Source organism: Psychroflexus halocasei, from assembly GCF_900107595.1.
Taxonomy (GTDB): Bacteria; Bacteroidota; Bacteroidia; order Flavobacteriales; family Flavobacteriaceae; genus Psychroflexus; species Psychroflexus halocasei.
In genome coordinates, this window is sequence record NZ_FNQF01000005.1 from 173,014 (window position 1) to 287,743 (window position 114,730).

105 protein-coding genes and 1 pseudogene (1 of these 106 cut by a window edge) are annotated in these 114,730 nt (G+C 33.2%); 47 read left to right on the plus strand and 59 right to left on the minus strand.

What is annotated here, in order from left to right:
* From BLV84_RS07725 to recR, 3 genes are all read right to left on the minus strand, one after another.
* Positions 1-754, minus strand: partial view of a dihydrolipoamide acetyltransferase family protein gene (locus BLV84_RS07725; protein ID WP_093244045.1) — the 5' portion only. Its footprint begins 563 nt before the window's first position; only the first 754 of its 1,317 coding nucleotides appear in the window; it begins with the start codon at positions 752-754; the stop codon falls past the left edge of the window.
* Positions 755-831: 77 nt separating this feature from the next.
* Positions 832-1,956, minus strand: a complete 1,125-nt coding sequence (locus BLV84_RS07730) for a glycosyltransferase family 2 protein (protein ID WP_093244047.1) — start codon at positions 1,954-1,956, stop codon at positions 832-834.
* A 3-nt stretch (positions 1,957-1,959) separates the two neighbouring features.
* Entirely contained in the window at positions 1,960-2,577 is a 618-nt protein-coding gene (gene recR, locus BLV84_RS07735; RefSeq protein ID WP_093244049.1) for a recombination mediator RecR, read from the minus strand.
* Between the two features lie 91 nt (positions 2,578-2,668).
* On the opposite strand from recR, the gene BLV84_RS07740 reads away from it, so the two are divergent.
* The gene (locus tag BLV84_RS07740) at positions 2,669-4,138 is read left to right on the plus strand and encodes a sodium:solute symporter (protein ID WP_093244052.1); all 1,470 of its coding nucleotides are present in this window, start codon (positions 2,669-2,671) and stop codon (positions 4,136-4,138) included.
* Here BLV84_RS07740 and BLV84_RS07745 read toward each other — a convergent pair.
* The 4 genes from BLV84_RS07745 to BLV84_RS07760 form a co-directional block, all read right to left on the minus strand.
* Positions 4,094-4,456 (minus strand): CoA-binding protein, encoded by a 363-nt coding sequence (locus BLV84_RS07745; RefSeq protein ID WP_093244055.1) that lies wholly within the window; start codon positions 4,454-4,456, stop codon positions 4,094-4,096. The genes BLV84_RS07740 and BLV84_RS07745 overlap by 45 nt on opposite strands.
* Positions 4,457-4,662: 206 nt before the next feature.
* The gene (locus BLV84_RS07750; RefSeq protein WP_093244058.1) at positions 4,663-5,664 is read right to left on the minus strand and encodes a 3-oxoacyl-ACP synthase III family protein; all 1,002 of its coding nucleotides are present in this window, start codon (positions 5,662-5,664) and stop codon (positions 4,663-4,665) included.
* Positions 5,665-5,768: 104 nt separating this feature from the next.
* Positions 5,769-7,076 carry an ABC1 kinase family protein gene (locus BLV84_RS07755; RefSeq protein WP_093244060.1) on the minus strand — a complete coding sequence of 436 codons (1,308 nt, stop codon included), beginning with the start codon at positions 7,074-7,076 and terminating at the stop codon, positions 5,769-5,771.
* Positions 7,077-7,739, minus strand: a complete 663-nt coding sequence (locus BLV84_RS07760) for a TetR family transcriptional regulator C-terminal domain-containing protein (RefSeq protein WP_093244061.1) — start codon at positions 7,737-7,739, stop codon at positions 7,077-7,079.
* A gap of 157 nt (positions 7,740-7,896) precedes the next feature.
* Here BLV84_RS07760 and htpG point away from each other — a divergent pair, with 157 nt between their 5' ends.
* The 13 genes from htpG to BLV84_RS07825 all read left to right on the plus strand — a co-directional run bounded on the left by htpG (position 7,897) and on the right by BLV84_RS07825 (position 22,528).
* Positions 7,897-9,795 (plus strand): molecular chaperone HtpG, encoded by a 1,899-nt coding sequence (gene htpG / locus BLV84_RS07765; RefSeq protein ID WP_093244064.1) that lies wholly within the window; start codon positions 7,897-7,899, stop codon positions 9,793-9,795.
* A gap of 124 nt (positions 9,796-9,919) precedes the next feature.
* Complete coding sequence (locus BLV84_RS07770; RefSeq protein WP_093244068.1) at positions 9,920-10,564, plus strand: hypothetical protein; 645 nt, start codon at positions 9,920-9,922, stop codon at positions 10,562-10,564.
* Between the two features lie 130 nt (positions 10,565-10,694).
* Positions 10,695-11,891, plus strand: a complete 1,197-nt coding sequence (locus BLV84_RS07775; RefSeq protein WP_093244071.1) for a hypothetical protein — start codon at positions 10,695-10,697, stop codon at positions 11,889-11,891.
* A gap of 5 nt (positions 11,892-11,896) precedes the next feature.
* Positions 11,897-12,469 (plus strand): condensin complex protein MksE, encoded by a 573-nt coding sequence (locus BLV84_RS07780; protein ID WP_093244074.1) that lies wholly within the window; start codon positions 11,897-11,899, stop codon positions 12,467-12,469.
* Positions 12,453-16,151, plus strand: coding sequence for an ATP-binding protein (locus BLV84_RS07785; RefSeq protein WP_093244077.1), 3,699 nt, complete (start codon positions 12,453-12,455; stop codon positions 16,149-16,151). Before BLV84_RS07780 ends, BLV84_RS07785 begins: the two co-directional genes overlap by 17 nt.
* Entirely contained in the window at positions 16,151-17,005 is an 855-nt protein-coding gene (locus BLV84_RS07790; protein ID WP_093244080.1) for a DUF7281 domain-containing protein, read from the plus strand. Before BLV84_RS07785 ends, BLV84_RS07790 begins: the two co-directional genes overlap by 1 nt.
* Before the next feature lie 33 nt (positions 17,006-17,038).
* Positions 17,039-17,557, plus strand: coding sequence for a GNAT family N-acetyltransferase (locus tag BLV84_RS07795; protein ID WP_159429403.1), 519 nt, complete (start codon positions 17,039-17,041; stop codon positions 17,555-17,557).
* A gap of 55 nt (positions 17,558-17,612) precedes the next feature.
* Positions 17,613-19,559 carry a threonine--tRNA ligase gene (gene thrS, locus BLV84_RS07800; RefSeq protein ID WP_093244086.1) on the plus strand — a complete coding sequence of 649 codons (1,947 nt, stop codon included), beginning with the start codon at positions 17,613-17,615 and terminating at the stop codon, positions 19,557-19,559.
* Between the two features lie 19 nt (positions 19,560-19,578).
* Positions 19,579-20,145, plus strand: coding sequence for a translation initiation factor IF-3 (gene infC, locus BLV84_RS07805; protein ID WP_093244089.1), 567 nt, complete (start codon positions 19,579-19,581; stop codon positions 20,143-20,145).
* A gap of 33 nt (positions 20,146-20,178) precedes the next feature.
* Complete coding sequence (rpmI, locus tag BLV84_RS07810; protein WP_093244092.1) at positions 20,179-20,376, plus strand: 50S ribosomal protein L35; 198 nt, start codon at positions 20,179-20,181, stop codon at positions 20,374-20,376.
* Positions 20,377-20,470: 94 nt separating this feature from the next.
* Positions 20,471-20,815 (plus strand): 50S ribosomal protein L20, encoded by a 345-nt coding sequence (rplT, locus tag BLV84_RS07815; protein ID WP_093244095.1) that lies wholly within the window; start codon positions 20,471-20,473, stop codon positions 20,813-20,815.
* 82 nt (positions 20,816-20,897) lie between these two features.
* Positions 20,898-21,677 carry a helical backbone metal receptor gene (locus tag BLV84_RS07820; RefSeq protein ID WP_093244097.1) on the plus strand — a complete coding sequence of 260 codons (780 nt, stop codon included), beginning with the start codon at positions 20,898-20,900 and terminating at the stop codon, positions 21,675-21,677.
* Between the two features lie 71 nt (positions 21,678-21,748).
* The gene (locus tag BLV84_RS07825) at positions 21,749-22,528 is read left to right on the plus strand and encodes an alpha/beta fold hydrolase (protein ID WP_093244100.1); all 780 of its coding nucleotides are present in this window, start codon (positions 21,749-21,751) and stop codon (positions 22,526-22,528) included.
* Here the strand turns inward: BLV84_RS07825 and BLV84_RS07830 are convergent.
* Positions 22,523-23,239, minus strand: coding sequence for a DUF4197 domain-containing protein (locus BLV84_RS07830; protein WP_093244103.1), 717 nt, complete (start codon positions 23,237-23,239; stop codon positions 22,523-22,525). The genes BLV84_RS07825 and BLV84_RS07830 overlap by 6 nt on opposite strands.
* Before the next feature lie 175 nt (positions 23,240-23,414).
* On the opposite strand from BLV84_RS07830, the gene BLV84_RS07835 reads away from it, so the two are divergent.
* The 3 genes from BLV84_RS07835 (at position 23,415) to guaB (ending at position 29,267) form a co-directional block, all read left to right on the plus strand.
* A complete protein-coding gene (locus tag BLV84_RS07835) occupies positions 23,415-26,846 on the plus strand; it encodes a methylmalonyl-CoA mutase family protein (protein WP_093244106.1) in 3,432 nt (1,143 codons plus the stop codon).
* A 114-nt stretch (positions 26,847-26,960) separates the two neighbouring features.
* Complete coding sequence (gene rluF / locus BLV84_RS07840) at positions 26,961-27,686, plus strand: 23S rRNA pseudouridine(2604) synthase RluF (protein WP_093244109.1); 726 nt, start codon at positions 26,961-26,963, stop codon at positions 27,684-27,686.
* Positions 27,687-27,794: 108 nt separating this feature from the next.
* The gene (gene guaB, locus BLV84_RS07845) at positions 27,795-29,267 is read left to right on the plus strand and encodes an IMP dehydrogenase (RefSeq protein ID WP_093244111.1); all 1,473 of its coding nucleotides are present in this window, start codon (positions 27,795-27,797) and stop codon (positions 29,265-29,267) included.
* 76 nt (positions 29,268-29,343) lie between these two features.
* Here guaB and BLV84_RS07850 read toward each other — a convergent pair whose 3' ends face one another.
* Positions 29,344-29,871, minus strand: a complete 528-nt coding sequence (locus BLV84_RS07850) for an OmpH/Skp family outer membrane protein (protein ID WP_093244114.1) — start codon at positions 29,869-29,871, stop codon at positions 29,344-29,346.
* 168 nt (positions 29,872-30,039) lie between these two features.
* On the opposite strand from BLV84_RS07850, the gene BLV84_RS07855 reads away from it, so the two are divergent.
* From BLV84_RS07855 to BLV84_RS07885, 7 genes are all read left to right on the plus strand, one after another.
* A complete protein-coding gene (locus BLV84_RS07855; protein WP_093244116.1) occupies positions 30,040-31,998 on the plus strand; it encodes a peptidylprolyl isomerase in 1,959 nt (652 codons plus the stop codon).
* A gap of 214 nt (positions 31,999-32,212) precedes the next feature.
* A complete protein-coding gene (locus tag BLV84_RS07860; protein ID WP_143521339.1) occupies positions 32,213-32,851 on the plus strand; it encodes a hypothetical protein in 639 nt (212 codons plus the stop codon).
* Complete coding sequence (locus BLV84_RS07865) at positions 32,829-34,277, plus strand: peptidylprolyl isomerase (protein ID WP_234953116.1); 1,449 nt, start codon at positions 32,829-32,831, stop codon at positions 34,275-34,277. Before BLV84_RS07860 ends, BLV84_RS07865 begins: the two co-directional genes overlap by 23 nt.
* 3 nt (positions 34,278-34,280) lie before the next feature.
* On the plus strand, positions 34,281-35,234 hold the full coding sequence (locus BLV84_RS07870; RefSeq protein WP_093244125.1) for an AAA family ATPase: 954 nt from the start codon (positions 34,281-34,283) through the stop codon (positions 35,232-35,234).
* A 223-nt stretch (positions 35,235-35,457) separates the two neighbouring features.
* Positions 35,458-37,725: an aconitate hydratase gene (locus tag BLV84_RS07875; protein ID WP_093244126.1), complete on the plus strand. Its 2,268-nt coding sequence runs from the start codon at positions 35,458-35,460 to the stop codon at positions 37,723-37,725.
* 66 nt (positions 37,726-37,791) lie between these two features.
* On the plus strand, positions 37,792-38,370 hold the full coding sequence (locus BLV84_RS07880; RefSeq protein WP_093244127.1) for a TlpA family protein disulfide reductase: 579 nt from the start codon (positions 37,792-37,794) through the stop codon (positions 38,368-38,370).
* Positions 38,371-38,376: 6 nt separating this feature from the next.
* The gene (locus tag BLV84_RS07885) at positions 38,377-39,048 is read left to right on the plus strand and encodes a hypothetical protein (protein ID WP_093244128.1); all 672 of its coding nucleotides are present in this window, start codon (positions 38,377-38,379) and stop codon (positions 39,046-39,048) included.
* On the opposite strand, the gene BLV84_RS07890 is transcribed toward BLV84_RS07885, so the two are convergent.
* The 17 genes from BLV84_RS07890 to pepE all read right to left on the minus strand — a co-directional run bounded on the left by BLV84_RS07890 (position 39,045) and on the right by pepE (position 53,284).
* Positions 39,045-40,199 carry a lycopene cyclase family protein gene (locus tag BLV84_RS07890; protein WP_093244129.1) on the minus strand — a complete coding sequence of 385 codons (1,155 nt, stop codon included), beginning with the start codon at positions 40,197-40,199 and terminating at the stop codon, positions 39,045-39,047. The genes BLV84_RS07885 and BLV84_RS07890 overlap by 4 nt on opposite strands.
* Positions 40,186-40,818, minus strand: coding sequence for a carotenoid biosynthesis protein (locus BLV84_RS07895; protein WP_093244130.1), 633 nt, complete (start codon positions 40,816-40,818; stop codon positions 40,186-40,188). The genes BLV84_RS07890 and BLV84_RS07895 overlap by 14 nt, the downstream gene beginning before the upstream one ends.
* A complete protein-coding gene (crtD, locus tag BLV84_RS07900; protein WP_093244131.1) occupies positions 40,808-42,295 on the minus strand; it encodes a 1-hydroxycarotenoid 3,4-desaturase CrtD in 1,488 nt (495 codons plus the stop codon). Before crtD ends, BLV84_RS07895 begins: the two co-directional genes overlap by 11 nt.
* Positions 42,276-42,740: a sterol desaturase family protein gene (locus tag BLV84_RS07905; RefSeq protein ID WP_093244132.1), complete on the minus strand. Its 465-nt coding sequence runs from the start codon at positions 42,738-42,740 to the stop codon at positions 42,276-42,278. The genes crtD and BLV84_RS07905 overlap by 20 nt, the downstream gene beginning before the upstream one ends.
* Positions 42,741-42,742: 2 nt before the next feature.
* Positions 42,743-43,582 (minus strand): phytoene/squalene synthase family protein, encoded by an 840-nt coding sequence (locus tag BLV84_RS07910; RefSeq protein ID WP_093244133.1) that lies wholly within the window; start codon positions 43,580-43,582, stop codon positions 42,743-42,745.
* Positions 43,579-45,045 (minus strand): phytoene desaturase family protein, encoded by a 1,467-nt coding sequence (locus BLV84_RS07915; RefSeq protein WP_093244134.1) that lies wholly within the window; start codon positions 45,043-45,045, stop codon positions 43,579-43,581. The genes BLV84_RS07910 and BLV84_RS07915 overlap by 4 nt, the downstream gene beginning before the upstream one ends.
* A 1-nt stretch (position 45,046) precedes the next feature.
* Positions 45,047-45,943 carry a MerR family transcriptional regulator gene (locus BLV84_RS07920; RefSeq protein WP_093244135.1) on the minus strand — a complete coding sequence of 299 codons (897 nt, stop codon included), beginning with the start codon at positions 45,941-45,943 and terminating at the stop codon, positions 45,047-45,049.
* Positions 45,944-46,116: 173 nt separating this feature from the next.
* Complete coding sequence (gene map, locus BLV84_RS07925) at positions 46,117-46,920, minus strand: type I methionyl aminopeptidase (RefSeq protein WP_093244136.1); 804 nt, start codon at positions 46,918-46,920, stop codon at positions 46,117-46,119.
* Between the two features lie 3 nt (positions 46,921-46,923).
* Entirely contained in the window at positions 46,924-47,349 is a 426-nt protein-coding gene (locus tag BLV84_RS07930; protein WP_093244137.1) for a BT0820 family HAD-type phosphatase, read from the minus strand.
* A 12-nt stretch (positions 47,350-47,361) separates the two neighbouring features.
* A complete protein-coding gene (locus tag BLV84_RS07935) occupies positions 47,362-47,910 on the minus strand; it encodes a TlpA family protein disulfide reductase (RefSeq protein WP_093244138.1) in 549 nt (182 codons plus the stop codon).
* The gene (gene gpmI, locus BLV84_RS07940; RefSeq protein ID WP_093244139.1) at positions 47,907-49,427 is read right to left on the minus strand and encodes a 2,3-bisphosphoglycerate-independent phosphoglycerate mutase; all 1,521 of its coding nucleotides are present in this window, start codon (positions 49,425-49,427) and stop codon (positions 47,907-47,909) included. The genes BLV84_RS07935 and gpmI overlap by 4 nt, the downstream gene beginning before the upstream one ends.
* 78 nt (positions 49,428-49,505) lie before the next feature.
* Entirely contained in the window at positions 49,506-49,850 is a 345-nt protein-coding gene (locus tag BLV84_RS07945; protein ID WP_093244140.1) for a tRNA-binding protein, read from the minus strand.
* Entirely contained in the window at positions 49,850-50,590 is a 741-nt protein-coding gene (locus BLV84_RS07950; protein ID WP_093244141.1) for a M15 family metallopeptidase, read from the minus strand. Before BLV84_RS07950 ends, BLV84_RS07945 begins: the two co-directional genes overlap by 1 nt.
* Positions 50,587-51,018: a GNAT family N-acetyltransferase gene (locus BLV84_RS07955; protein ID WP_093244142.1), complete on the minus strand. Its 432-nt coding sequence runs from the start codon at positions 51,016-51,018 to the stop codon at positions 50,587-50,589. The genes BLV84_RS07950 and BLV84_RS07955 overlap by 4 nt, the downstream gene beginning before the upstream one ends.
* On the minus strand, positions 51,018-51,566 hold the full coding sequence (locus BLV84_RS07960) for a ClpP family protease (RefSeq protein ID WP_093244143.1): 549 nt from the start codon (positions 51,564-51,566) through the stop codon (positions 51,018-51,020). Before BLV84_RS07960 ends, BLV84_RS07955 begins: the two co-directional genes overlap by 1 nt.
* A gap of 89 nt (positions 51,567-51,655) precedes the next feature.
* Complete coding sequence (locus tag BLV84_RS07965; RefSeq protein ID WP_093244144.1) at positions 51,656-52,570, minus strand: glutaminase; 915 nt, start codon at positions 52,568-52,570, stop codon at positions 51,656-51,658.
* The gene (gene pepE / locus BLV84_RS07970) at positions 52,571-53,284 is read right to left on the minus strand and encodes a dipeptidase PepE (RefSeq protein WP_093244145.1); all 714 of its coding nucleotides are present in this window, start codon (positions 53,282-53,284) and stop codon (positions 52,571-52,573) included. It lies immediately after the preceding gene.
* 146 nt (positions 53,285-53,430) lie between these two features.
* Between pepE and BLV84_RS07975 the strand changes: the two genes are divergently transcribed.
* The 3 genes from BLV84_RS07975 to BLV84_RS07985 are packed head-to-tail and all read left to right on the plus strand — an operon-like array spanning position 53,431 to position 55,724.
* On the plus strand, positions 53,431-54,198 hold the full coding sequence (locus BLV84_RS07975) for a hypothetical protein (RefSeq protein ID WP_093244146.1): 768 nt from the start codon (positions 53,431-53,433) through the stop codon (positions 54,196-54,198).
* A 4-nt stretch (positions 54,199-54,202) separates the two neighbouring features.
* The gene (locus BLV84_RS07980; protein ID WP_093244147.1) at positions 54,203-54,964 is read left to right on the plus strand and encodes a hypothetical protein; all 762 of its coding nucleotides are present in this window, start codon (positions 54,203-54,205) and stop codon (positions 54,962-54,964) included.
* Positions 54,954-55,724: a hypothetical protein gene (locus BLV84_RS07985; protein WP_093244148.1), complete on the plus strand. Its 771-nt coding sequence runs from the start codon at positions 54,954-54,956 to the stop codon at positions 55,722-55,724. Before BLV84_RS07980 ends, BLV84_RS07985 begins: the two co-directional genes overlap by 11 nt.
* A gap of 9 nt (positions 55,725-55,733) precedes the next feature.
* Here the strand turns inward: BLV84_RS07985 and BLV84_RS07990 are convergent, their stop codons facing one another.
* On the minus strand, positions 55,734-56,666 hold the full coding sequence (locus BLV84_RS07990; RefSeq protein WP_093244149.1) for a mechanosensitive ion channel family protein: 933 nt from the start codon (positions 56,664-56,666) through the stop codon (positions 55,734-55,736).
* A 333-nt stretch (positions 56,667-56,999) separates the two neighbouring features.
* On the opposite strand from BLV84_RS07990, the gene BLV84_RS07995 reads away from it, so the two are divergent.
* The 5 genes from BLV84_RS07995 (at position 57,000) to BLV84_RS08015 (ending at position 63,718) form a co-directional block, all read left to right on the plus strand.
* Complete coding sequence (locus BLV84_RS07995; protein ID WP_093244198.1) at positions 57,000-59,285, plus strand: M1 family metallopeptidase; 2,286 nt, start codon at positions 57,000-57,002, stop codon at positions 59,283-59,285.
* Between the two features lie 90 nt (positions 59,286-59,375).
* Positions 59,376-59,699: a Sec-independent protein translocase subunit TatA/TatB gene (locus BLV84_RS08000; RefSeq protein ID WP_093244150.1), complete on the plus strand. Its 324-nt coding sequence runs from the start codon at positions 59,376-59,378 to the stop codon at positions 59,697-59,699.
* Complete coding sequence (locus BLV84_RS08005; protein WP_093244151.1) at positions 59,700-60,275, plus strand: phosphatase PAP2 family protein; 576 nt, start codon at positions 59,700-59,702, stop codon at positions 60,273-60,275.
* Positions 60,276-60,292: 17 nt separating this feature from the next.
* Positions 60,293-61,045 (plus strand): GLPGLI family protein, encoded by a 753-nt coding sequence (locus tag BLV84_RS08010; protein WP_093244152.1) that lies wholly within the window; start codon positions 60,293-60,295, stop codon positions 61,043-61,045.
* A gap of 81 nt (positions 61,046-61,126) precedes the next feature.
* Positions 61,127-63,718 carry a carboxypeptidase-like regulatory domain-containing protein gene (locus tag BLV84_RS08015; protein ID WP_159429404.1) on the plus strand — a complete coding sequence of 864 codons (2,592 nt, stop codon included), beginning with the start codon at positions 61,127-61,129 and terminating at the stop codon, positions 63,716-63,718.
* A 54-nt stretch (positions 63,719-63,772) separates the two neighbouring features.
* Here BLV84_RS08015 and BLV84_RS08020 read toward each other — a convergent pair whose 3' ends face one another.
* The 8 genes from BLV84_RS08020 to BLV84_RS08055 are packed head-to-tail and all read right to left on the minus strand — an operon-like array spanning position 63,773 to position 71,534.
* Positions 63,773-64,414, minus strand: a complete 642-nt coding sequence (locus tag BLV84_RS08020) for an O-methyltransferase (protein WP_093244154.1) — start codon at positions 64,412-64,414, stop codon at positions 63,773-63,775.
* Positions 64,414-65,496: an amidohydrolase family protein gene (locus BLV84_RS08025; RefSeq protein ID WP_093244155.1), complete on the minus strand. Its 1,083-nt coding sequence runs from the start codon at positions 65,494-65,496 to the stop codon at positions 64,414-64,416. Before BLV84_RS08025 ends, BLV84_RS08020 begins: the two co-directional genes overlap by 1 nt.
* Before the next feature lie 24 nt (positions 65,497-65,520).
* Positions 65,521-66,306: an SDR family oxidoreductase gene (locus BLV84_RS08030; protein ID WP_093244199.1), complete on the minus strand. Its 786-nt coding sequence runs from the start codon at positions 66,304-66,306 to the stop codon at positions 65,521-65,523.
* Between the two features lie 7 nt (positions 66,307-66,313).
* Entirely contained in the window at positions 66,314-67,759 is a 1,446-nt protein-coding gene (locus BLV84_RS08035) for an aldehyde dehydrogenase (RefSeq protein ID WP_093244156.1), read from the minus strand.
* A gap of 4 nt (positions 67,760-67,763) precedes the next feature.
* A complete protein-coding gene (locus tag BLV84_RS08040) occupies positions 67,764-68,183 on the minus strand; it encodes a RidA family protein (RefSeq protein WP_093244157.1) in 420 nt (139 codons plus the stop codon).
* Positions 68,184-68,189: 6 nt separating this feature from the next.
* The gene (locus BLV84_RS08045; RefSeq protein WP_093244158.1) at positions 68,190-69,581 is read right to left on the minus strand and encodes an FAD-dependent oxidoreductase; all 1,392 of its coding nucleotides are present in this window, start codon (positions 69,579-69,581) and stop codon (positions 68,190-68,192) included.
* Positions 69,571-70,842, minus strand: coding sequence for a kynureninase (kynU, locus tag BLV84_RS08050; RefSeq protein WP_093244159.1), 1,272 nt, complete (start codon positions 70,840-70,842; stop codon positions 69,571-69,573). Before kynU ends, BLV84_RS08045 begins: the two co-directional genes overlap by 11 nt.
* Entirely contained in the window at positions 70,842-71,534 is a 693-nt protein-coding gene (locus BLV84_RS08055) for a hypothetical protein (protein ID WP_093244160.1), read from the minus strand. Before BLV84_RS08055 ends, kynU begins: the two co-directional genes overlap by 1 nt.
* Positions 71,535-71,966: 432 nt before the next feature.
* On the opposite strand from BLV84_RS08055, the gene BLV84_RS08060 reads away from it, so the two are divergent.
* A complete protein-coding gene (locus BLV84_RS08060) occupies positions 71,967-72,539 on the plus strand; it encodes a hypothetical protein (RefSeq protein WP_143521340.1) in 573 nt (190 codons plus the stop codon).
* 179 nt (positions 72,540-72,718) lie between these two features.
* Positions 72,719-73,840: a DNA polymerase III subunit beta gene (gene dnaN / locus BLV84_RS08065; RefSeq protein ID WP_093244162.1), complete on the plus strand. Its 1,122-nt coding sequence runs from the start codon at positions 72,719-72,721 to the stop codon at positions 73,838-73,840.
* Positions 73,841-73,934: 94 nt separating this feature from the next.
* Here dnaN and BLV84_RS08070 read toward each other — a convergent pair whose 3' ends face one another.
* On the minus strand, positions 73,935-74,291 hold the full coding sequence (locus BLV84_RS08070) for a DUF4870 domain-containing protein (RefSeq protein ID WP_093244163.1): 357 nt from the start codon (positions 74,289-74,291) through the stop codon (positions 73,935-73,937).
* A gap of 156 nt (positions 74,292-74,447) precedes the next feature.
* On the opposite strand from BLV84_RS08070, the gene msrA reads away from it, so the two are divergent.
* The 3 genes from msrA to BLV84_RS08085 all read left to right on the plus strand — a co-directional run bounded on the left by msrA (position 74,448) and on the right by BLV84_RS08085 (position 77,686).
* Positions 74,448-75,113, plus strand: coding sequence for a peptide-methionine (S)-S-oxide reductase MsrA (gene msrA / locus BLV84_RS08075; RefSeq protein WP_093244164.1), 666 nt, complete (start codon positions 74,448-74,450; stop codon positions 75,111-75,113).
* Between the two features lie 88 nt (positions 75,114-75,201).
* The gene (mnmE, locus tag BLV84_RS08080) at positions 75,202-76,608 is read left to right on the plus strand and encodes a tRNA uridine-5-carboxymethylaminomethyl(34) synthesis GTPase MnmE (protein ID WP_093244165.1); all 1,407 of its coding nucleotides are present in this window, start codon (positions 75,202-75,204) and stop codon (positions 76,606-76,608) included.
* Positions 76,609-76,696: 88 nt separating this feature from the next.
* Positions 76,697-77,686, plus strand: a complete 990-nt coding sequence (locus tag BLV84_RS08085) for an oxidoreductase family protein (protein WP_234953117.1) — start codon at positions 76,697-76,699, stop codon at positions 77,684-77,686.
* Between the two features lie 114 nt (positions 77,687-77,800).
* Here BLV84_RS08085 and BLV84_RS08090 read toward each other — a convergent pair whose 3' ends face one another.
* Positions 77,801-78,577 (minus strand): DUF1206 domain-containing protein, encoded by a 777-nt coding sequence (locus BLV84_RS08090; protein ID WP_093244166.1) that lies wholly within the window; start codon positions 78,575-78,577, stop codon positions 77,801-77,803.
* A gap of 160 nt (positions 78,578-78,737) precedes the next feature.
* On the opposite strand from BLV84_RS08090, the gene BLV84_RS08095 reads away from it, so the two are divergent.
* Positions 78,738-79,316, plus strand: a complete 579-nt coding sequence (locus tag BLV84_RS08095) for a DUF1287 domain-containing protein (RefSeq protein ID WP_093244167.1) — start codon at positions 78,738-78,740, stop codon at positions 79,314-79,316.
* 99 nt (positions 79,317-79,415) lie between these two features.
* Here the strand turns inward: BLV84_RS08095 and BLV84_RS08100 are convergent, their stop codons facing one another.
* A complete protein-coding gene (locus BLV84_RS08100; protein ID WP_093244201.1) occupies positions 79,416-80,453 on the minus strand; it encodes a cytochrome-c peroxidase in 1,038 nt (345 codons plus the stop codon).
* A 200-nt stretch (positions 80,454-80,653) separates the two neighbouring features.
* Complete coding sequence (locus BLV84_RS08105; protein ID WP_093244168.1) at positions 80,654-82,132, minus strand: aminotransferase-like domain-containing protein; 1,479 nt, start codon at positions 82,130-82,132, stop codon at positions 80,654-80,656.
* A 155-nt stretch (positions 82,133-82,287) separates the two neighbouring features.
* Between BLV84_RS08105 and BLV84_RS08110 the strand changes: the two genes are divergently transcribed.
* Complete coding sequence (locus BLV84_RS08110; protein ID WP_159429405.1) at positions 82,288-84,096, plus strand: TonB-dependent receptor plug domain-containing protein; 1,809 nt, start codon at positions 82,288-82,290, stop codon at positions 84,094-84,096.
* Between the two features lie 148 nt (positions 84,097-84,244).
* Here the strand turns inward: BLV84_RS08110 and BLV84_RS08115 are convergent, their stop codons facing one another.
* The 3 genes from BLV84_RS08115 to BLV84_RS08120 form a co-directional block, all read right to left on the minus strand.
* The gene (locus tag BLV84_RS08115) at positions 84,245-85,624 is read right to left on the minus strand and encodes a TonB-dependent receptor domain-containing protein (RefSeq protein WP_234953122.1); all 1,380 of its coding nucleotides are present in this window, start codon (positions 85,622-85,624) and stop codon (positions 84,245-84,247) included.
* An 89-nt stretch (positions 85,625-85,713) separates the two neighbouring features.
* Complete coding sequence (locus BLV84_RS12600) at positions 85,714-86,310, minus strand: TonB-dependent receptor plug domain-containing protein (protein WP_234953118.1); 597 nt, start codon at positions 86,308-86,310, stop codon at positions 85,714-85,716.
* A gap of 87 nt (positions 86,311-86,397) precedes the next feature.
* Complete coding sequence (locus BLV84_RS08120) at positions 86,398-87,642, minus strand: PQQ-dependent sugar dehydrogenase (RefSeq protein ID WP_093244170.1); 1,245 nt, start codon at positions 87,640-87,642, stop codon at positions 86,398-86,400.
* 165 nt (positions 87,643-87,807) lie between these two features.
* Here BLV84_RS08120 and BLV84_RS08125 point away from each other — a divergent pair, with 165 nt between their 5' ends.
* The 4 genes and pseudogenes from BLV84_RS08125 (at position 87,808) to BLV84_RS08140 (ending at position 92,826) form a co-directional block, all read left to right on the plus strand.
* A complete protein-coding gene (locus tag BLV84_RS08125) occupies positions 87,808-89,028 on the plus strand; it encodes a serine hydrolase domain-containing protein (RefSeq protein WP_093244171.1) in 1,221 nt (406 codons plus the stop codon).
* A 153-nt stretch (positions 89,029-89,181) separates the two neighbouring features.
* A pseudogene (locus tag BLV84_RS08130) lies at positions 89,182-90,771 on the plus strand (BCCT family transporter).
* A gap of 5 nt (positions 90,772-90,776) precedes the next feature.
* The gene (locus tag BLV84_RS08135; RefSeq protein ID WP_093244172.1) at positions 90,777-91,649 is read left to right on the plus strand and encodes a universal stress protein; all 873 of its coding nucleotides are present in this window, start codon (positions 90,777-90,779) and stop codon (positions 91,647-91,649) included.
* 169 nt (positions 91,650-91,818) lie between these two features.
* A complete protein-coding gene (locus BLV84_RS08140; RefSeq protein WP_093244173.1) occupies positions 91,819-92,826 on the plus strand; it encodes a CNNM domain-containing protein in 1,008 nt (335 codons plus the stop codon).
* Between the two features lie 168 nt (positions 92,827-92,994).
* On the opposite strand, the gene BLV84_RS08145 is transcribed toward BLV84_RS08140, so the two are convergent.
* The 5 genes from BLV84_RS08145 to BLV84_RS08165 form a co-directional block, all read right to left on the minus strand.
* Positions 92,995-93,519, minus strand: a complete 525-nt coding sequence (locus BLV84_RS08145; RefSeq protein ID WP_093244174.1) for a DUF4494 domain-containing protein — start codon at positions 93,517-93,519, stop codon at positions 92,995-92,997.
* Positions 93,520-93,753: 234 nt separating this feature from the next.
* Positions 93,754-96,006: an FUSC family protein gene (locus BLV84_RS08150; RefSeq protein ID WP_093244175.1), complete on the minus strand. Its 2,253-nt coding sequence runs from the start codon at positions 96,004-96,006 to the stop codon at positions 93,754-93,756.
* Between the two features lie 130 nt (positions 96,007-96,136).
* Entirely contained in the window at positions 96,137-97,000 is an 864-nt protein-coding gene (locus BLV84_RS08155; RefSeq protein WP_093244176.1) for a DUF808 domain-containing protein, read from the minus strand.
* A gap of 210 nt (positions 97,001-97,210) precedes the next feature.
* Positions 97,211-98,419, minus strand: a complete 1,209-nt coding sequence (locus BLV84_RS08160; protein WP_093244177.1) for a M24 family metallopeptidase — start codon at positions 98,417-98,419, stop codon at positions 97,211-97,213.
* A gap of 92 nt (positions 98,420-98,511) precedes the next feature.
* A complete protein-coding gene (locus tag BLV84_RS08165; protein WP_093244178.1) occupies positions 98,512-100,221 on the minus strand; it encodes a DUF885 domain-containing protein in 1,710 nt (569 codons plus the stop codon).
* 144 nt (positions 100,222-100,365) lie between these two features.
* Between BLV84_RS08165 and BLV84_RS08170 the strand changes: the two genes are divergently transcribed.
* The gene (locus BLV84_RS08170) at positions 100,366-100,596 is read left to right on the plus strand and encodes a hypothetical protein (RefSeq protein ID WP_093244179.1); all 231 of its coding nucleotides are present in this window, start codon (positions 100,366-100,368) and stop codon (positions 100,594-100,596) included.
* Positions 100,587-101,141 (plus strand): porin family protein, encoded by a 555-nt coding sequence (locus BLV84_RS12605; RefSeq protein WP_093244180.1) that lies wholly within the window; start codon positions 100,587-100,589, stop codon positions 101,139-101,141. The genes BLV84_RS08170 and BLV84_RS12605 overlap by 10 nt, the downstream gene beginning before the upstream one ends.
* Before the next feature lie 55 nt (positions 101,142-101,196).
* On the opposite strand, the gene BLV84_RS08180 is transcribed toward BLV84_RS12605, so the two are convergent.
* Entirely contained in the window at positions 101,197-102,024 is an 828-nt protein-coding gene (locus BLV84_RS08180) for a hypothetical protein (RefSeq protein ID WP_093244181.1), read from the minus strand.
* A 357-nt stretch (positions 102,025-102,381) separates the two neighbouring features.
* On the opposite strand from BLV84_RS08180, the gene BLV84_RS08185 reads away from it, so the two are divergent.
* Positions 102,382-105,210 carry a S8 family serine peptidase gene (locus BLV84_RS08185; RefSeq protein ID WP_093244182.1) on the plus strand — a complete coding sequence of 943 codons (2,829 nt, stop codon included), beginning with the start codon at positions 102,382-102,384 and terminating at the stop codon, positions 105,208-105,210.
* A gap of 10 nt (positions 105,211-105,220) precedes the next feature.
* On the plus strand, positions 105,221-105,928 hold the full coding sequence (locus BLV84_RS08190) for a T9SS type A sorting domain-containing protein (protein ID WP_093244183.1): 708 nt from the start codon (positions 105,221-105,223) through the stop codon (positions 105,926-105,928).
* 32 nt (positions 105,929-105,960) lie between these two features.
* Here BLV84_RS08190 and BLV84_RS08195 read toward each other — a convergent pair whose 3' ends face one another.
* The 11 genes from BLV84_RS08195 to BLV84_RS08245 form a co-directional block, all read right to left on the minus strand.
* Positions 105,961-106,407, minus strand: a complete 447-nt coding sequence (locus BLV84_RS08195) for a hemerythrin domain-containing protein (protein WP_093244184.1) — start codon at positions 106,405-106,407, stop codon at positions 105,961-105,963.
* Entirely contained in the window at positions 106,408-106,719 is a 312-nt protein-coding gene (locus BLV84_RS08200) for a hypothetical protein (protein WP_093244185.1), read from the minus strand.
* 23 nt (positions 106,720-106,742) lie between these two features.
* Complete coding sequence (locus BLV84_RS08205; protein WP_093244186.1) at positions 106,743-107,456, minus strand: SDR family oxidoreductase; 714 nt, start codon at positions 107,454-107,456, stop codon at positions 106,743-106,745.
* A gap of 122 nt (positions 107,457-107,578) precedes the next feature.
* A complete protein-coding gene (locus BLV84_RS08210; RefSeq protein WP_093244187.1) occupies positions 107,579-107,995 on the minus strand; it encodes an OsmC family protein in 417 nt (138 codons plus the stop codon).
* A 26-nt stretch (positions 107,996-108,021) separates the two neighbouring features.
* The gene (locus BLV84_RS08215) at positions 108,022-108,363 is read right to left on the minus strand and encodes a cupin domain-containing protein (protein ID WP_093244188.1); all 342 of its coding nucleotides are present in this window, start codon (positions 108,361-108,363) and stop codon (positions 108,022-108,024) included.
* A 161-nt stretch (positions 108,364-108,524) separates the two neighbouring features.
* Positions 108,525-108,965 carry a cytochrome C gene (locus tag BLV84_RS08220; RefSeq protein WP_234953119.1) on the minus strand — a complete coding sequence of 147 codons (441 nt, stop codon included), beginning with the start codon at positions 108,963-108,965 and terminating at the stop codon, positions 108,525-108,527.
* Positions 108,952-109,170 (minus strand): hypothetical protein, encoded by a 219-nt coding sequence (locus tag BLV84_RS08225; protein WP_093244189.1) that lies wholly within the window; start codon positions 109,168-109,170, stop codon positions 108,952-108,954. Before BLV84_RS08225 ends, BLV84_RS08220 begins: the two co-directional genes overlap by 14 nt.
* Positions 109,171-109,209: 39 nt before the next feature.
* Positions 109,210-110,223, minus strand: coding sequence for a cbb3-type cytochrome c oxidase subunit II (locus tag BLV84_RS08230; RefSeq protein ID WP_093244190.1), 1,014 nt, complete (start codon positions 110,221-110,223; stop codon positions 109,210-109,212).
* Between the two features lie 10 nt (positions 110,224-110,233).
* Positions 110,234-112,045: a cbb3-type cytochrome c oxidase subunit I gene (locus BLV84_RS08235; protein ID WP_093244191.1), complete on the minus strand. Its 1,812-nt coding sequence runs from the start codon at positions 112,043-112,045 to the stop codon at positions 110,234-110,236.
* A 325-nt stretch (positions 112,046-112,370) separates the two neighbouring features.
* Entirely contained in the window at positions 112,371-113,321 is a 951-nt protein-coding gene (locus BLV84_RS08240) for a YihY/virulence factor BrkB family protein (protein ID WP_093244192.1), read from the minus strand.
* 78 nt (positions 113,322-113,399) lie between these two features.
* A complete protein-coding gene (locus BLV84_RS08245; RefSeq protein WP_093244193.1) occupies positions 113,400-114,068 on the minus strand; it encodes a ferredoxin reductase domain-containing protein in 669 nt (222 codons plus the stop codon).
* Positions 114,069-114,730 lie beyond the last annotated feature (662 nt).

The window sequence follows — 114,730 nt, forward strand, 5'->3', positions numbered from 1 at the left end:
CTTTTTTGTGTTTGTTTCTCCAATTCCAAATATTAGTAACATCAACTTCAATAAAAGATTGAACGTGAGCTGACGTTTGCTTACTATTTGTCATGTGGCTCGCAATCATTTTGCCCATACGTGTCATTTCAACAATCTCATCTTCTGCATTAATATTGACAGGTGTTTTTGCTTTCGGAAGTTCTTGTGCAGCAGGTTTTCGAGCTGCTTTTGTTTCCTGAGTTGTTTTTTGTTGAGCCTGCTGTCCGCGGTTTTTGACGTAAGTCAGCATATCATCTTTAGTGACGCGGCCTTCTAGACCTGATCCTTCTACTTCTTCTAATTCATCAAGAGAAATACCTTCTTCTTTAGCAATATTTTTAACCAAAGGAGAGTAAAAACGAGATGCATCAGCGAAATTAGTTGATGTTGTCTCTTTTGCAGCTGCGATGTCATTTTCAATACTCTCTGCAGCTTGCTGAGTTGTTTCTTTTTCTTCAGTTGCGTCACTTTTTGAAGTGTTTTCTGACTCACCTTCAATTTCAATGATTGCGATCGTTTGTCCAACTTGAACCACATCATCAACCTCAAAAAGTTTTTCTTTTAAAACGCCATCAACTTCACTTGGAACTTCGGAGTCAACTTTGTCAGTTGCAATTTCTAAAACTGCTTCATCAGCCTCAATCGTATCACCAACTTCTTTTAGCCAATTGGTTATGGTTGCCTCAGCAACACTTTCTCCCATCTTAGGAAGTTTTAGTTCGATATTTGCCATATAATTATTGTAATACTTGTTTTAAATGATTTTTTTGCGAATTTACTAAATAAAAGCCGTTTATGGTTTTAATTTTATCATAAATCTAAGCTTAGCATTTCTCCCTGCTCGTCTTTTGAATCACTCCCAACACAAAAATTAATGCCTTCGGGTCTAATTCTGATCTTTGCAGGAATGTCTCGCCAATTTACAATTTTTTCTATAACTTCCATATAACGCATTGTACTCATATCAAATATGATGTACTTTTTTCTTAAGGTAGATAAATTTATTGTTGAAATTTCTCTTTTTGTATAAAAATAAACTTTGTTGAATTTCTTTTCTAAGCCTTTGAAATTGTTTTGTTGATCAGTGATTATAATTGCTTCATGATAAGTTTCAGTGGTTTGGTTTTTCTTCTTCTGTGAAGCTGTTGATTTTAGGAAACCTAAAGCAAATTTTAAACTGTATTCAAGGAGTTTATTGTTGTAATGCTTCTTATAAAAAATAAGCATGGCTCCAAAAAATCGATCATAATATTGTTTATTCTTAACTGTACTTTCTCCCTTGAAATGAATTGTTTTTATATTTCCAGCATAATAGTTATCGCGCTTGTTTTTAAGAAGTTTGTAACTTAAATCAATATCTTCACCGTACATGAAGAAATCTTCATCAAAACCTTTTACAGTCAAATAATCTTGACGTTTCAGAAACATGAATGCACCAACAAGAACATCAGTCTTCCCATTTTCATGAGTTTGAAGATTGTTGTTGTAATAATCTTTATCTTGACCTATAAGTTTTTGAAAAGCAACTTTTGGATTGGGAATATTGCGTTTCGATTCTGGTAAAAAATATCCCTTTCCATCGATTAACTGAGTGCCAATTGCACCTAAATTTTTCTTGCTTTTGTAAAGCTTTAAAAGTTTTTCAAAACAGTCTTCAGCAACAACTGTGTCAGGATTTAAAATGCAGAGATATTCTCCTTTTGCTTGTTTGACAGCTAGATTATTTGCTTTAGAAAATCCTGCGTTTTCTTTATTTGCGATAGTTTTAACTTCAGGAAAATGATGATGTGTTAGAGCTAGACTTTCATCTTCTGAGTTATTATCGATAACGATAATTTCAGCTTTCATATTTTTGATAGCCTTACTCACACTTTCAAGGCAGAGCATGAGATAATGAGGGACTTTATAGTTCAGGATCACGACGCTGAGTTCCACAATTTAAGCTTTTAAGGATTTTTCAAAAGGAATACGGTGCACAATACTTCTACCTAAAGTGACTTCATCGGCAAATTCTAGCTCATCACCAACAGAAATGCCACGTGCAATAGTTGACATTTTTATATCAAAATTTTCTATTTGTTTATAAATATAAAAATTTGTGGTGTCGCCTTCCATGGTGCTGCTCAATGCGAAAATAATCTCATTAATCTGACCTTCTTTGGCCTTCTGAGTTAAGCTTTCAATGGTTAAATCGTTGGGTCCGATGCCTTCAATGGGATTGATTTTTCCGTTCAAAACATGATAAACACCTCTATATTGCTCGGTGTTTTCAATGGCCATAATGTCTCGAATGTCTTCAACCACACAAACGATGCTTTGATCTCTTTTAGGATTTGCACAAATATCGCAAATCTCACTATCAGAAATATTGTGGCAATTTTTACAACGCTTGATTTTCAATTTTAAATCTAATAATGACTTCGCTAAATCTGTGGTGACTTCTTGATCTTGATTGAGTAAGTGTAAAACGAGTCGTAATGCAGTCCTTTTTCCTATACCTGGTAAAAATGAAACCTGTTCAACAGCTTCTTGAAGCAATTTGGAAGAAAATTCCATTTGAAATTATTTTTTAGGCTTTGCTGTAAAGGTAAATTTTTAATCTTAGATAAACCTTACTTTTTGTACTTTTGGCGACTAAATTAAAAATATGCAGCCAAGTCTGATTCTTTTATTAATCGCACTTTACTTTGGTGTTCTTATCGCGATTTCTTTTTTGACAAGTCGAGGAAATAAAACTTCTGAAAATGCTGATTTTTTTGTAGCAAGTCGTCAATCACCTTGGTATTTGGTTGCTTTTGGGATGATAGGTGCTTCTTTAAGCGGCGTAACTTTTATTTCAATTCCTGGGACAATTGCAGATACAGGCTTTGGTTATTTCCAGGTTGTTTTGGGTTATACTTTGGGTTACGCAGTGATTGGTACCGTTTTACTTCCTTTATATTATCGATTAAACTTAACATCCATTTACACTTATCTAGAAACGAGATATGGAGATTATGCTTACAAAACTGGCGCAAGTTTCTTCGTTTTATCAAGGTTAGTTGGGTCGAGTTTTAGATTGTTTTTAGTGGCCAACGTTTTACAGTTAATTGTTTTTGATGAGCTCAATGTTCCTTACTATGTGACGGTAACGATGACTATCTTTTTAATTTGGCTTTATACTTTTAGAAGTGGTATTAAAACAATTGTGTGGACAGATACTTTACAGACACTTTTTATGTTAACTGCTATGCTTTTTGCCGTTGGTTTGTTGATGCAGAACTTAGATGTTTCTTTTTTTAATGTTTCAGTATATCTCAATTCTCATGAAGAATTCCACATTTTCTTTTTTGAAGATTTAAAAAGTAGCAACTATTTCTTTAAACAGTTTATTTCAGGTGCTTTCATTGCGATCGTTATGACGGGATTAGATCAAGATATGATGCAGAAAAACCTGACTTGTCGAAGCTTGAAAGATGCACAGAAAAACATGTTTTGGTTTACAATTGTGTTAGTGATTACAAATTTTTTGTTTCTTTTTCTTGGTCTTTTATTAATGGATTATGCAAATCAAAATAATTTTACTGAAATTGGAGATGCTCTTTTTCCAGCGATTGCAACTTCTGGAGATTTAGGTCTTGGCTTGGCTATTTTGTTTTGTATTGGCTTAATTGCTGCAGCTTATTCAAGTGCAGATTCTGCTTTGACTTCATTAACAACTTCAATTAGTATTGACTTGGTTCAAATACAGAAGAAATACGATCAAAAGAAACAAGTTATTGTACGTAAAAGAATTCATGTTTTTGTGACTTTACTGCTTATTGTGATCATGATGGTTTATAAATATGCCATCACAGATACGAGTTTGATTTACACACTTTTTGAATTCGCAGGTTATACTTATGGACCTTTGCTTGGTTTATATGCTTTTGGGCTTTTCACAAAACTAAAAGCCGCAGATATATGGATTCCTTTTATTTCGATAGGTGCCGTTGTGCTCACATTTTTCTTCAGTCTGTATTTAGAGTCGATTCACGATTTTGAACTTGGTTTTTTTGTGTTAATTGTGAATGGAGCTTTAAGTTTTGTTGGCTTAATATTGTCCAGTTTGAAGCAGGACCAAAGTGCAAGCATTTAAACATTTGATATTGTTGTTTTCTAATAAATGCTGAAAATCATTATTCTCAGCACCTGGATTAAATATCACACGCTTTGGATTTAGCTTAAGGATATAATCTATAAACTCTTCCTGGTTTTTAGGATTCAAATAAACAGTGACAGTATCAATGTTTTTTAATGCAATTTGTTTGTCATAAACTTGAAATCCATCAATTTGAAATTCTTTTTTACCAATGCCAACTGCTTCAAAATTATATTTTTTAAGAAATTTTAAAGCAAGATTTGAGTATCGATTTGGCTTATCTGATGCGCCAATAACAAGTGTTTTTTTAGACATAAGATAGAAGTATTATTTTTACTTAAAGTGAAGTTGAAATGGATGTTAAACTCTGTTAATGCATGTAACAAATTAGCATTTTGAGCGTTTAATAAGATAGGGAACGTTTATTCGTTAACTATAAAAACTTTGATTGCCTGTTGCAGTGTTTCATGGTTAGATTAGGTTAGGTTAAATTTGTTGTGCAGCAGGCAATTTTTTATTTGTTACCACTTTATGATACAACTTCCCCATGTAAAACCACTTCCGAAAGCGGCCAAAACAACAATATCACCTTTCATAATTTTCTTTTCTTCCCAAGCCTCAGTTAAAGCAATCGGTATAGAAGCTGCAGTCGTGTTACCGTAGCGTTGAATGTTATTGTAAACTTGATCATCAGAAAGTTGAAATTTCTTCTGAACAAACTGTGATATTCTTAAATTCGCTTGATGAGGAATTAGCATATTGATATCATCTTTCTTTAAGCCATTTTTTTCTAAGCCTTCATTAATCACTTCAGAAAAACGAACAACGGCATGCTTAAAAACGAGTTGACCATTCATGTATGGAAAATATGGGATATCTTCTTGAGGATTTTCAGCAATAATTTCAGGTACCCAATGTTCAGTTGAAGGACCTATCAGGGATAACTCTTTAGCGAATTGACCTTGAGAATGTAAATGTGTTGATAGTATTTGACTGTCATCTTCACTTCTGCTCAAAACAGCTGCACCAGCGCCATCTCCAAATATGACAGAAACACCCCTGCCACGTGTTGTCATGTCTAAACCGCCACTATGATTTTCACTTCCTATGACAAGAACATTTTTGTACATTCCAGTTTTAATAAATTGATCAGCGACAGAAATGGCATAAATAAAACCGCTGCACTGATTCCTAACATCCAATGCTGGACAAGTTTTAATGCCTAACATATCATGTACAATAACTCCGCTTCCTGGAAAATAATAATCAGGACTTAAGGTTGCAAAAACAATAAGATCAATATCGTCTTTGTCAATTTTTGCGCGTTCAATTGCAATTTTGGCTGCTTTAACACCCATTTTTGCCGTTGAGTCATCACTTTTTTCAATGTGACGTCTTTCTTTAATGCCTGTACGTTCTTGTATCCATTCATCACTTGTGTCCATGATTTTTGATAAATCATTGTTGGTCACAACATTTTCAGGAACATATTTTCCGAGGCCAATTATTTTAGAACTATACATAAAAGGAATTTATTGCAATATACATAATTAAAAAGCACAAGCCGCAGCTTAAAAGCTTGCGGCTTGTTATTTAAAATGAATTTATTTTTCTAAAAAACTATATCTTAATTATAAAGCTTATAATTAACCGTTTTGATCTGAGCTTTTAAGTCATTTAATAAATTATAAAGTCCAAAGAAAGTCCTATTCATATAGATAAAGTGTTGACTTCCTCTATTACTATTCATTTTTCTTAATTCTTTATCACTGCTATATTTTTTACTTAAATTTTGAACTTTATCCCAAAATTCTTGGTTACCAAAATCAAAATCAACTTCATGTAGAGGGGATGTAAATAGGCTTAACATTTCATGAAATAAATCAGAAAAATATTCAATTTCTGCTTCATTATCATCCTCTCTTAGTATTTCGAGCTCTCTTAATTTTTGCTGAAATACTTCTCTGTTGTTGATGTTTTCAGGTTCTGCTAATTCAAAATAAGGCTCATAAAATTCATTAGGTATTTTTTTAACACAGCCAAAGTCAATCGCGATTAAATCATCATTTTCATCAATTAAGAAGTTTCCAGGATGCGGATCTGCATGCACTTCGCGCAAGTTATGCAATTGATGCATGTAAAAATCCCAAAGGGCTTGACCTATTTTGTTACCTTGCTCTTGCGTGAAATCGGTTTTTGTAAACTCGCTTAAATGCTTGCCGTGCATCCAATCCATCGTGATGATTTTTTCACTTGAGAGCTCTTTATAATATTTAGGAAATCTCAAGTGTGGAATATGTGCACAAGCTTCTGAAATTCTTTCGCTTTGCTCAAGCTCCAAGATGTAATCGGTTTCTTCTAAAAGTTTACCTTCTATTTCCTGAAAATATCTATCATTATCTTGTCCTTGTAAGTTAAACATTCTGATTGCAATGGGTTTGACCATTGCTAAATCTGAACTGATACTATCTGCAACACCAGGATATTGAATTTTGACAGCTAATTCACGATCATCTTTTTTGGCTTTATGAACTTGACCAATACTCGCTGCATTGATAGAATCTTTCGAAAACTCATCAAATAAATCTTCTGGATATTGACCGATATATTTCTTGAAAGTTTTGCGAACTAAAGGTGCAGAAAGTGGAGGGACGCTGAATTGAGATAAACTAAATTTTTCAACATATGCGCTAGGTAACAAGCTTTTTTCCATCGAAAGCATTTGTGCAACTTTTAAGGCGCTACCTTTCAAGTCTTTTAAGCTGTCGTAAATATCAGAAGCATTGTCTTTATTGAGCTCTTCTTTATCTAAAGAAGGATTAAAAGCTTTTTTGCTATAATATTTGAGGTAATTTCCACCAATCTTAGCTCCAGTTGAAACTAACTTGGAGGTTCTGTTGAATTTACCAGTAGGTATTTTGTCTATGGTTTTCATTTACTTAAGGATTTCTTTGTATAAAAATTTACCCAAATCGAAAACGCGTTCTAAAGCGGAATTATCTAAAATGTCAAAAATTGTATTGACTGATTTTTCAATGGCGACATCTGTTTTTTCAAATGAAGCCGAGTCATCTTCTTTCCAGAATTTTAATAAGAATAAAAATTGTAGCCAAGTGCCTTCAGCATAAATCTTTTTGTTTCTCTGAAGGAATTTAATATTTTGTTCGTCGTTTTCATCTTCAACCAAGTCGCTAGCAAAATTTAAAATATGCTTTCTTAAATCTTTAAGTTGTTTTAAATTTTTTAATTCTTGATCATTTTCATTTAAAACATATAAAACATAACTTCGGTTGGCAGTCAAAATTTCAAAAAGCGTATAAAAGAAAGTCAGTAATTTATCTCTGTTACTTGCTTCTTGCAATTCTGCACTTCCTTTAATGAGTTCTGCGGCATTGTTATAAAATTGAACCCAAATGTCTTTCTGCAAGGCTTCTAAACTTCCATAAAAACTATAGAATTGTTCTTCAGAAATTTTATTTTCTTTCGCAAATTTATAAACAGATTTTGGATATTTTTCGTTTTCTAAAACGCTGTCCATATACATGCTGACAATACCAGCTTGCGTAATTTTTTTCTGTGATTTTACTTGTTTTGCCATGAGATGTGTTTTGTTACAAAGATAAGATTGTTTAATCTTTCAAGTCAATAATTAAACAAAACTTTCTGTTAAATTATATCTTGCATTATCTGTCAAGATGTCAGAAAGTTAAGATTGGTATTTAGTTTGACTTACACGTATTCAAAATATTAAAATTATGGCAAAAGGAAATATCAATGTTTCTGTCGAAAATATCTTCCCTTTAATTAAGAAATTTTTGTACAGTGATCACGAAATCTTTTTAAGAGAATTGATTTCGAATGCAACAGATGCAACTTTAAAGTTAGAACATCTCGTTAGAATTGGAGAGGCTAAAATTGAAACTGGTCAACCTAAAATTGAAGTCAAAATCAATAAAGAAGACAATACACTTCATATTATTGATGAAGGTGTTGGGATGACGCAAGATGAAGTTAAAAAATACATCAACGAAGTTGCTTTTTCTGGCGCAGAAGAATTTTTAGAAAAGTATAAAGATTCTGATGCTAAAGAAACTGGCATTATCGGTCATTTTGGTCTAGGTTTTTACTCAGCCTTTATGGTGGCAAATAAGGTTGAAATCTTTACAAAATCTTGGAAAGATGAACCTGCTGCGCATTGGACATGTGAAGGAACTACTGAGTTTTCTCTTGAAGAATCTGACAGAACGACACGCGGAACAGAAATCGTTTTACATATCAATGACGATGAAAAAGAGTTTTTAGAAGATGCGCGCATTGATGAGCTGTTGGTGAAGTATAACAAATTTATGCCTGTCCCAATTAAATTTGGAACTAAGGAAAAAGAATTACCACTTCCTGATGATGCAAAAGAAGATGAAGAGCCTAAAAAGGTTACAGTTGATAAGATTATCAATAACCCAGATCCGGCTTGGACAAAACAACCAACTGAATTAGAGGAAAAGGATTATAACGAGTTTTATAGAGAGCTTTATCCAACTCAGTTTGAAGAGCCGCTTTTTCATATTCATTTAAATGTTGATTATCCATTTAACTTGACAGGAATTTTATATTTCCCAAAACTGTCAAATGATATGGCAATGCAAAAAGATAAAATTCAGCTTTACCAAAATCAAGTTTTCGTAACAGATAATGTTGAGGGTATTGTGCCTGAATTTTTAACGATGCTAAAAGGTGTGATTGATTCGCCTGATATCCCTCTGAATGTATCGCGTTCATACTTACAAGCGGATGGTGCTGTTAAAAAGATTTCAAGTTATATCACAAGGAAAGTTGCTGATAAATTAAAGTCATTATTTAATAATAATCGTGAAGATTTTGAGATAAAATGGAACGATATTAAAGTTGTGATCGAATACGGAATGTTAACTGAAGATAAGTTTTTTGACAAAGCTCAAAAATTTAATCTCTTCCCAACCGTTGATGACACTTACTTGACTTATGAAGAACTTGAAGGGAAAATCAAGGCGAACCAAACTGATAAGGATGATAAGCTAGTTGTGTTATACGCTTCCAATAAAGAAGCGCAACACGGTGCAATTAAATCAGCTAAGGATAAAGGCTACGAAGTCTTACTGCTTGATTCTCCAATTGTTTCTCATTTAATTCAGAAAATTGAAACAGAAAAAGAAAATAAAGTTTCATTTGTGAGAGTTGATAGTGATCACATTGATAACTTAATTAAAAAGGACGAAGAGCAAGCTTCAAAATTAAATGATGAAGAAAAAGAGAAGTTAAAAGAAAGCTTTGAAACTGTTGTGCCAAAAGAAAAGTACACAGTTCAGGTTGAAGCATTAGCTTCAGATTCTGCACCAGTGATGATTACGCAGCCTGAATTTATGCGTCGAATGAAAGAAATGCAGCAAAGCGGCGGTGGCGGCATGTTTGGTATGGGTAATATGCCAGAGATGTACAACTTAGTTGTGAATGCAAATCACCCATTGGCTAGCCAAATTTTATCAGCAGATAAGAAAGAAGATTCAGAAGGAATGATCAAGCAAAGTTTAGATTTAGCACTTCTTTCACAGGGGATGTTGAAGGGTGAAGCCTTGACAAATTTTGTTAATGCTAATTTTGATAAATTGCAGAATTCATAATTTATTTATCTCTAAATTATACGAAAAACCATCAATTCTTAAAGATTGATGGTTTTTTTATGTGTCAATCTTTTTGAAAATTGCATTTTTGAGATGTCAATATTAATTTTTGAAAATACAGTTTATGAAAATGACGCTGCGTTTAAGTTTTCTAATGTTTTTTTTTATTTTGATGTCTTGTCAAAATAAAACTGAAGAAGATAAAAAAGAGAAGAGTACAACTCCGGAGAAACAAGAAGTCAGAAAGCTAACTGAAAATGATCAGTTACTCCAAAACCTCATGTACGCGCATCAAACTGAGAAATTTCAACAGAAAGATCGAGTTGAGTTTATGTTGCGCCTTAAAAAGGAAGATAATGAAACCATTAAAACAATTGTTAAGTCCAACACTTTTGAAGTTAAGTTTCCGAATGATTCTATTAAAAAAGAAGATAAACTTTTCGCTAGACTTTTTACATTACCTCACAACTTGAATTATGATGATGACGAAATAGAATTGATAGAACAAAAAGAAATTGATGGTGTTGATCAAGATGTTTTTAAGATTGTCAAACAAAGTGATAAAACACTTGATTTAGTAAGAATTCAAACGCAATCAAAGACGCATTTAATTAAGTCGATCACCCTAAAAGATGATGGGCAGTTAAAGAAATTCATCTATCGAAAATACATCAGCGTCAGCGGTATCACCATTCCAATCCAAATTGATTACTATCAAGAAGAAGAATTAATTCAGCAATTATCAATACAAAGAATTAGTTTTAAATAAAATATTTTGATGGGAGTTGTTTAAAAGATTTAAATATTAATTTTCAATGAATTATTTTTATTGACCATTTATATTTTTTTGTTTTTAATGAACTTTTATAAGTTTATTAATTAAAGCATATATTTAATCCATGAACACTTTCAACGACATAAAAGAATTAGTTTCCACTTTGAAAAGAGAGGAAAAACTAATTGCTGAAATGTTTAGTAAACGAAAATCTATCGACTATAAATACAGTGATGCCATAGAATTGGTGGATAGCGATGAAGGTCGATTGGATTTTTTAAAAGACAGAGGGGTCATTCGAGAAAATGGAAATTATTTAGAATTAGACGATTATTTTCTGGAGTTTTTTGAACAGATTTTAGATGTTAATGAAGAAATTAACCTTTCTTACATTGATGAAAATATCAAAAACATAAAAGAAAATATTGATTATTTTCTCAATGAAAACAATGAAAATAGAAGATACTCCTATCTCAAGTTTATAAAAAAAACCCTTCGGAAAATCGGAATAATTACTTTTAAAAGTGTGATAGATATTCGACGAAATGTAGAAAACACATTCAAGAATGAAGCGAATTATAAAAACAAACAGCTCAAACTTCAAAATCTAGATGAAAAAAGAACGCTTGTCAAACGATTGATTGAACAAACTTTACACTTAGTGACTGCTGAGGAACACACTTTTTTCAATAGGGCTTTGGATGAAGAGCTAAATCGAATTATTGTTGATTTAAAATTTCAGCTCAGAGAATGTTCGCACAACATCATTGAAATTGAAAAACAAATTATTGATTATCTCAATCAAATTAAACATCAAGGTGAATTTTTAGAAAAACTACGCAAATTAAAATACCTCAAAGACCATTTTACAATTGAAGCAGAAACCGATATAAAACAATTGTTGACACAACAGAATCAAGTGCTTTTCGAAAAGAGAATCAGTGAACCTTTAAATCTTTCTCTTGATTTTATTAGAAATGATGAAAAAGCTTTTGAATCGATTAAAAAAATGGCTAAAAAACAAAAGGACAGAAAATTATTTCAACCTGAAATTGCCGATCGCATTTCCGATGATTTTTTAGAAAATAAAACAGAGGAAGAAATAATGATTAACTTGGAGGAAATTCGCAATCAATTTTCTGCTACCAGTGATCATTTATTCAATTTCATAATGAATTATGACTTTCGAAAACCTGTTGATTTTAGTGAAAGGGTTACTCTTTTTTGTCAGGTTTCTTCTCAATACGAAAAAGACTTAAAAGTGGAAGATCATTTTCAAACACATAACGGAGTCGAATTCGCATTAGTTTATCCAAAATAAGGCTTATGATTACAAAATACACTTCAGAAATATTTGATGTCTTGCGAAAAGGACAATTTATTTGTTCCAATAGTCCAGACTTACATATTCAAACGCTTTACAAGATATTAGAAGAAGAAAATACCTTTAATGAACTGCACGAGTATTTCTATCAAATCAATTACATTTTAGAACATGGAAATGAGTATTTTTATTTTAGCCGTGAAGAGAAAAATGTTGATTTAGACCGAAAAATAGAAAAGACTTTTGCATGGATAGATTTGCTCGATTTCTTCAAAACTTTTGACTCTTCTTTTGATGTCGGATATCGGTTTTCACCAGCGGATGTTGTTAATCAACTCAAAAATAATGCTGACTTAACATCAAAACTAGAGGGGCTAAAAAAAATAACAGGAAGTAAAATAAGTCACGCCGATAAAATCAAGAGAATCATTGAAAAACTAGAGAAGGAAAACTTTATCACTTTGGAAGATGAGATTTCGGAAACCTATAAGGTTTTAACTTCCTTCCATTACCTCAAAGATATGGTTACAGCTATTAACATTCCCGAAGACGTAGAAAATGAGATACCTGAATAAGATCGTTTTTATCAATAGTGCCACGGTAAAATATGCCGAAATCGAATTGGACGGAAATGTGCATTTAATCGGTACGCAAGGTGTTGGAAAAAGTACATTATTGCGTGCCATTTTGTTCTTTTATAATGCCAACAAATCTAAACTCGGCATTCCGAGAGAAAAGAAAGGATTTGATGATTATTATTTTCAATACCAAAACTCTTATATCATTTATGAAATTATAAAAGACGGCATTCCTTTTTGTGTTTTGGCCTATAAAGTCAATGGAAAAGTAGCGTTTAGATTTTTTAATTCTGGCTATAAAAGAGAGTTGTTTATCGATCAAAACAATAGAGCTTTTGAAAGTTGGGATAAAATTAGAAATGCTTTCGGCAAAGAAATTCACTACTCAAATATTGTGGCGAGTTATACTGATTTTCGTAAAATTATTTATGGAGATAACAAAGGATTAAAACCCGATTTTAGAAAATATGCCTTAATTGAGAGTAAACAATATCAGAATATTCCACTTACGATTCAAAATGTTTTGTTGAATTCTAATTTGGAAGCAAAATTCATTAAAGATACCATCATAAACTCTCTAAGCGAAGAAGAGTTTTCTATTGATTTAGAGAATTATGCTAAAGGACATTTACAAGGTTTTGAAAGTCAGATTAATGATATCCAAATATGGTTTAAGAAAAATAGAAAGGGAGAAGTTACCGTCCGAAAACAAGCAGATAAAGTCATTGACCAATACCGAATATTTAATCATCTCCAAAGAGAAAAAAGTGAACTGGCCAATGATTTAAGTTTACGAATGCAGTTTATAGATCGTGAAAAACCATTATTTCTGTCTGAACTCACTAAAGAAAAGAATGCGCTGGCTGAATGGTTTAAAAAACAAGAAAATCTTAAAAAGACCCAACAAAATAGAGAACAAAGAATTGTTTCTGAAATAACATACCTCAAAAAAGAATTAGAAAAAGCCGCAGAAAAAGAAACGGACTATCAGCGTCAAAATATTACGAAAATCATTCAACGAGTAGCGAATAAAACAACTTTAGAAAAAGAGCTCAAAGCTCTAGAAGAAGAGCGGAATTTACTTAAATCTGCCTTTGGAGAAATCAATCAAAAGTATGAGGCTTTAATTACACAAGCGGAAAACCAACACGAAAAATTTGTCAACAGCCAACAATCGGAAATCAATACACTCAAAGCAAATTTCGCAGAACGTAAAAGTGAAGTTTTTGAAACCTATCAAAAATTGATTGATCAAGTAAAAGAAGATCATCAATTGGAAAAAGATAAAGCGGAAAATGAAATCACTGCTTTAATTGACAAGGAACACGGATTAAAAAACAAAAAATCGGAATTAAAACATCAGACTTTTTTCAAAGAGGAAATTGAAGCCTCCAAAATAGAAAGGTTGGCGATTGAAGAAAAACTATCCACAGCAAAAAGTAAGATTCAAAATGCCAAGAATGAAACAGCAACCATTCGCAAAGAATGGGAATTGGAGGAAAAAGAAATTGAGCGCTCAACAGAAATTAAGATTTCAAAAACGGATAAGAACATTCAAAAAGTAGTTGAAGAAATTGAAAGTATTGAGCGGAAAATCAATCAGAGTAAAGCATCTTTTTACGGCTGGTTAAATGAAAACATCCCCAATTGGGCAGCATCCATTGGAAAGGTAATTGATGAAGAAAATGTGCTTTTTAATACTGAACTCCACCCGAAATTAGTCAATGATAACAGCACTTCTTTTTTTGGAGTAGAATTGAATTTGAACACCTTAGAAAATCGTGTAAAAACGGTGTCAGAATACAAGGAAGAAATTAAATCTTTAACTATTCAAGCCGAAGATTTACGCAAAGCCTTGCATCAAATTAATAAAGGAAAGGAAGACGATTTGCGTAAACTCAAAATCAAATTCAGAAAAAAGTTAAATCAACAAAAAGAAATTGTTTCCGACAATGATTATCAAATAAATCAAGCCGAGCAGCAACTGAAAAAGAATGATGTAGAACGAGAGGAATGGACTGAAAAATCAAAGTCCGAAAAGAAAAGGAATTTAGAAAAAATTGAAAATGATTTGAATGCTGTTGCTGACCAAAAGCAAAAAGCGAATACACAATTAGCAAATATTAAACAGAATATAAAACGCAAGATAACGCTTAAAGAAAATGAAAGGAATGCCGAAATATCAACTTTAGAAGAAAACACAACTACTAAAATTGAATCGATTAAATCTGTTATTTCTTCTAACGAAAAAGAAATAAAACAACGGATTTATGACCTGAAAAAAGATCAAAACCATGAATTAGCAGATAAAGGAGCCGATACAAAAAGAATTGCTGTCATTGAAAACAAGACTGATTCAATTGAAGAAAAACTTGCTTACATCAAACAACATGAAGCTTTGGTGATTGAATACAATAAAGACAAACGTGAAGTTTTTGATAAAGTACCGGAATGGAAAACAAAGCGTTTGAGTTTAGAAAAACAAAAAGATGCAATAGTTCAGGAACATCAAGTTGAATTAGGAAAACTGGTTGAAAAACTTAATACTCAAGAAGCATTTGTTGCGCAGGTTCAATCAAAAGTTAATGAGTTAGATAGCGACGAAAAGGCTTTTGAAGAATTTAAAAAGTCTGAAGCTTTTATGCAATTAGAATTTGCTATTGATGAAGTGAAGCAAAGAGAAAAAGACACTAAAACAGGCAATGCAATTATTGCGGAAATCAAAGACAACTATTACAAAGGAATTGATGTTTTCAAATCTTTACAACAAGCCACCAATGCTTTTAATGGTAATTTTGCACTTAAAAATACCTTTAGTTTTGATGTACAATTGAATACCGATGATGACTTTTTGAAATTTGCTGAGGAACTCAAAGAATTCATTGAAGAGGATAAGATCCAGGAATATGAAAAACGTGTCAATGAACGGTTTGCCCAGATTATTCACCTCATCGGAAGAGAGACTACGGAACTCAATTCCAAAAAGGGAGCTATTGAAAAGGTAATTAAGAAAATCAATGATGATTTTACGCAAAAGAATTTTGTGGAAGCTATTAAAGAAATGGAAATCAGAACATTGGAAAGCTCAAATCCGGTCGTTAAGTGGCTCATTAGAATTCAAGAATTTAACGATGAAAATAATCTACTTTTAGGAGAAACAAGTTTATTCACTTCGGTAGATAGCCATTCAAAAAACCACAAAGCTGTGGACTTACTCAAAGAGTTGGTAAAAGCCATTGAACGCTATAAAAGTAAAACCTTAACATTATCAGAATCTTTTGATTTGCAATTTAGAATTGTTGAAAATGACAATGATTCAGGCTGGGTCGAAAAACTCTCCAATGTGGGAAGCGAAGGAACAGACGTGCTGGTAAAAGCGATGATTAATATCCTACTTTTAAATGTTTTTAAAGACAGTGCATCAAAGAAATTTAAGGACTTTAAATTGCATTGCATGATGGATGAGATTGGAAGACTTCACCCTAATAATGTGAAAGGAATTTTAAGATTTGCCAATGAGCGGAATATATTGCTGATCAATGGCTCGCCGACCAGTCAAAACGCAACGGATTATAAATACACATACAAATTGGCCAAAGAACAATCAAAATCGGATGCTAAAAAGTATTTTACTCGGATTAATAGATTGGTGAAAATGCATGCAAAAGTTAAGAAGTGATGAAATTAACCCTAAGAATAGCAAAAATACTTGTTCAACTCATTGATGGAGATTCCATTCCGGCAAGCTCAGCAAAGAGTAAATTGATTGATGAACTCGTTTTTGAGAATATTCTCTTACGCAAAGGAAAACATCGCAAGACCATAGAACTGCTTGATGAAACTGCATTGCACTTTTATTTAGCAAATCAATTGCAAATTAATAGTATTGAGGATTACATTTCAGCTTTGGAAAATGAAAATTCGTCCCGTGCTGATTTTGTCAAGATTACCTCTGATTCAAAAGACTCAAAAGAAAGAGTGTTTAAAGGCTTTTTAATTAATAGTTATGAGACGATTAAAGCAACTATAAATCACAAAGAGTTTATCATCCAACCGCAAGAGGGCAGTTTCATTTTTATTTCAGATTATGAAAACTTTAAAATCCCCGAGGAAGTCACTGTTATTGGTGTTGAAAACGCCATGAATTTTAATCAAATTAGAGAACAGCAATATTTGTTTGCTGATCTTACACCACTTTTTGTTTCTCGTTATCCGCAAAACCAAAACAAGGATTTTATCAAGTGGATAAACTCTATTCCAAACAATTATCTCCATTTTGGTGATTTTGACCTCGCTGGAATTGGGATTTATCTCAATGAGTATAAAAAGCATTTAGGAGAAAAAGCTTCATTTTTTATTCCTGAACAAATCGACGAATTCATTCGAAGTCATGGAAATAGAAAAAGGTTTGATCTTCAAAAACAGAATTTCAAATTGAAAGAAATTGCAGAAGAGGAGCTGCTAGCGTTGATAGAGATAATTCAACAAGAGCAAAAGGGCTTGGATCAGGAGTTTTTTATTGGTGAAATATAATCTTTAAAACATGACTTTAAACTAGTGCAAATATTGATTGAAACCCAAAGACTAATTTTTAAACAAATAACACATCAGGATTTAGATGCTTTATTAAAAATTTATCAGTCTCCTGAAAACATGAAATTGGTGCCCAATGCCAAATTTGATTGGAATAAAGAAAAACTATGGAAAAAGTACGAGCGTTTAAACCAAAACTATAAAAATGGATTTGGTATTTATACGATTCTCAAAAAAGAAGATGAATCCATCATAGGTGAGGCAGGTTTATATAATTCATTTGACGATGAAAAACATTTAGAATTAGGTTATATTCTTGATCATCAATACTGGAATAAAGCTTATGGTGCAGAAATTTGTCAAGCACTTATCAAGTATGCTTTTGAGAAACTAAAAGTTGAAAAACTAACAGCAAGAATGATAAAAGATAACATCGGTTCTAAACGTGTTTCTGAAAAATGTGGAATGAGATTTTTTAAAGAAGGGATTTCAGAAAACGGTTATCCGTTTTTACAATATGAAATAAAGTATAATTCACATAAAAGCGAATGAAATTTCATTTGCCTACAATTATTAACTCAGTATCTTTGCAGCAAAGATTTTATAAATGATAAACATAACATTACCAGACGGAAGCGTTAAGCAATACGAAAGCGGGTCAACACCTATGGATGTTGCTCAAAGTATCAGCGCAGGTTTAGCAAGACAGGTTATTTCTGCCAAATTTAATGGAGAAACAGTAGAAACCACAACCGCTTTAACCACCGATGGTGATTTGATTTTGTTGACATTTAGAGATGATGCAGGGAAGCAAGCTTTTTGGCATTCAACTTCACACGTGATGGCGCAAGCTATTCAGGAACTTTATCCTGGTGTTAAATTAACAATTGGTCCTTCAATTGAAAATGGATTTTATTACGATATTGATTTTGGTGATCAAAAAGTCTCAGAAAATGATTTTCCTGAAATTGAGAAACGCATACTTGAAATAGCGAGAGGTAAGCATGAATTTAAAATGCGAAGCGTCTCAAAACAAGATGCTTTAGATTTTTATAAATCTGAAAATAATAAATTTAAAGTTGAACTCATTGAAAACCTTGAAGATGGTGAAATCACTTTCTGTGATCACGATTCTTTTACAGATTTATGTCGCGGTGGTCATATTCCAAACACAGGTTTTATAAAAGCTGTTAAGTTGATGAGTACAGCTGGTGCTTATTGGCGTGGTGATGAAAATAACGATCAGCTCACACGAGTTTATGGTATTTCATTCCCAAAACAAAAAGAACTTAAAGAATATTTAGCACTTTTAGAAGAAGCTAAAAAACGCGACCACAGAAAACTGGGAAAAGAATTAGGGCTTTTTACTTTTTCACAAAAAGTTGGTCAAGGTTTACCTTTATGGTTGCCAAAAGGTGCAGCCTTGCGTAACCGTCTTGAAAACTTCATGAAAGATGCGCAAGAAGAAGCAGGTTACGAGCCTGTTGTAACACCTCATATTGGTCATAAAGAACTTTACGAAACTTCAGGTCATTATGCCAAATATGGAGAAGATAGTTTTCAGCCAATAAAAACACCAAACGAAGGAGAGGAGTATTTGTTGAAGCCGATGAATTGTCCGCATCACTGTGAGATTTTTAATTCTGAAGCTTGGAGTTACCGTGATTTGCCAAAGCGTTTTGCAGAATTTGGTACAGTTTACCGATACGAGCAAAGTGGAGAATTACATGGATTAACGCGTGTGCGTGGATTTACGCAAGACGATGCGCATATTTTCTGTACGGCTGATCAGTTGGATGATGAATTTAAAAAAGTAATTGATCTTGTACTTTATGTCTTTGGGTCCTTAGGTTTTGAAGATTTTACAGCGCAAGTGTCATTAAGAGATCCTGAAGACAAAACAAAATACATCGGTAGTGATGAGAATTGGAAAAAAGCTGAACAGGCTATCCTTAACGCTGCCAAAGAAAAAGGTTTAAACTATGTTGTTGAAACAGGCGAAGCTGCTTTTTATGGCCCTAAACTAGACTTTATGGTTAAAGATGCTTTAGGTCGTCAATGGCAGTTAGGGACGATTCAAGTTGATTATAATTTGCCCGAACGTTTTGAACTTGAGTACAAAGGAAACGACAACGAAATGCACAGACCTGTTATGATCCACAGAGCGCCATTCGGAAGTATGGAGCGTTTTGTTGCGATTTTGCTCGAGCATACAGCTGGTAGTTTTCCATTATGGTTAATGCCAAAACAAGCTATCATTCTCTCAATCAGTGAGAAATATGAAAAATATTCTAAAAAAGTTTTAAGTTTACTTAAAAATCACGAAATTCGCGCCGATGTCGATCACAGAGGTGAGACAATGGGGAAGAAAATTCGTGAAGCAGAAATGAATAAAATCCCATACATGTTGATTATAGGCGAGAAAGAAGCTGAAAATAATCAAATTTCTGTGAGAAAACATGGGGGAGAAGATTTAGGAGCCATGTCTGTTGAGGACTTTGCTAAAATCATTCAAACCGAGATTGATAAGAATTTAAAAACATTTGAAGTTTAATAATTAAAAATTTATAGCCATAGCATTAAGAAGAAAAAGAAATAACAGAGGTCCACAGAGGAAAAAAGAAAATCCTCATAAGATTAACAAGGAAATTAAAGCGCCAAATGTTCGTGTGGTGGGAGAAAACGTAGAAGTCAAAATCTACGATATCAAAGAAGCCTTGGCGATTGCTGATAAGCAAGATTTGGATTTAGTTGAAATTTCACCTAAAGCTGATCCGCCTGTTTGTAAGGTGATGGACTATAAGAAGTTTTTGTACGAACAAAAGAAACGCGAAAAAGCGATCAAACAAAAAGCTTCAAAAGTTGTCGTGAAAGAAATCAGATTTGGACCAAATACTGACGATCACGATTACGAATTCAAAAAGAAAAATGCAGAGAAGTTTTTAAAAGAAGGCGCAAAGCTCAAGGCTTATGTTTTCTTTAAAGGACGTTCGATTGTGTTTAAAGATAAAGGTCAGATTTTGCTTTTACGTCTTGCTCAAGATTTAGAGGAGATCGCAAAAGTAGAACAAATGCCTAAGTTAGAAGGTAAGCGTATGATTATGATGCTTGCGCCATCTACCACAAAAACGAAAAAGTAAGTTACGATTTAATATATAAATACAAGGATACAGATGCCTAAAATGAAAACAAAGTCGAGTGCTAAAAAGCGTTTTAAATTAACTGCTAGCGGTAAAATTAAGCGTAAACATGCATTCAAGAGTCATATTCTGACTAAAAAATCAAAGAAGCGTAAATTAAAATTAACGCACAGTGGATTAGTTCACAAATCAGATGAAGACAGTATTAAAACACAATTACGTTTAAAGTAATTCGTTTTTTAATCGGTTTTTAATTATTAATTAAACCATGGAGTTGGGCTCAAAATGATTTAACAATCTGCCCACTACAAAAAAACATTAAATTATGCCTAGATCAACAAACTCAGTCGCGTCAAGAGCGAGACGTAAAAAAATAATGAAGCAAGCTAAAGGTTATTACGGTGTTCGTAAAAACGTTTGGACAAGTGCTAAAAATGCAGTCGAAAAAGCAATGTTATATGCTTATAGAGACCGCAAAAACAAGAAAAGAAATTTCAGATCATTATGGATCGTGAGAATTAATGCTGCTGCAAGATTGCACGGTATGTCTTACTCACAATTTATGGGGAAAATGAAGAAAAGCAATATTGAATTGAACCGTAAGGTTCTTGCAGATTTAGCTATAAACAACCCTGAAGCTTTCAAAGCTGTCATTGATCAAGTGAAATAAATTTCTAACCATATTTTATTTCGTAACTTATTCTTAAGCCTGATTTTTATAATCAGGCTTTTTTATATCTTTATTTATAAAAATGCTAAAGTTAAAAGATCAGCTTGGTCGTTCTCTTCACTTTTCTTCTTTACCAAAACGTATTATTTCTCTTGTCCCGAGTTTAACAGAATTACTTGTTGATGTCGGACTTCATAAAGAGTTAGTCGGTGTGACTAAGTTTTGCGTTCATCCTGAAGATATCAGAACCAGAGCAAAGATTGTTGGTGGTACAAAGCAAGTTAAGCTTCATTATATTGATCAACTCAAGCCTGATTTGATTATTTGTAGCAAGGAAGAAAACACACCCGAAATCGTTGCAGAGCTTGAAAAAAAGTACAATGTTTATGTGTCAGATATTAATACTTTGGATGATGCATATTCTTTTTTTGATGATTTAGGTGAAATGTGTAATTGCTCAGAAACTACATCAGAATTAGTTCATAATATTAAATTTGAATTAACACGTTATAAAAAGAAAACAAAAGATTTACCTAAATTGAAAATCACTTATTTCATTTGGAGAGAACCTTGGATGTTGGTTGGAGGCCAAACTTTTATACAGCATTTGTTTGAACAACTAGGTTTTATAAATGTTTATGCTGATCAAGAGAGATATCCTGAAATTGAATTGTCAGATTTAAAAGAAGCAGATTATTATTTTCTTTCCACTGAACCTTTTCCTTTTAAAGAAAAGCATAAATCAGAGTTGCCAGTCGATGCATCAAAAATAAAAATTGTTGATGGTGAGTATTTTAGCTGGTATGGCTCAAGATTGCTAAAAGCATTTAGATATTTTGAAAAATTACGAACAAATCTCTAAAAATTCATAATTTTTTAAATTGTAAGATTGTATAAGTATTATAAGTTTATATTTGCGAAAAAACCTATAGCTTGCTTCATTACAATACTTACGAGCATTCAACTTCAGATCAGTGGATTACTTTTGTGCACGGAGCGGGCGGTAGTTCCTCAATTTGGTTTAAACAATTACGTGTTTTTAAAGCGCATTTTAACGTCCTTCTTTTAGATCTAAGAGGCCATGGAAGATCAAAACCTTCATTAAAAGACAGTTTTACTGAAGACTATACTTTTGATGTGATCACTGAAGATATTCTTCAGGTGATGGATCATTGCAATATTAAAAGTTCACATTTTGTAGGTATTTCTTTAGGGACAATTTTAATCAGGAATTTAGCTGAAAATTATCCTGAACGTGTTGAAAGTATGATTATGGGTGGTGCAATAATGAGGATGAACGTTCGTTCTCGTTTTCTTATAAAGATGGGGATGATTTTTAAATCTGTAGTTCCTTATATGTTTTTATACAAGCTTTTTGCCTTTGTGATTATGCCACGTAAAAATCACAAAAAAAGTAGAAATCTTTTTGTGAATGAAGCGAAGAAACTTTATCAAAAAGAATTTATACGTTGGTTTAGGTTGACTTCAGAAATCAAACCATTATTAAGTTTATTTAGACAGAAACCTGTTGATATTCCATCAATTTATATCATGGGAGAACAAGATTATTTGTTTTTACCAGCCATCGAAAAACTGACAAAAGCGCACAAAAAAGCACAACTATTTGTTGTGCAAAATTGTGGTCATGTTGTTAATGTTGATCAGCCTCAAGTGTTTAACCAACAAGCAATCAATTTTATTAAGGGTTTATGATTTGTTGTCTTGCAGTGCAAAAACACGTCTTAATAAATCTGAAGTTCTTGCGTTGAGATTATTTCTAATTTCAATTTCTTCTTTAGCAATCATCTGAAAAACTCCGTGCAAAGCTCTGTTTGTGACATAATCAGTTAAATCAGGATTCACATTTTCAACTAACGGAATTTGATTATAGCGGGTAATTAGATTTGTCCAGATTTGGTCAGCACCAACTTTAGAGAATGAATTCTCAATCACAGGATTAAATTTGTTGTAAAGCTGAGCTGACGTTTTTGTTTCTAAATATGAAGTTGCAGCTCTTTCATTACCTAATAAAATGTTTTTTGCATCTGTAAAGCTCATGTCTTTAACAGCTGAGACAAAAATTGGAGTTGCTTCTTTCACAGCATCTTCAGCTGCGCGATTCAGCGCTTTTACGCCTTCATCAGCGAGGCTCCCTAAACCAATTTTGCGCAAGCCATTTTCAACCTTTCTAAGTTCAGGTGGCATCAAGATTTTAACAGCTTCATTTCTATAAAAACCATCAGTTTTTGTCAGTTTTGATACTTCTTTTTCAATACCATTATTCAAAGCTTCTTTTAAGCCATTACCGATTTGCTGCTGTGTTAATTGCTGAGAATTTTGCGGGAGTTGATTAGCGATATCCTGTAATTCAGCACAAGATGAAAGACTAAAAATAACAGTAAAGAGTAAGATTGTTTTTTTCATAAGATGAATTTTAAAAAGCTAATTTATCATTTAATATTTTAAATCAAAACCAGCTTTCAACTTCATTTGAATTTTTAGTCTATAAAAGCTAGCTTTGCTTTAAACAAAGCCTTTTCTAAAGCCCTAATCCAACTAATTTTTATTAAATTTACGCCACAAAAAATAAGATTTTTCAATGGAACAAGTAAAACCATATAAGCCAAAAAACCTTGTCAGAATTGTAACTGCAGCTTCATTGTTTGATGGGCACGATGCAGCGATTAACGTGATGCGTCGTATCATTCAATCAACAGGTGTTGAAGTCATTCATTTAGGTCACGACAGAAGTGTGGAAGAGGTTGTTAATACTGCTATTCAAGAAGATGTTAATGCAATTGCTATGACGTCATATCAAGGCGGTCATACCGAATATTTTAAATATATGTACGATTTGCTTCAAGAGAAAGGAGCAACGCATATTAAAATATTTGGCGGCGGTGGCGGCGTCATTCTTCCTGAAGAAATTGAAGAATTAATGGATTACGGAATCACACGAATTTATGCGCCAGATGATGGTCGTGAACTCGGACTCCAAGGGATGATTAATGATTTAGTTGAGCGCAGTGATTTTAAAACGCCTGATTTAGTTGATGCTGAAAAGGTAGAAGAAAACGTCAAAAACAAAGACGTCAATACAATTGCGAGACTTATATCACTTGCTGAAAATAGACATGATGATTTCTTAAAGCATTTTAATAAAATAAAATCTGATTCAAAAACGCCAGTTCTTGGTATTACAGGAACAGGAGGTTCAGGAAAATCATCATTGGTAGATGAACTTGTACGTCGATTTTTAGTTGATTTTGATGACAATCAAACAATCGGAATTATTTCAGTTGATCCATCAAAAAGAAAAACAGGAGGAGCCTTATTAGGAGATAGAATCAGAATGAATGCCATCAATTCACCTCGTGTTTATATGCGCTCATTAGCGACACGTCAATCAAATCTAGCACTTTCAAAATATGTGCAAGAAGCGGTTGATGTTTTACGTGCTGCTGAATTTGATCTTATTATTTTAGAAACTTCAGGTATTGGTCAAAGTGATACAGAAATTTTAGATCATTCAGATGCTTCACTTTATGTGATGACACCTGAATTTGGTGCAGCTACACAATTAGAAAAAATCGATATGCTTGATTTTGCTGATTTGGTCGCCATCAATAAATTTGATAAACGCGGATCTAAAGATGCGCTACGTGATGTTAAAAAGCAATATCAGCGTAACCATCAACTGTTTGATCAAAAACCAGACGAGATGCCTGTTTTTGGAACAATTGCTTCTCAGTTTAATGATCCAGGAATGAATATTCTTTACAAGAAAATCATGGATAAAATTGTAGAGAGAACCAATGCAGACCTTAAAAGTGATTATGAAATCACCGACGAGATGTCTGAAAAAATATTTGTGATTCCACCAGCGAGAACACGTTATCTTTCTGAAATTTCAGAAAATAATCGTGCTTATGATCAAAAAGCAGAGAAACAAACTCAAGTTGCGCAAAAGTTATACAGCATTTATCAGACTTTAAACTCTGTTTTAAATACGACAATCTCATTAAGCCAAAACGGGTTAAATGAAGACGAAATTCAGAATGCAATAATTTCAGAAAATGAAGATTTAGCAGGCTTATTGAAGAAAGAATTTGACCGTGTTAAAATGGATCTCGATCCTTATAACTGGGAAAAAATTCTCGGTTGGGATGCTAAAGTCAAAAAATATGAAGATGACGTTTATGTCTTTAAAGTCCGTGATAAAGAAATAAAAATTGACACACACACGGAGTCCTTATCACATTTGCAAATTCCCAAAGTGGCTTTGCCAAAATATAAAGCTTGGGGAGATTTATTAAAATGGATTTTACAGGAAAATGTACCTGGTGAATTTCCTTACACGGCAGGTCTTTATCCGTTTAAGAGAACTGGTGAAGATCCAACGCGTATGTTTGCTGGAGAAGGCGGTCCTGAACGTACAAACAGACGTTTTCATTATGTCAGTCAAGGTTTGCCAGCAAAGCGTTTGTCAACAGCTTTTGACTCGGTAACGCTTTACGGAAACGACCCCGATCACAGACCAGATATTTACGGAAAAATCGGTAATGCTGGTGTTTCTATTTGTTGTCTAGATGATGCTAAAAAACTTTATTCAGGCTTTGATTTAGCACATCATATGACTTCTGTAAGTATGACGATTAATGGGCCTGCACCAATGTTGCTAGGTTTCTTTATGAACGCAGCGATTGATCAGCAATGTGAAAAATACATCAAAGAAAATGGACTTGAAGATGAAGTCAATGCTAAAATTGATAAAATTTATCAAGAAAGCGGAAAACCTCGTCCAGAATATCATGGTGATTTACCAGAAGGAAATGACGGTTTAGGTTTGATGTTACTTGGTGTAACTGGTGATTTGGTTCTGCCAAAAGATGTTTATGAGAAAATTAAAAAAGACACAATAGCAGTTGTACGAGGAACTGTTCAGGCTGATATTCTTAAAGAAGACCAAGCGCAAAACACGTGTATTTTCTCAACTGAATTTGCTTTGCGTTTAATGGGTGATGTTCAGGAGTATTTTATTGAAAATAAAGTTAGAAACTTTTATTCGGTTTCTATTTCAGGTTACCATATTGCTGAAGCAGGTGCAAACCCAATTACACAGTTGGCATTAACACTTTCTAACGGCTTTACTTATGTAGAGTATTATTTAAGTAGAGGGATGGATATCAACAAGTTTGGACCAAACTTATCGTTCTTTTTCTCAAACGGAATCGATCCAGAATACGCTGTGATTGGTCGTGTTGCAAGAAGAATTTGGGCAAAAGCAATGCGCGATAAATATGGCGCAAACCCGAGAGCGCAAATGCTGAAATACCATATTCAAACATCTGGTCGTTCATTGCATGCGCAAGAAATTGATTTCAATGATATTCGTACCAGCTTACAAGCCCTTTATGCGATTTATGACAACTGTAATTCACTACATACAAATGCTTACGATGAAGCCATCACAACACCTACAGAAGAATCTGTTAGACGTGCAATGGCAATTCAGTTGATTATCAATAAAGAACTTGGTTTAGCGAAAAATGAAAACCCAATTCAAGGTGCATTTATTATCGAAGAATTAACCGACCTTGTTGAAGAAGCTGTCTTATCAGAGTTTGATCGTCTAACTGAGCGTGGAGGCGTTTTAGGTGCAATGGAAACGATGTATCAACGTAGTAAAATTCAGGAAGAAAGCTTACATTATGAAACTTTAAAACACACAGGTGAATTCCCGATTATTGGTGTCAACACTTTCCTGAGTAGCAAAGGCTCGCCAACTGTTACACCACGAGAAGTGATCAGAGCGACTGAAGAAGAAAAGGAGTCTCAGATTGAGACGCTTAATAACTTGCATCAAACTTATGAAGATAGCGCAGCGCAATACTTAGAACGTGTTCAAAAAGCAGCAATCAATAACGAGAATATTTTTGAAGAATTAATGGAAGCAACTAAATATTGTTCATTAGGTCAGATTACAGAGGCTTTATTTGATGTTGGAGGTCAATATAGACGTAATATGTAATTCAGAAGATTGATTTATGACTGTCTCAAAACATAGCATATCAATTTTGATATTTTATTTTTTGAGACAGTTTTTTAATAAGAATTTTAAAAATTAAATGCATACCAAATAATTATGTCGAAAGAAACACGAATCAATAAATTTTTGAGTGAAGCAGGCTATTGTTCACGTCGCGCTGCTGATAAATTAATCGATCAGGGACGCGTGACAATTAATGGTATTGCTCCCGAAATGGGAACAAAGGTACAAGAAGGTGATCGTGTTGCTGTTGATGGTAAAACTGTTGGTAATGATGATGTTGAGCATGTTTACATCGCGTTGAATAAACCTGTTGGCATTGTTTGTACAACGGATACACGTGTTGAAAAGGATAATATTATTGATTTTATAAATTATCCTGAACGCATTTTTCCGATTGGTCGACTGGATAAGCCAAGTGAGGGTTTAATTTTATTGACAAATGATGGAGATATTGTGAATAAAATTTTGCGTTCCAGTAATAATCATGAAAAAGAATATATCGTTTGGACACACGAACCTATTACAGATGAATTTATCAAACGCATGTCAAACGGAATTCCGATTCTTGACACAGTGACTAATAAATGTAAAGTTGAAAAACTAAATGAAAGAACATTTAAAATTGTTTTGACACAAGGTTTGAATCGTCAAATCCGTCGGATGTGTGAGTATCTTGGCTATCATGTTGCAAAGCTAAAAAGAATTCGTATCATGAATATACAACTAGACACGCCAGTAGGTGAGTGGCGATATTTAACCAAAGATGAATTTAATGAACTTTCAAAACTGATTGGTTACTCTAAGAAAACACAAGATTGATTGACCTTAAAATGAAACTTTATGAAAATTTCACTTTAAATTCAGTTAATCAACATCTTACACTAAATATAAAACACATATATTTGTATGCAATTAAAAATTAATTGCATGAAATCTTCTCAACATAAAGTCAAAGGACTTGGATTAACTTATGACGATGTCTTGTTAGTCCCAGCATATTCAGAGGTTTTGCCTCGTGAAGTCAGTTTAAAGTCAAATTTTTCAAAAAACATTCAACTCAACACACCAATTGTTTCTGCAGCGATGGATACTGTTACGGAAGCAGATATGGCTATTGCCATTGCTCGCGAAGGAGGCATTGGTGTTTTACATAAAAACATGAGTGCTAAACAACAAGCACTTCATGTCAGGAAAGTCAAAAGAGCAGAGAGCGGTATGATTATCGATCCTGTGACTTTGCCGCAAACAGCAAGTGTTGGCGACGCTAAAGATTCAATGCGAGAGCATAGCATTGGCGGAATTCCGATTGTTGATAATAACAGTAATTTAGTCGGTATTGTCACAAATCGTGATTTACGATTTGAGGAAAACACACAAAGACCAATCGTTGAGGTGATGACTTCAGAAAACCTTGTCACAGTTAGCGAAGGAACTTCTTTAAAAGATGCTGAGGTGATTTTACAAAATCATAAAATTGAAAAACTGCCTGTTGTCAATGAGGAAAATAAACTTGTTGGTTTAATCACATTTAGAGACATTACAAAACTAACTTTAAAGCCAGATGCTAATAAAGATTCTTATGGAAGATTAAGAGTTGCTGCGGCTTTAGGTGTTACAGCTGATGCTGTTGATAGAGCTAAAGCTTTAGTAGATGCAGGCGTTGATGCGGTTATTATTGATACAGCACATGGACACACAAAAGGAGTTGTTGATGTTCTTAAAAAAGTAAAATCTCAATTTCCTAATTTAGATGTTGTTGTCGGTAATGTTGCTACAGCAGATGCCGCAAAATATTTAGCCGATGCAGGTGCCGATGGTGTTAAAGTCGGTATTGGGCCTGGTTCAATATGTACAACACGTGTTGTTGCAGGTGTTGGTTATCCACAGCTTTCTGCCGTGATTGAAGTTTCAGAAGCTTTAAAAGATACTGATGTTCCTGTGATCGCTGATGGAGGAATCCGATACACAGGTGATATTCCTAAAGCAATTGCAGCTGGCGCTGATTGTGTGATGCTGGGTTCACTTTTAGCAGGAACTAAAGAATCTCCTGGAGAAACAATTATTTATGAAGGACGTAAATATAAATCTTACCGCGGCATGGGTTCTGTTGAAGCGATGAATAAAGGTTCAAAAGATCGTTATTTTCAAGATGTTGAAGATGATATAAAAAAATTAGTGCCAGAAGGTATTGTTGGCCGTGTTGCTTATAAAGGTGAACTGTATGAAAGTATGCTTCAATTTATAGGCGGTTTAAGAGCAGGCATGGGATATTGCGGTGCAAAAGACATTAAAGTTTTAAAAGAAAATGCTGAATTTGTCCAAATTACAAGTTCTGGTATTATGGAAAGTCACCCACATGATGTGACAATCACTAAAGAAGCCCCAAATTACAGTAGATAAAACGAAATTAATGCTATAAAAAAATGCTTTCAAGTTTTTTGAAAGCATTTTTTTTGATTCAACTTTTTGGTTGAATTTAATTGTTGTCAATTGGATTTTCATCTGGAATCTCCAAGCCAATTTCTTTCATCACCTTAATCGTTAAATCATAATCAGGATCTATGTAAATCAAACTTTGGTTTTCGTTAATAACTTGTGTGTAATTTTCTCTTTTGACAATTTTTTCAAGAGCATTTCCGATTTTTTGATAAAGCGGACGCATTAATTCATCTTGTTTGATTTGTAATAATTTTGAAGAATTTTGCTGAAGTTTCTGTAAATCTTGTTCCATTTCAGTGATTCTCTTCTCACGAGAAACACGAACAACCTTTGTTAACTCTTCTTTATCTTCATTATATTTTGTAATAGCTTCCGTGTAAGCGTTGTATTTTTCTTGAATATTATTGTCAAGCTCTTCTCCGTATGTCATCAACTGCTTTTCAACATCTTTAATTTCAGACATCTGAGATAAAATGTACTCATTGTTAATTGTACCAACTTTTGATTGTGCTTGCATGCTTTGAAATCCGATCAATGCGATTGCAAGAATGAATATTTTCTTCATTTTATTTATTTTTTGGGACAAATAAAAAGAATAAAGACGTGTTTTACAAGGTTTTTAACTTGATGCTTTGGAATAATTTATTTGAATGCCAATGTTTTAATAGAAAGAAGAGACTTGTAAGCCTTTGTAAAATTTGTATTTTTGCAAACTAAAATTTAAGCTTTTCAAATGCGTTACAGATTTATATCACTACTGATTTTTATATTCATTTTCAATGTTGTAAATGCTCAAGAAGTTGATCAAGGCAAAACTTTATTTCAAATTGGTGATGAAAAATATTCTGTCGAAGGTTTTTTAGAAAACTATAATAAAAACCTTGATCTTGTCATCGACGACTCTCAGAAAACCATAGATAATTACTTCCAACTTTATATAAATTATAATCTTAAGCTTAAAGAAGCGAAGGCTTTAGGATTGGATACATCTAAAGCATATTTGAACGACTATAACAAGTATTACAAGCAACTAGCTGATAATTTTATCGCCAATGGTGAAATTACTGAAGCCATGCTTAAAGAAACATACAACCGATATAAAACTGAGGTGAAAGCTTCGCATATTTTGATTTCAAATTCTTCTAAAGAAGCAGTTGATACATTAAAGGCTTATCAAAAAGCAGAAGAAGCACGTCGAAAATTGTTAGCTGGAGAAGACTTTGAAAAGGTTGCTCTTCAATTCTCAGAAGATCCTTCTGTGAAAATGAATGATGGAAATTTAGGCTGGTTCCGTGCCTTTAAAATGATTTATCCTTTTGAAAATGCAGTTTACAATATGCAAATTGGCGATATTTCAAAACCTATTAAAACGCAGTTTGGCTATCATATTATCAAAAAGACAGGTGAAAGAGCTTCAAAAGGTAAAATTACTGTCTCACACATTATGCTGAGAGTTGAAAATGCTGAGCAAGCCCAAGAAGCAGAAAAGAAAATCCAGCAACTACATCAAAAGCTTAATTCAGATAATTTTGCAGAAATGGCAAAACAATATTCTGATGATGACAATACTGCTCAAAATGGCGGAAAGTTAAAGCCTTTTAGTATTTCTGAGATCAATTCAAAGCGTTTTGAAAATGCAGCTTTTAATTTGGAGAAAATCGGTGATATTTCTGAACCTATTAAAACAAAATTTGGATGGCATGTTTTGATGCTTGATGATATTGAACCTTTAGCTTCTTACGAAGAAATGAAGCCTGACATCCGACGTCAAGTCAAGACTTCTTCAAGAGCAAAATTGATTAATGAGCAAATTTCAGAAGATTTACAAAAGCAATATCAAGCTCAATTTGATGATAATTATAAAGAAAAACTTTATCAGATTATTGAAAACACAAAGGTTGATGATAAATTTAAAATTGATAACATTAAAGAATCAAATGCTCTTCCTTCAAGAGTTTTGTTTGAATTTGCAAATCAAAAATATACCTACAAAGATTACCTTAAATATTTCGAAAAAAATCAGTTGAGTTTTGCTGCAAAGGCCACACCAAAGCAGCGTATTGATAAAACATATAGCGATTTTCTTTACAATAAATTGGTAGCTCATCATCGCGTCGAATTGGAAAATATCAATACGGAATTTGCTAACTCAGTTAAAACTTACAGAGATGGTATTTTGTTATTTGAGGTGATGAAAAATCAGGTTTGGGAGCCTGTTTCAAATGATACTTTAGGTCAACAAGAGTATTATCAAAATCATCTTCAAGATTTTTATTCTGAAGAAAGTATTCAGGCTAAAATTTTCACTTCTTCTGATAAAAAGAATTTGAGAAAATTTAGAAAATCTTATAGAAAGAATACAGAGAAAGCTATGTCAGCTTTAACTCAAGAAGATACTTACAACATTATGATTGATAAGGTGGAAATAACTGCAAAGAGTTCGAAAATTCCGTCATCAATATTCTCAACTAAAAAAATATCAAGTATTAAAAAGCATAACGGAGGCTATGTTTTTATAGATGTTGAAAAGCGTTTCCCAGCAAAACAACTAGAGTTAAACAATGTGAAAGGTGAAATAATCAACTTGATGCAAAAATATAAAGAGGATGAATGGATCAAATCTTTAAGAAAGAAATATACGATTTCAGTTAATGAAGACGTTTTAAAAACAATAAAACAAACTTTTGAGTAAATATCAAATCTTATTATTGAGTGTTTTTGTTTTGACGCTTCATTCATGCCAATTTTTTCAATCTGGAGATGATAGAGAAGTTGTTGCAAGCGTTAATAAACACAAACTCTTTAAAGAACAACTTTCAGCAAATATTCCTGAGAAATTGACCGGTGATGATAGCTTGTCATACGTCAGATCTTATATTGAAAAGTGGGCAAATGATAAATTGATTATGGATAAAGCAGAATTGAATTTGCCAAAATCTATAAAAAATGAATTTGATAGTTTATCAAAGAAGTACAAACAAGAGCTTTATAAAAAAGCATATTTAGACGCTCTAGTTGAAGCGCAAGCAAAAACTGAAATTGATTCTGCGGCAATTGTTTCTTATTACGAAAAGAATAAACCTAACTTTAAGTTAAATGAAAATTTAATGAAAATCAGGTATATCAAGTTGCGTAAAGATTTACAGGATATATCAAAAATCAAAAAAAGTTTTAAAAATTTCAGTCAAGAAGATCAAACTTATTTGGCAAATAAATCATTAGAATTTAAGTCGTTATATTTAAACGATTCAACATGGGTTCGCGAGGTTGATATTGTTAAAGAATTTAGCGTTGGAACTGAGGAAAGATTTGAATCTGAATTATTTAAGCAAAATGGCTTTGTAGAAACAAATTTAAAAGATACGTTTGTATTTATTTTTATCAAGGATCGCTTGGAACGAAATGATCAAGCCCCTTTGAGTTACATAGAACCAACTGTTAAACAGGTTTTAATCAATAAGATGAAGCTGAAAGTTTCAAAACAAATTCAGCAAGAGATAAAAGAGGATGCAATACAAAATAATGAATATAAATTATATGAATAAACAGAGCTTTTTATATGTATTTGGTGCACTTTTTATGTGTCAATTGACATTAGCACAAATAACAGTTGATGAAAAAGACAACTTGCTCAATAAACAAAATCCAATTAGTCAAATTGATTCTGTTAAAACGAATAAAATCGATCGTGTTAAGGTTGACGGTGTCGCTGGTGTTGTAGGTGATTACCTCGTATTAGAAAGCGATATTCAGAAACTTTTTCAAGATGCAAAATCTCAAGGTTACGAATCTGAGGTTTCTTACTGTGATTTAGCAGAGAGTTTGCTAGAGAATAAATTACTTGCGCACCATGCAGTTCAAGACAGCTTACCATACAATCAAGCAAGAGTTGATGCTTACACCGACCAGCAGATTGGCGCTTTAGTTGAGCGTGTAGGAAGCATGGATAAGTTGGTTGAGTTTTATAAATATGATTCAGAGTCTGAACTAAAAGAAGAATTAAAACGCATCAATAAAGAGAAACTGCTTTCTGAAGAAATGCAAGGCGAAATTGTTGATGCTGTTGAAATTACACCTGAAGAAACACGTCAATATTTTGAAGCAATTCCAGTAGATGAACGTCCGGTTTTAGGAGATGAAGTTGAGATTGCTCAAATTGTTATCTATCCTGAAAGTGGAGCGGAAGAACAACAGGCTGTTATTGACAAGTTAAATGAATTTAGAACTGATGTTCTTGAAAACGGAGCGAGTTTTGCAACAAAAGCAATTCTTTATTCTGAAGATTTAGGGTCGCGTCGTAAAGGTGGAAAAATCACTTTAAAGCGTGATGATCCTTACGTTAAAGAATTTAAAGAAGCAGCTTTTAGTTTGAGAGAAGGCGAAGTGAGTCGTCCTTTTAAAACTGAATTTGGTTACCATATCCTTACTGTTGAAAAAATTAGAGGTCAGCAAGTTGATGTACGTCATATATTGCTTTACCCAGAAGTGACAAAAGAAGCAATTACCAAGGCAAAGGAGAAAATTAAAGATGTTAGAGAAAAAATTATTTCAGGTGATGTCTCTTTTGCAAATGCTGCACGTGAAGCTTCTGATGAAAAGGAAACACGTGAAAGTGGCGGGCAATTAATTAATGGAGCAACAGGAGATACAAGATTTGAACTTTCAAAAATTGATCCGAGTATATACGATCAGGTTGTTAATTTGAAGGAAGGTGAGGTTTCAAAAATTTTAACCGATTCAAAGCCGAGAACCAATGAGGTTTTCTTCAAAATAATTACTGTAAATAATAGGATTGATGAGCATGTTGCTGATTTTACTGAAGATTATACTAAGATTCGAGAGCTTGCTTTAAAAAAGAAACAAGCTGAGGCTATCAGTAAATGGGTTGATGAGAAATTACAATCAACTTATGTGAAGATCAATGGAGAGTATAGAGATTGTGAATTTGCACAAAAATGGATCAAAAAATAAAGCATGTCTGAAGTTGAAGTCATCGATAACTTTGTTACCAAATACAAAAGTTTAAAACAAGAAATTGCAAAAGTCATTATCGGTCAAGATAAAGTTGTTGACGAGATTTTGATTTCTGTTTTTTCTGGAGGGCATGCGCTTTTAATCGGTGTACCAGGTTTGGCTAAAACTTTGATGGTCAATACAATTTCAAAGACATTGGGTTTAGATTTTAATCGTATTCAATTCACACCAGATTTGATGCCGAGTGATATTCTAGGTGCTGAAATTTTAGATGAATCTCGTCAATTTAAATTTATCAAAGGGCCAATTTTCAGCAATATTATTCTTGCTGATGAAATCAACAGGACGCCACCTAAAACCCAGTCTGCTTTGCTAGAAGTGATGCAAGAAAAATCTGTCACGATTGCGGGGCAACATTTTAAATTAGAAGAACCCTATTTTGTTTTAGCAACTCAAAACCCAATTGAGCAAGAAGGAACTTATCCCTTGCCAGAAGCGCAGTTGGATAGATTTATGTTTTCAATAAATCTCACCTATCCAACATTTCAAGAAGAAGTTGATGTTGTTAAAGCCACGACCTCAAATATTACACATGATATCAAAGCATTGTTTAATGCTGAAGAAATTGTTAAAATTCAGAAGTTAATCCGTCAAATGCCTGTTGCGGACAACGTTGTAGAATATGCCGTAAAGTTGGTTTCTCAAACGAGACCTTTCGAAGATTCAGCAGCAGAAATTGTCAAGAATTATGTTGAATGGGGCGCAGGACCAAGAGCTTCACAAAACCTCATTTTGGCTGCCAAAACGCATGCTGCTATCAACGGAAAATATTCTCCAGATATAGAAAACATCCAAGCTGTAGCAGAAGGGATTTTAAGACATCGTGTCGTGAAAAATTACAAGGCAGAAGCAGAAGGTGTTGATATCAATGCGATCATCAATCAGCTTATGTAAAACGATTATAAATTACCTAGCCTAGGGTTTGATTATTCCTAATTCTTATCTTCATATTGTCAGATTTTAAATTATAAGCGTATAATTTAGAGATATTGCTTTAATTTTTAGCTAAAATTAATTTTTTAATAGATAAAATGCACGGATACTTCATAAAGCTTGATAACTTTTAAATCCGAAGTATATTTCTTACTTTTGTTCAATTAACAAAAAAATACGTTTTATGGCTTTTGATATTGATATGATAAAGCAAGTTTACAGTCAAATGGCTGAGCGTGTTGATCTCGCGAGAGAGATCGTTGGACGCCCTTTGACACTTGCAGAAAAAATTCTTTATACACACCTTTGGGATGGAAAACCATCAACCAAATTTACAAGAGGTAAAGATTATGTAGAGTTTTCTCCAGACCGTATTGCATGTCAAGATGCAACTGCTCAGATGGCGTTGCTTCAATTTATGCAAGCAGGGAAAGATAAAGTTGCAGTTCCGACAACTGTTCACTGTGACCACTTAATCCAAGCTAAACAAGGTGCTGCAGCCGATTTAAAACGTGCTAATGATACAAGTAAAGAAGTTTTTGATTTCTTAGGATCAGTTTCCAATAAATACGGAATTGGTTTTTGGGAGCCAGGAGCAGGTATTATTCACCAAGTTGTTTTAGAAAACTATGCTTTTCCAGGCGGAATGATGATTGGTACAGATTCTCACACAGTTAATGCTGGAGGACTTGGTATGGTCGCTATTGGTGTTGGCGGTGCAGATGCTGTTGACGTTATGGCTGGAATGCCTTGGGAACTCAAGTTTCCAAAGCTCATAGGTGTTAAATTAGTTGGTAAACCACAAGGTTGGACAGCTGCTAAAGATGTTATTCTTAAAGTGGCTGAAATTTTGACAGTTAAAGGTGGAACAGGTGCAATTGTCGAATACTTCGGTGAAGGTGCCAAAAACTTATCTTGTACTGGTAAAGGAACAATTTGTAACATGGGTGCTGAAATTGGAGCAACAACTTCAACATTTGGTTACGATGATTCTATGGAACGTTTCTTACGTTCAACTGACCGTAATGAAATTGCTGATGAAGCAAATAAAATTAGAGAACACTTAACTGGTGATGATGCAGTTTATAGCAATCCAGAAGAGTATTTCGATCAAGTTATCGAAATTGATTTAAGTACATTAAGACCGCATTTAAACGGTCCATTTACGCCAGACTTAGCAACACCAGTTGGTGAGTTAGGTGAAAAAGCAAAAAAGAACGATTGGCCAATTAAAGTTGATTGGGGATTAATAGGTTCTTGTACAAACTCTTCTTATGAAGATTTAACGCGTGCAGCTTCAATCGCAAAACAAGCAGTTGATAAAAAGTTAAAACCAAAATCTGATTTTGGAATTAACCCAGGCTCAGAGCAAATTCGTTTTACAGCTGAACGTGATGGCTTATTAAAAATATTTGAAGATCTTGATGCGACAATTTTTACAAACGCATGTGGGCCTTGTATTGGTCAGTGGGATCGTAGCGATTTAAAAGGTGATGAGAAAAACACAATTGTTCACTCGTTTAACCGTAACTTCTCAAAACGTGCTGATGGAAACCCAAATACTCACGCTTTTGTAGGTTCACCAGAAATGGTTGCAGCAATTGCAATTTCAGGTCGTTTAGACTTTGATCCGATGAATGATACGCTGATCAATGAAGATGGAGAAGAGGTGAAACTTGATCCACCACAAGGTATAGAGTTACCTGAAAATGGTTTTGAAGTTGAAGAAAATGGCTATGTAGAACCTTTAAAAGATGGTAGCAAGGTAGATATATCTGTTGATGAAAACTCAAACCGTATTCAATTATTAACGCCTTTTGAGCCTTGGGATGGTAAAAACATTACAGATGCCAAGCTTCTTATTAAAGCACATGGTAAATGTACAACTGATCATATTTCTATGGCTGGACCTTGGTTGAAGTATAGGGGTCACCTGGACAACATTTCTGACAACTGTTTAATTGGTGCTGTGAATGCTTTCAATATGAAAACAAACTTCGTGAAAAGCCAGATCACAGGAAAATATGACGCTGTGCCTAAAACACAGAGACAATATAAAGCTGAAGGAATTCCAACAGTTGTTGTTGGAGACCATAACTATGGTGAAGGATCTTCTCGTGAGCATGCTGCAATGGAGCCACGTCATTTAGGTGTGCGTGTTGTGCTTGTCAAATCATTTGCGCGTATTCACGAAACAAACTTGAAAAAACAAGGAATGTTAGGAATCACTTTTGATAATGAACAAGATTATGATCTGATTCAAGAAGATGATACTTTTAACTTTGTTGATCTTGAAGATTTTTCAGAAGATAAGCCTCTTACAATAGAGATTGTTCACGCTGATGGATCAAAAGATACTATTAAAGCAAATCATACTTATAACCAAGCTCAAATTAATTGGTTTAAAGAAGGTTCTGCTTTAAATATGATTAAAAAACAAAATAAAGCTTAGGCCTTAATTTGGTAAATATGACTTAAAAACCACCTTTCGAGGTGGTTTTTTTATACATTTATACGCATGAAAAATAAAGAAGAAAAAAAGGAATCCTTTCTAAAAAAGCATTGGAGTAACATTCTTTTTGGGCTTTTTGTCATACTATTGATAATTCCTCAGACACGTACACCTATCCAAGTTTTTATAAATAAAATAATTTCTTTTAGTCCATCTGAGATTTCTGAAGATGACAGAGAGAGTTTAAAAACTTATAATTGGGTTTTGATGAATGAGAGAGGAGAGGACATCAACTTCAATCAATCAAAAGATAAAGTTGTGATTATCAATTATTGGGCTACATGGTGCGCACCTTGTATTGCTGAAATGCCAAGTTTACAAGAGTTATATACTGAATTTAAGGATGATGTAGATTTTTATTTTGTCACAAATGATGATCCACAAAAAGTCAATACTTTTATGTCTAAAAATGATTATGATATGCCTAGTTATCGTCAAAGATCTCAAGCGCCTCAAATACTTCAATCATCAAGCTTGCCTACAACTTATATGATTTCAAAAAAAGGTGAAATTATTATGAAGAAAATAGGTTCAGCTAATTGGAGTAGTGACAAAGTTAAAAATACAATCAGAGAAAATTTATAATAACAAGTGAGTGACTATGTAACTTTTAGCGTTTTTAAATTTGATAACACAGGTTCTAAATATTGGGCTTTATCTCAAATGCAATTGGCACACACTCAACTCAAAAAAGTAAAAGGACAATCTTTCTATAAACTAATGGGCAGCGGTCAACAGGGATTTAAACCTTGGCCAGATTTCTCATCTTATGCCTTACTTCAAGTTTGGGACTCTAAGGAAGCTGCGAAAGATTTTTTGGATAATTCAGTTATTTTTAAAAAATATAAAAATCACTCTAAAAAAATCACAACGTATTTTTTGCAGGCTTTTAAAGCAAGAGGTCAGTGGAATCAAAAGTCAATTTTCAAAGTTGAAGCAAGTCAACCTGATAGAATTGAAGAGATTGTTTCACTAACAAGAGCTTCGGTTAATAAAAGGAAAATTTTTAAATTTTGGAAAACAGTTCCTGCAGCCCAATTGACTTTAAATGCCCAAACGGATTTAATTTATGCCAAAGGTTTTGGGGAATATCCTCTCACTGAAATGGCCACTTTCAGTCACTGGAAAACTTATGATGCCATGCGAAAATATGCTTATAAATCAAAAGGACATCAACAAGCAATTAAAGCAACGAGAAAGAATCATCTTTTTAAAGAAGAAATGTTTGCAAGTTTTAGGATTTTAAAAATTGAAACTTGTTAATTTGTTTTGAAACCTCTTTTCAAGTGTCTGATAAATGCTTGATGAAAAGGCTTGGAATTTAAGCTTAAAATAATTTTGAAATCTTCACTAAAACTCGATTCTTCATCCAAAAATCTAAAGATTCGCTCAATTGGGTTTTTCTTATACATTCTGTAAAATAGCTCTTCACCAAAATCATTTCTTGACTTCAGCACATCCAAAAACATTTTATCATAATGTTTATATTTAAGCGGTTTTTTGAGGCCGGATAGATTTTTGTTATTTAATAGACAATTTACAATTTCCTCACTTTTTCTTTCACAATTTTTAAAAGCATATCCTGTGGAAGCTTTTACCCAACCTGCTGCTGTTCCAATTTTATGAATACGTTTACTTCGAAAATTATCAAAATCAAAACTGCTCATCGGGATGACACCTTTTTCTTCAGAAACAACTTGATAATCTTCGACATTAATATGCTCTAAATATTTTTTGAGGTGACAGTTATAGGTTTCATCAGAGACTATATCAGGTGAAAAATATGTGAATTCAACTAAGGCTTCTTTTCTATTGATTGGTAAAACGTAGGTGAAACTCGTTGAGTGTTGATCCTTGATATCGAAATCCATCATTGTGAAAAGCTCATTCTCAAAAGTATTTTCTTCGGTTTTGATATACCAACCTTTAAAGTGTTGATGAATGTGTATGGAATTATTAGGTTTATAGAATTCAGGTGAAACTCTACTATCAAACATCAATTCAGTGTTATAAGAATTTGTATTTGTTTTGACAATAACCTCTTTATTGGTTTCTCGGTAATCAATGACTTTCTCTTGAACCCACTCAATATTTTCGTCTTCTAATATTTGATTTTTGCAGGCTTTATAAAAATCAATAGACCGTAACATTTTGTAATTATATTTATCAAGATCAAACTCAATACTTTCTTTATTAGCTCTTAATTCACCTTTTGACCAAGATTTTGTAATGAAATCGTCCCATAATCCTGATTTTTTTTCCCAAAAACACCAAGTTTTATCATCACTGTTTTTTGTGCTTGGTTCAATGATAAGAAGCTTTTTTTTATTCAGTAAGCCATTTCTTTTCATCGCCATACTTAGGTGTAAACCTGCGGCACCAGCACCCACAATAATATAATCAAAAGTAAACATAGAAATACATAAAGAATAAGAATTGAACACCAAAAACATGTGCTGATGTTCTGAAACTTCCTTTGACTTTCAAAAAATCACACAACAACATGAACAGATAAGCAAACATAAACCAAGAAGCATAATTACGAAAGGGAACCGTGTTATTTTCAAATTCCCAAAAATCAAATCTTGGCGCTGTAAACTCCATTAAATAATCTAAACTAAGCATTAATAAAGAAGCAATACCAGCTTTTACCCATTTATTTTTTATGTATTTAGAGATTATAGTATAAGAAGTCAAACTCAGTATTGCCCAATTGATGCCGATCAAGACAGGAACTCCAAGAAAGCGATAGCCAAAATTATTTCCGTAAGCATATTCGCCAAAGAACCATGCATAATTAACGCCTAAAACTTCAACTGAAAAACCAAAAAGTGATATGATTAAAAATGCAATTAAATTTTTGATATTAATCAACTTATAGCTAAACAACATAATGATAAGAATAATCATTAAGTTGAGAGGTGTCTTCGGTAAAAACCAATCAGCGTAACCTAATGTGATTCCGATAATTGCCGAAATATGGAAGAGCCAAATCAGTAAAAACTGAGGTTTGATTTTTAGGTTAATTGTCATTGTTATTTTGGATTAGATCAGAAACAATTTGAGCTGATAACAAACATAGCGGAATTCCTCCTCCGGGGTGAACACTCCCGCCACAAAAATAAAGATTCTTAATTTGAGAAGTGAAATTTGCATGCCTTAGAAAACTAGAAAATTTTCCATGACTTGCCATTCCATATAGCGAACCTTGATGCGAGGAAGTTTGTTTTTCAATATCTTTTGGTGTCAAACAATGCTCTATTTCAATATACTTTTCGATATCTGTTTTTAAAACACGATTAATTTTAGAAATGATTTGTTGACGAATTTTATGGATCATTTCTTCACTCAAGATTTTTCCATCAGCAGGGGCGTTTATCATAACAAACCAATTTTCACAATTTTCAGGGGCATCTGTTTCAATTATTTTTGATGTGATATTGATGTAAACTGTCGGATCTTCATAAAATGCTTTTTGATTAAAAATGTGATCGAACTCTTTTTTGTAATCTTCTGAAAATAATATGTTATGTATGCCTAAATCTTTGAATTCTTTATTGATTCCCCAATAAAAAATAAGTGCTGAGCTTGAGCCTTCTTGTTTTAAATTTAATTTAGGCTTTTTGGCTTTTTTTAAAATAGTTTGATATGATTGATAAATGTCCATATTTGAAATAATGAAATTAGCTTTATGAATCTCAGAATTGACACGGACAGCTTTTGCAGTTTTTTGATCGAAGATGATTTCATCAACAGCCTGATTGAGATGTATTTTAATACCAACATCTTTGGCTAATTTTGTTAAGGATTGTGAAATATCGTGCATACCTTTTTCTGGTAAAAAGGTTCCGTCATACATTTCTAAATAAGGAATCATTGACATAATTCCTGGGGTTTTGTATGGTGAAGATCCGTTATAAGTTGCGTAACGATCAAATAATTGAACGAGTTTAGGATTTTTAAAAGATGCCTTATTATGCTCGTGTAAGCTTTTGATTAAATCTAATTTTTGAATATTTACAACTGCTTTGAGAGCTTTTTTATTTAAAAAATTACGAGATTGATGCAGCGAATTTTTTAGAAATAAATCTGCAGTTAACTCATATTTATCTTTTGTGCTTTTAAGATAATGACTGATGTTTTGCTCATCTTCATCAAATATAGATGAAGCAGATTTCACAAAATCATCAGGGTCAGCAGGAGCTGTGAACTTTATGGCATCTTCCCAGAAATATCGACAAGTCTCGTTTTGTTTGGAATAATTAAAATATGTCTCAGGATTTTTTCCATGCAATTCAATTAATTCCTTGACAAGATGAGGAAGCGTAAAAAGTGAAGGTCCTAAATCAAATCTGTATTGCTTATCTTGAAAAGCATGAATTTTTCCACCTGTGTAATCATTCTTTTCATAAATATCAACCTCAAAACCTTGTTTTCGAAGTCGTAAAGCACTAGCAATACCAGCAATGCCAGCACCAATAATAATTACATTAGGCTTTCTTTTTGGCATTTTTAAGCTCTCTTTTAAAATATTTTAATGGAGGAAATAGCATTCCGAAACATTCGCTATCCTCTTTACCTAGGTGTTTATGGTGCATTTTATGAGCTCTTCTGATTCCTCTTGCATACCAATTGTTAGCATTTCTAAACATTTTAAATCTTTGGTGAATGAAAATATCGTGAACTAAAAAATATGCTAAACCATAAGCCGCGATACCAGCGCCAACTGCAATAGCGTATGGATTTAGGCTGATAAACAGAGACATACTGATGAAGGCGTAAAAAACGAAATAAAAATCATTGCGTTCCCACCATGAATCGTGATCTTTCATGTGATGGTCTTTGTGTAAGAACCATCCGAAGCCATGCATGATATATTTATGTGAAAACCACGCCATAAATTCCATAAAACAAAAAGTTGATAGGAAAGTGAGTATCAATAAAAAAATTTTCATAATTAAATAAGATTTAATCTAAAAAAAACGTAAGATTTAGCGAGTAGACCCGCTTTTTGATAATTTGAAACACGGATTCTTCTCTGTTGAATTTCTGAAGAAGGTGTGTTTTTAATTTTGTTTAATAATTTAGTATAATAAATGTAAGCCGTGTATACGCCAAGCTTTGCCTCTAATGGTAAATGTATAATACCGTTTAAACCAGCTTTAAAGTCTTCTTCTATTTCAATAATAATTTCATCCTTATTTGAATCATCAAAAGCTTGAAGATTTAAATGTGGGAAATAACTTCGTTCTAAGCCTTCCATATCTGCTTTTAAATCTCTTAAGAAATTTATTTTTTGAAAAGCAGAACCTAAACGCATGGCACACTCTTTTAATTCATCATATTTATTTTGATCTCCCTTAACAAAGACCTTTAAACACATCAAACCGACAACATCAGCGGAGCCATAAATATATTGTTCGTATTCTTCTTTAGTGAGATAGTTCGATTTATGTAAGTCTTTTTCCATGCTATTCATAAATGAAATATAAAGATGTTCAGGGATTTCATATTTATGAACAGTTTCTTGAAAAGCATTGAGTATTGGGTTTAAGCTTATTTTATTTTCAATAGCATCATACATCTGCTTTTTAAAGTCATGAAAAAGCGTTTCTTTGTCATAATCATGAAATGAATCAACAATTTCATCAGCAAACCTTACAAATCCATAGATGTTGTAAATGTCTTGCCTGATAGATGGCGCCAGTAATCTTGTCGCTGTAGAAAAAGATGTGCTGTAAGATTGTGTTACCGTTTTACTACATCTTTTGGAAACGATGTCAAAAATTGATTTCATGATTGAAGACTTTTTAAAATGAGTTGAGAAACTAATTTTCCAGAAATTAAAGCAGGAGGAACTCCAGGCCCAGGAACTGTTAATTGTCCAGTGAAAAATAGTCCATCTATTTTTTTGCTTTTGAGTTTTGGTCTTAAAAACGCTGTTTGTAAGAGCGTATTTGCCATGCCGTATGCATTTCCTTTATAAGAGTTATAATCTTTTACAAAATCATTAACGCAATAGGATTTTTTATAAATAACGTGATCTTTAATTTTTTCTCCTGTCAATTTTTCAAATCTATCCATTATAATACCATAATATTTTTCTCTGAGTTCATTTGTATCTTCGAGACCAGGAGCTATTGGAACCAAGAAGAAGCCGTTTTCACAACCCTCAGGAGCCGTATCGGAATCTGTTTTTGATGTGAAATTTGCATAAAACAAAGGTTCTTTAGGCCATTTTTTTGTGCTATAAATGCTGTCAGCATGTGCATCAAAATCGACATCAAAAAATAAATTATGATGTTCAGCATTCTTTATTTTTTTATCAAAACCTAGATAGAATAAGAGAGAAGAAGGTGCAAAAACTTTTTTATCCCAATATGACTCTGAATATTGTCTGTATTTTTCATCAAGCAATTGTTCGCTATGATGATAGTCGGCACCTGATAATATGATGTCAGATTCAATAATTTCATCATTAACTTTTATAGACTTAGCTTTTTTGTCTTCAATATTAATTTTTTGAACGTCAGAATTTGTATGAATTTTCACGCCTAAAGATTCAGCTAAATTTTGCATTGCTTGAACGACAGCAAAAAAACCTCCTTTTGGGTGCCAAGTCCCTAAACCGAAATCAGCATAATTCATAAAGTTATAAAATGAAGGTGTTTCGCTTGGTTTTGCGCCTAAAAATAGAACAGGAAATTTAAGGATTTGCTTAAGGTTTTCACTCTCAAACTCTTTGTCTACATCTTTACTAACCGTACTGAAAAAAGTATTTAATTTTTTGATTGTTTCTGGTGTTACAAGTTCTAATGGAGATAAACCTGGTTTGTAAACAAGCTTTTCAATTGCAACTTTGTAATTATCTTGCGCTTCCTTAATAAATTTTTGAAGCTTGATTGATGCACCTTTTTCTTCAGCTTCAAAAACTTCATATATTTCTTCAAAATTATCACCTATCTGAATTTTTTTTCCATTTTCAAAAATAACTTGATAACCAGGGTTTAGGCGTTCAAGTTGATAATAATCTGATGGTTTTTTATTAAAATCAGCAAAAAATCTTTCAAAAACATCAGGCATCCAATACCATGAGGGGCCCATATCGAATGTAAATCCTTTAGCTTTGTGTTGTCTAGCACGTCCGCCAATGGTATCATTTTTTTCAAAAATGTGAACCTCATGACCAGCTTTAGCTAAATATGCTGCTGCTGCTAAAGATGAAAACCCAGACCCTATAATTGTTATTTTCTTTTTCATTTTATAAGTTTAATGTCATTTCTGAAATGTCTCCAAAGGTTTTAAAGTTGGATGGTAATTCAATTTGATTTTCTGTAATTTCTTGAGTTTTTCTTCCTAGAATCCAATATTCTGATTTTTCTGGATTTATATAATCTTTAATTTCATTTATATAATTTCCAATATCGTCAGGCTTTACTGTAAAGTAACTTATAAATACTGTTTTACTATATACAGATGAAAATAAGTGTAAATCCTTTTTAGGAAGAGATTGACCTAAAAATATCACTTTATAGCCATAAAGTAGTAACTCATAGTTGATGTAAAACAATCCGATGTCATGAACTTCTTCAGTCGGAAGAAATAATACAAAGACCTTATCTTCTTTTTGAGGTTTTTCATGTTGCAGCTTTTCAATGTTAATGTAAAGCTTTTGTTTGACTAGAGTTGAAACAAATTGCTCGTGCGCAGGAGATATAGTTCCTATTTGCCATAAAAAACCAATTTCTTTTAATAAAGGAATAAAGACATTGTTGTAAATTTCTCTAAATGTATAAGTTATCATTAATTCGTCATAAGTCCTTAAAAATAATGACTGATCAAAATTGAGCATTGCCAACTTCATTGATTTGACAGCCCTATTTGTATCGCTTCGGCTAACAGAAATATTTTGAACATAACTTGCGATCTCTTTATCAGATAATTTTGAAATTCTTGAAATCTTATATCCATGATCGTTCAGAAAAGTCACATTAAGTATTTTCTGAAGTCCTTTAATATCATAAGTTCTAATATTAGATTCAGTTCGATTTGGATTCAAAATCCCATATCTTTTTTCCCACATTCTAATTGTGTGTGCTTTTACGCCACTGAGAGATTCTAAATCTTTAATACTGAAATTCTGTTTAATGTTTTCCATGACTTTGTTTAACAATAGTCAAAATTATAAATAATTGTTTAATATAAATACATAAATATGAAACAAAACAGTTAAATCTTGTTAAGGTTTTATCGAGTCATGCTTAAACAAAATGATTTTAATAAAAAAAAGCCACTTCTTTCGAAATGGCTTTCCTACAAATTTTATTGTTTTTAAAATCGATACGGATCTTCTTCTTCGGTTGAAATACCTAATGCTTTATGTACATAATCAAAGGTTGAAAGTAATTTTGGCTTACCATCAACTAAAGCAACATCATGTTCAAAATGTGCGCTTGGCTTCATGTCAGCTGTTAAGATTGTCCATCCGTCAGGAAGTTGTTTGATATCTTTTGTGCCAAGATTAATCATAGGCTCGATAGCAACGGTCATTCCTTCAACAAATTTTTTACCTCGGCCTCTTTTTCCATAGTTTGGCATTTCTGGGTCTTCGTGCATTGTTTTTCCTATACCATGACCGACAAGTTCACGAACAACGCCATAACCATTTTTTTCAGCGTATTTCTGAATTGCAAAACCGACATCGCCAACACGATTGCCAGGCTTGAACTGTTCAATACCCTTATATAATGAAGCTCTTGTGACTTCAAGAAGCTTATCAATTTCTGGGGAAACTACCCCAACTTTAAAAGTATAAGCATGATCTCCATAAAAATTGTTTTTGAGTGCGCCACAATCTATCGATATAATGTCACCTTCAATCAATGGTTTATCATTTGGAATACCGTGAACAACTTGTGCATTTGGACTCATGCAAAGCGAATTTGGAAAATCATAAAGACCTAAAAAACCTGGTATTGCACCATGGTCTCTAATAAATTCCTCTGCCAATCCATCTAGCTTTAAGGTTGTGACACCTGGTTTGACTTCTTTGGCAAGCATGCCCAATGTTTTAGAAACAATGAGAGCACTCTCACGCATTAATTCTATTTCTTCTGACGTTTTTGTGATAATCATCTATTATTTTTTAAATAATGAGCTCAAGAAACCTTTCTTTGATTTTTCTTGAGCCTTGTTCTTAAGTTCGTCATTTTCACCGATGAGTTCTCTATAAATACCTCCCCATCCGTAAAAACCACCGATATTTCTATCATCGATAAAAATATCAGCATTAATTTTTCTACTTATTTTTTCAGAATATTCTTCTTCTGGATAACTTTTATTTACGGCATAAAACTCAATGCCATTCTTCTTACAAAATTCAACAGCTTCATCTAAACTTTTACCACTTCTATAAGTCCATAATATTAAAATATGACCTTGATCTTGAAGTTTTTTTAGAGTTTCAAAAGCAAACAACATGGGTTTACCTATACCAGGATATCGATTTTCAACAATGGTTCCATCAAAATCGATGGCAAGAATTGGTTTATTAGGAGAAATCATATTTATTAAAAATTAAAAGTCGTAACTGTGCTTGTATTTTTGACCTGACATAATTTTATATAGATCTTCCTCTAAACTTTCAACAGCGTATTCAACAAAACGATTCATTTCTTGACCATTTTTATAAACAATAATTGTTGGGACATTGAAAACGTTTAGTTCTTTACGTTCTTTATCTGTGATGTTAGGAATTTGTTTACGTTGAGTGACACCAACGAGTTTAAGTTTTTCATGAGAGATGTCAGCTTTGTCAAAAATCTTGATCAAACGCGGTAGTTCTCTCCGACTATCTGGACACCAAGTTCCAAGATAAATGCTGAATGTGATTTCGTCTAAATCATCAATATTTGAAATTTCTTCAATGAATTTAGGCTTTGGGGAATATCTATCATAAACTGCATTATACCAACCTGCGTTGCGAGAATCCATTAATTCATCTAATGTAAACTCACCTAACATGAGTTCGTAACTTTGTTCTTTAGTTACTTTTTCTGAATTAATACTCGAAAATGGAGTTACTAAAAAAGCGATAAATGTTACTAAAATACTGATACTTTTCATGAGATAAGAGATTTTTGAGTCATTAATTTAGGTTTTTCAATTCCCATTAAGTCGAGAATTGTTGGCGCAATATCGCCTAAAATACCATCTTTTATTTGTTTAACATCTTGGTCAACTAAAATAAGTGGGACAGGATTTGTTGTGTGTGCAGTATTGACTGAGCCGTCATCATTTAGCATTTTTTCGCTGTTTCCGTGATCAGCAATGATAATCATACTATAGTTTTCAGCTTCTGCAGCTTCAACTAAAGAACCAACACAATCATCAACTGTTTCACATGCTTTGACCGCAGCATCAAAATCACCTGTATGTCCGACCATGTCAGGATTTGCAAAATTGACACACATAAAATCTGCAGTTTGATCTTTTATTTCAGGAATGAGCTTGTCTCTAAGTTTATAAGCACTCATCTCTGGTTGTAAATCATAAGTTGCGACTTTAGGCGAATTGACTAAAATTCGTTTTTCATCTCTAAATGGTTTTTCACGACCGCCAGAAAAGAAGAAAGTGACATGTGGATATTTTTCAGTTTCAGCAGCTCTAATTTGAGATTTGCCAGTGTACTCTAAAACTTCACCTAAAGTTGCTTTGATATTTTCTTTTCTGTAAATGATATTGATATTTTTAAAACGATCATCGTATTGTGTCATTGTCACGAAATATAAAGGAAGAGATTTCATTTCAAATTCAGGAAAATCTTCTTGAGATAAAGCTTGCGTTAATTGTCTACCACGATCAGTTCTGAAATTAAAGAAAATAACAACATCATCTTTTTCTATCTGACCATTTTTTTGATCGTCTAAATCAATTTTGATAGGTTTGATGAATTCATCACTCACATCATTTTCATAGCTTTTTTCAATTGCTTCAATAGGATTTTTAGTGTGAACATTTGCTTTTCCTTGCGTTAAAAGGTGATATGCATTTGCAACACGTTCCCATCTTTTATCTCTATCCATTGCATAATAACGACCAATAATGCTTGATAATTGTGCGTTGTATTTTTGAGAAAAATCAAGCACATTACTGATGAAATTTTTTCCGGAATGTGGGTCAACATCACGGCCATCAGTAAAAGCGTGAATGTACTTTTCATCAATACCATAGTCATCAGCTGCTTTGACTAAACCTTCTAAATGATTGATGTGCGAATGAACGCCACCGTCACTGACAAGACCTATGAAGTGAACGGCTTTATTGTTTTCTTTGGCATAATTAAAGGTTTGCTCTAAGACAGGCTCGTTTTTTAAGGTGTCTTTTTCGACAGCCATATTGATTTTTACCAAATCTTGATAAACAATACGACCAGCGCCCAAGTTCATGTGACCAACTTCAGAGTTACCCATTTGTCCCTCTGGAAGTCCGACGTTCAAACCATCGGTTCTTAAAGTTGAATGTGGATATTTCTTATATAATTTATCAATGTTTGGTGTGTTTGCAGCATCAACGGCAGAGCCTTTTCCTGTTGGCGAAATACCCCAGCCATCAAGAATTGTTAAGATTACTTTTTTGTTCATCTCTTTTTTTTGCTAAAATATGAATTATTCAAGAAAACTATCTTTAAGACGTGTTAACTTCGAGTGACAATAATCAATTTAAGAGATTTTTGTTCCATTTTTGACTGATCGTTCAGGTTGAATTATGATAACTTCTTCATGTTCTTCAAGTCCGCCTAAAAGTAAACATTCACTCATCATATTTGCAATTTGTTTAGGAGGGAAATTAATGACTGCAACCACTTGCTTTCCTATTAAATCTTCAGGGTTGTATATTTTAGTGATTTGAGCTGAAGTTTTTTTGATACCAATTTTTCCAAAATCAATTGTCATTTTATAAGCTGGTTTTTTAGCTTCTTTAAATAACTCTGCGGTTAGTATTGTACCAACTCGCATTTCTATCTTGGCAAAATCTTTAAAATCGATGAAGTTATTATAAGACATTAAGCTTTTAATTTTGGATTGATATCATTGATATGGTCTTTAAAATATTTTCTGATAAAGTCATTTGTCATCAAGTCTTTACTTTCGAAGTTTAGTTTAGCCCAACGTGATATGAATTTTTCAGAATTTTGAAGTTCTAAGAAGCTTTGAGAAATAGGTTTATATGAATAATGCCAAGGCTCATAATTAAAGCCTTTTCGATGATAATTTTGTGTGTAAACCAAATAAAATCCAAAGCGATTTGCATTGGCTTCCATCCATTCTTTTAAAGTACAATAGTTTCCTATACCGTGATAGTTATCAGGATTCAGCAAGCTTCCTTTTGGCTGTGGTTGGTTGGCGTCAATGATGTCCATGTCAGTTCCCCAATGATGGCGTGAGGTGCCAGGAATAGTAGAGTAGGTAATGATTTTATTGAAATTGTCTTCAGTATTTAAACCTTCTTTTTTGTTATTTCTGAACTTTCGTTCAAAGATCGCTTTCTGTCTTTCAAAAGAACGAAATCCTGAAACAATTTGTATGTTAATTTGATCTTTTAAAGCCGCATTTTTCATTTTTAAAAAAGCTAAATAAGTTTGCTTTTCTAATGTTTTTGTTGAGGTCAAATGAGAAAAACTTAGGCCTGCTAATTGCTTAAATTTCAGATCAAAATCATCTTTATTAAAGCTGACCAAACTCGGCGCAATAGCACAAGCAGCGGCAGCTTTTAGATTCAAACGTATGAATTCATTTCTTTTCATTTTCTGATATATTTCATCACAACATGTAAACCAACATTTTCAATATTGAAAACATCTGAAGCTTTCACAAAGCCATTTTTCTCGTAAAATGTAGAGGCGGAAACTCTTGCATTACACCAAATCAAGTCATTGGATTTTGTTGATTTAATTGCCTCACAAAGCAGTTTTTGACCGAAGCCTTTTTTTTGATTGTCTGGCTCTACAGCCATTCCTCTCAGCTGAATTTGGTTTTGAGTTTTAAAAAGATGATGTCTATTTTTAAATAAACTGATGATGCCGACAAGTTTATCTTCAAAAAAAGCACCCAAATGTTGAGTGCTTTCTATATCGTCGTTTTCAAAATAACAGCTCTCAATTGGCTTACCAGGTCTTAAAACTTTTTGTCTGAGTTGTAAGATTTCTTGAGAAGCTAATAATTTGAACTTCATTATTTTAATATATCGTCAACAATGCCATAATCTAAAGATTCTTGAGCATCCATCCAATAATCACGTTTAAAGTCGTTCATGACTTTTTCAAAATCTTGGCCACAATTATCAGCGAGAATTTGAGCACTTAATTCTTTTGTCTTTAGAATTTCACGTGCTTGAATTTCAATATTTGAAGCTTGACCTCTCGCACCGCCAAGTGGTTGGTGTATCATCACCTTTGCATGTGGTTGAATATAACGTTTGCCTTTTGTGCCAACAGATAACAAAACTGATCCCATAGAGGCAGCTAAACCGCTACATATTGTTGAGACATCGCTATCAAGAGATTTAATGGTGTCGTAAATGGCAAAACCATCTGTGACGTATCCGCCAGGGCTATTGATGTAAAGTTGTATATCTTTTGTGTCAAGCAAATCTAAATATAAAAGTCTGTCGATCACATGTTTTGCACTTTTACCATCAACTTGTCCGTTGAGAAAAACTTTGCGTTCTTCTAAAAATTTATGATCTATTAAATCTTGTACTTTACTTGATTTTTTACTCATGATTTTATTTTTAAAAAGGTAAAATTAAAGTTTTAAATTCAAATTCTATCAATTCTTAGAAGGCTATTAACAAAATCTGAAATGTTTCTTTAAAAAACAGATAAGCCAGAAAGATTTGTCAAATCCTCCAAAGCATGAATTCCTAGGTTTGAATTGCCTTTTTCATTTAATTTTGGGCTCCAAACTGCAACAACGTAGGCGGTAGGATGTACTGCAACAATGCCGCCACCAACACCACTTTTTCCAGGTAAACCAACGCGATAAGCAAACTCACCAGCTTCATCATAGAAGCCACAAGTTTGCATTATGGCATTAATTCTCTTGACACTTTTAGCTGAAATGACTTGTTTTTTAGAACTGATTTTTTTTCCTGCATTTGCAAAAATTGAAAATGTTCTTGCCAATTGTTCGCAGGTCATTTCAATTGCACATTGATGATAATAAAAATTCAGAACATCATCAATATCATTTTCAATATTGCCTAAGGCTTTCATGTAATTAACCAAAGCAGTGTTGCGATAACCATAATCTTTCTCGCTCTCTGCAACTTTTTCATTGTAGTAAATGTCATCGTCGCCAGCTAATTTTCTGATGAAGGTCAAAAAGTCATTGATCGGATCGTCAAGCACTGATAGTAGAACATCTGCGATTATAATCGCACCAGCATTGATAAAAGGATTTCTGGGGATACCTTTATCACGCTCAAGTTCGGTAAGTGAATTAAAAGGTGTTCCTGAAGGTTCAACTTCTACGCGTTTCCATAAATCTTGGCCAACTAATTCAGCAGCAATCGTTAAACTGATGACTTTAGAAATACTTTGAATTGAAAATTTTTCTTGGCTATCGCCAATTTCATAACTTTCATTTTCATTGGTGAGTAGAAACATGCCGAATTTATCAGGATCGACTTTTGCAAGTTCAGGGATGTAGTTTGCAATCTTACCGTGATTTTCTATCCGGTTGCAATCTTTATGAATGATATTAAGAATGTTTTGAAAATCCATCTATAAAAAATCTAAATTTTCACCAGATTCTATTTCATAAGCTTCTTTTCCAGGTTCAAAAATTCGTGCTTTTAAACCGCCTTCTAAAGTTAATTTTTCTCCTTCAGCTTTAATGTAACTGCCTTCCCTTAAGCCTATGACGTTGATGTTGTTTTGTGCTTGAAACTCTTTGAGCCTTGTTTCTCTGGTTTCGCCTTTGTGCGTTGAGTGCGGATTTGGATCTAAATAATGTGCGTTGATATTAAATTTTAAAATACCCATTGTTTCAAAACTAGAAGGATAAACAATCGGCATATCGTTTGTTGTTTGCATATTTATACCGCAAATATTACTTCCAGCCGAAGTTCCTAAATAAGCTTTGCCTTTTAAGATTTCTTCTTTCAAAGTTGTCATGAGATTTTTGTCATGTAAAGTTTTAACCAACAAAAAAGTATTTCCGCCACCTGTGAAAATTGCATCTGCATCTTTCAAAGCTTGTTCAGGGTTTTCATACTCATGTAAACCTTTAATTGTATCAAAAATATCATCTAATTCTTCACGAACTTTATCGGTATACGCGTCGTGAGTGATGCCACCTGGACGAGCGAATGGAATGAAAACAAGCTTTTTCTTTTCCTTAAAAAACTTCTTTAAAGTTGGCTTGAGGTACTCTAAATAACCCAATCCATGTATGGTAGAAGTGCTCGCAATAATGCAATTTAAATTTTGACGCATGTGATATTATGTATTAAAATTCTTGTGGAACTAAATTATATTGCGAAATTAGAAGATTTTAGGAGCTTAACAAAAGTTTATTAGCAAGCTTGCTGTTGCTCTTGATATTTAAAATATATTTACTATAAAGTTAAATCACTTATTAAATGCGCTATTTCTATTTATTATTTATCGTTTTTTCAATTCAAATTCAAGCTCAAAATCGTACGACGATCAAAGGCCAGGTGAATGTACCTAAAGACGAATCATCTTCAATGATTGAAGTTGTTAATCTCAATTCAAAATCAGGCACATTGACAGATGCCAAAGGACAATTTGAAATCAGAGTTTCTGAAGGTGATCGATTACGTATCGATGCGCTGCAATATGAAGCATTTACGGCGATTGTAGATCAGGGAATCATCAGAAGCAAACAAATCATTATCACCATTAAATACGGAATTAATGAACTTGAGGAAATCGTTGTGAAACCTTATGATTTAGATGGAAATATTGCTGTTGATTTAGAACGTGTGAATACTTATGCTGTTGAATCAAATATCCCTTCAACACGAGAAATTCTTCAATCTTACAGAGGTGAAAACCCGACATCACCAAACTTAACTGTTGATGAAAATCCGACAGAAACAAGAATCGTTAAAAACGGATTAAACGTTGCCAATATTATAAGAGCAATAGCAAGGGATAGATTTAAAAAGAAAAAAGGGAATGATCAAATTGACAGTCGTTATTTAAAACAACTTTATGAAGATGGTTTTTTTGAAGATCAATTGGGTTTAAAGAAAGATCAGGTATATGGATTTGTTGAATTCGCTGTTAATGATAAAGATTTTTCTGAAAAACTACTCAAGAAAGAAAATGAACTAGACCTTGTTCGTTATCTAATGATTAAATCTGAGGAATTTAAGGAATAAGCGCATGAAAAGTTTTTTACTTCTATCTTTTTTTGTTTTGAGTGTAACACAATCGTTTTCTCAAAACCTTCAACTTAGAGGTAAAATAATAGCAGATTCTATTCAGCATTATCAAATAAACATCGTTAACATCACGCAAGAGACGGGAACAACAACTGCACAAAACGGAAGCTTTGTACTACCTGTTAAAATTAATGATAGCATTGTTTTTTCTTCACTTATTCATGAATTTAAAGCTTTAAGAGTGAATGAAAAACACCTTGAAGAAACTCTACAAATTCATTTAAAACCACAGATTAACGAATTACCAGAAGTTGTTCTAAAACCTTATGATTTATCTGGTGATTTTTTAATAGATGTCCCTAAAATAAAAGTGAGTCACATCGATCAAACAAGTTATGGCTTTGGGACAGTCCGACGATTGACACCTATACAACAAGAAATGTATTTTGTACAAACGACAGGGTTGGTCGGTCAAGTGATTATGCGATTTAATGGTCAGATGGAACAGTTAAAAAGACGCATTGAAATCAATAATAAAGTCAAAAAGCAATTAAGATTAAGGCCACATATCACGGAAAATTTGATGCGAAATCAACTGAAAATCAATCCGATTTACAGAGACGATTTTGCTTACTTCTGTTCAGACGATCCTGAGCTTATGGCTATTATTGGTGAAGACAAATTAAAGATGATCGAGATGTTGATGGAAAAGTCTGAAGCTTTCAAAAAATCAAAATATGATTTAGTTCCTCATGAAGAGTAAAATCGTTTTTGTTTTATGTTTGCTTTTTGCAGCTTCAGGTTTAGCTCAGCAGAAATATCTTTACGGGCAAATCATTGCAGATTCTATTCAATATTATCAAATTAACATTGTCAATATCACCCAAGAGACAGGAACAATCACGTCAAAAAATGGTGACTTCTCAATCGCAGTTGATATGAATGATAGTCTTGTTTTCTCATCACTTGTGCATGATTTTCAGAGTTTGGTTGTCACCAATTCAACTTTAGAAAAACCTGTCAAAGTCAAAATGAAAAGACAAATAAATGAATTGCCTGAAGTTGTTGTCAACGCTTATGATTTATCTGGAGAACTCAGTCAAGATATCGCTCAAATGCCAACTTATCATTTAGCACAAGAAGCTGTAGGTTTTAGTATGCCACGCCGTATTGATTATCCCACAAGTGAACTCAATCGCGTTAAGCAAATGAAGATTGGTTTTGGGTTCGCAGTTCCATTGGATTACATCATTATGAGTCTGAATGGTGATATTGATAAGTTAGAGCGTTATCAAGTTATTCTTAAAAAAGAAAAACAGAAAGAAAGATTACTTGAGTATTTTAAAACTGAATTTATCGTCAAAAACTTAAAAATAAATAAATCTTCCGTTGATGATTTTATTTATTTCTGCATAGAAGATTCGAGTTTTATTAAAATTTTTTATGATGATAAATTAGCTGCTTTTAATCACATTAAGCAAAAATCAGAAGTTTACAATCTTAATCAGTTAGCAAACAAGTAGATTTTGTGATTACTCATCATGGTCATCCTTCTCGTCAATCATTTTCGAAATTCGAACAGGAATATCTTTTTCAGCTCCATATAATTTGATTTCTTGTATATCTGCAGGCATGTAGAAGCCTGCATCTTCAAGTGCTTCTTTAACATTTCTGACAACATTACCTTTTGTGATTAACGCCATTCTTCTAAAATCTTTTGTGTCAACCCAAAAGAAAACTTTAAGATTAACTGTGCTGGTTGCCAATTCGTCTTCAATAACAAAATTTTCATGCTCTTCGTCTTCAATCACAGCAGGTTCTTTTTTTAGAGCTTGTAGAACTGTTTCTTTTGCTTTTTCAATATTATCTTCATAAGCAATACCAATAATGAAATCCCATCTAAAGAAACCATCTTCTGTAAAATTAATAACAGGTTCTGTGAGAACATCGCTGTTTGGGATATACACATCTTTACCATCAAATGTTTTGAGTTTGGTATATCTAAATTCTAAACTTTTAACTTTACCAAAGTTTTCACCGATTTCTACAGTATCATCAACATCATAAGGTCTGCTGAAAGCCAAAATAATACCTGCAATAAAATTCTCACCAATATCTTTAAATGCAAAACCTAAGACAACAGCACTTGCACCAGCTGCCGTTAATATGCCAGCTGCAATTCCGCCTAAGCCAGCTGCTTTGAGTGCTAGCATAATCGCAATCATGATAAATGTATATTTGATTGCTTTACCTAAAAAACGACTCATCAAAGGGTCTTTTGTTCGTGCTGAAATTTTTCTTTGTGAAAAGCGTCCTATCCAAGAAGCAACGAGAATACCCAAAATAATGATAAGAAGACCTATACCTATGCCTGGTAATTGATCGATGAAACGATCGAAAAAATCAATGAAAGATTGTGAGATTGTTTTTGTCGTTTTTTGAGCAGAGTCATTGAGATATAGCATGTTGAAGAATTAGGGAATAATCAAATTATTAATAAATATAGATAAACTATTCTGAACAGAAATATCAAATTTTACTTTAAGATTTTATTTTGATTCTTTAGAAGATTATTTCTTCACGAGATCTCTCTTCGTCTCAATTGCAGCATAGGTCTCCAAGGCAGATATTTATATGAAAGGAGTACAAATAAAAGCTTGTTCTCTAAAAATTCTTTAGTTGTTGAATTTATGTATTTTTGTGCCGTAAATTGAGGGTTTTTAATAAGCTTTATGCAATAAAAATTAAATGATCCACAGCATAATTTCAAACAAATTCAGATGAAACACATTTCTATGATGCAAAAAAAGAATTTCTTAAATCTATTTATCATTTTTCTGACTTTAGGTCAAATGGGTTTTGCGCAACAAAAATCTTTTTATAATAAAGATGAAGAAGGACACACAAACCAAAATAAATTTAGACAACTCTATGATGAGTTTGCAACACCAAATATTTATCGCACCGCATCTGGCGCACCAGGTCATGCCTACTATCAAAATACAGCTGATTATGTGATGGACATCACCTTAGATGATGAAAATGCTAAGATTTATGGCGAAGAAACGATTACTTACACAAATAATTCACCAGATCAATTGAGATATTTATGGGTGCAATTAGATCAAAATGTACGTTCAAAAGATAGCAAAGCGCACGACAGAAACTCGAGTAGCTTTGCGCCAATTACTAAAGTAGAGTCTTTTGCTTCACAACACATGCCTAAAGAATTTGACGGAGGTTTTAATATTGAGTATGTCAAACAAAACGGTGAAGATTTAGATTATACCATCAACTTTACAATGATGCGTGTTGAGCTACCTGAACCTCTCAAACCAGGAGAGTCTTTTGCTTTTTCAATGAAGTGGAATTACAAGCTTATCGACCATACCATTAATAACGATCGTTCTGGTTATGAGTATTTTAAAGAAGATGACAATAGAGCTTATGTTATTGCCCAATTTTTTCCACGAATGGCTGTTTATAATGATAAAGAAGGTTGGCAGAATTATCAGTTTTGGGGCGCAGGCGAATACGCACTTCCGTTCGGTAATTACGATGTGAAAATTACAGTTCCTTCTGACCATATTATGGATGCCACTGGTGAGCTTCAAAATCGAAAAAAAGTTTTTTCTAGAAAAATGATGGAACGTTATGAAGAAGCTAAAAAATCTTTTGACGAACCAGTTGTTATCGTCAATGAAGAAGAAGCAATTGATGCAGAGAAAAATAAGTCAAGACGCACAAAAACCTGGGAATATAAAGCTGAAAACGTCAGAGATTTTGCTTTTGCAAGTTCAAGAAAATTCATCTGGGATATGATGAATGTCAAAATTGGCGATAAAGAGGTGATGGCAGCTTCATTATATCCAAAAGAAGGAAAAGCACTGTGGGAAAAATGGGGAACACGAGCAGTTGCAAGTACTTTAAAAACTTTTAGCAAGCATACTTTTGATTATCCTTATCATAAAGCCGTTGCAGTTCATGCCAAAGATCAAGGCATGGAGTATCCGATGATTTCTTGGAATCACGGACGACCTGATGAAAATGGAAATATTTCTGATAAAGTGAGAACAGGAATGGTGAGTGTGATTATTCATGAAACCGGTCATAATTTTTTCCCGATGATTGTGAATAGTGATGAGCGCCAATGGGGTTGGATGGATGAAGGTCTAAATACTTTTCTGCAATACCTAACCGAGCAGAATTTTGGGAAAGAATATCCTGAAATTTTAAAAGGAAAAAAACAAACTTTAGATAAATTTCCTTCACGCAGAGGTGAACCTTCAAAAATTGTCAATTACATGAAGGGTGATCAAGAGGATATTGTTCCAATTATGACTAACCCAGAGAATGTTAAACAACTTGGTAATAATGCTTACGGCAAAACAACCACAGCGCTCAATATCCTTAGAGAAACTGTGATGGGACCAGAGTTGTTTGATTATGCTTTTAAAGAATATGCTCAACGTTGGATGTTTAAACACCCAACGCCTGAAGATTTTTTTAGAACGATGGAAGATGCTTCTGGTGTTGATTTAGATTGGTTTTGGAGAGGTTGGTTTTATACCACAGATTATGTTGATATTGGTGTAGAAAGCGTATCACGATATGTTTTAACAAGTACGCCAACTGAAGAAGGTAAAGCACTTTTGAAGCGTTTTGGTATTAGAAATCCTGATAAAAATCCTAAGACAAAAAACTCAGTTTACTTAATTGATTTGGATTCTGATAAATCTAAAAACTTGAAAACAGAAGGTAACCCTTTTAAAAATGCACCGAATCTTCAGGAGTATTTAAAAGAGTATTATTCAGAAGATGAAATGAAAGAAATTGAGATGCCGAAGTTTATTTATGAAGTGACATTTAATAAACCAGGCGGTTTAGTGATGCCACTCATTGTGAAATATACTTATGCTGATGAAACTTCAGAAATTAAACGTTATCCAGTTCAAGTGTGGCGTAAAAATGATAAAGCAGTGACAAAAGCTATTTTATCATTAAAAGAAATTGTCAAAATAGAAATTGATCCTAAGGCAGAAACTGCAGATGTCAACTTAGAAAACAATGTTTGGACAAAATAAAAACAGAAGAGAAAACGGTCTTTCTTTAAATTTAAGAAAATCCGGATGTTATTTAACATTCGGATTTTTTATTCTCCTTATATTTGCAGCATGATTACATTTCCTTTATTTATTAGTGGCACAGAAATAACTTTTATACTCTTCATTTTATTGATGGTATTTGGTGCGGACAAGATTCCTGAGATCGCAAGATTTGTTGGGAAAACAATGAAGTCATTTCGTCATGCAACAGATGAAATCAAATATGAAATCACGAAATATACTGATGAAAGTGAACTGAACTTCGATATCAAAAAAGAGTTTGAAGAAGGGAAGAAGCAACTCAACCAAGAGAAAGAATCTCTTCAATCACATGCCGATAAAGTTAAAGATGATATTGAGGAAGTGACAGGTCCAATTAAAAGAAAATTCTAAATGACAATACGCTTACAAGAATTAGATGAAAGTCTTTTTCTTTTACTAAACAATTTAACTTCAGATATCAGTAATCATTTTTGGGCTCTTGTGACCAAACCATTATTTTGGTCTCCTTTATTTGTTTTGTTTTTTGTTTTGTTTTTTGTGACTTTCAAGCGTAAAACGGCTCTTATTTATTCAGCAGGAATCATTACATCATTTTGGGGAGTTTATGCCATCACTTATATTGTCAAAGTAATAGTGGAAAGACCTAGACCATTATTTAACGAACAGCTGATACAGCAGGTAAATGTATTGTATGAGCCCACTGGCTTTTCCTTTTTTTCAGGGCATGCTTCTACCTCCACAGCGGCTGCAATATTTTTTTATATGGTTTTTAGAACTAAAAGCCAATGGGCGAAACTCGTGTTTTTATTTCCATTGATTTTCGCAACAAGCCGTATTTTTGTTGGGGTGCATTATCCAAGTGACATTTTAGTAGGAGGAACTGTTGGCTTAATTTTCGGAAGTATTTGTTATACAGTTTTTCAAAAATTAAATGAAAAATATACTGAAGATAAGTTGAATTCTTAAAAATGACATAATTAATTATGAAAATAAATAAGCTATTTATATTAGTATTATTAATAATAAGTAAAATAGGTTTTTGTCAATCTAAACTACAATATGCTAAAGCTAAAGTTAGTTATGTAATAAACATACATTTTGATAAAAGTAAAAAGATTTATGAAGTTTACGAGAAATATAGACCAGGATTGGTTGCTGAAGCAGAATCAATAGCATCGGAACTTGATTTTTCTTTAATTCTAAATGACTCCATTTCAGTTTTTTATTTAGAAAAAAAGCTGTTTTCAGATAATAGGGCAGCTAGTTTTGCAATACGTAAATCAGGCTATTATGGCAGAATCAAACAACAACCTCATAATTATATTACTGAAGAACTACAAGAAAGCTTTGGGGAGTTTTTGGTGTCTCGACCTTATCATGAATGGGAATTGCAAGACGAGACTAAAGTCATTGGAGATTATACTTGTTTTAAAGCGACCACTTCGTACACGACAACAAATCCTAAAGGAAAAGCTTTTAACCACAGTTTTACAGCTTGGTACACGCCTCAACTGCCTTATAGTTTTGGTCCTGCAGGTTTTGGCGATTTACCTGGGCTGATCATTGAACTACAAAGTGATGACTATACTTATGGCGTTAAAAAAATTAAATTTTTTGATAAGGAACAAAAAAATAAAGAAAACGAAATACCTAGATTAAAACGAAAAAAACTTATTACTGAAGAAGAATTTGAAAAACTTGCTGCTGAGGATGAAAAGCGTTGGCGTAAAGATTAATGCTGTTAACATTTTATATAATTAATGAATTTAAAAAACACATTAGCAATAAGCTTTTTGCTTTTTTTTACTATTACCGCCATGGCTCAAGATAATACCTTGACAGTTAGTGGTAAAATAGTGGATAGCCTAAAAAAAACCATAAATAATGTTTCTTTAATTGCTAAGCCTCAGCAAAATCATCACAAAGTAAAATATACAATTTCTGACAGCCAAGGCTTTTTTAAACTTGTGCTAGAAAAGGATGTAACTTATGAGCTCAATATTTCACATTTAGGTTATGAAACCATTAATAAAACAGTTCTCTTCTCTGATAGTAAATCTGACTATAACATTGAGCTAAATGCTAAAAATGAAAGTTTAGATGAAGTTGTTATCAACTATAAATACGAGCCCATAAAGAAAAGTAAGGACACCATTACTTATAATCTCAAATCTTTCACCAATGGTAATGAGTTTAAAATGGAGGATGTCTTGGCTAAATTGCCTGGTATTAAGGTTGAAGATAACGTTATTAAAATTCAGGGCAAGGCTGTCACCAAATTGCTGGTAGAAGGGAAGTTGTTTTTTGATGGGAGTACAAAATTGGCTATCGAAAATATTCCTGCAGATGTTATGGATAAGATTGAAATTATTTCTGATTATAAAGAATCAGAATTATTAAGAAACTTAGCCGATAATGAAGATTTAGCTTTGAATGTCGTTTTAAAAGAAGATAAAAAAAATTTTGCATTTGGAGATATTGAAGTAGGAATAGGTTTAGATGAATATTATAGAATACATCCTGCTTTGTTCAAGTATAACCCTAAATCAAACTTTAGTTTTATAGGTGATATTAATAACTTCAATAATAGCAGTATAACTTTTAGTGATTTATCAAGGTTGGTTGGTGGTTCAAGTAATTTGTTCAAGCGCAATAATTTATCGAACAATTTAATGTCTTTTGCATCAAGTAATAATGAACGTTATAAGTCGACGACAAGATTTTCAGCTTTAAATGTTCAGAAAGAATTTAATGATAAGTTTACTGTTTCTGGATATGCTATTTACTCAAATAATGATATTGTAGAAAAAGCTATTTCCACACGAGAGTATCTAGGAAATGAGCCGATTATTGAGAGAAGAGATGATTTAGGAGATACAGATAAAATTTCTGCGATGTTCAATTTTAAACTTGATTATAATCCAAATACTCGTCAAAAATGGAAATACAATATAAACTATCTTCATAATAACTCTGGTTTTTCTAAGCAATCAATATCAAGTTCGGAAAACAACAACGAATTTTTAACGGATATAGATGGTAAAGGCAATAGTTTTTCACAAAATCTTGAAGGTTATTTTAGACTAAATGACAAGCATACTATGGGCTTGGCTTTTCAGCATAATATAACGAATTCAAATTCAACAGATCATTGGCTGAGCAACAACATTTTTTTGGAAGAATTTCTCCCGCTTACTGAAGCAGATGACTATCAGATAAGACAAGGAAATAAAATAAGATCTGAAAAATTTAATTTTTTATTAAAGGATTATTGGATTACAAACAGATATTTTCATTTGTTTTTTAATGTAGGTTTAAATCATAAAAACTCTACTATAAGAAATGATATCAGTCAAATTTTAAGCGATGATGAAGCTATAGATTTCACTGAAATAGGTAACAATAATCTTCAAAGGCTTTCTGATTTTAATGCTGGATTAGGGATTAAAACTCAATTAGGGAAATTTGAATTTATTTTAGAAGCTAAGCCACATTATTATAACTTTAAGCGAGCCTTAGTTGAAAGCACCGATTTGTTTATAGAACCTAAATTAGATATTGACTTTAAAATAGAAGATGATATGAGTCTAGAATTTAATTATGACTATACGAATAGATACTTAAATGATTTCAGTTATTTAGAAAATTTAAAATTGACTGGTTTTAATTCTGTATTGCAAGGAAACCCAAATTTAACTGATGTACGCTCTCATAATTTTAGTCTTTACTATAGTGATTATAAAAACATGGATAGTTATTTTATTGATGCTACTTTAGATTATAGCTTAAATAATCCTACTGAAAACAATATTATCACACAAAGCGGTATCAATCGTTTAAACACTCCTGTTATACTCAATTTAGCTGAAGAAAATTTAAGTTTAAATACTAATTATGGATTAATATTTAATAAAACCAGTTTGGAATTTGATGTATATCTAGAATGGTTTAAAAATAACCAAATTATCAATGGAGAGATAGATAAGATTAATTCATTTGAGTACAGCTTAAGCAGTAAATGGTTACTAAAATTGAGTAAACGCACGCAATTGAGTTTAAGTTATAAATATCTTGGAACTCAAGTTTTATCTGACATTAACTCTAAATCCAATGAGAATATTATTTCTTTAGATTTTGATACAAGGTTTTTTAAAAACTTTATTTTTAAAACAGATTTTTCAACAAGCTTCGTTAATGATTTCAATGATGATAAACAGAATTACACATTACAAAATCTCTATTTAGGATATTCTAAACCAAATGCTAAGTTATCTTATAGTTTAAATTTTAGAAATATATTTGATAATGGAGTCATCACTAGAAATAGATTCGCTAATAATTTACTACTGACAAATCAGGTTTTTACTTTACCTCGAACTTTTTTAGTAGAATTAAAATACAAATTTTAGCCTCAAAATAAAATTACTTTCTAAACCATTATAATACTATAAAAAAACAGCTACTTAAACTTTTCTCGACAGCGTTAAGCCATCACGAATTGGCAAAATAACGGTTTCTACACGTTTGTCTTCTTTTAAAATTTTGTTGTATTCAAGTAAGGCTTTTGTGTCTTTATCTTTCCGATCAAGCTTTTCAATTACTTTGCCGCTCCATAAAACATTGTCTGATAAAATGAGTCCTCCTGGATTTAATCTATCAACGATGAGTTCAAAATATTTGGGGTATGAACTTTTATCTGCATCGATAAAGACCAAATCAAAGTTTCCAGATATTTCAGGTATTACTTCTTTAGCATCGCCAACGTATTGTTTTATTTGATGTGAAAAATCACTTTTATTAAAGTATTTACGCTGTAAATCATGCAGTTCTTCATTCCTATCAATCGTGTGCAAAATACCATCTTTTGCTAAACCTTCAGCTAGGCTTAATGCAGAATAGCCTGTGTAAGTTCCAATTTCGAGAATTGATTTTGGCTGGCATAATTTAGAAATTAAACTCAATAAGCGTCCTTGATAATGACCGCTGAGCATTCTGGGTTGCAAGACTTTTTGCCAAGTTTCTCTGTTTAATTCTTTTAAAAGTTGAGGTTCATCTTCACTGTGTAAAGTGACATATTCGAGCAAATCGTCATCTAAGAAATCCATTAGCCTAAAATTTTATTAACAAGTTCTTTTTTCGCTTTTTCATCATCACCAAAAAGCCATTGAAGCACATTATCTTCCCAAATTTCATCTTTTTCAGTTGAGGTGATAATTTTTTCTTCTAAAGCCAAATCTAATATTTTCCCTGGATATGAAGACTGTGATTCACTTTCCATTTCACCTAAAGGATATGGATCATCAAGGCCTGCGATGATCTGCTTACTTTTTTGATTTTCGAGCAATAATTGTAATGATCTTGTATCGTGAACCAAAGTATCAAAGAAGATATTTTTATGGCCAACTGATTTTCTTGGGTGTGTTTTACCTTCAAATAAATCTGGTCTGCCATCAAAGCCTTGAATTCTTCGACCAAGGTTAATTTGCGCCAACTGACCGCCATGAGCAAAGCAGACTCGCATGTTTGGGAACTTATCTGGATAACCATTTAAAGTTAAAAAATGATAAGCATCGGCGCATTGTGCTAACATCCAAATGAGGTGAAAACGCCAAGCGGTATTTTCTAACTTTATAAATTTTTCACCATCATAAGGATGAATTTCTACGGCAAGATTATACTTGCTGGCAAGCTCAAAAATAGGTTCATTTTCTTCATCAAAAATACAACGCCAAGTCCCGATGCTGTCCATATAATGCGTTGGTAAGCAGAGGAGTTTGAGATCTAATTCTTCAACACAACGTTCAATTTCCCATAAAGCACTTCTTACAAAAGCAGGATGTACAACAAAGCCGCAGGTAAATTTATCAGGATGTTTGTGTTGAACATTGGCATTAAAATCATTTTGAAAGCGCAAAGCTTTTTTCATTTCCTCCACGCGTAAGCCGTTGCCATAAAGCTGTGATAAGTTAAGAACAACTGCATGATCAATTTTATAGCGCTCCATCCACTCTAATTTTTCATCAAGAAAAAAACTAGAGTCAGTCACTGGGCGTTTCCAGTTTTTTTGAAGCATATATTTTTTATCCTCATCTATCCAAAAGATTTCTTTTTCTCGCATGAAATCAGGAATTTCCTCTGGATAAGGTAATAAATGCGAATGGCCATTGATACGAAGTTTACGAGACATTTGAATGAGATTTAAATAAGAATATTAGAGTGCTTTTGTGCGACCGCCATCAACAGGTAAATTTATACCGTTGATGTAACCCGCAAGTTCAGAAGAAAGAAAAACAACAGCTTGTGCAACTTCTTTAGGTTGACCAAAACGTTTAGCTGGTACGAGTGATTTCATCATTTCAGCAGTTTCATTTTCAGACTTTTGGTTCTTTTTTGCTTTGTTGGTAATGATGCTATCTAAACGTCCTGTGGCTGTAAAACCTGGTAAAACATTATTAACTGTGATTCCAAATTGACCAAGTTCATTTGCCATCGTTTTACTCCAACTCGCAACTGCGCCACGTATGGTGTTGCTAACGCCAAGACCATCAATAGGTTGCTTGACAGAGGTTGAAATAATATTGATAATTCGACCATAGTTAGCTTTTTTCATGCCAGGAACAACGGCTTGTGCCAATATTTGATTGCAAATCACATGCATTTGAAAAGCTTTGTCAAACTCATCTGTTCCAGCTTCATAAATAGCGCCACCTTTAGGGCCACCAGTATTATTTAATAAAATATGATAAGTTTTATTTTCAACTTTATGATTGATTTTTTCTCTCAATTCTTCTGGATTTGAAAAATCAGCAACGATATAATCATGTTCTTGATTGTCGTCTTGTGAAAGTGAAGCTAAAGTATTTTTCAACTTGTCTTCATTTCTTGCAACTAAAGTGATATTAGCACCGAGTTTTGCCATTATCTCTGCAGTTGCTTTGCCAATTCCGGCTGTACTTCCGCATAAAAGCGCATTTTTATTTTTAAGAGATATATTCATTTCTATTTTATTCATAAGTGATACAAATATTTTTTTGTTCTGTAAAGAACTCTAAGGCATCAAAGCCACCTTCACGACCAAGTCCGCTTTGCTTTACACCGCCAAAAGGTGTTCTTAAATCACGATTAAGCCAAGTGTTAATCCATACAATACCTGCGTTTATTTCTTTTGAAAAACGCATGCTTCTGTTAAGGTTATTTGTCCAAACAGTCGCTGAAAGTCCGTATTTGGTTTCATTTGCCAGTTGAAGTGCTTCATCATCAGATGAAAACTTCATGAGGCTGACCACAGGACCAAAAATTTCTTCTTGATTAATGCGACATTGATTATTTTGAACTTCTAAAATAGTCGGTTCAAAATAATAACCCTTTTCATAGTTTTTAACTTTTACTTTTTGTCCGCCTGCTAAAATTTTAGCACCTTCTTGTTTAGCGATGTCAATATAGGAAGCTACTTTTTCAAGATGTTCTTTTGAAACCAGCGCACCAAAATTTGTTGAACTATCCAAAGGATAACCAATTTTTAAGGCTTTGGTTTTTGTGATAAAATCTTTTTTAAATTTATCATAGATTTTATCTTCGACATAAATACGGCTACCGCATAAACAAATTTGCCCTTGATTGGCAAATGAAGATTTGACGGTGGTTGAAAGCATTTTATCGTAATCGCAGTCGGCAAAAATCAAATTAGGATTTTTTCCGCCAAGTTCAAGAGATAATTTTTTAAACATCGGTGCCGTTGTTTTGGCAATATGTTGACCTGTTGCTGTTCCTCCCGTAAAACTAATCGCTTTAATATCAGGATGCGCAACAATAGCCTGACCAGCTGATTGTCCACGACCATGAATAATATTGAGAACGCCATCTGGTAAACCTGCTTTCTGACAAATATCTGCAAGCATAAAAGCCGTCATCGGAGTGATTTCACTAGGTTTTGCAACAACAGTATTTCCAGCAGCTAAAGCTGGCGCAATTTTCCATGAAAATAAGTAAAGAGGTAAATTCCAAGGAGAGATGCAACCCACAACGCCAATCGCTTGATTGAGCGTGATATTTTGCGTGTTTAAACCCTGACTTTCATAAGCTTTACCGCTAAATTGTGTAATCGCTTTTGCATAAAATCTAAAGTTTGCAGCAGCACGCGGGATGTCAACTGCTTTGGCTAAACTTAAAGGTTTACCATTATCAATAGATTCAGCTTTTGCAAGTTTTTCAAAATTTTCATCGATGAGGTCAGCGATTTTGAGTAAGATTTCACTGCGTTTATCAATTGTGGTTTTGGACCAATTCGGAAAAGCCTTTTTGGCCGCTTTGTAGGCTAACTCAACATCTTGTTCGTCAGCATCAGCGATTTTACTATAGACTTTTCCTTCAGCTGGGTTATAATTATCTAACCATTGCTTAGAAATTGAGGCTTTAAATTCACCATTGATAAAATGTAAAATCTTCTGCATTCTATTATTTTAAAGGTTTGTAAGCCATCGCTTTTATCTCAATCACCAAGTGCGGATGTGGTAATTGATGTACGGCAACAGTTGTGCGAGCCGGTCCGTTTTCGGCTTTAAAGTATTCCGCATAAACTTGATTGTAGCCTGCAAAATCATTCATATTCACAAGAAATGTTGTCACATCAACGACATCATCAAGTGTTGCGTTTTCTTCAGCCAAATAATCTTTGATATTGTCAAGAACTATTTTCGTTTGTTCTTTGATATCGATCGTTAAGCTTCCCATTTGATCAACTTTATGAACGCCACCAATGCTGTTGTCTGGCAAGCGAGAACTTGTGCCTGAGATAAACAAAAAATCTCCGACACGTTTGATATGTGGATAAGCACCACGAGGTTTTGCTTTTCCCTCAACTAATTTATTTCCCATTATATTTTAATTTTCTAGTAAAAAATCTCCTTCGCGGAGTTGTTGTGTTGTTTTATTGATCAATTTTAATTGTTCTTCTAAACTTTGGTTATCATTAAGTTTTTCGTGTTTTAATAAACTTAAAATGGCTTTATCTTGTGCACGACCTTTTTCCATAGCTTCTTTGTATGGAATTTCTTCCTTAAAAGTGACTAAAGAATATTTTGAAGCATAAGCTTCAGGAAATTTCTTTTCTAAAGCCAATTCAATTTTTCTTTTTCTAAGAAAGATGTCTTGGGCAGTATGCGATTTCATTTCATAAAAGTTGTCAAGCGCTAAATTTGCAATAGCATCAGCATCTTCTTTTCTCTTTTTTGAAAAGCTAACGAATGTTTTGTCAAGATCAAAATCCTGGTCGTGAAGACATTCATCAAAAACAAAAACGTCTTCAAAAGAAGCATTCATGCCTTGCCCGTAAAAAGGAACAATGGCGTGTGCTGCGTCGCCCATTAAAATGGATTTATTGTAATACCAAGGAGAACACTTGACTGTGCCAAGCGGAGAGGTTGGATTCTCGAAAAACTCAGTTTTTAAATTAGGTAAAATTTCATAAGCATCAGGATAGACTTTTTTGAAATACTCCTCAACAATTTCTGGATTTGTGAGATTATTGAAGTTGTACTCGCCACCTTCATAAGCTAAAAATAAGGTCACTGTAAAACTTTGATCAGGATTAGGCAAGGCTATCAACATGTTTTCACCCCTTGGCCAAATATGCAAAGCATTTTTTTCTATGGCATAATCATTCTCTTTGTTGGGTGGAAAGTTTAATTCTTTATAACCATGCGTCAAAAACTCCTGTGAATGACTAAATAAAAAATCTTTTTGGGATTGCATACTTTGTCTTACAACTGAACCAGCACCATCAGTTCCAAAAATAAAATCAGCAGTTAAATTAATCTTTTGTTGATTCTTTTCATCAAAGAAAACGCCTGTTGAATTTTCTAAATCGAGATGTTGACAAGAATGATTGAAGATTAAGTTAACACTTTCAAATTTTTCAATTTCGTTGAGTAAAAGTGTATTTAACTCAGTTCTAGAAACAGAATTAATATATTCATCATCACGTCCGCTGTATTTCGATAAAAATGTTTCACCATCAATGCTGTGAAGCATTCTGCCGTGCATAGGAATTAAAATTTTGGAAACTTTTTTCTCAAGACCAGCCATTTTAAAAGCCTTGAAAGCCCGATCTGAAAAGGCGAGATTAATGGAACGACCTGCCGATAATTTTTCTTTTCTTAAATCTGGTCTTTTTTCAACCAAAGTTATTTTGTAGCCATGTTGTGCCATTCTCAAAGCTAGTAATGAACCACAAAGGCCAGCACCGATAATGAGAAGATGTTCTCTATTTTTCATTAAGCAGTTTTTTTAGAATTTGTATAAAATTGTAAACATCTTTATAAGAATTGTAAAGCGGTGTTGGTGCAATACGAATCACATCTGGCTCACGCCAATCAGCGACAACTCCAGCTTCAGTCAGTTTTTCAAAAAGTGATTTATCGGCATCTTTGATTTGAAATGACAATTGACAACCACGTTCTTCAGGATTTTCGGGTGTAATGATATTGATTTTATCATTATTGAGTTCTTTGACTAAAAACTCTAAAAATCCAGTGAGTTGAACCGATTTTTTTCTAAGATTTTCAAAACCAGCTTTTTCAAAAACATCCAGTGATGCGCGAATGGCTGCCATTGATAAAATTGGTGGATTACTGAGTTGCCAACCTTCAGCACCAGGAATTGGAGAGAAGTCTTTACGCATATTAAAACGCGTGGCTTTGTCATGTCCCCACCAACCAGCAAACCTGTTAAGTTTTGGGTTATTTGCGTGACGTTCATGAACAAAACAGCCGCCTAAACTTCCTGGGCCTGAATTCAGATATTTGTAAGTACACCACACAGCGAAATCTGCATTGCTTTCGTGGAGGTTTGGTTGTATATTTCCTGCGCCATGCGCTAAATCAAAACCAACTTTTGCATTATGTTGATGTCCAAGTTCTGTGATTTTTTTGAGATTAAAAGATTGACCAGAGTAGTAATTTGTGCTACCGATCATCACCAAAGCAACTTCGTCTTTATTGTCGTCTAATATTTTTTCTAAATCTTCATAACGACAGAGATTTTCACCTTCTCTAGGCTGCCAAAGCAAAAGAGAATCTGAAGGATCAAAACCATGGTGTTTAATCTGTGATTCTACAGCATATTTATCAGAAGGGAAAGCATCGCTTTCAATGATGATTTTATGTCTTTTATGTGTTGGTTGATAAAACGAAACCATCATCAGATGCAAATTGGTTGTCAAGGTATTCATAATGACAACTTCTTCAGGTTTTGCACCTACAATTTTTGACATTGAATTTGTTAGAAATTCGTGATAAGGTTTCCATGCATGTTCAGCATCTGTATGTCCGTCTACACCGAGTTTTGCCCAATCCTTGAGTTCTTTTTGTATGTAATCTTGAGTTTGTTTTGCTTGTAAGCCTAAAGAATTTCCGCAGAAGTAAATTTTATCTTCACCATTTTCTTTTTTTGGGATATAAAATTCGTTTCTGAAATGTTTTAAAGAATCATTCTGATCTAATTTTTCAGCGAATTGAAGTGAGTTTTCGTAAATCATTAATTTATTTTTAAATCCGTAAAATAGAGCTTAAATGAGGCATCTTTATTTTGATGCATTTGTGAAATTTTTAAACCTTTTTGAGTAGTGTAATCTTCCCAAGTAGTTTCAGTAGCAGGCTCATCTTGTCCGCCAGGATAATAACCCCATTCTTGAATTTGGTTTGAATTATTGACGTAGATTTTATATTTGTCGCCAGGTGTGTAGCCGTCATTTTTGTTGTATTGAATTGTGACTTGTGTGCTTTCATCACCACTTATTGGCGCTTTGATGTTTTCTTTAATTTCGTGAGAAAATCCATCATCCCAAACAAGTTGAAAAGGGAAAAGTAACCAGTATTTATCATTGATAAATTTTTGATGTGCTTCAGCTAAATCGTCATCAACATTATTGGTGTTGAATTTAGTTTTTTGAGCATCAATCATCATTTCGACCTCGCCAGTTTTTGGGTTCCAAATCCAATTGCGTTCCATGTGTCTTCCTCCGCGATCAATATTAAAAGTGTATTCTAAAGATGAAATTTTATCCCAATTTTTGAAACCATGCGCCTCTGCAATAGAATGTAGGATAGATTTTTCATTATTTTCAATTAGGCTTTGGGTTTCTATCTGCTGTTTTTCTGCTTCTTTTTTTTGGTTTTCTTGACAAGAAATCAAAAATAATAAGGCGAGCAAAAGATTTAAATATTTCATTTTGATTAGAATTTTCGTAAATATAAATGAAGTCTCACAGCTACACAAAGTTAATTTTCGAATCTTAATAATGATTTAGTTAAATGTGAAACGACCTGAGTTTATAAATAATCAATGCTAGTTAAGTACAAGACATAAAGCAATTTTATCCAATTATACATTGTTTGGATGCGTTTATACATTTTGGCGATTTAAATGTATTGATTTTCAGATATTTGTAGGGTTGAGTGAGTTGTTTAAAAACCAATTTTCTTATTAGCTTAAACGAGATTCTTAGGTGCAGCAGCATCTTAATTTGAAAATTATTAGTCATAAAATTAGATTTACTATTTGAATAGTTGCGTAAATTTTATCAATCAAAAATCCACTTAATCAGATGATGGTGCTGCTGTTTTTTTAAAATAATTAACTAACATTTAAATACAATTTACTATGAAAAAAATGAATTTTGTCCTGTTAACATTTGTTCTTGCCCTAATGTCTTTATCATGCAGTAGCGATGATGATTCTGGTAATCCTGACCCGGTAGGCAGTGATGGAAATGGAAGTTTTGAGTACAACATTGAAGGTGTTGGTTCTTACACAAGTACAGCTGAAGATTTAGCTTATGTTGTTTATTCAACAGACCCTGAAGATACTGAAGTTGATGGTGTGTCAGGTGTTTATATTGTTAATGGGAGTAGTTCGTCAGGTAATCATATTATGAATCTTACACTTATCGAAATAAACGGTGAGATTGTTACAGCTATTAACAGTGATGCTGATGATAGTTCAGGAGCTTATATATCGCATTTAGATAATGGAATGTATTTTTCCGTTAGCGGTCAGATTGAGGTTCTCCACGCTTCTCACGGGCCGCTTAATGGAAATAATGTTGCGACTGCAAAAGTCAAACTCAAGCTTAACGGACAATTTATGGATTCATCTTTTAATGAAGAATCACTTAAAAGTGTGAGTGCTTCTATCAATGCTGATACACCACCGTTATTTTATCCCGGCCTATAAAAAAATTTTAAAACTTTAATGTGAAGTGAGGTTTGAGCTGTCCGAGTGAGTTGGGCAGCTTTTTTTATTTAAGTTTAAAAAATATTTGACTTTTAAGACTTGAAAATTAAAATAAATAGAATTTGCTTTCAATAATCTGATATATAAAATATATTTGTATTAAATTAATTTTGAATCCTATGAAATTTATAGTCTCGAGTAGCCATATGCTTAAAAAGCTACAACTTCTAGGCGGTGTGCTCAATAACAACAATACTTTACCAATTTTAGATAATTTCTTGTTTGAAATTAGCAGTGGAAAATTAAGTATGACAGCCTCTGATTTGGAGACAACAATCACCTCAACTTTAGAGATTGAAACAACTGATGAAGGTAGTATTGCTGTCCCTGCAAAGTTAATTTTAGATACACTCAAAACTTTTCCTGAGCAACCCTTAACATTTGTTGTGAATGAAAACAATACCTTAGAGATCAGTTCTGATCAGGGTAAATACGAAATTGCTTACGCAGATGCTGAGGATTACCCTAACGAAATTGAGGTTGAAGACGCAATGACGACAGATATTCAAGGTGATATCTTAGCGACAGCGATTCATAAAACACTTTTTGCAACTGGTAATGACGATTTGCGTCCTGTGATGAATGGTGTTCTTTTTCAGATGAACGAGCAAGGAACCACTTTTGTTGGCACAGATGCACATAAACTTGTAAAGTACCACAGAGCTGACAAGGTAGTGGAAAAAGCTACTGAATTCATTATGCCTAAAAAACCTTTAACGATACTCAGAAACACATTGCAAGGTGAAGAAAATGACGTTAAAATTGAATATAACGAATCTAACGCAAAGTTTATTTTTGAAGACATTCAGTTAACTTGTCGTTTGGTTGATGGGAAATACCCAAACTACGAAGCTGTAATCCCGCAAGAAAACCCGAATGTATTGGTGGTTGATAAATCACAGTTTTTAAATTCAGTTAAACGTGTTTCTATTTTCTCAAATAAAACAACACACCAAATCAGATTAAAAATTGCAGGTTCTGAGCTTCATATTTCAGCAGAAGATGTTGATTACTCTAACCGAGCTAAAGAACGTTTAACGTGTGATTATCAGGGTGATGATATCGAGATTGGGTTTAACTCAAAATTCTTAATCGAAATGTTAGGAAACTTAACAGCTGACCAAGTTCAGCTAAGAATGAGTTTACCAAATCGTGCTGGTATTTTAACGCCAGTTGATGGCCTCGAAGAAGGAGAAACAATCACGATGCTTGTGATGCCAGTGATGCTGAGTAACTCGTAAGTATATCATTAATATATAGCAAAAAACCGTATCAAGTTTGATACGGCTTTTTTGTGTTTTATGATTTTTAGATAAAAATAAAAACTCAATTAAATTATTTTAAAAATTTAAAAGAAAGCGGATAACTTGTTGGCTGACCATTATTTGCTTTAACGGCATTAATAATCGGAAAGATTAAAGTTAAAAGTCCGACTGCAAAAATAATAACGAAGCCAATTAAAATCAACATAAGTGGTATCGATACGATAGCAGCTATAAGCATTGTAATTTGAAAATTTAAAACCTTTTTACCTTCTTCATCAAGGTTAATAATTTCATCTTTTTTGACAAGCCAAATTATTAGAGGCGCAATTAATCCTCCAAAACCTGTAAATAAATTGAGTAGTTGAGACAAGTGTGTGAACATAATAATTTGTTTGTCTTCGCGCTGCGCTTTTTGGTGTACTTCCATGGTAAAATTATAATTGATTAATTTGTTTAAATAGTTAGACTTAAAATTTAGGTTTTCGTTACAAAGTGTTATTTTATAATTCTGTTAGCAATTCTTAAATTTGTCTTTGCTTTTAAAATTTAAACCCGCAAATTTAGAAGTATTATTCAATTAAATATGAAGATGATTAAAAATATATTTATTTCAATGTTTAGCCTTTTGCTAATGAGTTGTCAAAACAACACGGCGCAAAATCAAAACGCAAAACAAAAAGCACTTTATGACAAAGAACCTATTGAAGCTGCTGAAACTAAAGAAGGCTATAAAAAAGCCTATTTTGCAAGTGGATGCTTTTGGTGCGTTGAAGCAGTTTATGAAAGTGTAAAAGGCGTTAAAGAATCAATATCAGGTTATGCTGGCGGGCATACAGAAAACCCAACTTATGAGTTGAGTAACACTGGCACAACTGGTCATGCTGAGGCTGTAGAAATTATTTATGATCCTGAACTTATCGATTTTGAAACCTTAGTCGATGTTTACTTTGGTTCTCAAAATGTGACTCAAAAAAATGGTCAAGGCCCAGATATTGGCTCGCAGTATAGATCGATTATTTTTTACCAAAACAAAGAGCAAAAAGCAATTGTTCAAAACAAAATTGATGAATTACAAAAAGAATACGACAAGGCAATTGCTGCTGAAGTGATGCCATTTCAGAAATTTTGGGTAGGCGAGGATTACCATCAAGATTATAAAAAGAAACATCCCAATAATCCATACATATTAAATGTATCTAACCCAAGATTTGAAAAATTTAAAGCCAAATTTCCTGAATTACTAAAATAAATTTAAAGCAAGATTATCTTTTTCATAAGGTACCAAATAAGAATTTTCAGCTTTTCATAAATTCAATATATGTCTGTAACTTTGCAGCATGACAATTCAAGACACAATTGTTGCCTTAGCAACACCTTCAGGAAGCGGAGCAATCGGCGTTATCAGAGTTAGCGGATCAAAAGCTATTGATTTTTGCAATCCCATTTTTTTTAGTCGATCAAGGAAATCTCTTCTTGAACAAACTTCGCATACTGTTCAATTAGGTTTAATCAAAGACGGTGATCGCGTGATTGATGAAGCTTTAGTCACTGTTTTTAAAGGTCAACGCTCGTATACAGCTGAGCCAAGTGTCGAAATTTCATGTCATGGCAGTTACTTTATCTTAAATGAAGTTATACAGTTATTAGTTCAAAAAGGTTGTCGCGTTGCCAATGCTGGCGAATTTACCATGAGAGCTTTTCTTAATGGAAAAATGGACTTGAGTCAGGCTGAAGCCGTTGCTGATTTGATTGCGAGTGATAACGCAGCTTCACACCAAATGGCAATGCAGCAAATGCGTGGCGGTTTTTCGAATCAACTCAAAGAATTAAGGCAAGAATTACTTGATTTTGCTTCTTTAATAGAGCTTGAACTCGATTTTTCTGAAGAAGATGTTGAGTTTGCCAATCGAGAGCAATTTCAGAATTTAATCTTAAAAATTCAGAAAACACTTCAATATCTCATTGATTCTTTTGCGGTTGGTAATGTTTTGAAGAAGGGAATTCCCGTCGCAATTGTCGGTGAGCCAAATGTTGGAAAATCAACATTACTCAATGCTTTTCTTAATGAAGAAAGAGCCATTGTGAGTGATATCGCAGGAACAACAAGAGATAGTATTGAAGACGAGATATCGATTAACGGCATAGGTTTTAGATTTATCGATACGGCCGGCATCCGTGTCACTGATGATAAAATTGAAGGTTTAGGAATTAAGAAAACCTTTGAAAAAATAGAACAATCACAGATTGTTTTACGTCTGATAGACAGTCCATCATTATTTAACGAAGACTCAAAGACACCAACTTTAGAAAGTTTAAAAACAGAAATCGATAAGTTAAAATCAGAGTTTTCTCATAAACCTATTTTAGTCATCGCTAACAAACTTGATGGGTTGACTGGAGATCAAAAAGAAGTTTTACAGTTAGAATTTGATGACATTCATTTTATTTCAGCAAAACAGAAACAAGGCATTGGAGATTTAAAGGAAAAGTTGACATCACTTGTAGATACAGGCGCTTTACAATCTCAAGATGCGATTGTAACCAATGCGAGACATTACGCCTCTTTACAAGCCGCACTTAAAGAAATCAATGAAGTTCAGGAAGGCTTAAATCAAGGCTTAACCACAGATTTATTAGCCATTGATTTACGTCAAGCTCTTTATCATTTCGGAGAAATCACAGGTGAAGTCACAAATGATGAGCTCTTGGGTAACATTTTTGCGAATTTCTGCATCGGGAAGTAGATCAAGAATAAAGTTTATATTTTAGCTTACAAGCAGTTGTTTGTAGAGAATTTTCACTTATTTATTTAAGTTTGTTTTTCAAAACTATATGGGATCAATGCACCCTGAATTCAAATCATATTTACAAAAGCTATTGAAAGCAAAAGATTGTCAAGAAACTGAGGTTATACAATCTTTATGGAGTGGATATGGGAAGATTTCTCGATTTCAGTTATACGGATCAGCATATGAATCTGTTGTGGTGAAACAGATTAGATTAGAAAAAGTCAAAACACATCCGAGAGGTTGGAATACTGATATTTCGCATCAACGCAAAGTGAAATCATACGAAGTAGAAACAAATTGGTATAAAAATTATAACCAAAATTGCTCAGTTGATTGTCGTACGCCACAATTTTTAGGGTCGTTATCGCAAGAACAAAAACAGTGGATTGTCTTGGAGGATTTGGATCATTTTTTTCCTTTGCGAAAAGAGCATTTAAAACTAACTGAAGTAAAACTTTGTTTGCGTTGGCTTGCTCATTTTCACGTAACATTTTTTAACAAATCACCAAACGGACTCTGGAAAATTGGGACTTATTGGCACTTGGAGACTCGGCCTGAGGAATTTAATAAAACGGAGCTTTCTCCTTTAAAAGATAAAGCTAAGCGCATTGATGATTTACTTAATAATTGTCAATATCAAACCCTTGTTCATGGTGATGCCAAAGTAGCTAATTTCTGTTTTTCTAAAAACGGTGATGCCGTTGCAGCAGTCGATTTTCAATATGTCGGCGGTGGTTGTGGGATGAAAGATGTAGCCTATTTAATAGGGAGTTGTTTAACTTCGGAAGAGTGTCAGAAATATGAAAAAGAGATTCTGAATTTTTATTTTGATGTGCTTAAAAATCTTTGTTTAAACTCTATGAGTCTTGAAGAATATGAAAAATTAGAGCAGGAGTGGAGAAAGTTGCATCCTTTTGCTGTTGCCGATTTTATGAGATTTATGAAAGGCTGGATGCCAAACCACAAAAAGGTGAATAGCTATACTGAAGAAAAAGTGGATGAGGTTTTGAAAATTCTCAATCCCCAACAATAAATATCTTCCTTTAATTTTAGCCTTGTATTCATCAAAAAAACTTAGTGAAACTTTTGACAATTTTTTCTCTAAATTTGCATTTTTAGCGATGAACTAAAATTCAAATGATGAAAGCTAATTCTCTTCAAAACTTCTAAATCTTGTCAGGAAAACAAAGAATGCACCATAAGAAATAAATCCTATTGCTGTAATTGCCATCAACACTCTGCCAAATGTTGATTGATCCATAAAGGCAAAAGCATCTTGCATGCCTTTGATGTCATGGTTGCCAGTATAAATACCAGCACGTAAAAAGAAATAAGCGATAATAAGCACAACAAACGCTCGCGCATAAAATCCAAATCTTCCAACCGATCTGATGATTTTATGATGTTTTTGCCCTTCTAAATTAAACTGGTCTAACAAACCGCCTTTAAAAGCACCAATAATAAGAATAATTCCTTGGACTAAGAGAACGATTCCAATTCCAATAAAAATATAAGATAAAACTGAGGGATCTATAAAACTCATATATTTTGTTTGAGAATCACCCTTGTAAGAACTTGTGAATAAATGGTAAAAAGCCATAACAGCAACGGCTGTATAAACTAAACCTGTGGTGAAAAGACTAAATCGACGTAGTTTCGCATTTCTGTTTGAGCCTCTATTTTCAGGGTCTTTGATACTTTGTAAAAACATCCAAACAGAATAACATATAAGGCCAGCACCAAGAAGCAAAAGCATAACTTGTCCAAAAGGTTGACTTTTTAAAAAAGCCAAAGCTTGATTGGTTCCAGAACTTTCACCACCTAATTGTAATGCAGCTAATAATGATAAAAAACCAATAACTAAATAGATAAAGCCTTTAGAGATAAAGCCAACGATAGCTATTGTCTTGTAAGATTTTTTCACTTTATATTATGATTAAAATCAATTAACGAATTAACATTTAATCCTAAAAATAAAATACTTTGTACAATTGAAATCATATCTAACGAAATATTATGATTATGAGTTTTCTGAAATTTAGCCTTACTATGCAATTCTTTATTTGATATTTCGTTTTATAGATATGAAAGCGTTATTTCTATTTATAATTTTCACGTTTTCAGTTGTTATATATTCTCAAACTGAAAATTCTGTAAAAACTTTATCTGATCATGCGATTGAGCTCATTGATGAAGAGGTAATATACGATCCAAGTTACTTTTCAATAGACTATCCAAATGGTGATGTGCCAGATGGTAAAGGTGTTTGCACTGATGTTATCATCAGAGTTTATCGTCAAATGAATATTGACTTACAGAAATTAGTTCATGAAGATATGAAGGCTAATTTTAAGGATTATCCTCAAATTTGGGGACTCAATACAACTGATAAAAATATTGATCATAGAAGAGTACCGAATTTGATGAGGTTTTTCAAAAGAATGAATACTGAATTACCAATCACAAATAATCCCGATGATTATAAACCTGGACATGTTGTTGCTTGGCGATTAAATAATGGAATGACTCATATTGGTATTGTGGTTGATTTGAAGTCTAATGATGGAAAAAGATCTTTAATTGTTCATAATATCGGTGCAGGTCAAGTGGTCGAAGATTGCTTATTTGATTTCAAAATCATTGGACATTACAATTATAAATAAGACATTATCTTGAAGCTCCTTTTAATAACTAAAAAAAGTCTTTAGATAAAACTAGATAGCTTTTCTCTAAAGACTTTTTCTATTCAAAGTTTACTAAATTTATTTGAAAGGTGATTGCTTTACATCGTCAGAAACGTCAGATGAGAGGCTGTTGAGAAAAGCCACCATATCATCTATTTCATTTTCTGTCAGATCATTTTTGGTTTGAAGTTTTACCATTAATTCAACGGTTTTTTTCAAGTCTTTAACCGAGCCATCATGGAAATATGGGTAAGTATGTTCGACATTACGCAAACCTGGAACTTTAAAAAAGTATTTGTCCATTTCATTTTGGCTCACTTCATACAAGCCTAAGTCAATTGTTTCAGATTTCGTTTCTTTCCAATAATCTTCGTATAATCCAAATTTTTGAAGCATTTGTCCGCCCATAGCCACACCGCTATGGCATGTGATACAACCTGCATCAATAAAGCTTTTGAGTCCTCTTTTTTCCTTGGCATTTAGAGCAGTTTTGTCACCTTCCAGGTATTTATCAAAACGACTTTCAGGCATTAATGTACGCTCAAAATCACCAATCGCATTAATGATATTGTCAAAAGTAATACTCCCTTCACCATAGGTTTTTTTAAATAAATCTTGATAGAGTTCTATTTCTTTTAAACGGTTAACCAACTGTTCTTCATCTTTTATATTATGCTCAACTGGGTTTAATATCGGTCCAGCGGCTTGTTCCTCAACAGTTTCTGCGCGTCCATCCCAAAATTGCATTCTATGTAAAGCTGCGTGCAAAACTGTTGGTGAATTTCTGTTTCCCATGGTACCTTCTGCATCACCAGGAGAAAATCTTTCATTATCTACGCCAAAAGTTTTGAGATTATGGCATGAGTTACAACTAATATTACCTTCACCTGATAAGCGCGTATCATAAAATAAATGCTTTCCTAGCTCTACTGCTTTTTCATCAGGTTTCTTCATTTCTACAGAAGAAATTGGTTCAAAGTAAATCTGAGCATCTGTTAAAGGTTCGTAGCCTTCTTCAGCGAGCTTAATAGTTGTTGCGTTTTTTTTATCAGCTTTTTGATTGTCGTTACAAGAAATAAATGGAATTAAAAATAAGAAGATAAAGAGGCGTTTCATAGTATTATGATTTAAAGAATTACCTTCAATAAAGTTAAGTTTATTTGCTTCATAATAAGATGACAAATGTCAGTTCTAGTGAGTTAAATCCTCTTGATCTTAGTGATGTAAAGTTTTTGATATTTTAAATTTCCTATTGTATGTTGATAAAAATTTAATTGAGAATAAAAGCACAAATTTCAGCTAAATATATTCTTAGCTCAATTTTTATCAAGAACCTCCAAATATGCTTGGGCAAGTGTCTCAATAGCGGTTTCCATTTCTTGCTGATTGAAATGCGCAAACCCCAATCTCAAAGCTCTGATTTTTTTGTCTTGGTATAAGCAAATACGAGGTATAAATAATTCTTTTTCTTTTGCCTTCTTTTGAAGTTCTGTTAATGAAAAGAACTTTTTAAACTGAATCCAAAATGCCAAACCTGAATCAGGAACTTCAAAAGTAATTTGATTTTTAAAATATAAATCGAGTAATTTCGCAAAGCCTTCTTTTCGTTCGGCAATCACTTTTTTCGATTTTCTCTGATACCTATGGATGTCACCTTGATGAATAAGCTCGCCTAGAGCTTTTTTCATCATAATATCTGGTTTACCATAAACATTCAAGTACTTTGCTGCTTCTTCTAAAAAATCTTCAGCTGCAATTATAAAATTCATTTGAAAACCTGGATTTAAAAATCTGCCAAACGAACCTATATAAATTACACGATCTGCACCATCAAGACTTAATAATGATTCTTTTTTATTTAATATTGAAAATTCAAAATCAATGTCATTTTCTATGATGATAAAATCATAGGCTTTAGCTAATCTCAAAAGTTGTTTTCTTCTTTGCTCAGAAAGGGTTTTCGTTGTTGGGTATTGCGATCTAGTGTTGAGGTATACAAAACGTATTTCACCAGGTTTAAAATGTTTTCTGATATATTCAACATCCATTCCTTCAGCATCAATAGGTGTGGTTTTAATCTGAGCTCCCGCCTGATTGAATATCATATTTGAAAGAAAATAACTATATTCTTCAACTAAAACCATATCTCCCGAATTGATTAACAATCGCGCTAGGATAGAATGAACTTGCTCAAGACTCGTGATCGGCAATAAATAATCTCTTGAAAGATGAAAACCTCTGCTTAAGTTTAAATAATAACTCAACTGATTTTTGAAAAATAATTTACTTTTATCAGTGTTAAAAACTGTGCTTTGGTTTTTTTTTCTTCGCATGACTGAGCTATAAAAGCGGCCTAATTCTTCTGTACTAATAACTCGGGCATCAGGCGTGCCGTCAGTAAAATAGAATTTTTCTTGATGTTCATCTAAAGGAGAATCTAAAATAAATTCTTTTCTAAAATGATAACTAGCCTTTTTGGGAGGCTGCTGAAAAGTCTTTTTTACTTCGTTTTGTTTAGAGTAAATTTCTGGGTTTTTAACAAATGTTCCTAAGTTGGCTTGCATTTTTACCCAGCCTTGCTCTTGTAGTTCTTCCAGAGCAGCAATCACCGTTTGCCGATGAACTTGTAATTCTGTAGCAATTTTTCGACTACCAGGAAGTTGATCGCCTTGTTCTAAAAGATTGCTTTTCACAGCGTTAATAAACTGATAGACGATTTGCATATAAATCGCTTCTTTTTTACGACGATCTATTTTTATAAATGATTTAAAACTGATTTTAACCGGACTACTCATTATTTTTATATCGGACTATCAAAGCTAATGATTTTATCAGAATATTTGCAGCCTGTAAAAAAAATGAGCAAAGAATAATGGTAAAAAAAGTATTCATAATAGGCAGCTTGTTTGTTAACACTTTATGTGTTGCCCAACAAAAAGATAGCTTGAAGATGTCACAAAATCAAACTCAAAAATTAGATGAAGTCATCATTCAAGGTAATCGTTTAGAGACGCCTTTTAGTAAAACAAATCGCGATATACAAGTTATTACTCAAGAGCAAATTGAGGCGCTCCCTGTTAAATCACTTAACGAAGTTTTGACCTATATCGGTGGTGTTGATATCCGCCAAAGAGGACCTTTTGGCACACAAACAGATGTTGCCATTGATGGTGGTACTTCTGAACAAACGATTGTGTTGATTAATGGCGTAAAAATGATTGACTCACAAACAGCACATAATATGATGAATATCCCGGTGCCTTTAAGCGCAATTGATCATATCGAGGTTTTAAGAGGTGCAGCTGCAAGGGTGTATGGCATTAATGCTTTAACGGGAGCGATTAATATTGTGACTAAAAAAGAAAGACGTTCTTCTGTGACGGCAAAGCTTCAGACAGGGAGTTCTTTTAAAAGCAAGGACGAAGGTGATGGCTCTGGAATTTATGCTGGAGGTTCTGCTGAAATAACCGGCATATATGGTACTGATAAACAGACTCAACTTTTTTCAATCAGTCAGAACAAGTACAATGGTCAGCGCTATAATTCAGCTTCCAAAAATACACGTCTGTTTTATAACGGGAATTATGATTTCAATACTAATCATAGTTTACAAGCTATGGCTGGTTATGCTTTTAGCCGTTTTGGGGCTAATGGATTTTATGCGGCGCCTGGTGATGTTAATTCTGAAGAAATCGTGGAGTCTTCTGTTTTTAGTCTTTCTTCAAAACACAGCTGGGGTAATTTTACAATTTCGCCGCGTATCAGCAATCGTTATGGGGAAGATGATTATCGTTATTTTAAATATGATATCAGCAAAGGCCGATCTATGCATTACACCAATGCTTTGATGCTTGAACTTAATGCGAGTCTTGATACAAAAATTGGAACTTTTGGCTTTGGTTGGGAATCACGTTTAGAGGAGATCAACAGTTCGAACATCGGTGAACACAAACGCGACAATCATGGAGCTTATGCGGAACTGAAAACAAAAATCGGTGATAAAATTAGAACATCAGCGGGTTTGTATGCCAATTACAATACTGACTATGATTGGCAAGTCTATCCTGGGATTGATGTGGCGTACCTTATCAATGATGCTTGGACGCTTTCAACGAGCATTGGTTCTGGTCAGCGCATTCCTTCTTTTACAGATTTGTATCTCGATCAGCGTCCAGGGAATGTAGGTAATGAAAGTTTAGAGCCAGAGAATGCATGGTCTTATGAAGGAAATATTCAATATCAAAAAAGAAGCTTTCAGTTTAAAACAGGATATTTTTATAGAAATATTACCGATTTTATTGATTGGGTGAGAGATGATGCATCAGAACCTTATACACCAATTAATTTTGGGAAAAATAAAATACATGGTCTTTACGGCAGAGTACAACATCATTTTGAATTGGCACCACAACAGAAGTTAGGATATGATTTAAGTTATCATTATTTAAAACCAAGCCTAGAAAATTCAGAGGGCAACCAATCTAAATATACTTTAGAATCTTTAAAACATCAGTTGATTACGGGAGTGAATTATCAGTATAAAGATTTTTCTATTCAGCTAAAAAACAGATGGCTTAAGCGCGAGTTGGCCAGTGCATATCATATCACAGATCTTCGTGTTAATTATCAATTAAATAAGTTTCTTCTCTACACTGAAATCACCAATTTATTTGATGAAGAATACACTGAAGCAGGTGCTGTTCCTATGCCAACACGCTGGTTTGGATTAGGAGTAAAATATCAATGGAATCAGTTGTAATTTCATTCATATTGAAGAATATTTTTATAGATCACTAAGAAGTTTTATTTTAAAAAGAACACAATCAGAGTTTATACTTGTGTTCTTTTTCTATAAATATCGATGAGTTTTTAATTGAATAATACCGTTAAATTCATTCAGCTGATTGCTAAAGGATTAACTTCATTCCTCCATAATAATTTCTTTTTGCGGCTGGGTTGAAATATCTCTGACCGTAAGCATTGATATCATTTCCTAAGCTGTAGTTTTCATTGAGTAAATTATCAACTCCAGCGAAAAAATCAATCTGTGTTTTATTTGTGATATTCCATTTCCAGCTTCCCTTCATTTGTACTAGGTGATAAGCTTTTGAATAAACCGTATTGGCATCATTTAAAGGAATATCAGAAGTATAATGATGCGAGATATTTAAGTTTAGATTTTCCGGAAATTTGATTAGTAAGCTGTTATTTATAACCCAATCTGGCACTGAAGTTACTTTGTTATCTGAAAAATTATTGACTTTAACTTTATAAGTTCCAAAACGATAATGATTGTATGTTAAGGCTGTTTTTAATTTTAAATTTCTAATGAATCTGTTTTCTGTTTCATTGATGAGGTTTGCCCAAAAGCTAGCTTCAATTCCGTTTTGATTAATCTCACCCGCATTGACGTAATATTCATTTCCATTGTCATTCAACTGACGAACAATGCCGTTATTCATTTTGTAATTGTACAAACTTAAATCTGCAATAAAGCGTCTGTTTTCAGTTTCATAGCGCAAACCCAATTCGTAATTCACACCTGTTTCAGCTTCTAAATCAGTATTGATTGTATTATCTGAGGATCTCACCTCTGCGATTGTTGGTGGTGAATAGCCTTTAGAGATCGATGCACGAATGGCTAAACCATCATTAATTAAATATGATGTGGCAACACGTGGCATCCAAATACTTCCAAATGAAATTTCTCCTTCAGGATTTTGCACAACAGGAAAGCGCGTGCGATAGTCTATTTTAACTTGATTAAGACCCAAAGAAGCATCTATTGTCCAGCGTTTAAAAAGATTAGCTTTGGCTCTGTAAAAATAAGATACTCTTGAATTGTCTAAATTATCTTTTGCTTGAGTAGAGCCAACACTTCCTTGGTTATTATCAAAATTATCAATGCTATTCCAGCCTTTTTGACCTTCAAAACCAATCTGCATTTGGTACTTGAAATTTTGATTAACATCATCTTTAAAAGAAAAATAGCTGCGTAAACCAATATTTTCTTCGGTTCTGAATTCATAATTGGTGATAAACGGATTTTCAAAATCAGTTGTAGACCCAAAGATGCTGATGCTATGTTTAAGTTTATCAGAAATTTGTGCGTCGTGTGCAATTCCACCAAAAAATGTTTCATTGTAAATCCTTGCATTTTGAGACTTAGCAGAAGGATTAGGTCCACTGGCAGGCCTCGACATTCTTCGATTTTCTTCTAACTGACTTTGGGTGAGTCCGCCTGGAGTTTGATATTCTAAATCAGAATATAAAGCCAGAAAACGCAAAGTGTTCGTTTTGGAGTATCTCCATTTGTGAGCAGTTTGTAGTGTTTTTTTATTTAAAGCTGTATGATCTCTGTAGCCATCAGAGCGCGTTAATGACTGATCAATAGAAAAACTGTACTCATCATTAACTTTGCGTTGTACAGAAACTTGTTCTTGAAATAAACCGTATGAACCACCACCGACTTGTAAGGAAGTTTTGTTTTTATTGACGCTAAAACCATGAGGTTGCAACCTGAATTAGCACCATAAAGTGAGCCATCTGGACCTTTTAAAATGTTTACAGATGAAAGTGAGGCAGGATCGATGAGGTTAAGGTAGGTGTTTCCGCCTGCATCGGTTAAGACAAATTCATCGAGATAGATTTTGATATTACGAACACCAAAAGGTGAACGGATCAGGCTTCCGCGCATGGCTAACCTGTAGCTTCCAGGTGAGCGTTCCTCCATACGTAAACCTGAGACAGTATTGAGTGAAGGAAGTAAACTTGTGTTTTGTTGAGTTTCAATTAAATTGGTTGAAATAGATTCGCCAGCTGATGTTAATTCTAGAATAGGTTGCTTGCTGAAATAAGCGATGATATCAACAGACTTTAATTCTTGAACTTGTGAAAGACTGTCTTTTTCTTGGGCATATAAATTTAATGATGAGCTTAAAACAATAAAAAAGAGAATAAGAATTCTTTGCATTTGAGTTTCTTTTAAAATCTTTAATAAACGAAACAACTGCTGTTAAGATGTCTGACAGCAGTTGTTTGAGGAAGTATAAGTCCTATATTATTTCTTGCTAATTTTATAAAGTTTTCCACTATCGGTTATTGTAAATAAAGCGCCATTTTTTGATTGCGTAATATCTCTAAAACGTTCATCTTCATCTTCTAAAAGGCGTTCTTCACCAATTACTTTATTGTTTTCAATCACCAATCTTGCGATGTGCTGACTGCTTAAACCGGCGATGAATAAATTGTTTTTCCATTCAGGAATTTGATCACTAACATAAAATGTCATCCCACTTGGTGAAAGCACAGGATCCCAATAGTAAACAGGCTGTTCCATGCCTTCTTTTTGCTGAATCACCGGGTCGCCAATTTTGTCACCGCGATACTCAATACCATAAGTAATGACTGGCCAGCCATAATTATTACCAGCTTCAATTAGGTTGAGTTCATCTCCGCCGCGTGGGCCAAACTCATTACTCCAAAGCTCTCCAGTTTCTGGATGAAAAGCCAAACCTTGTGGGTTACGATGTCCGTAGCTATATATTTCAGGACGGGCTTCATCTTTATTGATGAAAGGATTGCCATCAACAGGCTTACCTTCAGTGGTGATATGAATTATTTTACCAAAAGAGGTATTTAAATCTTGCGCTTTAACGCGCGTCACTTTATCAGAACGTTCGCCAATACTCACAAATAAATTTCCTTTTTTATCAAAAATAACGCGACCTCCGTAATGTAATTTTCCATCATAAGTAGGCGATGCGCGATAAATGATTTTGACATTCTCAAGCTTTTTCTCATCTTCAGACAGCTTCCCTTTAGCAACGGCAGTATGATTGCCATCTTCAACTTTTTCAGAAAAAACCCAGTAAATCATGTGATCTTCTTCAAAATCTGGAGATAATGTCAAGCCTAGCAAACCGCCTTGACCTCTATTATCAACTTCGGGAATGCCTTGAATTTTTTCACTAATCTTTCCATTTTCAGGATTTACAATGCGCATATAACCTTCGTTTTCAGTGATCAAAAGTCGAGCATCAGGCAATTCTGTGATACCCCAAGGTTCATCTAAAGATTTTGTGATTATTTTGGTCTCATAAGCTGTTGAAGTTTTGACACCAGAAATTCTGGTTTGCCCTTCAAAAGCTGGTTGAAAATCTGTGTTTGCTTTCTCTGTTTCTACAGGAGGCAAATTTTGTGATTCTTTTTCTTGATCAGTTGTTTTTTGTGCTGATGATTTGCTGTTGTTTCCGCATGATAATAAGGTTAAAGCGATGATTGTTGCTGGTAAAATTGATTTCATAATAAAGCCTATTTTATAACAAACTTATTATATTTTATAAATAATTAAGGCTGAGACCTGTTTTATTAAGATAAACTTATTAAAAACGTCTCATTAGTTTGACCTCATCAGGGTTCCTTTAAGCTTCGTTATATTTGCAATTACATTTACTATAAATTCAAAGTCATGTTTAATTCTAACAAAAACTTAATTCTCATCTTATTTCTAATCATACAAAGCATTGCGATACAAGCGCAAGAATGCAGAAGTTTTGATGAGGATTTTATTAGAAAAGAAAGAGAAAACATCCCAGGCGAAACGATGGGGCAAAAACTTGAAAGCTTACTCTTTTGGTCACAAAAAGAAAAAGAACGCCGCTTTCCGATGATGTATGGCATTTACCCAAGTCTTGAAGTTAAGGCCCATAAAAATATACTGAATTTAGAGAACTCTAAAGAAGTCCAACCTGAATGGGAAGATGGAACAACACTAAATACTTATATGAGTGAAAATCATATCGCAGGTGTTATTGTTTTAAAGGATGAAGAAATTCGATTAGAGAAATATGCCGAAAATGTTGACGAAAAAACATTATGGACATCTTTTTCAATGGCAAAATCTGTGTCGTCAATGCTTTTAGGTGTTGCTTTAAAAGAAGGAGATATCAAAAGCCTTGATGATCATTTGAAAAAATATATTCATGAATTTGAAGGTTACGACTATGGTGAAGTGAGCGTTAGGCAATTATTAACCATGACATCAGGGATTGGCTGGAGTGAAGATTATGAAGATCCTAACTCTGATGTGGCTCAAATGTATCAGAATCCTTGTGTTGGCGATGAGTCGCATATTTTGACTTATATGAAATCTTTAGAATTCGAACATAAGCCAGGCACACATTGGAATTATAGCACAGGTGAAACTGATTTGGTCGGTATTTTAATTCAAAAAGCGACTGGCAAAAGTTTAGCTGAATATCTTTCAGAAAAGATTTGGAAACCTTGGGGAATGGAGCATTGCGCTTATTGGCTCGCAGATGAGTGTAGCAATTTAAATATTGGTGGAAGCGGACTCTCAGCAAGTTTGAGGGATTATGCGCGATTAGGGCATTTGATGCTGAATAAAGGTCAGCGAGATGAGATGCGTCTTCTTTCAGAAGAATGGATGGCAGATGCAACTTCACTTTTACAGCAAACAGATGAGCAGGGTGGAGGCTATGGTTATTTATGGTGGCGATTTAAAAATGGAAGTTATGCTGCCGTTGGTATCTTCGGACAAATGCTTTACGTTAACCCAGATCAAAATCTTGTGATAGCACAAGTGGCAGCTTGGCCAAAAGCGAGTTCAAAAGAGCTTGTCAAAGAAAGGTTGGAATTTATTAAAGCAGTTGAGAAGGTTGTAGAGTAGCAAAATTAGTTTGTCAATTTTCATTCAAATCAGTTTTAAGAAGCACTTTAGAATCCTTGATTTTCTTTAGTTTTGTCTTTTATGCTTGATTGCTTTTAAAAATCATTCTAGAAAATATTATTCAAAAAACGAGATTTAATTTAAAATAAATTTATGTCTAAAGTTATTAGAAGGAAAAACTTTGTCGCCAATAAAACTGTCTTTTTTGTTTCGATTGCACTCATTCTTATCCTTATATTTTTTGGAGTTGTTTTCCCAGAAGCAATGGATGAAAAATTAACAGCTTTCAAATTTTGGTCATCAAATAGTTTTGGTTGGTTATTTGTTCTTGCAGTTAATATTATTCTTGTTTTTTCAATCTATCTGGCTTTTTCAAAATATGGAAAAATACGGCTTGGAGGTGCTGATGCAAGACCTGCTTACAGTAAAACTTCTTGGTTTGCAATGTTGTTTAGTGCAGGGATGGGAATCGGATTGATGTTTTACAGTATAGGTGAACCAGTGACTCATTACGGAACGCCACCGCTTGATGTTGCTAATAATCTTGAAAGAGCTAAACAAGCCATGAATTTTACCAGTCTTCATTACGGTTTACATGTGTGGGCAATTTATGCTTTAGTCGGTTTGGCTCTAGCCTTTTTTGCCTATAACAAAAAGTTACCGATGACATTTAGATCTGCATTTTATCCTTTTATGGGTGACAAAATTAATGGTGGTTGGGGAGACGCAATTGATGTTATTTCAGCTTTGGCAACTGTTTTTGGTTTGGCAACAACACTAGGCTTAGGTGTGATGCAAGTCTCAACTGGTTTGGAATTACTTTACGGTTGGGATGTCACACCCGAAATGCAAATTATCATCATTCTCGCCGTGATCTCTGTCGCCACTGTTTCAGTTTTTCTAGGTGTTGATAAAGGTGTTAAAAGGTTGAGTTCAGCAAATATGTATATGGCTTTACTTTTAGTGACTTTCGTTTTTTTGTTAGGACCTACATTATCAATTATGAAGGGTTTTGTTGAAAATACAGGTTCATATTTAGCAAATTTACCTGCGATTGCCACCTGGAATGAAATGTATAAAGACACGAATCGGCAAAATGATTGGACGATTTTTTATTGAGGTTGGTGGATTGCATGGTCTCCTTTTGTAGGGACTTTTATCGCTCAAATCTCAAGGGGTCGAACTGTGAGTGAATTTCTCTCAGGTGTGATTATTGTGCCGACAGTGATTGTAATTTTCTGGATGAATGCTTTTGGAGGTAGCGCACTTGATATGATTGTAGGTGGTGATGCTTCAATGTTAGAAGCTGTACAGGAAGATATGACATCTTCACTGTTTATTTTCCTTGAAAATTTTCCTTTAGTAGAAGTGACCTCATTATTGGCAATTATTTTGGTTTTTTCTTTCTTTATTACTTCATCAGATTCAGGATCTTTGGTTATCAATACTATTACAGCTGGTACTGAAGGAGAAAATACGCCAGTATGGCAGCGTGTTTTTTGGTCATTTATGCAAGGCGCAGTGGCTATCGTTCTTTTATTAAGTGGCGGACTTGGTGCTTTGCAAACGGGTGTTATTGCCATAGGTTTACCTTTTTCAATTGTACTTCTTTTACTTTGTTATAGCCTGTTAAAAGGTTTAAAAGAAGAGTACGAAAAAAACCAAAAAGCGCTGAATGCTAAGCAGGAAGAAAGCTATAGAGAAAGAATCAATAAAATTGTTGAAGAAGAACAGCAAAACTGATAATTATGGAAATAACTAAAGCACCCTTAAGAATATTGGTAGGTTTGGACTTGTCACAAATGGACCATCACCTTTTGAGCTATATCAACACGCTAGAGCAGATTTTAGACTTTGATAAAATTACTTTTTTACACAATATCAAAGTGACAGAATTACCATCAGGAATGTTGTCGACTGATAAATTAGATGAAATCAGAAGAAAGGTTAAAACAAAAATAACAAGAGACATTAAATCTTCCGGATTAAATTATGCATTTGACGTGGCGGTTACTTCAGATCGATTTTCTGAAACAAGCTTTTCAAATATCTCTGAAAAACAACGATATGATTTGCTGATACTTGGAAATAAACAAAATTTACGTGGAAATGGAGCCCTGACAAACAAACTCGTCAGATTGTTTCCTTCACCAGTGATGCTTGTTCCTGAAACCTTTAAAACGCCTATTAAATCAGTTGTTGAAGCGATTACTTTTTCAAAATACACCAAAGGAATTGTTGATTGGTCAAACAAATTTGAAACAAATCGGTTAGGTGAGACTATTGTCAAGTTACCAGTTCATGTTTCAAAAATATTTTACTATCCATTAATGCCTCAAAAAGAAATAGATCAAATCACCCAAGAGGATCGATTGGCTAAAGAGAGAAAATGGACAAAAGAATTCTCTGAATTGAAGCCGTTAAAAGTGATCTCATCTCATGAAGAAGGCATTGCAACTTCATTAAACAATTATGCTGAAGCTGAAAATGCTGAAGTCATGATTCTTGGTATCAAAAGTGATTCGATGATAAAAGATCTTTTCATCGGGAGTGTTGCAAATGAAATATTGATACGTCCGACAAATATTGCTTTACTATTTATTAAGCCTTCAAAAGCTTAAAAATTAAACTTAATTTATTGTTATAGCGTTGTTGAGTTTTGAAACTAAATTAGATATTTACTCACCAAAATTTCATGAAATTTCAATTTAGTTGATAATAGTTTCATGAAGTTAGGTTTTTGAAGTCAATTATGTAATTTCAAAAAAATATTTTATACAAAACTCAATTATGGGATTACTCCTTTTATACCTTTTTATTGCAATATTTATCTCATTTCTTTGTTCAATAATGGAGGCAGTTTTACTTTCAGTTCCACTTTCATATTTAAAGACAAAATCTGAATCTGGTGATAAAAGTGCTGATAAAATGATTGAATTGAAAGATAACATCGACAAACCTTTATCTGCTATTTTATCATTAAATACAGTGGCTCACACTGTTGGTGCTGCTGGTGTTGGCGCGCAAGCAACTGTTGTTTTTGGTGAGGCTTATTTTGGTCTGGTATCTGCAATTCTAACATTTCTAATATTAGTACTTACTGAAATTATACCAAAAACCTTAGGTGCAAACTTTAGCAGAGAATTAGTTGGCTTCTCAGCTAAAGTGATTAAGATTTCAATATTTCTGACATATCCTTTAGTTCTTCTTTCTTCTGTCATAACTAAAATGTTATCAAGAGATAAACCTCAATTTTCAACAAGTAGAGAAGAGGTTTCGGCATTGGCCAGCATTGGCGCTCAAGAAGGTGTTTTTGCAGATAAAGAAAATAAAATTATTCAAAACCTTATCAAGTTAAAAAGCTTAACAATAAACTCAGTGATGACGCCAAGAACAGTTGCGGTGACTGCGGATGAAAATATGACCTTAAAAGAATTTTTAGAGAATAAAGATTTTTTACATTTCTCAAGAATACCAATATACAAAGATACTCGAGAGAATATTACTGGTTATGTTTTTAGAGAGTTGGTGTTTGAAAAATTAGCTGAAGATCAATTTAATTTAAGATTAAGGGATATCAAGAGAGAAATTGTTGTTTTTTCTAGAAACATTACTTTGTTTGACGCATGGGAGGTTCAGTTACAAAAGAAAGAGCATATCTCTCTTATCATCGATGAATATGGAGGCATGGACGGAATTGCAACTCTTGAAGATATTATCGAGACGCTCTTAGGTTTTGAAATTCTTGATGAAAAAGATAAAATTGAGGATATGCAAAAGTACGCTATGAAGAGGTAGAAAGAAAAACAAAAAAAATATCAACTTTTAGGAGGTGATAATGACAAAGAAAAATAAAATTGTCATTATTTTACTCAAGCACATTTAAATCAATATATAATTAATAAAAAAAGCATCTGGATTTCAGATGCTTTTTGAGTTTAAGAACTTTAGTGAACTAAAAACTTTTTATTCAGCTTCTTCCTCAACTAATTCTTGCTTTTCAGTTTCAGATTGATCATCGTTTTCTATGACGTTAAACTTTTCGAGTTGTTCTTCTTCACCTGTAAAGTATGGAAAAACATCTAAAATAGGCGATTCGTTTATTGCAGGTATTGCATAATCTCCCATTGTTTCTGCCATCGCTTTTGTGGTATTTTCATAAGCTTCCTTCACATCATTAGCTTGTACTAAAAGATAAGTGTTAGACTTTTTCTCTTTTCCGCTTCTTTCATCAATCGTCACAAGAGAAACTTTCACTTTAAACCAACGATCGGAGTTATCAAATGGGTGAACTTCAGAAAAGTTAGCGACTTTAATATTCATGATTCTGAACTCTTCTTCAGTCAATGTTTTCATTTCTTCATTCAGTCTTGCTTCAGCTTCAGTAAAAGAAACGGCATCAAGTAGATAGGTGTCAGTTGATATTTTCTTTTCACCAGTTTCATGTGTTTTTCTGTATTTCACCTTACATTCATACCAAATTACGCTCATAACATTTTTTTTAGGAGGTCAAAAATAGAATTTATAATCAGCCTACAAACCTATTTCAAAAATAGATATCCACAATTTAGTTTTTGGCGATAGAAAGCTGAAATAGTTTTTGAGTTCCGAGGTTTGAGTAGTGAGTTTAATGATACATATTCGCAATTATTAGGTTTTGAAGAGTCAAAATAGAAATCAAATTCGATATTATAAACAATAATTTACTGAGAACAGACAATCAACTTATCGAATAAACTGTTTCTGATAACTTTGTATCGCTTTTTTGAGGTTGTGAGAAAGTGAAACAAGCCAAATTAATTGATTGCTGATAAGGTGTGCTTCTTGTAACTGATGTAGTTTTTCTTTCTCGATTTTTGTAAAACCTGCTTGTATGTTTTCATCGCGTTCATCAGATAAAAACTGATAGGTATTTATCAATTTTTGCTTCGCTTCCTTTATATCTCCATGTGGTTGAACTTCATATTCATGAGACTTATCTATAGATTTTACCGTTTGAGATAAAGTGTTCAAGATTTTTGAAAATATCGCTTTTGTTTCTATGGATTTTTCTGTCGTTTCATAATTATTTACAAAACTTCCTAATGAAGCAATTGCGGATAGAATCGTTTGATTAAGCGTTACAATCTCATAGATTAATCTAAATTCAGTTTGTTTAGATTTTGGATCTTGCGTAAATCTTTGAAAGGCAGCACTGAGTTCACTCAATGCCAAAAAAGCTTCTTTACGAGCAAGTTTATATTTTAATTGATTATTTTCTTTGTCTTGATAAAGCTCTTGTGTAGCTTCCAAATAAGCACTATTTTTTTTAATAGCTTTTAATAAAACACTTTTTAAATTTAAAACTTCCCAACTAGGAAAAAGTAGATAAACTGCTGCAAAAGCAATAACACCACCTATGATAGTGTCGATCACACGGTATTGAATAACCGAAACTGAATCCGGATGTATAAATGAATAAACAAATACAATGTTTAAGGTGATAAATGCCGCTGCCCAGCGGTAATTACGTTGCATTAAAGAGAAAGCTAAAATGAGTGAACTTACAATCAGAATTGCGTAAATGATAGTGTTTTGGGTGAGCAATACAATCCCGAAAGCAATACTTCCTCCAATGATAGTGCCTATAATTCTGTCTTTTGCTCGTTCTCTGGTCAAGCCATAGTTAGGACGCAGAATCACTAAAATTGTTAGCATAATCCAATATGAGTTTTGGATCTCTAATAAATTACCTAAAACAAAAGCAAAACATAAGGCTATTGTTAGCCTCAAAGCATGCCTGAAGATAACAGAATTATAAGTAAAATGCTGCATGACGATTTGAGGTGTATATTCTTGAAGCGTTAAAAATTGCTTTGCTTCTTCTTTCTTAAGATTGAGTTTAGAAGATAGAGTCATATCTGCTAAAGCATAACGAATAGCATTAACCTCTTGTAAAATTTGTTTTTGATAATCATATAGGTTTCGCATGATTAACGCGCCTTCTCTTGCTTGAGGTAATTTATATTTTTCAATGTAAGCTGAAATGGAATCGTAAGCATTGACCAACGCCGTCTCTAAATTTTCTTTATTAGGAATTTCAGATTTAGTGATCAATATTTTAGAGAGTTCTTTCAATTGATCATTCATTGCGAGATTGAGTTCGCTGAATTTTTCTAAATGCTTATTATTTTCACCAAAGAGGTTATCAAACTTTTCATAATCCCAAGTGTTTCCCACAATCATTTCAAAAATATCGATTAATGAAATAAATAAGAGTAATCTTTTCTCATCAAAATGTGAACGTCCTGATCTTTTCCTGTTCGTTAATAAGAGCTCTCTTAATGTTTCGTGTTTTTCGTTGATTTGAGATTGTAAAACAAAGGTTTTTTTGATGTCGCTTTCTCTGTCTTTTGACGCTTTAAGTAATCTGGCACGCACTTCAAGATAATCACCAGTGAGTTCTAGTGTTTCTGACAAAAGTTGATTTTCATCCTTATTCGGAATAATTTTGTGAAAGCTGATTGAAGAAAAAAGATACCACAATCCACCGAGTCCCATAAATAAAATATGCGTCCATATTTCTACTGAAGTCATTTCACCTAGCGCAAAAGCAAGCACCATGGCTAATAAACTTGAGAAGGCGAGTAATGCACCTCTAAAGCCGTAAGCCGATAAAAAAGATAGAGAAAAACTGATTAAACCGATTAAAATAAGAGCGATACTAAAATTATTTTTAGCGTATAAAATTAAAACGGTAATCAGCATTGTGAGTCCAATACTGATTAAAATTCCATTCACTTTTCTTCTTAAACTACCAGGAATATCACTAGGCGCATTAAGAAAAGTACCTATCACAAAAGACGGTACAAAACTCATGAGTCCGATGAGGTTAAAAAGTAAGACAGGAATAAGCACAGATGATGTTAAAACGACTGCTCTAAAGAAATGTGAGCTTCTCAAAAACAATTCAACTTTTGTGCGTTTGCTTTTATTCATAAATGATTTTGATAGGACAAAGGTATGCTAATTATAGAGTTAATTTTTTAAAACTCAAAATCTTAAAAAAGATGGCTGGATTATCTTTTTGAAAAAGAAAAACTTCATTTATAAATTGATAATCTTCAGATCAATTGATTATCTTTTTTGCACCTGAAATAACACCTAACACAAGAAAGCCAATAATACCACCAACAAGAAATTCTTTTAAAATAGAAGGAAGAAAAGTCAGAATATGATGAAAGAAATCGATGTTATGAACAAATATTCCACCAGAAACCAAAAGTAAAGCAATCGTTCCTATAAAAGATAAACCTTTGATGACTTTGGGTAAAGCAGCAACTAGAAGTCGGCCAAATTTCGCTTTAAATTGATTTGAATTTTCACTTTTTTCGATGAGTTGGTATCCTGCGTCATCCATACGGACAATCAACGCAACAATACCGTAAACACCAACAGTAGCGATTAAAGCAATGATACTCACAACAATAATCTGTGTGCTTAACTCAGCAGTAACAACCGCGCCTAAGGCAATAATGACAATTTCTACGGAAAGAATAAAGTCGGTGACAATTGCTGACTTGATGCGTTCTTTCTCGACTGCCAAAATCTCTTTTTTAGTTTCAACTTTTTTTAATTCTTCTTTTTTAGAATGCTGATGAGGTTTGAAATAGTGATAAATCTTTTCAGCACCTTCGTAACCAAGGTATAATCCGCCGAGTAATAAAATAACGGTAATAGCAATAGGAATAAAGGCACTCAATAAAAAAGCAATAGGCAAGATGATGAGCTTATTGAGCAATGAACCTTTGGTAATTGCCCATAAAACAGGAATTTCACGAGCTGAAACAAACCCTGAAGCTTTCTCTGCATTCACCGCCAAATCATCACCTAATAAACCAGCTGTTTTTTTAGCAGCAACTTTGCTCATCACGGCCACATCATCCATTAAAGCGGCAATGTCATCTAAAATTGCAAAAATCCCTGAAGCCATAAAATTGTTTCTTTATTAAAATATAAGATCGAAAATAAGTTTTTTGATTCTATTGCGTTAAAATATGATGTAAAAATTTTCTGGTCATTGATTAAGAGTTAGTAAAAATTGACATTTGATATCAGACGACAGGTAACAGAAAAACAAAAAACAGCTATTTACTAACAAATAACTGTTCTCTGATTATTTTCTAAAATTTAAACTCTAGTATTAGACTCCAAATGGGTTGTCAATGCTATGTGAAGGTTCAGTAAACCATTTTGGGCCATTTTCTGTCATATAAATATGATCTTCTAAACGTATACCAAATTCGTCTGGCACAACAATCATAGGTTCAATACTAAAGGCCATTCCAACTTTGATTTCTATATCATTCCCTCTTAAAATAAAAGGATGCTCATGAATTTCGAGTCCGATACCGTGACCTGTTCGGTGTGGCAATCCTGGTAAATCATAATCAGGACCAAGTCCGTCTTTTTCAAGTTGCACACGCACCTGATCATCAATGTGGCCACATGTTTTGCCAAGTTGTGATGCTTCAAAAGCAGCTAATTGAGCTGACTTTTCATTATCCCATATTTTCTTTTCTTTATCAGTTGCATCACCATAAATATAGGTTCTCGTGATATCTGATAAATAGCCTTTGTATTGACAACCTGTGTCAACTAAAACAATGTCGTTTTCTTCAAGAGGTTTAGGCGATTTGACGCCGTGTGGAAAACTTGAATCTTTACCAAATAAAACAATACAGAAATAAGAACCACTTTCAATACCTAGTTTTTGATGCGCTGAGTTGATAAAACTTTCAACTTCAGCTGTTGTGATACCAGGTTTCAAGATTCTTGCTGTGGCTTTGTGCACTTGCATGGTGAGATCCATCGCATACTGAATATGTGCAATTTCAAGATCACTTTTTAGCATTCTGATATCTTTAATCAGCTCTTCTGCGGTAGAAATTTCAAATTTCTCGTGATTTTGAAAACGTGAAACCAAATTAAATGGAGTTGAATCATCAATGGCTAAACGTGTTTTTGCCTCAAGCGCATCAGCAATTTTATAAATCGGACATTCGTGTTCAGACCACGGAATGAAGTCGCCTTTGATACCGATGAAATCATTAAAAGTCCCGATTTCAAATTTAGGCACAACATATTTCAAAGACCCATCAGCAAATAAAATAGCGCCAACCAAACGCTCAGATGGATTCCATTCTGTATTTGTGAAATAATATAAATTGGCACCAGCGTTGAGGTAAAGTGCATCTAAATCATATCTTTTTAAGGCAGCTGCAGCTTTATCAATTCTTTTCTGAAATTCATTTTGATTGATCTGTGCGGGTTTATTTGTTGGTTCTTTTAATTGAGCAAGCTCATGTTCTGGTGTGCTTCCGCCAATTCCGTATTTTCTATTGCTGTTCATAATGTTATTTTTTGTTTTAAATACTGAAAAATTTCAGCGATATCTATTCATATTGTAATATAAAAATGTGAATTCACAAAATTTGAAAATTTTTATTTTTGATAATTCTCAATATATTGATGAACGCGCTCTTCTAAAATAGGAAGTGTGACTGTACCTACTCCTAAAATAACTTCATGAAAATCTCGGATGTCAAATTGCGTTCCTAGAGCCTGCTCTGCTTTAGTGCGTAATTCTCTGATTTTGATTTCTCCCATTTTATAAGAAACAGCTTGACCTGGCCATGAAATATAGCGATCAACTTCTGTATTGATGTTGTGCATTGATAAAGCTGTGTTTTTCTTAAAATAATCAACAGCTTGCTCACGTGTCCAACCTTTAGCATGAATACCAGTGTCAATCACCAAGCGACATGCGCGCCATTGCTCGTAGGTGAGTTTACCAAAAAGCTCATAAGGCGTTCTGTAAATTCCCATTTCTTCAGCTAAAAATTCTGAATATAAACCCCAACCTTCACCATAAGCGGAGAGGTAAATATTTCTTCTGAATTTTGGGATGTCATCACCTAACTCTGAGTTTAGAGAAATTTGTAAATGATGGCCAGGCACAGCTTCATGCGCTGTTAATGACGGCAAAACATAAAGCGGTCGGTTTGGCAAATTGTAAGTGTTGACCCAATAAAATCCAGCTTGAGTTTCGTTGGAAGCACCGATGTAGCGTCCTGTTGTGTATTTTGGTGCAATGGCATCTGGTACTTTAGCAACTCCATAAGGTTTCCTTGGTAAAGTTTTGAAGTAAGCTGGTAATTTGGCATCAATACGCTTAGCAATATCTCTAGCTTCCTTTAAAAGTTCTTCGCCAGTTGTGGCATAAAACTGCGGATCAGTTCTCAAAAAATGTATGAATTCATCAAAGCTGCCATCAAAGTTGACTTCAGAAATGATTTCTTTCATTTCTGAATTAATACGTGCCACTTCTTTTAAACCAATTTGATGAATTTCGTCTGCAGATAAATTTAAAGTTGTGTAGTAATCAAGTCTATTTTGGTAATAATCACGACCGTTAGGAGTTTCAGAAACACCTAGACTCTTTCGGGTTTTTGGTAAATATTCATTTTCAAAAAAGTTTTTGACTCTTTTAAATTGTGGAATCACATTTTTATGAATTGCAATTTCTGCTGCCTGAAGCACTGAGTCCTTTTGTTTCTCAGAAAGTGTTTTTGGAAGATTTTCAAAAGGCTCGTAATAATAACTTTCTTTGGCGTTTTCAACAATCTGATCATTATATGTTGATTCATAACCTTCAAAAATAACACGAGGTTGTGTAATTCCTTTTTTTAGACCTTCTCTCAGTAAAACCAAATGCTGATCGACATAAGTTGGGATCGCGTTGAGTTTGTCGAGATAGCTTCTAACTTGTTGATAATTGTTTAGGTCACGAACGTGATAGGTCAGGCTCAAATGAAAACCAGAGTCTGACAATAACGGATTAAGGTATGCTTCATATTCATAAAAATCAACTCTTTCTTGTAGTTTGAATTTTAATAATCTCAAAGAAATATTTTCATCTTCTGATAATTTTTCAGGATTTATTTGAGCTAGGTTTTTTAATTGTTTTTCAGCGAATTCAGCCTCTTTTTGATAGTGCGCTTTTGTGTATAAACCCAAAGGATATTGAGTATAATCATAAGCTTGGCGTTCCTCAACTTTTTGAATAATCTTTTCGAATTTTCTCGAAGTTTTTTGGCTAAACGAATTATAGAAAAACAAAAAAATAAGTGTGAATGAAAAAAGAAATTTCATAGAGAAAAATAATTTTTGATAAAGATAAGCTTTCTCTCTAAAGTGAAAAATGACAAGGCTTAAAGTCTTGTTGATGGTGGGAAATCAAATTAAAATGATGTTTATTGATAAAAAAACGATCTTTGTTGTATTGCAGTTAATATTATGGATATAGAAACCACAAAATTGGAATTGATACATCTTTTACTTCAAACAGAAAATGAAAGTATTTTAAAAAAACTTAAATCTGTTTTTGAGGAAGAAAAAGGTGATTGGTGGGATGAAATGTCTGAGAAGGAAAAAGAAGAAATTAAAACTACTGGTTTATCACAAGCTGATGATGAAGACTACAAGGCTAGCGAGTTGGTCATGAAACGTTTTGATAAATGGCGTTAAAAATAGTTTGGACACCTCAAGCTGAAATCGGATTAACCAAGGTCCTAGATTATCTAGAGAAAGAATGGACAAAAAAGGAAATCATCGATATCAATGGTGTGAAGGTTTATGAGCAATTGCCTTATGCCTTGATGTGGAGTAGTGATTTGAGTTTAGAATATCAGTTTTTAAAGAATTTTACTGTTAAAGGAAAAGCTATTTATAGATTGGGAAGAGATGATGAGAATATGAATTTGCCATTGGTGCAACCACTGACTTTTGCGGCAGGTTTAAGGTTTAGAAAGTCTGCTTTTTATGTTGATGCATCCGTTGAAAGAGCTTTAAAACAATCTGATTTTAGTCCAGAGTTTGGAGAAAATCAAACACCTGCTTATTCAATTTTTAATTTAGCGGTCTCTCAAATATTTTATATCAATCAGCAAAGAATGATTTTGAAAATAGGAGGGGAGAATTTATTTGATGAAAATTATTCAACCTATTCAGATTGGAATAATATACCAAGACCAGGTCGAAATTTGTATGCCAATTTGATTTATAAATTTTAGTAAATAGAAACCTATATTTATAAAAAAACATTGGCTTATTTTGTACGAAATTGACTCATTCTATCAAATCTTTTAAATATAGATTTTCATTTAATTTGAGTTTTAGGTGATGAAATAAATGATAATTTTTGCTTTGCATGTAGGCTAGCATTGAATCTTTTAATTCAACTTCTTTTTGGCTCAAAGAAGTATAAGCGAAACCTTCATTAAACTTCAATTCATTATATTTCTCATCTGGATTTGTTAATAAGACGATATATTCAAGAGGCTTTTCATATTTATTGCTCGACTTTAAGCGTTGAAGTTGTAGAGGGTTTTCTGTGAGATAAGTATTGATTTCTAAAGAATTTTTGAGAGGAATAACATCACTTTCTATCACTTTTAAATTGAGAATTGATTCATGCGCTTCTGATTTTAAGAAACCAAAAATTTGAATATTCCATTTTTTGATTAAGCTTTTATCATTTGTTTCTACTTGAAATATTGCAGTTTTCTGATGATTTGAGTTTGTTGAGTCTATCGTTTTTTTAAGTTGAAAACTTTTTATAACATCAATTTCTGCATATTGGTTTTTTTGTTCTTCTATTGCTGCCGTTCTTTCCTTAACTCTTTTTCCTGATGAAAATTTATCAAATAATATGATTGCAAAAACGATAATACCTAAACTTAAAACACCAATCATTAAGCCTAAAAATATTTTTTTTAAAATATTAAATGAAGCAGGCGCTAGGAAAGAAATAATTAAACTGATAAAACAAATAATCATGCCTGCATAAAAAAAGAGGGAAGTGATATCACCCAGACCTTTAGATTTGTATGTTTTACCAAGGAAATAAAATAAAAGTATTCCTATTAAAGATAGAATATGCGACAAATATTTCATGCTTACATTATTGAAAATAAGCTATAAATATAATCTTTTACATGAGATTCACTCCCAAAAAGGATCAGGATAATCCTCTTCTTTTAAAGTTCTATGAGAATCACAGCATAAAAGAAGAGTGAAGTGATATTATCCAGGCCTTTAGATTCGTATGTTTTATCTAAAATGTTAAATAGCATTATTCCTGTAATAGAAACAGTAATATTTCAAAAAGTTTGAGTGTTAGTGACTTCTTAAATATCTATTTAATATTCAAAACAAATTTCAATAACTAATTTTTTTAAAAAAAGTCAATTATGTTATGCAATAATTATTTTTTAGTATACTTTTAACATGTTTCATTAAAAATACTTAATTATGAAAAATATTCTTATTTGTTTATTTGTTTTAGTTAGTGCAGTAACTATGGGTCAAGAAAAATTGCTGTATGATTATTATGTGAAAGTAGCAAAAGAAAGTGGTATAAACCTCAGTAATTATAGTGAGCAGACAGATGGAACTTTACACATAGATACGAGTAATGAAGTATTAAATACTTTTTTTAACTCACACGATATCAAAGCTATAGTACACCCTTTTAAAAATTCCAATCAAGACCATATTAGAAGAATTTTTCGTATTAGGACGAGTTTTGATAATTTTGATTTGAAAGCTCAAGATATAACAGTTTTTGAATCGGTTGATTTTTTTAGTGTGGTTAATAATGCTGAAAACATACATTTATCTGAACCAAATGATTATGACACTGGGAATGCGATAGTTAATAATTTATATCGCAATTCATTTTCTCATTTAGAGTTGATAAAAGCAAATCAGGCATGGAATATAACCACAGGAAATAACTCAGTAGTAGGAGTAATTGATAGTAACTTTGAAGTAACACACGAAGACTTATCCAATAATATTTTATGGTATGAGCAAAACCAGTCGGGAGGTCATCATGGTACACGAGTATCTAGTTGTATCGCAGCGGAGACAAACAATAACACAGGTATCGCTTCCATAGGTTATAAAACTAAATTACATCTATTAAAGTATAATTATAGCATATTGTATCCTACAGAACAGGCTTTTATTCTAGCGCAAAATTCAAGTGTAAATAATATAAAAGTTATTAATATAAGTCTTAAAGAGCCATACCATTCTAATTTTGAAGATGTATATCAAGAAATTACTGAAGATTATGGTGTTACCGTTGTTGCAGCATCAGGTAATGGAACTTATGGTAATAATTGTGGGAATCATCCAGTATACGGAGCTAATAATTCTTATTGTTATCCTGCATCTTATAATCATGTAATCTCAGTAAGCTCAGTAGGTCATGTTTTTAAATATGGTAATGAGAATCAATGGGGAGAATATAATTGGAAAGATGTACATGACCATAAGATAAATGATATTAGTCAGACTCATACGCATAATGATAAAGTAGATATTGTGGCGCCTGGTTATTCAATACTTTGTGCTACGGAAAATAACAGCTATGGTTTCTTTACAGGTACCTCGTATGCTTCTCCTATAGTAGCTGGTGTGGCTTCACTAATGTATTCAGCTAACCCAACTATTACACCAAATCAAGTAAAACAAATTTTAATGGATACTGCTGTAGATATATACCAAATACCAGAAAATCAACCTTATGTAGGTTTATTAGGGGCTGGGCGCGTCAACGCTTACGCAGCTGTATTACAGGCAAAATGTTTAGCCAATCCTAGTACGGGTTTAGACTTAATGATGCAAAATTCAGATCAGGATTTCGGTGTTGAGCCAGATATCGATACTGATCCTATTTGGGACAGCCCTGATATTGGGGTACGTAACCAGCCCGATGGTCTTTTAGTACAAGAACACGAAGATTTGCATTATGTAAATAATCAAACTCCCGTATATGTTTATGTACGAGTAACCAATAACAGTTGCGAAACTTCCTTAGGTACAGAAAACCTCAACTTATATTGGGCTAAAGGAGGCTTATCACAATTTTGGCCAGCAGTTTGGAGCTCTGGAGCTACGCAAAATAATCTACCTATTGGTGATATTATAGGCAATCAGGGCATACCTGTTTTAACTCCAGGAGAATCTACCATTATTCAATTTGAATGGTATCCACATGATCCTGAGGATTACGAAAATAATGGGAATTTCACCAAGCCATGGATGTTCTGTTTTTTGGCTAGGATTGAAACTTTTGATGACCCTATGACCTTTCCCGAAGTTACAAATGTTTCTACTAATACTCGTAACAATAATAATATAGCTTATAAAAATACAACTGTGTTAAATGTTACAGAGGACATAAGTGGTACCATCACTGCGGGGAATTCGTTCTCTGAAGAGGCTAGAAGTTATAATTTTAATTTTTTCACTAACAGCATAAGAGATTCAAGGATATGGGAACAAGCCGAAATAAGCATTGAATTAGATGATATTTTATGGCAACGCTGGCAAGAAAGTGGTGGAGAATCGCAGCATATGATAATTTTAAAAGATGGAGAACAAACTTTATTACTTACTCGAAACAATTCTCAATTGTCAAATGTGAATTTTGGTGAAAATGAAGGAGGATTGTTGACATTAAAAATTAATTTCCTTGCTAAAAATGTTGACAGTCAAGAAAAATTTAATTTACATGTTGAGCAATACGATATAACCAAAGATGTAAGTTTAGGAGGGTTCACTTATAAAGTTCAAAGAGATGATTCTAGAGCAAAGTTCCTTGCAGGTGGATTAAGAGAACTTAACAACAATGATATCATTTTAAAAGCTAATCAGATTAATGAAGCAGCGACTTATTATTGGTATGACTCTAATGGAATTTTATTGCATAGTGGTGATCAACTAACTATTACTAGTCCCATAGCCCAAGAATATAAACTAGAAATTATTGCAGATAGCGATGGTCATAAGGACTACGCCTTATTAAACAGCGATAATTTAGGTCAATTGACAAGTATAAGCCCTAATCCTGCTAATGATCAAGTTCAAATAGATTATCAAATTCAAGGAGTAGTTTCAGCATACATTAGCATTACCTCGATACAAACGGCAGAAAGCAATAATTATGTCATTAATTTAAATGATTCTAATATAGACATAGATGTTTCAACTTATACTTCAGGAAGCTATGTTGTAGCACTTTTTTGCGATGGGGTAAACGTAGAGACAAAAAACCTAATCATTCAATAAAGCTAAAATCATGAAAACATTTTTCAAAATATTTATTTTTTTGTTAAGTTTAAACAGTCTAGCACAAGTAACTCCACTAGAAGACCATACATGGTATTTAGAAAAATTGGTTATAGATGGTCAAACTGTTTTAAGCCCAGCTCCTAATAGTGAAATAAATGAAATAACTGCCATTTTTGAAAATGGCGGTTTTGAAACAACTGTTTGCAATACTTATTGGGCGACGTTTGAGTATTCGGAAATTTCAAATAGTTTTTATGCTGTCACTGCGACTAGCACGCTAGGATCATGTAATAATACAATAAATCAACAATTTGAAAACGACTATACCCAGCAAGTATTTATATTTAATCAACCTCCTTTAGAAAATCATGTTTACACTTATTGGTTTGATCAACAAGGGAGTGATATAATTCTGACTATTGAAAGTGCAATTGGTAATCAGGCTGTCTACCGTAACAACTACTTATCTCTATATAAGCCAATAGAAATTGAGATAAATTTATATCCTAATCCAGTTAAGGATAATTTTCAACTTGAAGGAGAACATAAGGATGAAATAAAGTCGGTAAAAATTTTGACAATGGGCGGAAAAGAAGTTTTAAGCTTTCAAGAGCGTCAGTCTATTTATGATATTTCACAACTATTGTCTGGTATTTATTTTGTCAGATTAGAAAGTGATAGAGGAGAACTTATCAGGAAAATTATTAAAAAGTAAATTTTGATTTTAATAAGATTTTCTAATTTTATTTATTCTTCCCAAAATGGATCAGGGTAATCTTCTTCTTTTAAAATTTGATGTGAGCTTTGTATATTTTTCAATTGCTCGTCAGTTGCTTTTTTAAGAACGGCCTCATAGAGTTCATGCTCTTCAAATCTAATCAGAGAATAAAGTTCCTCTTCAAGTAAACTCAATGATTTGAGAAGATTATCTCTGTCAAAAAACAAGCGTTTAATGCGACGATGTTCTCTTTTTGCTTTTTTGACTAATTCATTCTCATTTCCTAAAATAGGGAAAACCATTTCTTCTTCAAATTGAAAATGATCTTCTAAATAATTGATATAAAAGGATTCAGCATAAGCCTGCATTCTTTTTAAGTCGGTTCCTTTCTGAAGGCCTTTTTGTATCGTCCAACAAAAATGTAAACCGTGTTGATGTTCATTTTTGAAACTTTCAATAGCGGTGTGTTCTTTCATTTATTTACTAGATTCTTTAATGTTTTTATCTTCTTTATTATTCCCATGATTCCCGCCACATGTAGGGCAGCTTTCAATTTTCCCTTCTTTTAATTTGATGCCATTAATATGTTTAACAACAAATTTTTGAACCTTCATATAACTGTCTCTGTGATTGTTGACATCGATTTGCTTATCCTTAAAAACCCTTCTTATTTTATGGTCATATTGTTGATGACCCCAGCAGACAGGACAAGTGCCTTTAGGAGATTCTTCAGTTTTTTCTGTTGTTGGTTTTTTAAAGTAATCGATAATATTATTTACTAAATCCATATTGTAAGTTTTTAGAAGTTAAATTAGTCGTCCTTTTTAGGATTAAGCGGTCTTACCGTCAGATCGCTGATGAGCATGTTATCAGGCGTTTCTAAAAGATGAATAATGGTGTTAGACAATTCTTGAGGTTGAAGCATATTGTTGTGAGATGAAATGCCAGAAGTTTGAAAAAAATCTGTTGCAATAGAGCCTGGATTGACACAAGTGACTTTAATTTGATCGTATCTTAGCTCTTTAGATAAAGCTTCACTAAAACCTTGAATTCCAAATTTAGTTGTGCAATAAGCTGTGCCTTCAGGCCTGCCAACTTGTCCTAAGATAGAACCAATGTTGATAATATGTTTAGGCGATTGATCAATTTTCATCAGCTTGACTAATTTTGATGTGAGAAAAAAAGTTGCATTCAGATTCACATTGATGGTTGTTGCCCAATCTTGACTTGTCACATCTTCAATTTTTTGAAATACGCCGTAGCCAGCATTATTGATCAGAATATCAGGATTGTTTTTTTCAGAAAAAGTATTAGAAATCCATTCAGATAAAACAGTTTCATCAGTTAAGTCTAATACAACAGGAATAAAATTATCACCTAATTTTTTTCGCATCTTTATCAATGTCGATTCGCTTCTGGCAATGCCATAAACAATAGCTCCTTTATTGATTAATGCTTCAGTACAAGCTTTTCCTAAACCTTTACTTGTGCCAGTAATTACTGCTATTTTATTTTTTATTTTCATCAACTTTGTTTCAAATTATCCTTTATAGGAAATACTTTCTTTAAACTAATAAAGCTCTTTGGTTAATCGACAAAGAGCTTTATTGACTTTTTAAGTAGTTAAGTATATTGCACTTTTATAAACTATAAAAGCTCTGCATCTAAAGTAATTTCAAGGTTAAGCGCTTTGCTCACTGGGCAATTTTCTTTTGCGTTATTGGCACATTCCATAAATTTATCCTGATCAATGGATGGAATTTTAGCTTTCAACTCCAAGTGAGAAGAAGTGAGTTCTAATTTATCAACATCCATTTTTATAGTCGCTGTTACTTTAAGCTCATCAGGTGTAAAACCAGCTTCACCAAGCATTAAGCTTAACGCCATTGCAAAACAACCAGCGTGTGATGCAGCCATCAACTCATCAGGATTTGTACTTTTGCCATCACCAAAACGTGAGTTATGACAATATGAAGCTTTGTTTAGAACTTCACTTTTTGTGGTGAGTTTTCCTTCACCTTCTTTAACCGAACCGCTCCAAACGGCATGTGCTATATGTTTCATAATAATTTAATTTTTGAAATAGTTATTTAATGTCTTGCAACATTTTCAACGCGTTCAGCCTTATCAGCTTTATTTAAACTCAGCCTTACTATGCTATCTGATGTAGCTTTCAGATCATGAGGAACATGACCTTCTAAAGCAATTAATCCACCTTTTTTGAGTTGATGCATTTGACCCTCAACACCAAAATCAATGCTGCCTTCAACAATTTGAACAACTATAGGAAAAGGTGTTTTATGTTCTTTCATCACTTGTCCTTCTTTAAAAGCAATTCTGATTTCTTTTCCTGCATCAGTGTCAAGCATCACTTGTATTGCTGGTCTTTTTTCGTTGTATTCAATGTTACTAAGTAAATCTGCTGTTTTCATAAATGATATGTTTCTTATTTAGAATGATTTAAAATTACAAAAAATAAATTAGTTGAATAAACATTTCCTGACTTATTTAGAAAGAATTTAATTAAGCTAAAAAACTTTGTTTAAATCAGTTTGTAAACCAATTCCAACAAAGTTTTAAAGATAAACGACACTTAAAAAAATGATTCATATAAATCTTGATCCCAATACATAATGAAGTAGAAAAGACCAAAGGCAATAATAAATATAAGAAGCGCCCATATCCATGATGGTATTGCCTTTGGGTTTTCTGAACCTTTAATGATAAACTTATCATTGGTTTCGCTGCCGTAAGCGTTAATGATGATTGAAGTTTGTGTATCGATAACTTCATTTTCTTTAAGGCCAATAACAGAAATTTCGGGTCCATTTTTGACCTCAAAAGGAATAATTTTTACACCTTCAATTTGATTTGACGACTTAGCAACAATTTTAAGTTGATGCTTACCGTCAGGAATCTTAGTTGTGTCGAGCACAAATTTGACAGGAGGCGCAAACTCAGCAAATGGATTTGGCTCATCATCGAGAAATACTTTTATGATGCGATTGTCTTCTATGTGATTAGAATCCTTCATCTTTCGTAATGTTTTTTATGTGTTTAGGATCGTTTTCATCAGGTTTGACTAAAAATTTGATACTCAAATATAAAGTCACCAAAACAATAGCAACAGCTATCCAAATAATGATAGCATCTACAAATGCGTTTGTTTTGGCAGGATTTCCATTTGCAGCAGGTTCTATTTCACAAAATAGTTGGGCAAATATTGGTTTGCTTATCATGAAACTCAGAAAAAGAAATATGCTTTTTTTATAAATGATTTATTGTGCTTTAGTGTTTTCCAACTCTTCTCTTACTTTGCGTACATCATCTTCAGTCACTTCAGGCGCATCATTTCCCCAATGCGATCTTTCGTAGGTCATAATTGCGGCAATTTCAGCATCAGATAATTGTTCTGCAAAACCTGGCATAGCGGCATAGCCTTCCATTTCATCGTAACCTTCTAAAATGATACGAATCATTTTCTTAGCATCTTTATTATTTACAACTTCACTTCCTGCTAAAGGAGGAAATGCGCCAGGGACACCTTGGCCTGTTGATTGATGACAAGTTGCACAAGTACTTGTAAATAACTTTTCACCATCTAATCCCGATGAAGCTTCAGTGGTTTGATCATTGCTTTTCTTATTTTTTTTAGAAAAAGGAATAAACTCAGGTTCGCTGTTTTCAGGCATTTGAGCTTGTTGAAGCGATTGTAAGTAAGCGACAAGTTGAATCGCTTCATCAGTCGCAACTACTTTTTTGCTTTTATCATCTAGAAACTCATCAGGAACGGCAACCACAACATCAGAAGCTTTAACTCTATTGCTATCAACTTCTTTAAAGAGCCAAGGAAAATTAGGCATAATAGATTCTTTCACAACAGCTCTCGGATTGTATAAATGTAATAAATGCCAAGATTCGCTAGGCTGTCTTCTGCCAATATCGGTTAAATCAGGACCGGTTCTTTCACTTCCTAACACCGAAGCTGATTGGCGCCATACATCTAATCTTTTTTTGCTAAAATGATAATCTTCAGGCACTGAAGGTCTCTTTCCCCAGACCTGATCCATTTCTATATTCCTGACTTGTTGTGTATGGCAAGCCACACAACCTTCAGCATTGTAAATTTTAAGCCCTTTAAACTCTTGTTCGGTTAAATCTTCTTGTTCAGGAAGAGGTTGATACTTCTGCATTTCGTTAGCAGGAAATATAGCAACACCAAAACTCAGTACAACAAAAACAATAAATGCTGTAAGAACTAAAGCTTTATGATTTGTATTAAAATCCAACATATTCTTTCTTTTAAACGTTTACAGATTCACCTTTAATTTTTTCAACTTTTTTACTTTTCTTTTGAGGCTCTTTTTTTATCATATAATATAGGTTGTAAGCAAAAACAACATGAGACAAGAACATTAAAGACCCGCCTACGGCTCTCCAAACCCAATAAGGTTGCATCATAATGACAGATTCAATAAAAGGTTCACCATCCATCCAGCTCATTCCTTTTAAAGTACCTCCAACCATCATTGAAATCATGTACGCAAAAAGTCCGATAAACGCTAACCAAAAATGTGCACCAACTAAAAGCTGAGGTGGTTCTTTGCCATTGAGTTTTGGCAAAATTGTATAAATACAAGCCCAAAGTAAAAAAGCAATAATACCGTACATCGTCATATGAGAGTGAGCGACATTGAAGTCAGTAAAATGCCAAACATAATTTGTAAACCTAAAGGCTTGAAAGCTCCCTTGACTTGAACCAACGAAATAAAAAATAACACCGACTAAGAAAAAGGGTAAAACATAACTTTTAGAAATATGATTCCAACTGCCTCGCATTGTCATCAAGAAGTTTGTTGAACCTGCAATAACAGGTATAAACATCCCAACACTAAATACAATTGCAATCGTCTGTAACCACCAAGGCAGAGGACTGAAGACAAAGTGGTGTGTCCCGATCATGGTGTAAAATAGCATTTGCGTCCAGAAAGCTAAAACACCTAAAGAGTAGGAGTAGATGGGTTTATTAAGGGTTGCGGGTAAGTAATAGTAAACCAAACCAAGTGTAAATGTCATAAACCACATCCCAACACCTTGATGCATATAATAACCTTGAATGACTGTCTCGCCCAATCCGTCTTGATAAAATGGTAAATAACCGATGATTGAAAGAACAATCGTCCATATTAAAGCAGCCAGAATAAACCAATTTGAAATATAGATTTCTGATATTTTTCGTGTGGCGACAGTTTTATAAAAATTATAAAAAGTAATGATAAGACCAATTGCAAAGAGTAACATGATTGGCCAAATGTACTCACGATACTCGCCGCCGCCATTATTAATGCCTGCCATCAATGCAATATTTCCTAAAATAACAGTCAGGTTGATAAGCACCCAAGCTATTTTTGCTTTTTTGTAACTATGAATTAGATTATTTGAAGTTCGAGCAATGACGAAATATCCTAGTCCAATCATGGCAAGCGATGACCAACCCCAGAAAACTGTATTGGTATGAACTGGACGCAACCTTCCAAAAGATAACCATGAGATACTATCAAGCTCTGGCCACACAAATTTTAAACCTAAGTACTCACCTATAAAAGTTCCAAATAAAAGCCAAAAAGTTGCAGCAGCTAAATAATAGGTTACTATTTCTTTTAATTCTTTTGGGGTTTCAATGCTCAGCGGTGTTTTTTTCTTTTGATCAAAAAAAGAATTACTCGGATCTTTTCTGACACGTTTAACCAAACCTTTTTTATCAACGACTTTGTTTTTACCACCAAGTTCGTCTCCTTTAAGCTTATATTTGAGGGCTTTCTTTCTATTTTCTAAAATAGAATCAATTTCATCATCATCTAAATCGGTGAGTTCATCGCTAAATTCAATTCTTTTTTTCTCAATATTTTTACGCTTCATCTTATCGATAAACGCATTTATTTTTGCTAAGAAGATAATTACTGCTATAAAAATAACGATAAATACAAGCACTATTGTCCCAATGATACCAGGACTTGTTTCCCAATTTTCAGTAGCTTTAGTATTTTGAGCCTCTAGGATAAAAGAGGAGAGGCCGAAGAAGATAAAAAGTAAACGAAATTTATAACCTTTCATAAATATGACAATTGAAGCTTTAGTTTATTACTGATGATATACTGAGAAAATAAGCCTTTTGAACTTGTTCAGTAAATCGTAAGCAAAAATATCAAGCATAAATGTGCTTATTTATGACTTAAATCATAGGAAGTCAATGGAGATTTGTATAATGCATAAAATATTCTAAACCTTCAAAAATACATCTCAATTTTAAAATGAAGAATGACAACAGGTTATGTCATTTTTGATAGCCATCTATTGTCTTGGCTATAGAAATAATTTTAGAATTTAACAGAGAATATTTTATATCAATTTTTATGATAGATTATTTTCAATTATAAATTCAATCAGAAGAGAGTCTATCTAGATCTTTCTTGTTTTGTTCAATTTCTTTCTTCTTCTCCTGTAATTCTTTCATTTCTTGCTCGTATGCTGGTTCACCAAATCGGCTTGGCTCAATATCTTCATTTCGATATAATGCATATTGAACAGTGAATTCTGCACCGAAAAACAATATAAGACAAGAATAGTAAACCCATAATAAAATAGAAATCACGGATGATGCGCCGCCATAAACGGAGCCAGGGTCACTTTGGTTAAAATAAAAACTCAATAAATATTTACCTACTAAGAATAAGATAGTTGTCATGGAGGCTCCTATAAATGTTGTTTTCCATTTAATTTTAATATCAGGAAGTAAACGAATGATGGTGGCAAATAAAAAACCAATAAAAATATAACTCAAGATGAAATTGATAATTTGCAGACTATAATTTGTCAATTCAGGAGCAAAGTTATTGATATACTCACCGAGGAAACTGATTAATGTTGTGACAACTAAGGAGATTAATAATAGAAAACCGATAAAGAAAATCATTCCTAAAGAAATAATTCTGTCTAAAATCATACCTTTTATATTATTGTTTTTGGTTCGCACACTCCATATATTGTTCATTGCTATTTTTAATTGAAAAAAAGCACCTGTCGCACCAAATAAAAGTATGGCGACACTTACAATAATAGAGAAAGTACTGCCTTGATCAAGACCTGCACTATCAATCATTAACCGAATTGATTCAGCAGTATCTGCTCCAGTAATTTTACTAATTTCCGAGATTAGCTTTTCTTCAACGTTAGATTCTTTAAAGAAATATCCAGCTATAGCAATGACAATCATTAATAATGATGGCAGTGAGAATAAAGTATAATAAGCTATGACGGCACTGTGTTGAAAGGGATCGTTTTTAATCCAATTTTGATAAGTTTTTTTAAGAACGATTAACTTCTTCTTCATAATATGATAGAGTGAGGAATGTTTAAGTGCAAAAATTCATAGAATCTTTGATTAAAAATAATAAAGTAAGATTTATAATTATTGATCGTCTAGAGTCACTGCATTTGTTGACGCTCCAAGCTTATTCAAAATATCGCCTACTTCTTCTGTCATTTTTGGAGGTCCACAAACGTAAAAGTTCTGATCAAAATTATCGATGCTCTTTTTCAGGAAATTTTCATCAATAAACCCTTTTTTGTGCTTTGTATCTGCTTGGTCTGTGATCACATAAGTGACATTATCACCCAATAATTGATCTAATTCATTTTTAAGAATGATATCGTGATCTGTTTTGTTAGAGTAAATGAGATGCATGCCTTCTAATTTGTTTTTTTCATTGAGGTCTCTTAGCATAGCTATGTAAGGTGTGATGCCAGCTCCACCAGCAATGATGTAACCTTTACCATTGTATGAAATTGCTCCCCAAGTATCTCTAATTATTAAGTTATCACCAGGTTTGAGATGATTGATTTGCTCTGTTACGCCATTATGATCTTCGTATATTTTAATAACAAACTCCAATTCATCCTCGTTTGTTAAGCTAGTGAATGTAAAGGGCCTTTTTTTGTCTCTCCATCCATCTTTATCTATAGACACTTCGGTTGCATGGCCAGGAGTGAATTTGTATCCATCAGGCTTTTCGACGAATATTTGTTTAACATCGTGAGTTAACTGAATGATTTGTTTTATCCTTACTTTCTTTTCCATAATATTTATTTTTACAATAAATATATGATAGTATGTTTTAAGATTTAGGCTAATTAAAAGTGTTTTAACAAGATTTGAATTGATGTTTGATCCAAATTTAATTTATGATTAAAATGAATAAGTATAATTCTTGCTTCTATAATGGCGTGAATAGTGTACATATATACCGTACCCTTTTAATAAGATTATATTTCCATTTCTAACTCTTTGATTTTCTACTGATTAAAAAATATTTCAAATTTCTTTAAAAAAGTTCATTGTTTAGATGGAAAAAGGTTGTAGTTTTGCACCCGCAATAACGCATTGCACGATCATTGAGAGTTGGGTGTTTGAGAAGGGTTTTAAGAGTTAAGATCTTTTTATTTGTTTAAGTTTTTAAAAGGGCTTTAAAAAAATAAAAAATTATTTTTCAAAAACATTTTGTCAAAGTAAAAATTAGTTTTACATTTGCACCCGCAAAATAACAGAACTTATCGGCAGGAATGTTGAGGGTTTATCAAGAATTTTTAAAGAAGTTCATTGACATATTGGATTGACAATTTTAGATGCTAGAGATAGTATTTAGAAGTATAATGAAGCATTAAGACTAGAAGTTAATTTTGAGTTTTTATTTGGAGAGATTTGAATAAATAGTTGTAGAGTCTATTTAAGATATTTAAAAG

What these genes read in the sequence shown, in the direction of transcription:
- recR (WP_093244049.1), bottom strand. Translation starts at nt 2,577, where the DNA reads ATGGAATTTTCTTCCAAATTGCTTCAAGAAGCTGTTGAACAGGTTTCA.
- BLV84_RS07740 (WP_093244052.1), top strand. Translation starts at nt 2,669, where the DNA reads ATGCAGCCAAGTCTGATTCTTTTATTAATCGCACTTTACTTTGGTGTT.
- BLV84_RS07745 (WP_093244055.1), bottom strand. Translation starts at nt 4,456, where the DNA reads ATGTCTAAAAAAACACTTGTTATTGGCGCATCAGATAAGCCAAATCGA.
- BLV84_RS07750 (WP_093244058.1), bottom strand. Translation starts at nt 5,664, where the DNA reads ATGTATAGTTCTAAAATAATTGGCCTCGGAAAATATGTTCCTGAAAAT.
- BLV84_RS07755 (WP_093244060.1), bottom strand. Translation starts at nt 7,076, where the DNA reads ATGAAAACCATAGACAAAATACCTACTGGTAAATTCAACAGAACCTCC.
- BLV84_RS07760 (WP_093244061.1), bottom strand. Translation starts at nt 7,739, where the DNA reads ATGGCAAAACAAGTAAAATCACAGAAAAAAATTACGCAAGCTGGTATT.
- htpG (WP_093244064.1), top strand. Translation starts at nt 7,897, where the DNA reads ATGGCAAAAGGAAATATCAATGTTTCTGTCGAAAATATCTTCCCTTTA.
- BLV84_RS07770 (WP_093244068.1), top strand. Translation starts at nt 9,920, where the DNA reads ATGAAAATGACGCTGCGTTTAAGTTTTCTAATGTTTTTTTTTATTTTG.
- BLV84_RS07775 (WP_093244071.1), top strand. Translation starts at nt 10,695, where the DNA reads ATGAACACTTTCAACGACATAAAAGAATTAGTTTCCACTTTGAAAAGA.
- BLV84_RS07780 (WP_093244074.1), top strand. Translation starts at nt 11,897, where the DNA reads ATGATTACAAAATACACTTCAGAAATATTTGATGTCTTGCGAAAAGGA.
- BLV84_RS07785 (WP_093244077.1), top strand. Translation starts at nt 12,453, where the DNA reads ATGAGATACCTGAATAAGATCGTTTTTATCAATAGTGCCACGGTAAAA.
- BLV84_RS07790 (WP_093244080.1), top strand. Translation starts at nt 16,151, where the DNA reads ATGAAATTAACCCTAAGAATAGCAAAAATACTTGTTCAACTCATTGAT.
- thrS (WP_093244086.1), top strand. Translation starts at nt 17,613, where the DNA reads ATGATAAACATAACATTACCAGACGGAAGCGTTAAGCAATACGAAAGC.
- rpmI (WP_093244092.1), top strand. Translation starts at nt 20,179, where the DNA reads ATGCCTAAAATGAAAACAAAGTCGAGTGCTAAAAAGCGTTTTAAATTA.
- rplT (WP_093244095.1), top strand. Translation starts at nt 20,471, where the DNA reads ATGCCTAGATCAACAAACTCAGTCGCGTCAAGAGCGAGACGTAAAAAA.
- BLV84_RS07820 (WP_093244097.1), top strand. Translation starts at nt 20,898, where the DNA reads ATGCTAAAGTTAAAAGATCAGCTTGGTCGTTCTCTTCACTTTTCTTCT.
- BLV84_RS07830 (WP_093244103.1), bottom strand. Translation starts at nt 23,239, where the DNA reads ATGAAAAAAACAATCTTACTCTTTACTGTTATTTTTAGTCTTTCATCT.
- BLV84_RS07835 (WP_093244106.1), top strand. Translation starts at nt 23,415, where the DNA reads ATGGAACAAGTAAAACCATATAAGCCAAAAAACCTTGTCAGAATTGTA.
- rluF (WP_093244109.1), top strand. Translation starts at nt 26,961, where the DNA reads ATGTCGAAAGAAACACGAATCAATAAATTTTTGAGTGAAGCAGGCTAT.
- guaB (WP_093244111.1), top strand. Translation starts at nt 27,795, where the DNA reads ATGAAATCTTCTCAACATAAAGTCAAAGGACTTGGATTAACTTATGAC.
- BLV84_RS07850 (WP_093244114.1), bottom strand. Translation starts at nt 29,871, where the DNA reads ATGAAGAAAATATTCATTCTTGCAATCGCATTGATCGGATTTCAAAGC.
- BLV84_RS07855 (WP_093244116.1), top strand. Translation starts at nt 30,040, where the DNA reads ATGCGTTACAGATTTATATCACTACTGATTTTTATATTCATTTTCAAT.
- BLV84_RS07860 (WP_143521339.1), top strand. Translation starts at nt 32,213, where the DNA reads ATGGATAAAGCAGAATTGAATTTGCCAAAATCTATAAAAAATGAATTT.
- BLV84_RS07865 (WP_234953116.1), top strand. Translation starts at nt 32,829, where the DNA reads ATGAATATAAATTATATGAATAAACAGAGCTTTTTATATGTATTTGGT.
- BLV84_RS07870 (WP_093244125.1), top strand. Translation starts at nt 34,281, where the DNA reads ATGTCTGAAGTTGAAGTCATCGATAACTTTGTTACCAAATACAAAAGT.
- BLV84_RS07875 (WP_093244126.1), top strand. Translation starts at nt 35,458, where the DNA reads ATGGCTTTTGATATTGATATGATAAAGCAAGTTTACAGTCAAATGGCT.
- BLV84_RS07880 (WP_093244127.1), top strand. Translation starts at nt 37,792, where the DNA reads ATGAAAAATAAAGAAGAAAAAAAGGAATCCTTTCTAAAAAAGCATTGG.
- BLV84_RS07890 (WP_093244129.1), bottom strand. Translation starts at nt 40,199, where the DNA reads ATGTTTACTTTTGATTATATTATTGTGGGTGCTGGTGCCGCAGGTTTA.
- BLV84_RS07895 (WP_093244130.1), bottom strand. Translation starts at nt 40,818, where the DNA reads ATGACAATTAACCTAAAAATCAAACCTCAGTTTTTACTGATTTGGCTC.
- crtD (WP_093244131.1), bottom strand. Translation starts at nt 42,295, where the DNA reads ATGCCAAAAAGAAAGCCTAATGTAATTATTATTGGTGCTGGCATTGCT.
- BLV84_RS07905 (WP_093244132.1), bottom strand. Translation starts at nt 42,740, where the DNA reads ATGAAAATTTTTTTATTGATACTCACTTTCCTATCAACTTTTTGTTTT.
- BLV84_RS07910 (WP_093244133.1), bottom strand. Translation starts at nt 43,582, where the DNA reads ATGAAATCAATTTTTGACATCGTTTCCAAAAGATGTAGTAAAACGGTA.
- BLV84_RS07915 (WP_093244134.1), bottom strand. Translation starts at nt 45,045, where the DNA reads ATGAAAAAGAAAATAACAATTATAGGGTCTGGGTTTTCATCTTTAGCA.
- BLV84_RS07920 (WP_093244135.1), bottom strand. Translation starts at nt 45,943, where the DNA reads ATGGAAAACATTAAACAGAATTTCAGTATTAAAGATTTAGAATCTCTC.
- map (WP_093244136.1), bottom strand. Translation starts at nt 46,920, where the DNA reads ATGATTATCACAAAAACGTCAGAAGAAATAGAATTAATGCGTGAGAGT.
- BLV84_RS07930 (WP_093244137.1), bottom strand. Translation starts at nt 47,349, where the DNA reads ATGATTTCTCCTAATAAACCAATTCTTGCCATCGATTTTGATGGAACC.
- BLV84_RS07935 (WP_093244138.1), bottom strand. Translation starts at nt 47,910, where the DNA reads ATGAAAAGTATCAGTATTTTAGTAACATTTATCGCTTTTTTAGTAACT.
- gpmI (WP_093244139.1), bottom strand. Translation starts at nt 49,427, where the DNA reads ATGAACAAAAAAGTAATCTTAACAATTCTTGATGGCTGGGGTATTTCG.
- BLV84_RS07945 (WP_093244140.1), bottom strand. Translation starts at nt 49,850, where the DNA reads ATGTCTTATAATAACTTCATCGATTTTAAAGATTTTGCCAAGATAGAA.
- BLV84_RS07950 (WP_093244141.1), bottom strand. Translation starts at nt 50,590, where the DNA reads ATGAAAAGAAATGAATTCATACGTTTGAATCTAAAAGCTGCCGCTGCT.
- BLV84_RS07955 (WP_093244142.1), bottom strand. Translation starts at nt 51,018, where the DNA reads ATGAAGTTCAAATTATTAGCTTCTCAAGAAATCTTACAACTCAGACAA.
- BLV84_RS07960 (WP_093244143.1), bottom strand. Translation starts at nt 51,566, where the DNA reads ATGAGTAAAAAATCAAGTAAAGTACAAGATTTAATAGATCATAAATTT.
- BLV84_RS07965 (WP_093244144.1), bottom strand. Translation starts at nt 52,570, where the DNA reads ATGGATTTTCAAAACATTCTTAATATCATTCATAAAGATTGCAACCGG.
- pepE (WP_093244145.1), bottom strand. Translation starts at nt 53,284, where the DNA reads ATGCGTCAAAATTTAAATTGCATTATTGCGAGCACTTCTACCATACAT.
- BLV84_RS07975 (WP_093244146.1), top strand. Translation starts at nt 53,431, where the DNA reads ATGCGCTATTTCTATTTATTATTTATCGTTTTTTCAATTCAAATTCAA.
- BLV84_RS07980 (WP_093244147.1), top strand. Translation starts at nt 54,203, where the DNA reads ATGAAAAGTTTTTTACTTCTATCTTTTTTTGTTTTGAGTGTAACACAA.
- BLV84_RS07985 (WP_093244148.1), top strand. Translation starts at nt 54,954, where the DNA reads ATGAAGAGTAAAATCGTTTTTGTTTTATGTTTGCTTTTTGCAGCTTCA.
- BLV84_RS07990 (WP_093244149.1), bottom strand. Translation starts at nt 56,666, where the DNA reads ATGCTATATCTCAATGACTCTGCTCAAAAAACGACAAAAACAATCTCA.
- BLV84_RS07995 (WP_093244198.1), top strand. Translation starts at nt 57,000, where the DNA reads ATGCAAAAAAAGAATTTCTTAAATCTATTTATCATTTTTCTGACTTTA.
- BLV84_RS08000 (WP_093244150.1), top strand. Translation starts at nt 59,376, where the DNA reads ATGATTACATTTCCTTTATTTATTAGTGGCACAGAAATAACTTTTATA.
- BLV84_RS08005 (WP_093244151.1), top strand. Translation starts at nt 59,700, where the DNA reads ATGACAATACGCTTACAAGAATTAGATGAAAGTCTTTTTCTTTTACTA.
- BLV84_RS08010 (WP_093244152.1), top strand. Translation starts at nt 60,293, where the DNA reads ATGAAAATAAATAAGCTATTTATATTAGTATTATTAATAATAAGTAAA.
- BLV84_RS08015 (WP_159429404.1), top strand. Translation starts at nt 61,127, where the DNA reads ATGGCTCAAGATAATACCTTGACAGTTAGTGGTAAAATAGTGGATAGC.
- BLV84_RS08020 (WP_093244154.1), bottom strand. Translation starts at nt 64,414, where the DNA reads ATGGATTTCTTAGATGACGATTTGCTCGAATATGTCACTTTACACAGT.
- BLV84_RS08025 (WP_093244155.1), bottom strand. Translation starts at nt 65,496, where the DNA reads ATGTCTCGTAAACTTCGTATCAATGGCCATTCGCATTTATTACCTTAT.
- BLV84_RS08030 (WP_093244199.1), bottom strand. Translation starts at nt 66,306, where the DNA reads ATGAATATATCTCTTAAAAATAAAAATGCGCTTTTATGCGGAAGTACA.
- BLV84_RS08035 (WP_093244156.1), bottom strand. Translation starts at nt 67,759, where the DNA reads ATGCAGAAGATTTTACATTTTATCAATGGTGAATTTAAAGCCTCAATT.
- BLV84_RS08040 (WP_093244157.1), bottom strand. Translation starts at nt 68,183, where the DNA reads ATGGGAAATAAATTAGTTGAGGGAAAAGCAAAACCTCGTGGTGCTTAT.
- BLV84_RS08045 (WP_093244158.1), bottom strand. Translation starts at nt 69,581, where the DNA reads ATGAAAAATAGAGAACATCTTCTCATTATCGGTGCTGGCCTTTGTGGT.
- kynU (WP_093244159.1), bottom strand. Translation starts at nt 70,842, where the DNA reads ATGATTTACGAAAACTCACTTCAATTCGCTGAAAAATTAGATCAGAAT.
- BLV84_RS08055 (WP_093244160.1), bottom strand. Translation starts at nt 71,534, where the DNA reads ATGAAATATTTAAATCTTTTGCTCGCCTTATTATTTTTGATTTCTTGT.
- BLV84_RS08060 (WP_143521340.1), top strand. Translation starts at nt 71,967, where the DNA reads ATGAAAAAAATGAATTTTGTCCTGTTAACATTTGTTCTTGCCCTAATG.
- dnaN (WP_093244162.1), top strand. Translation starts at nt 72,719, where the DNA reads ATGAAATTTATAGTCTCGAGTAGCCATATGCTTAAAAAGCTACAACTT.
- BLV84_RS08070 (WP_093244163.1), bottom strand. Translation starts at nt 74,291, where the DNA reads ATGGAAGTACACCAAAAAGCGCAGCGCGAAGACAAACAAATTATTATG.
- msrA (WP_093244164.1), top strand. Translation starts at nt 74,448, where the DNA reads ATGAAGATGATTAAAAATATATTTATTTCAATGTTTAGCCTTTTGCTA.
- mnmE (WP_093244165.1), top strand. Translation starts at nt 75,202, where the DNA reads ATGACAATTCAAGACACAATTGTTGCCTTAGCAACACCTTCAGGAAGC.
- BLV84_RS08085 (WP_234953117.1), top strand. Translation starts at nt 76,697, where the DNA reads ATGGGATCAATGCACCCTGAATTCAAATCATATTTACAAAAGCTATTG.
- BLV84_RS08095 (WP_093244167.1), top strand. Translation starts at nt 78,738, where the DNA reads ATGAAAGCGTTATTTCTATTTATAATTTTCACGTTTTCAGTTGTTATA.
- BLV84_RS08100 (WP_093244201.1), bottom strand. Translation starts at nt 80,453, where the DNA reads ATGAAACGCCTCTTTATCTTCTTATTTTTAATTCCATTTATTTCTTGT.
- BLV84_RS08105 (WP_093244168.1), bottom strand. Translation starts at nt 82,132, where the DNA reads ATGAGTAGTCCGGTTAAAATCAGTTTTAAATCATTTATAAAAATAGAT.
- BLV84_RS08110 (WP_159429405.1), top strand. Translation starts at nt 82,288, where the DNA reads ATGTCACAAAATCAAACTCAAAAATTAGATGAAGTCATCATTCAAGGT.
- BLV84_RS12600 (WP_234953118.1), bottom strand. Translation starts at nt 86,310, where the DNA reads ATGCAAAGAATTCTTATTCTCTTTTTTATTGTTTTAAGCTCATCATTA.
- BLV84_RS08120 (WP_093244170.1), bottom strand. Translation starts at nt 87,642, where the DNA reads ATGAAATCAATTTTACCAGCAACAATCATCGCTTTAACCTTATTATCA.
- BLV84_RS08125 (WP_093244171.1), top strand. Translation starts at nt 87,808, where the DNA reads ATGTTTAATTCTAACAAAAACTTAATTCTCATCTTATTTCTAATCATA.
- BLV84_RS08135 (WP_093244172.1), top strand. Translation starts at nt 90,777, where the DNA reads ATGGAAATAACTAAAGCACCCTTAAGAATATTGGTAGGTTTGGACTTG.
- BLV84_RS08140 (WP_093244173.1), top strand. Translation starts at nt 91,819, where the DNA reads ATGGGATTACTCCTTTTATACCTTTTTATTGCAATATTTATCTCATTT.
- BLV84_RS08145 (WP_093244174.1), bottom strand. Translation starts at nt 93,519, where the DNA reads ATGAGCGTAATTTGGTATGAATGTAAGGTGAAATACAGAAAAACACAT.
- BLV84_RS08150 (WP_093244175.1), bottom strand. Translation starts at nt 96,006, where the DNA reads ATGAATAAAAGCAAACGCACAAAAGTTGAATTGTTTTTGAGAAGCTCA.
- BLV84_RS08155 (WP_093244176.1), bottom strand. Translation starts at nt 97,000, where the DNA reads ATGGCTTCAGGGATTTTTGCAATTTTAGATGACATTGCCGCTTTAATG.
- BLV84_RS08160 (WP_093244177.1), bottom strand. Translation starts at nt 98,419, where the DNA reads ATGAACAGCAATAGAAAATACGGAATTGGCGGAAGCACACCAGAACAT.
- BLV84_RS08165 (WP_093244178.1), bottom strand. Translation starts at nt 100,221, where the DNA reads ATGAAATTTCTTTTTTCATTCACACTTATTTTTTTGTTTTTCTATAAT.
- BLV84_RS08170 (WP_093244179.1), top strand. Translation starts at nt 100,366, where the DNA reads ATGGATATAGAAACCACAAAATTGGAATTGATACATCTTTTACTTCAA.
- BLV84_RS12605 (WP_093244180.1), top strand. Translation starts at nt 100,587, where the DNA reads ATGGCGTTAAAAATAGTTTGGACACCTCAAGCTGAAATCGGATTAACC.
- BLV84_RS08180 (WP_093244181.1), bottom strand. Translation starts at nt 102,024, where the DNA reads ATGAAATATTTGTCGCATATTCTATCTTTAATAGGAATACTTTTATTT.
- BLV84_RS08185 (WP_093244182.1), top strand. Translation starts at nt 102,382, where the DNA reads ATGAAAAATATTCTTATTTGTTTATTTGTTTTAGTTAGTGCAGTAACT.
- BLV84_RS08190 (WP_093244183.1), top strand. Translation starts at nt 105,221, where the DNA reads ATGAAAACATTTTTCAAAATATTTATTTTTTTGTTAAGTTTAAACAGT.
- BLV84_RS08195 (WP_093244184.1), bottom strand. Translation starts at nt 106,407, where the DNA reads ATGAAAGAACACACCGCTATTGAAAGTTTCAAAAATGAACATCAACAC.
- BLV84_RS08200 (WP_093244185.1), bottom strand. Translation starts at nt 106,719, where the DNA reads ATGGATTTAGTAAATAATATTATCGATTACTTTAAAAAACCAACAACA.
- BLV84_RS08205 (WP_093244186.1), bottom strand. Translation starts at nt 107,456, where the DNA reads ATGAAAATAAAAAATAAAATAGCAGTAATTACTGGCACAAGTAAAGGT.
- BLV84_RS08210 (WP_093244187.1), bottom strand. Translation starts at nt 107,995, where the DNA reads ATGAAACATATAGCACATGCCGTTTGGAGCGGTTCGGTTAAAGAAGGT.
- BLV84_RS08215 (WP_093244188.1), bottom strand. Translation starts at nt 108,363, where the DNA reads ATGAAAACAGCAGATTTACTTAGTAACATTGAATACAACGAAAAAAGA.
- BLV84_RS08220 (WP_234953119.1), bottom strand. Translation starts at nt 108,965, where the DNA reads ATGAAGGATTCTAATCACATAGAAGACAATCGCATCATAAAAGTATTT.
- BLV84_RS08225 (WP_093244189.1), bottom strand. Translation starts at nt 109,170, where the DNA reads ATGATAAGCAAACCAATATTTGCCCAACTATTTTGTGAAATAGAACCT.
- BLV84_RS08230 (WP_093244190.1), bottom strand. Translation starts at nt 110,223, where the DNA reads ATGTTGGATTTTAATACAAATCATAAAGCTTTAGTTCTTACAGCATTT.
- BLV84_RS08235 (WP_093244191.1), bottom strand. Translation starts at nt 112,045, where the DNA reads ATGAAAGGTTATAAATTTCGTTTACTTTTTATCTTCTTCGGCCTCTCC.
- BLV84_RS08240 (WP_093244192.1), bottom strand. Translation starts at nt 113,321, where the DNA reads ATGAAGAAGAAGTTAATCGTTCTTAAAAAAACTTATCAAAATTGGATT.
- BLV84_RS08245 (WP_093244193.1), bottom strand. Translation starts at nt 114,068, where the DNA reads ATGGAAAAGAAAGTAAGGATAAAACAAATCATTCAGTTAACTCACGAT.